General features: G+C 61.9%; 102 protein-coding genes (2 of these 102 running past the window's edge). 49 read left to right on the top strand and 53 right to left on the bottom strand.

Annotated features, from left to right (window positions below; genetic code table 11):
- The 16 genes from OQ248_RS08300 to OQ248_RS08375 all read left to right on the top strand — a co-directional run.
- Window positions 1-117, top strand: partial view of an acyl-CoA synthetase family protein gene (locus OQ248_RS08300; protein ID WP_265812557.1) — the 3' end only. 1,563 nt of this gene lie to the left of the window's left edge; only the last 117 of its 1,680 coding nucleotides appear in the window; its start codon lies beyond the left edge, outside the window; the stop codon is at window positions 115-117.
- Window positions 110-844, top strand: a complete 735-nt coding sequence (locus OQ248_RS08305; protein WP_265812558.1) for a glycosyltransferase family 2 protein — start codon at window positions 110-112, stop codon at window positions 842-844. Before OQ248_RS08300 ends, OQ248_RS08305 begins: the two co-directional genes overlap by 8 nt.
- A complete protein-coding gene (locus tag OQ248_RS08310; protein WP_085711078.1) occupies window positions 841-1,788 on the top strand; it encodes a glycosyl transferase in 948 nt (315 codons plus the stop codon). Before OQ248_RS08305 ends, OQ248_RS08310 begins: the two co-directional genes overlap by 4 nt.
- A complete protein-coding gene (locus OQ248_RS08315; RefSeq protein ID WP_119429512.1) occupies window positions 1,769-3,313 on the top strand; it encodes an aromatic amino acid ammonia-lyase in 1,545 nt (514 codons plus the stop codon). The genes OQ248_RS08310 and OQ248_RS08315 overlap by 20 nt, the downstream gene beginning before the upstream one ends.
- The gene (locus OQ248_RS08320; protein WP_265812559.1) at window positions 3,306-3,731 is read left to right on the top strand and encodes an acyl-CoA thioesterase; all 426 of its coding nucleotides are present in this window, start codon (window positions 3,306-3,308) and stop codon (window positions 3,729-3,731) included. Before OQ248_RS08315 ends, OQ248_RS08320 begins: the two co-directional genes overlap by 8 nt.
- Window positions 3,728-4,330 carry an outer membrane lipoprotein carrier protein LolA gene (locus tag OQ248_RS08325; RefSeq protein ID WP_265812560.1) on the top strand — a complete coding sequence of 201 codons (603 nt, stop codon included), beginning with the start codon at window positions 3,728-3,730 and terminating at the stop codon, window positions 4,328-4,330. Before OQ248_RS08320 ends, OQ248_RS08325 begins: the two co-directional genes overlap by 4 nt.
- Window positions 4,314-6,653, top strand: a complete 2,340-nt coding sequence (locus OQ248_RS08330; RefSeq protein ID WP_265812561.1) for an MMPL family transporter — start codon at window positions 4,314-4,316, stop codon at window positions 6,651-6,653. The genes OQ248_RS08325 and OQ248_RS08330 overlap by 17 nt, the downstream gene beginning before the upstream one ends.
- A complete protein-coding gene (locus OQ248_RS08335; protein ID WP_265812562.1) occupies window positions 6,650-7,810 on the top strand; it encodes a sodium:proton antiporter in 1,161 nt (386 codons plus the stop codon). The genes OQ248_RS08330 and OQ248_RS08335 overlap by 4 nt, the downstream gene beginning before the upstream one ends.
- Entirely contained in the window at window positions 7,797-9,044 is a 1,248-nt protein-coding gene (locus OQ248_RS08340; protein ID WP_265812563.1) for an NAD(P)/FAD-dependent oxidoreductase, read from the top strand. The genes OQ248_RS08335 and OQ248_RS08340 overlap by 14 nt, the downstream gene beginning before the upstream one ends.
- Window positions 9,041-9,766, top strand: a complete 726-nt coding sequence (locus tag OQ248_RS08345; protein ID WP_265812564.1) for a class I SAM-dependent methyltransferase — start codon at window positions 9,041-9,043, stop codon at window positions 9,764-9,766. The genes OQ248_RS08340 and OQ248_RS08345 overlap by 4 nt, the downstream gene beginning before the upstream one ends.
- Window positions 9,767-9,879: 113 nt before the next feature.
- Entirely contained in the window at window positions 9,880-10,362 is a 483-nt protein-coding gene (locus tag OQ248_RS08350; RefSeq protein WP_347710545.1) for a hypothetical protein, read from the top strand.
- Entirely contained in the window at window positions 10,359-11,555 is a 1,197-nt protein-coding gene (locus OQ248_RS08355; protein ID WP_265812566.1) for a beta-ketoacyl-[acyl-carrier-protein] synthase family protein, read from the top strand. The genes OQ248_RS08350 and OQ248_RS08355 overlap by 4 nt, the downstream gene beginning before the upstream one ends.
- On the top strand, window positions 11,552-12,016 hold the full coding sequence (locus OQ248_RS08360; protein ID WP_265812567.1) for a hotdog family protein: 465 nt from the start codon (window positions 11,552-11,554) through the stop codon (window positions 12,014-12,016). The genes OQ248_RS08355 and OQ248_RS08360 overlap by 4 nt, the downstream gene beginning before the upstream one ends.
- Complete coding sequence (locus OQ248_RS08365) at window positions 12,009-12,737, top strand: 3-ketoacyl-ACP reductase FabG2 (protein ID WP_265812568.1); 729 nt, start codon at window positions 12,009-12,011, stop codon at window positions 12,735-12,737. Before OQ248_RS08360 ends, OQ248_RS08365 begins: the two co-directional genes overlap by 8 nt.
- Window positions 12,737-13,972 (top strand): beta-ketoacyl-ACP synthase, encoded by a 1,236-nt coding sequence (locus tag OQ248_RS08370; RefSeq protein WP_248743149.1) that lies wholly within the window; start codon window positions 12,737-12,739, stop codon window positions 13,970-13,972. Before OQ248_RS08365 ends, OQ248_RS08370 begins: the two co-directional genes overlap by 1 nt.
- 20 nt (window positions 13,973-13,992) lie before the next feature.
- On the top strand, window positions 13,993-14,433 hold the full coding sequence (locus tag OQ248_RS08375) for an excinuclease (RefSeq protein WP_265812569.1): 441 nt from the start codon (window positions 13,993-13,995) through the stop codon (window positions 14,431-14,433).
- A 48-nt stretch (window positions 14,434-14,481) separates the two neighbouring features.
- On the opposite strand, the gene OQ248_RS08380 is transcribed toward OQ248_RS08375, so the two are convergent.
- Together OQ248_RS08380 and OQ248_RS08385 are read right to left on the bottom strand one after the other, a co-directional pair.
- Window positions 14,482-14,769 carry an addiction module antidote protein gene (locus OQ248_RS08380; RefSeq protein ID WP_011332089.1) on the bottom strand — a complete coding sequence of 96 codons (288 nt, stop codon included), beginning with the start codon at window positions 14,767-14,769 and terminating at the stop codon, window positions 14,482-14,484.
- Window positions 14,766-15,071, bottom strand: coding sequence for a type II toxin-antitoxin system RelE/ParE family toxin (locus tag OQ248_RS08385; protein WP_265812570.1), 306 nt, complete (start codon window positions 15,069-15,071; stop codon window positions 14,766-14,768). The genes OQ248_RS08380 and OQ248_RS08385 overlap by 4 nt, the downstream gene beginning before the upstream one ends.
- A gap of 118 nt (window positions 15,072-15,189) precedes the next feature.
- Between OQ248_RS08385 and OQ248_RS08390 the strand changes: the two genes are divergently transcribed.
- Complete coding sequence (locus OQ248_RS08390; RefSeq protein WP_265812571.1) at window positions 15,190-15,627, top strand: excinuclease; 438 nt, start codon at window positions 15,190-15,192, stop codon at window positions 15,625-15,627.
- Here OQ248_RS08390 and OQ248_RS08395 read toward each other — a convergent pair whose 3' ends face one another.
- Window positions 15,628-16,524: a LysR family transcriptional regulator gene (locus OQ248_RS08395; RefSeq protein ID WP_039766450.1), complete on the bottom strand. Its 897-nt coding sequence runs from the start codon at window positions 16,522-16,524 to the stop codon at window positions 15,628-15,630.
- Between the two features lie 118 nt (window positions 16,525-16,642).
- On the opposite strand from OQ248_RS08395, the gene OQ248_RS08400 reads away from it, so the two are divergent.
- The gene (locus tag OQ248_RS08400; RefSeq protein ID WP_265812572.1) at window positions 16,643-17,917 is read left to right on the top strand and encodes an MFS transporter; all 1,275 of its coding nucleotides are present in this window, start codon (window positions 16,643-16,645) and stop codon (window positions 17,915-17,917) included.
- A gap of 71 nt (window positions 17,918-17,988) precedes the next feature.
- On the opposite strand, the gene hemE is transcribed toward OQ248_RS08400, so the two are convergent.
- The 11 genes from hemE to OQ248_RS08455 form a co-directional block, all read right to left on the bottom strand.
- The gene (gene hemE / locus OQ248_RS08405) at window positions 17,989-19,056 is read right to left on the bottom strand and encodes a uroporphyrinogen decarboxylase (RefSeq protein ID WP_007952372.1); all 1,068 of its coding nucleotides are present in this window, start codon (window positions 19,054-19,056) and stop codon (window positions 17,989-17,991) included.
- 190 nt (window positions 19,057-19,246) lie between these two features.
- On the bottom strand, window positions 19,247-20,665 hold the full coding sequence (locus tag OQ248_RS08410) for an FAD-dependent oxidoreductase (protein ID WP_007909438.1): 1,419 nt from the start codon (window positions 20,663-20,665) through the stop codon (window positions 19,247-19,249).
- Window positions 20,666-20,698: 33 nt separating this feature from the next.
- Complete coding sequence (gene gltB / locus OQ248_RS08415) at window positions 20,699-25,144, bottom strand: glutamate synthase large subunit (RefSeq protein WP_265812573.1); 4,446 nt, start codon at window positions 25,142-25,144, stop codon at window positions 20,699-20,701.
- Window positions 25,145-25,494: 350 nt separating this feature from the next.
- Window positions 25,495-27,093: an AAA family ATPase gene (locus OQ248_RS08420; protein ID WP_265812574.1), complete on the bottom strand. Its 1,599-nt coding sequence runs from the start codon at window positions 27,091-27,093 to the stop codon at window positions 25,495-25,497.
- Between the two features lie 10 nt (window positions 27,094-27,103).
- Window positions 27,104-28,204 carry a 3-dehydroquinate synthase gene (aroB, locus tag OQ248_RS08425; RefSeq protein WP_119429530.1) on the bottom strand — a complete coding sequence of 367 codons (1,101 nt, stop codon included), beginning with the start codon at window positions 28,202-28,204 and terminating at the stop codon, window positions 27,104-27,106.
- 142 nt (window positions 28,205-28,346) lie between these two features.
- Complete coding sequence (gene aroK, locus OQ248_RS08430; RefSeq protein ID WP_011332081.1) at window positions 28,347-28,865, bottom strand: shikimate kinase AroK; 519 nt, start codon at window positions 28,863-28,865, stop codon at window positions 28,347-28,349.
- A 4-nt stretch (window positions 28,866-28,869) separates the two neighbouring features.
- Complete coding sequence (pilQ, locus tag OQ248_RS08435; RefSeq protein ID WP_265812575.1) at window positions 28,870-30,948, bottom strand: type IV pilus secretin PilQ; 2,079 nt, start codon at window positions 30,946-30,948, stop codon at window positions 28,870-28,872.
- A 13-nt stretch (window positions 30,949-30,961) separates the two neighbouring features.
- Entirely contained in the window at window positions 30,962-31,486 is a 525-nt protein-coding gene (locus tag OQ248_RS08440; protein ID WP_134825217.1) for a pilus assembly protein PilP, read from the bottom strand.
- The gene (pilO, locus tag OQ248_RS08445) at window positions 31,483-32,106 is read right to left on the bottom strand and encodes a type 4a pilus biogenesis protein PilO (protein WP_265812576.1); all 624 of its coding nucleotides are present in this window, start codon (window positions 32,104-32,106) and stop codon (window positions 31,483-31,485) included. Before pilO ends, OQ248_RS08440 begins: the two co-directional genes overlap by 4 nt.
- Window positions 32,103-32,669 carry a PilN domain-containing protein gene (locus OQ248_RS08450; protein ID WP_265812577.1) on the bottom strand — a complete coding sequence of 189 codons (567 nt, stop codon included), beginning with the start codon at window positions 32,667-32,669 and terminating at the stop codon, window positions 32,103-32,105. The genes pilO and OQ248_RS08450 overlap by 4 nt, the downstream gene beginning before the upstream one ends.
- A complete protein-coding gene (locus OQ248_RS08455) occupies window positions 32,669-33,733 on the bottom strand; it encodes a pilus assembly protein PilM (RefSeq protein ID WP_265812578.1) in 1,065 nt (354 codons plus the stop codon). Before OQ248_RS08455 ends, OQ248_RS08450 begins: the two co-directional genes overlap by 1 nt.
- Window positions 33,734-33,949: 216 nt before the next feature.
- Here OQ248_RS08455 and OQ248_RS08460 point away from each other — a divergent pair, with 216 nt between their 5' ends.
- Complete coding sequence (locus OQ248_RS08460; RefSeq protein ID WP_265812579.1) at window positions 33,950-36,397, top strand: penicillin-binding protein 1A; 2,448 nt, start codon at window positions 33,950-33,952, stop codon at window positions 36,395-36,397.
- Window positions 36,398-36,559: 162 nt separating this feature from the next.
- On the opposite strand, the gene OQ248_RS08465 is transcribed toward OQ248_RS08460, so the two are convergent.
- The 3 genes from OQ248_RS08465 to rpmE form a co-directional block, all read right to left on the bottom strand.
- A complete protein-coding gene (locus tag OQ248_RS08465) occupies window positions 36,560-37,828 on the bottom strand; it encodes a malic enzyme-like NAD(P)-binding protein (RefSeq protein ID WP_265812580.1) in 1,269 nt (422 codons plus the stop codon).
- Window positions 37,829-38,012: 184 nt separating this feature from the next.
- The gene (locus OQ248_RS08470) at window positions 38,013-38,795 is read right to left on the bottom strand and encodes a thermonuclease family protein (protein ID WP_265812581.1); all 783 of its coding nucleotides are present in this window, start codon (window positions 38,793-38,795) and stop codon (window positions 38,013-38,015) included.
- Between the two features lie 41 nt (window positions 38,796-38,836).
- Window positions 38,837-39,055 (bottom strand): 50S ribosomal protein L31, encoded by a 219-nt coding sequence (gene rpmE / locus OQ248_RS08475; protein ID WP_007952398.1) that lies wholly within the window; start codon window positions 39,053-39,055, stop codon window positions 38,837-38,839.
- 168 nt (window positions 39,056-39,223) lie between these two features.
- Between rpmE and OQ248_RS08480 the strand changes: the two genes are divergently transcribed.
- The 10 genes from OQ248_RS08480 to OQ248_RS08525 all read left to right on the top strand — a co-directional run bounded on the left by OQ248_RS08480 (window position 39,224) and on the right by OQ248_RS08525 (window position 52,073).
- Window positions 39,224-41,443 carry a primosomal protein N' gene (locus OQ248_RS08480; RefSeq protein WP_265812582.1) on the top strand — a complete coding sequence of 740 codons (2,220 nt, stop codon included), beginning with the start codon at window positions 39,224-39,226 and terminating at the stop codon, window positions 41,441-41,443.
- 212 nt (window positions 41,444-41,655) lie between these two features.
- The gene (argS, locus tag OQ248_RS08485; protein WP_085711292.1) at window positions 41,656-43,392 is read left to right on the top strand and encodes an arginine--tRNA ligase; all 1,737 of its coding nucleotides are present in this window, start codon (window positions 41,656-41,658) and stop codon (window positions 43,390-43,392) included.
- A gap of 1 nt (window position 43,393) precedes the next feature.
- Window positions 43,394-44,110 carry an SPOR domain-containing protein gene (locus OQ248_RS08490; RefSeq protein WP_085711050.1) on the top strand — a complete coding sequence of 239 codons (717 nt, stop codon included), beginning with the start codon at window positions 43,394-43,396 and terminating at the stop codon, window positions 44,108-44,110.
- 155 nt (window positions 44,111-44,265) lie between these two features.
- On the top strand, window positions 44,266-44,796 hold the full coding sequence (gene hslV / locus OQ248_RS08495) for an ATP-dependent protease subunit HslV (RefSeq protein WP_007968352.1): 531 nt from the start codon (window positions 44,266-44,268) through the stop codon (window positions 44,794-44,796).
- Window positions 44,797-44,850: 54 nt separating this feature from the next.
- Window positions 44,851-46,188, top strand: a complete 1,338-nt coding sequence (hslU, locus tag OQ248_RS08500) for an ATP-dependent protease ATPase subunit HslU (protein ID WP_265812583.1) — start codon at window positions 44,851-44,853, stop codon at window positions 46,186-46,188.
- A gap of 76 nt (window positions 46,189-46,264) precedes the next feature.
- Entirely contained in the window at window positions 46,265-46,642 is a 378-nt protein-coding gene (locus OQ248_RS08505; RefSeq protein WP_085711048.1) for a DUF971 domain-containing protein, read from the top strand.
- Between the two features lie 257 nt (window positions 46,643-46,899).
- Window positions 46,900-48,579 carry a class II poly(R)-hydroxyalkanoic acid synthase gene (gene phaC / locus OQ248_RS08510; protein ID WP_265812584.1) on the top strand — a complete coding sequence of 560 codons (1,680 nt, stop codon included), beginning with the start codon at window positions 46,900-46,902 and terminating at the stop codon, window positions 48,577-48,579.
- Between the two features lie 155 nt (window positions 48,580-48,734).
- A complete protein-coding gene (gene phaZ / locus OQ248_RS08515) occupies window positions 48,735-49,589 on the top strand; it encodes a poly(3-hydroxyalkanoate) depolymerase (RefSeq protein ID WP_065259455.1) in 855 nt (284 codons plus the stop codon).
- Between the two features lie 150 nt (window positions 49,590-49,739).
- Entirely contained in the window at window positions 49,740-51,422 is a 1,683-nt protein-coding gene (phaC, locus tag OQ248_RS08520) for a class II poly(R)-hydroxyalkanoic acid synthase (protein ID WP_265812585.1), read from the top strand.
- Window positions 51,423-51,452: 30 nt separating this feature from the next.
- The gene (locus OQ248_RS08525) at window positions 51,453-52,073 is read left to right on the top strand and encodes a TetR/AcrR family transcriptional regulator (RefSeq protein ID WP_085711045.1); all 621 of its coding nucleotides are present in this window, start codon (window positions 51,453-51,455) and stop codon (window positions 52,071-52,073) included.
- A gap of 275 nt (window positions 52,074-52,348) precedes the next feature.
- On the opposite strand, the gene OQ248_RS08530 is transcribed toward OQ248_RS08525, so the two are convergent.
- From OQ248_RS08530 to OQ248_RS08540, 3 genes are all read right to left on the bottom strand, one after another.
- Window positions 52,349-53,203: a phasin family protein gene (locus OQ248_RS08530; RefSeq protein ID WP_265812586.1), complete on the bottom strand. Its 855-nt coding sequence runs from the start codon at window positions 53,201-53,203 to the stop codon at window positions 52,349-52,351.
- Between the two features lie 10 nt (window positions 53,204-53,213).
- A complete protein-coding gene (locus OQ248_RS08535) occupies window positions 53,214-53,636 on the bottom strand; it encodes a phasin family protein (protein WP_085711043.1) in 423 nt (140 codons plus the stop codon).
- A gap of 160 nt (window positions 53,637-53,796) precedes the next feature.
- Complete coding sequence (locus tag OQ248_RS08540) at window positions 53,797-54,072, bottom strand: polyhydroxyalkanoic acid system family protein (protein ID WP_085711042.1); 276 nt, start codon at window positions 54,070-54,072, stop codon at window positions 53,797-53,799.
- A gap of 165 nt (window positions 54,073-54,237) precedes the next feature.
- Between OQ248_RS08540 and ubiE the strand changes: the two genes are divergently transcribed.
- The 10 genes from ubiE (at window position 54,238) to OQ248_RS08590 (ending at window position 62,329) form a co-directional block, all read left to right on the top strand.
- On the top strand, window positions 54,238-55,008 hold the full coding sequence (gene ubiE / locus OQ248_RS08545; protein WP_007952418.1) for a bifunctional demethylmenaquinone methyltransferase/2-methoxy-6-polyprenyl-1,4-benzoquinol methylase UbiE: 771 nt from the start codon (window positions 54,238-54,240) through the stop codon (window positions 55,006-55,008).
- Window positions 55,008-55,631 (top strand): SCP2 domain-containing protein, encoded by a 624-nt coding sequence (locus OQ248_RS08550; RefSeq protein ID WP_039772453.1) that lies wholly within the window; start codon window positions 55,008-55,010, stop codon window positions 55,629-55,631. Before ubiE ends, OQ248_RS08550 begins: the two co-directional genes overlap by 1 nt.
- Window positions 55,628-57,232: a ubiquinone biosynthesis regulatory protein kinase UbiB gene (gene ubiB / locus OQ248_RS08555; protein ID WP_085683997.1), complete on the top strand. Its 1,605-nt coding sequence runs from the start codon at window positions 55,628-55,630 to the stop codon at window positions 57,230-57,232. Before OQ248_RS08550 ends, ubiB begins: the two co-directional genes overlap by 4 nt.
- Before the next feature lie 80 nt (window positions 57,233-57,312).
- On the top strand, window positions 57,313-57,714 hold the full coding sequence (gene hisI, locus OQ248_RS08560; RefSeq protein ID WP_025110285.1) for a phosphoribosyl-AMP cyclohydrolase: 402 nt from the start codon (window positions 57,313-57,315) through the stop codon (window positions 57,712-57,714).
- Entirely contained in the window at window positions 57,707-58,039 is a 333-nt protein-coding gene (locus OQ248_RS08565) for a phosphoribosyl-ATP diphosphatase (RefSeq protein WP_007952422.1), read from the top strand. The genes hisI and OQ248_RS08565 overlap by 8 nt, the downstream gene beginning before the upstream one ends.
- Before the next feature lie 25 nt (window positions 58,040-58,064).
- Window positions 58,065-58,343: a twin-arginine translocase TatA/TatE family subunit gene (locus OQ248_RS08570; protein WP_007952423.1), complete on the top strand. Its 279-nt coding sequence runs from the start codon at window positions 58,065-58,067 to the stop codon at window positions 58,341-58,343.
- 10 nt (window positions 58,344-58,353) lie between these two features.
- Entirely contained in the window at window positions 58,354-58,818 is a 465-nt protein-coding gene (gene tatB, locus OQ248_RS08575) for a Sec-independent protein translocase protein TatB (protein ID WP_265812587.1), read from the top strand.
- A complete protein-coding gene (tatC, locus tag OQ248_RS08580) occupies window positions 58,815-59,603 on the top strand; it encodes a twin-arginine translocase subunit TatC (protein WP_065261773.1) in 789 nt (262 codons plus the stop codon). The genes tatB and tatC overlap by 4 nt, the downstream gene beginning before the upstream one ends.
- Window positions 59,600-60,307, top strand: coding sequence for a 16S rRNA (uracil(1498)-N(3))-methyltransferase (locus tag OQ248_RS08585; RefSeq protein ID WP_265812588.1), 708 nt, complete (start codon window positions 59,600-59,602; stop codon window positions 60,305-60,307). Before tatC ends, OQ248_RS08585 begins: the two co-directional genes overlap by 4 nt.
- Window positions 60,308-60,412: 105 nt before the next feature.
- On the top strand, window positions 60,413-62,329 hold the full coding sequence (locus tag OQ248_RS08590) for a methyl-accepting chemotaxis protein (protein ID WP_265812589.1): 1,917 nt from the start codon (window positions 60,413-60,415) through the stop codon (window positions 62,327-62,329).
- A gap of 54 nt (window positions 62,330-62,383) precedes the next feature.
- Here the strand turns inward: OQ248_RS08590 and OQ248_RS08595 are convergent, their stop codons facing one another.
- The 20 genes from OQ248_RS08595 to hutC form a co-directional block, all read right to left on the bottom strand.
- Window positions 62,384-63,118, bottom strand: coding sequence for an amino acid ABC transporter ATP-binding protein (locus tag OQ248_RS08595; RefSeq protein WP_085711038.1), 735 nt, complete (start codon window positions 63,116-63,118; stop codon window positions 62,384-62,386).
- The gene (locus OQ248_RS08600; RefSeq protein WP_007952431.1) at window positions 63,111-64,070 is read right to left on the bottom strand and encodes an amino acid ABC transporter permease; all 960 of its coding nucleotides are present in this window, start codon (window positions 64,068-64,070) and stop codon (window positions 63,111-63,113) included. The genes OQ248_RS08595 and OQ248_RS08600 overlap by 8 nt, the downstream gene beginning before the upstream one ends.
- A gap of 144 nt (window positions 64,071-64,214) precedes the next feature.
- Complete coding sequence (locus tag OQ248_RS08605; RefSeq protein ID WP_085711037.1) at window positions 64,215-65,012, bottom strand: transporter substrate-binding domain-containing protein; 798 nt, start codon at window positions 65,010-65,012, stop codon at window positions 64,215-64,217.
- Window positions 65,013-65,385: 373 nt separating this feature from the next.
- Window positions 65,386-67,956: a glucans biosynthesis glucosyltransferase MdoH gene (gene mdoH, locus OQ248_RS08610; protein ID WP_265812590.1), complete on the bottom strand. Its 2,571-nt coding sequence runs from the start codon at window positions 67,954-67,956 to the stop codon at window positions 65,386-65,388.
- Window positions 67,949-69,763, bottom strand: a complete 1,815-nt coding sequence (locus OQ248_RS08615) for a glucan biosynthesis protein G (protein WP_134825201.1) — start codon at window positions 69,761-69,763, stop codon at window positions 67,949-67,951. Before OQ248_RS08615 ends, mdoH begins: the two co-directional genes overlap by 8 nt.
- 321 nt (window positions 69,764-70,084) lie before the next feature.
- The gene (gene dtd / locus OQ248_RS08620; protein WP_065260939.1) at window positions 70,085-70,522 is read right to left on the bottom strand and encodes a D-aminoacyl-tRNA deacylase; all 438 of its coding nucleotides are present in this window, start codon (window positions 70,520-70,522) and stop codon (window positions 70,085-70,087) included.
- Complete coding sequence (gene pip / locus OQ248_RS08625; RefSeq protein ID WP_085608396.1) at window positions 70,519-71,490, bottom strand: prolyl aminopeptidase; 972 nt, start codon at window positions 71,488-71,490, stop codon at window positions 70,519-70,521. The genes dtd and pip overlap by 4 nt, the downstream gene beginning before the upstream one ends.
- Window positions 71,491-71,594: 104 nt before the next feature.
- Window positions 71,595-72,500 carry an alpha/beta hydrolase gene (locus OQ248_RS08630; RefSeq protein WP_265812591.1) on the bottom strand — a complete coding sequence of 302 codons (906 nt, stop codon included), beginning with the start codon at window positions 72,498-72,500 and terminating at the stop codon, window positions 71,595-71,597.
- Window positions 72,500-73,447 (bottom strand): choline ABC transporter substrate-binding protein, encoded by a 948-nt coding sequence (locus tag OQ248_RS08635; protein WP_265812592.1) that lies wholly within the window; start codon window positions 73,445-73,447, stop codon window positions 72,500-72,502. The genes OQ248_RS08630 and OQ248_RS08635 overlap by 1 nt, the downstream gene beginning before the upstream one ends.
- Before the next feature lie 276 nt (window positions 73,448-73,723).
- On the bottom strand, window positions 73,724-74,527 hold the full coding sequence (hutG, locus tag OQ248_RS08640) for an N-formylglutamate deformylase (RefSeq protein ID WP_265812593.1): 804 nt from the start codon (window positions 74,525-74,527) through the stop codon (window positions 73,724-73,726).
- A gap of 10 nt (window positions 74,528-74,537) precedes the next feature.
- Window positions 74,538-75,743 (bottom strand): imidazolonepropionase, encoded by a 1,206-nt coding sequence (gene hutI, locus OQ248_RS08645; protein WP_265812594.1) that lies wholly within the window; start codon window positions 75,741-75,743, stop codon window positions 74,538-74,540.
- Window positions 75,744-75,954: 211 nt separating this feature from the next.
- Window positions 75,955-77,487, bottom strand: coding sequence for a histidine ammonia-lyase (gene hutH / locus OQ248_RS08650; RefSeq protein ID WP_265812595.1), 1,533 nt, complete (start codon window positions 77,485-77,487; stop codon window positions 75,955-75,957).
- A gap of 116 nt (window positions 77,488-77,603) precedes the next feature.
- A complete protein-coding gene (gene hutH, locus OQ248_RS08655) occupies window positions 77,604-79,127 on the bottom strand; it encodes a histidine ammonia-lyase (RefSeq protein ID WP_265812596.1) in 1,524 nt (507 codons plus the stop codon).
- A 134-nt stretch (window positions 79,128-79,261) separates the two neighbouring features.
- Entirely contained in the window at window positions 79,262-80,092 is an 831-nt protein-coding gene (locus tag OQ248_RS08660; RefSeq protein WP_265812597.1) for a glycine betaine/L-proline ABC transporter ATP-binding protein, read from the bottom strand.
- Complete coding sequence (locus OQ248_RS08665; protein WP_085711027.1) at window positions 80,089-80,940, bottom strand: proline/glycine betaine ABC transporter permease; 852 nt, start codon at window positions 80,938-80,940, stop codon at window positions 80,089-80,091. Before OQ248_RS08665 ends, OQ248_RS08660 begins: the two co-directional genes overlap by 4 nt.
- An 83-nt stretch (window positions 80,941-81,023) precedes the next feature.
- Window positions 81,024-81,992: an ABC transporter substrate-binding protein gene (locus OQ248_RS08670; protein WP_085732540.1), complete on the bottom strand. Its 969-nt coding sequence runs from the start codon at window positions 81,990-81,992 to the stop codon at window positions 81,024-81,026.
- A gap of 71 nt (window positions 81,993-82,063) precedes the next feature.
- A complete protein-coding gene (locus OQ248_RS08675) occupies window positions 82,064-83,536 on the bottom strand; it encodes a cytosine permease (protein WP_265812598.1) in 1,473 nt (490 codons plus the stop codon).
- Between the two features lie 80 nt (window positions 83,537-83,616).
- Window positions 83,617-85,299, bottom strand: coding sequence for a urocanate hydratase (gene hutU / locus OQ248_RS08680; protein ID WP_265812599.1), 1,683 nt, complete (start codon window positions 85,297-85,299; stop codon window positions 83,617-83,619).
- Window positions 85,300-85,719: 420 nt separating this feature from the next.
- Entirely contained in the window at window positions 85,720-86,289 is a 570-nt protein-coding gene (locus tag OQ248_RS08685) for a HutD family protein (RefSeq protein WP_265812600.1), read from the bottom strand.
- On the bottom strand, window positions 86,286-86,996 hold the full coding sequence (gene hutC, locus OQ248_RS08690) for a histidine utilization repressor (RefSeq protein ID WP_162803449.1): 711 nt from the start codon (window positions 86,994-86,996) through the stop codon (window positions 86,286-86,288). Before hutC ends, OQ248_RS08685 begins: the two co-directional genes overlap by 4 nt.
- Before the next feature lie 145 nt (window positions 86,997-87,141).
- Here hutC and OQ248_RS08695 point away from each other — a divergent pair, with 145 nt between their 5' ends.
- Window positions 87,142-88,506: a formimidoylglutamate deiminase gene (locus tag OQ248_RS08695; protein WP_265812601.1), complete on the top strand. Its 1,365-nt coding sequence runs from the start codon at window positions 87,142-87,144 to the stop codon at window positions 88,504-88,506.
- A 48-nt stretch (window positions 88,507-88,554) separates the two neighbouring features.
- Here OQ248_RS08695 and OQ248_RS08700 read toward each other — a convergent pair whose 3' ends face one another.
- Together OQ248_RS08700 and OQ248_RS08705 are read right to left on the bottom strand one after the other, a co-directional pair.
- Window positions 88,555-89,124, bottom strand: coding sequence for a lipocalin family protein (locus OQ248_RS08700; RefSeq protein ID WP_085712791.1), 570 nt, complete (start codon window positions 89,122-89,124; stop codon window positions 88,555-88,557).
- A 31-nt stretch (window positions 89,125-89,155) separates the two neighbouring features.
- Window positions 89,156-89,410 (bottom strand): hypothetical protein, encoded by a 255-nt coding sequence (locus OQ248_RS08705; RefSeq protein ID WP_007952486.1) that lies wholly within the window; start codon window positions 89,408-89,410, stop codon window positions 89,156-89,158.
- Between the two features lie 282 nt (window positions 89,411-89,692).
- On the opposite strand from OQ248_RS08705, the gene OQ248_RS08710 reads away from it, so the two are divergent.
- Window positions 89,693-91,585 carry a methyl-accepting chemotaxis protein gene (locus OQ248_RS08710; protein ID WP_205884472.1) on the top strand — a complete coding sequence of 631 codons (1,893 nt, stop codon included), beginning with the start codon at window positions 89,693-89,695 and terminating at the stop codon, window positions 91,583-91,585.
- A 201-nt stretch (window positions 91,586-91,786) separates the two neighbouring features.
- Here OQ248_RS08710 and OQ248_RS08715 read toward each other — a convergent pair whose 3' ends face one another.
- The 5 genes from OQ248_RS08715 to OQ248_RS08735 form a co-directional block, all read right to left on the bottom strand.
- A complete protein-coding gene (locus OQ248_RS08715; protein ID WP_265812602.1) occupies window positions 91,787-92,389 on the bottom strand; it encodes a DUF924 family protein in 603 nt (200 codons plus the stop codon).
- A 3-nt stretch (window positions 92,390-92,392) separates the two neighbouring features.
- Window positions 92,393-93,403: a class 1 fructose-bisphosphatase gene (locus tag OQ248_RS08720; protein WP_065261556.1), complete on the bottom strand. Its 1,011-nt coding sequence runs from the start codon at window positions 93,401-93,403 to the stop codon at window positions 92,393-92,395.
- Between the two features lie 195 nt (window positions 93,404-93,598).
- Window positions 93,599-94,963: a DUF3999 domain-containing protein gene (locus OQ248_RS08725; RefSeq protein ID WP_265812603.1), complete on the bottom strand. Its 1,365-nt coding sequence runs from the start codon at window positions 94,961-94,963 to the stop codon at window positions 93,599-93,601.
- The gene (locus OQ248_RS08730; protein WP_265812604.1) at window positions 94,960-98,556 is read right to left on the bottom strand and encodes a DUF2339 domain-containing protein; all 3,597 of its coding nucleotides are present in this window, start codon (window positions 98,554-98,556) and stop codon (window positions 94,960-94,962) included. Before OQ248_RS08730 ends, OQ248_RS08725 begins: the two co-directional genes overlap by 4 nt.
- A 102-nt stretch (window positions 98,557-98,658) precedes the next feature.
- Window positions 98,659-101,109 (bottom strand): glycogen/starch/alpha-glucan phosphorylase, encoded by a 2,451-nt coding sequence (locus OQ248_RS08735; RefSeq protein WP_265812605.1) that lies wholly within the window; start codon window positions 101,107-101,109, stop codon window positions 98,659-98,661.
- A gap of 258 nt (window positions 101,110-101,367) precedes the next feature.
- Between OQ248_RS08735 and OQ248_RS08740 the strand changes: the two genes are divergently transcribed.
- Complete coding sequence (locus OQ248_RS08740; RefSeq protein WP_007952500.1) at window positions 101,368-101,805, top strand: YkgJ family cysteine cluster protein; 438 nt, start codon at window positions 101,368-101,370, stop codon at window positions 101,803-101,805.
- Between the two features lie 280 nt (window positions 101,806-102,085).
- Here the strand turns inward: OQ248_RS08740 and typA are convergent, their stop codons facing one another.
- Together typA and thiI are read right to left on the bottom strand one after the other, a co-directional pair.
- Entirely contained in the window at window positions 102,086-103,906 is a 1,821-nt protein-coding gene (gene typA, locus OQ248_RS08745; protein ID WP_265812606.1) for a translational GTPase TypA, read from the bottom strand.
- 139 nt (window positions 103,907-104,045) lie between these two features.
- Window positions 104,046-105,500 (bottom strand): tRNA uracil 4-sulfurtransferase ThiI, encoded by a 1,455-nt coding sequence (gene thiI / locus OQ248_RS08750; protein ID WP_265812607.1) that lies wholly within the window; start codon window positions 105,498-105,500, stop codon window positions 104,046-104,048.
- Window positions 105,501-105,828: 328 nt separating this feature from the next.
- Between thiI and glnA the strand changes: the two genes are divergently transcribed.
- From glnA to ntrC, 6 genes are all read left to right on the top strand, one after another.
- Entirely contained in the window at window positions 105,829-107,235 is a 1,407-nt protein-coding gene (gene glnA / locus OQ248_RS08755; RefSeq protein WP_085712782.1) for a glutamate--ammonia ligase, read from the top strand.
- Window positions 107,236-107,310: 75 nt separating this feature from the next.
- Window positions 107,311-108,654 (top strand): hypothetical protein, encoded by a 1,344-nt coding sequence (locus OQ248_RS08760; RefSeq protein ID WP_265812608.1) that lies wholly within the window; start codon window positions 107,311-107,313, stop codon window positions 108,652-108,654.
- A gap of 97 nt (window positions 108,655-108,751) precedes the next feature.
- A complete protein-coding gene (locus tag OQ248_RS08765; protein ID WP_265812609.1) occupies window positions 108,752-109,261 on the top strand; it encodes a DUF4124 domain-containing protein in 510 nt (169 codons plus the stop codon).
- Window positions 109,258-109,881 (top strand): DUF4124 domain-containing protein, encoded by a 624-nt coding sequence (locus OQ248_RS08770; RefSeq protein ID WP_085712780.1) that lies wholly within the window; start codon window positions 109,258-109,260, stop codon window positions 109,879-109,881. The genes OQ248_RS08765 and OQ248_RS08770 overlap by 4 nt, the downstream gene beginning before the upstream one ends.
- 231 nt (window positions 109,882-110,112) lie before the next feature.
- Window positions 110,113-111,198, top strand: a complete 1,086-nt coding sequence (glnL, locus tag OQ248_RS08775; protein ID WP_085712779.1) for a nitrogen regulation protein NR(II) — start codon at window positions 110,113-110,115, stop codon at window positions 111,196-111,198.
- The gene (gene ntrC / locus OQ248_RS08780; RefSeq protein ID WP_085712778.1) at window positions 111,195-112,631 is read left to right on the top strand and encodes a nitrogen regulation protein NR(I); all 1,437 of its coding nucleotides are present in this window, start codon (window positions 111,195-111,197) and stop codon (window positions 112,629-112,631) included. Before glnL ends, ntrC begins: the two co-directional genes overlap by 4 nt.
- A 678-nt stretch (window positions 112,632-113,309) precedes the next feature.
- Here ntrC and OQ248_RS08785 read toward each other — a convergent pair.
- The gene (locus OQ248_RS08785; protein ID WP_265812610.1) at window positions 113,310-113,750 is read right to left on the bottom strand and encodes a hypothetical protein; all 441 of its coding nucleotides are present in this window, start codon (window positions 113,748-113,750) and stop codon (window positions 113,310-113,312) included.
- On the opposite strand from OQ248_RS08785, the gene OQ248_RS08790 reads away from it, so the two are divergent.
- Window positions 113,749-114,204 carry a tRNA (cytidine(34)-2'-O)-methyltransferase gene (locus OQ248_RS08790; protein WP_083367278.1) on the top strand — a complete coding sequence of 152 codons (456 nt, stop codon included), beginning with the start codon at window positions 113,749-113,751 and terminating at the stop codon, window positions 114,202-114,204. The two genes, OQ248_RS08785 and OQ248_RS08790, sit on opposite strands and share 2 nt — an antisense overlap.
- Window positions 114,205-114,265: 61 nt before the next feature.
- Here the strand turns inward: OQ248_RS08790 and secB are convergent, their stop codons facing one another.
- The 3 genes in view from secB to OQ248_RS08805 are tightly spaced (at most 53 nt apart) and all read right to left on the bottom strand, a layout consistent with a single transcriptional unit that may run on beyond the window.
- A complete protein-coding gene (gene secB / locus OQ248_RS08795) occupies window positions 114,266-114,751 on the bottom strand; it encodes a protein-export chaperone SecB (protein WP_085712776.1) in 486 nt (161 codons plus the stop codon).
- Window positions 114,752-114,804: 53 nt separating this feature from the next.
- On the bottom strand, window positions 114,805-115,059 hold the full coding sequence (grxC, locus tag OQ248_RS08800; RefSeq protein ID WP_085712775.1) for a glutaredoxin 3: 255 nt from the start codon (window positions 115,057-115,059) through the stop codon (window positions 114,805-114,807).
- A 1-nt stretch (window position 115,060) separates the two neighbouring features.
- A protein-coding gene (locus tag OQ248_RS08805) for a rhodanese-like domain-containing protein (protein ID WP_085712774.1) crosses the window boundary here: on the bottom strand, window positions 115,061-115,343 show its 3' portion. It continues 131 nt past the right edge of the window; 283 of the gene's 414 nt are visible here — the last part of the coding sequence; the start codon falls outside the window, past its right edge — the gene reads right to left on this strand; it ends in the stop codon at window positions 115,061-115,063.

The raw sequence follows: 115,343 nt of genomic DNA on the forward strand, positions 1-115,343 counted from the left end.
GAAATCCAGCTGCATCTGCGCTTCGACCCTGAACGCGGCAAGCTGTATTTCGCCTACCGCAACGACACCGCGACCTGCTCCAGCGGGCGGATTCTGCTGGGGACTGGCAATGCATAATCCTTGCGCGGTCATCCCGGTCTACAACCACGAAACCGCGATCGCCACGGTGGTCGATGCCCTGCTCGCCCAAGGCTTGCCGTGCATTCTGGTGGACGACGCCAGCAGCAAATCCTGTGCAGCCGTGCTGGATGTGCTGGCCGAACGCGAGCGGGTGTACCTGGTGCGCCTCACCACCAATCAGGGTAAGGGCGGCGCAGTGATGACCGGCCTGCGTGAAGCGGCGCGACTGGGTTTCAGCCATGCCTTGCAGGTCGACGCCGACGGTCAGCACGACTTGCAGGACGTCAGCCGCTTTGTCGAAGAATCCCGCGCCCATCCGCGTGCGCTGATCTGCGGTTATCCGCTGTACGACGCCAGCGTGCCCAAAGGTCGCCTGTACGCCCGTTACCTGACTCACGTGATGGTGTGGATCAACACCCTGTCGCTGCAGATCCGCGATTCGATGTGCGGTTTCCGCGTCTATCCGCTGGAGCCGACACTGGCGGTGATCGACTCGGCGCGGATCGGCAAACGCATGGATTTCGACTCGGACATCCTCGTGCGCCTGTCCTGGCGCAACCAGCCGATGCGCTGGCTGCAAACCAGCGTGCACTACCCGCTGGACGGTGTGTCGCATTTTCGGATGCTCCACGACAACGTGCTGATTTCGAGCATGCACACGCGCCTGTTCTTCGGCATGTTGCTGCGCTCGCCCGCGATCCTCTGGCGACGGTGGCGCGCATGACCGTCGAAACCGACAAGAAGCACTGGGCCGACCGCGAAGAGCGCGGCAGTTTCCTGCTGATGAAATTCACCGCGTTCGCCGCCAAGGTCCTTGGCCGGCGCCTGCTGAGCCCGTTGCTGTACGGCATCGTCCTGTACTTCTTCCTGTTCGGCCGCACGGCCCGGCGCAGCGCCTGGCAGTATCAGCAGCGCCTCGCCGACTGGAGCGGTCGCCACGAATTGCGCCCGAGCCTGTGGCGCGTGTTCGGGCAGTTCATGGCGTTCGCCGATTCGCTGCTGGACAAGCTCGACGTGTGGAACCGCAAGTTGAGCATCGAGCAGATCGAAATCATCGACCCGGCGCTGCTGCGAAATCAGTTGCGCGGCAGTCGCGGGCAAATGCTGGTGGGCGCGCATCTGGGCAACCTCGAAGTGTGCCGGGCACTGGCGGAGATCGGCGAAAAGGTCACCATGAACGTGCTGGTGCACACCAAGCACGCCGAACAATTCAACCGCCTGCTGGGCGAAGCCGGGGCGACCAATCTGCGGCTGATCCAGGTCAGCGAGCTGGACCCAGGGGTCATGCTGCAGCTGAACGAACGCCTGGAGCGCGGCGAATGGCTGGCGATTGCCGGCGACCGCGTACCGCTGCATGGCGGCCGCAGCGTGACCGTGGACTTCCTCGGTCACCCGGCGCGGTTCCCGCAAGGCCCGTGGCTGCTGGCCGGCCTGCTGAAATGCCCGGTCAATCTGCTGATGTGCCTCAAGCAACCTGACGGCCACTATCGCCTGACCCTGGAGCCGTTCACCGAGGCCGTGACCTGGACCCGCCGCGACCGCGAACAGGTCATTCATCAGTGGGCGACCCGCTACGCCGAACGCCTGAGTCACTATTGCCTCGAAGCCCCCAAGCAATGGTTCAACTTTTACCCTTTCTGGAAGACCGATGACGACGCCAACCCATGAGCCGGTAACCTTCGGCGAACGCCCTTTGCGCATCGAAGACGTGCTGGCCCTGGCCAACCGTCAGGCGCCCGTGCAGTTGCAGAGCGACGCCGACTACCGCGAACGCATCGCCAAAGGCGCGCGGTTCCTCGATTCGCTGCTGGACAAGGAAGGCGTGATCTACGGCGTGACCACCGGTTACGGCGACTCCTGCGTGGTCGCGGTGCCGCTGCATCACGTCGAGGCACTGCCGCAGCATCTCTACACCTTCCACGGTTGCGGGCTGGGCAAACTGCTTGACGCCCAGGCCACCCGTGCGGTGCTGGCGGCGCGTCTGCAGTCGCTGTGCCACGGCGTGTCCGGGGTGCGCATCGAGCTGCTGGAACGCCTGCATGCCTTCCTCGAACACGACATCCTGCCGCTGATCCCCGAAGAGGGTTCGGTGGGCGCCAGCGGCGATCTGACGCCGCTGTCCTACGTCGCCGCGACCCTGTCCGGCGAGCGTGAAGTGATGTTCCGTGGCGAGCGCCGCCAGTCCGCCGACGTACACCGTGAACTGGGCTGGACCCCGTTGGTGCTGCGCCCGAAAGAAGCGCTGGCACTGATGAACGGCACCGCCGTGATGACCGGCCTCGCCTGCCTGGCCTACGCCCGCGCCGATTACCTGCTGCAACTGGCCACGCGCATCACCGCGTTGAACGTGGTGGCGCTGCAAGGCAATCCGGAGCACTTCGACGAGCGCCTGTTCGCCGCCAAGCCGCACCCGGGGCAGATGCAGGTCGCGGCGTGGCTGCGCAAGGATCTGGCGATCGACGCGCCGACCGCGCCGCTGCATCGCCTGCAGGATCGCTACTCGCTGCGTTGCGCACCGCACGTGCTCGGCGTATTGGCCGACAGCCTGAACTGGCTGCGTTCGTTCATCGAGACCGAACTCAACAGCGCCAACGACAACCCGATCATCGACGCCGAAGCCGAGCGCGTGCTGCACGGCGGGCACTTCTACGGCGGGCATATCGCGTTCGCCATGGACAGCCTGAAAAACCTCGTGGCCAACGTCGCCGACCTGCTTGACCGGCAACTCGCGCTGCTGGTGGACGAGCGTTACAACCACGGTTTGCCGAGCAACCTGTCCGGTGCCAGCGCTGACCGCGCGATGCTCAACCACGGTTTCAAGGCAGTGCAGATCGGCGCCAGCGCCTGGACTGCAGAAGCGTTGAAAAACACCATGCCGGCCAGCGTGTTCTCGCGCTCCACCGAATGCCACAACCAGGACAAGGTGAGCATGGGCACTATCGCCGCCCGCGACGCCATTCGCGTGCTGGAGCTGACCGAACAGGTGGCCGCCGCCACGCTGCTCGCGGCCAATCAGGGTGTGTGGCTGCGTGGCCGTGATGAAGACGCACGACCACTGCCCCCATCCCTGGCCGCGATGCACGAAGCGCTGGCCAAAGACTTCCCGCCGGTGATCGAAGACCGCGCCCTGGAAGGCGAACTGCGCCTGTGCCTGAAACGCATCGCCGAGCAACACTGGAGGCTGCATGCGTAGCGCCGGAGTGCTTCACGTCGATACGGAAATCCTCGTGCCGTTCTTTGACGTCGACACCATGCACGTCGTCTGGCACGGCCATTACGTGAAATACCTGGAAGTGGCGCGCTGCGCGTTGCTCGACAAGATCGGCCACAACTACAACCAGATGGTCGACTCGGGCTATGCCTGGCCGGTGATCGACCTGCAATTGCGTTATGTGCGCGGCGCGGTGTTCGGTCAGCGGTTGAACGTGCGCGCCAGTCTGGTGGAGTGGGAAAACCGCCTGAAGATTCACTACCTGATCACCGACGCCGAGACCGGCGAGCGCCTGACCCGAGCCAGCTCGGTTCAGGTCGCTGTCGAGGTGAGCAGCCGCGAGATGCAACTGGCGTCGCCGAAAGTCTTCACCGATGCCGTGGAAAGGATGCTGCGATGAATGTGTTTGTGAAATCCCTTGGGGCCCTGGCGCTGTTGACGCTGTCATCGCTGGCCAACGCCTTCGACCTGCAACAGCTGAGCGATCAACTGGCGAAACCGGACGTGATCCACGGCCAGTTCATCCAGGAAAAGCACCTGCGTGCCCTGCCCCAGCCGCTGATCAGCAAGGGCAACTTTGTCCTTGCCAAGCATTACGGTCTGCTCTGGCTGCTGAAAACCCCGCTGCAGCAGGACTACCGCATCAATGCCAAAGGCATCGCCCGTCGTGACGTCAGCGGTTGGCAACTGTTGCCCGGCAAGAGCGCCGGCGCCGAACAGAACCGTTTGTTCCTCGCCGTGCTGCAAGGTGACAGCAGTGGCCTGCAACGGGATTTCGAACTGGCCCTGAGCGGCGATGCGCAGCAATGGCATCTGACACTGACCCCGCGCTCGGTACTGCTCAAGCAGGTTTTCAACCAGATCAACATCACCGGCGGCACGCTGGTGAGCACCATCGAACTGCTGGAAACCCAGGGCGACAGCACTGTGCTGCGCATGCAGGACAGCACCGCCGGCCAACCGTTGAGCGACGCGGAGCAACATGACTTTGCCGAGTGAGCGCAGGCTGCCCTGGCTGTTCCTGATCCTGCTGCTGGTCGTCGTCGCACTGGGCGCCTGGCAGTGGCGCGACGGCGCACCGCTGTCAGCGAACTTGATGGAACTGGTGCCCGGTACCCATCCGGACGCCGTCGAGCAGCGTGCCGAACAACGCATGCAGGAACCGCTCAACCGGGAAATGCTGGTATTGGTCGGCCACACCGATCGCCAGCAAGCCGTCGCCATGGCCCAGGCTCTGGGCGAGCAATGGCAGGCCAGCGGGCTGTTCGAAAAAGTGCAGTGGAACCTGCAAGCCGACCTGCCCGCCCTGCGCACGCAATTGCTGCAAGGGCGACTGGCGATGCTCTCGGCGGATGATCGGCAACTGCTGATCGAACACCCGGATGCCTTTATCCAGCAGCGGGTGCAGACGCTGTTCGATCCGTTCACCGGTTTCAGTCTGGTGCCGAGCCAGGACGACTGGCTGGGCCTGACCGGACGCATCCAGAACAGCCAGCCGCAACACGGCGCCGTGCAACTGGATATCGGCAGTGGCGCATTGATCGCCGATGCCGACGGCAAGAGCTGGGTGCTGTTGCGCGCGCGCACCACTGGCAATGCCTTCGACATGAACCTGCCGCTGCAGGTCGCCGCGCTGCTGCAACACAGCCGCGAGCAAGCGGCGAAATCCGATGTGCAACTGCTGGCCGCCAGCGGTTTGCTCTACGCAGCCAACGGCCAACAGCAAGCGACCCGGGAAATTTCCTGGGTCGGCGGCGGCGCGACCCTCGGTATTCTGTTGCTGCTGTTGCTCGCCTTCCGCCGCTGGCGGGTGTTGCTGGCGTTCATTCCGGTGCTGGTGGGCATGCTGTTCGGCGCGGTGGCCTGCGTGGCACTGTTCGGGCACCTGCATGTGATGACGCTGGTGCTCGGTTCGAGCCTGATCGGTGTCGCGGTGGACTACCCGCTGCACTATCTCTCCAAGAGCTGGAGCCTCAAGCCGTGGCGCAGTTGGCCGGCGCTGCGCCTGACCGTCTCGGGCCTGACCCTGAGCCTGATCACCAGCGCCATCGGCTATCTGGCGCTGGCCTGGACGCCGTTCCCGGCCTTGACCCAGATCGCCGTGTTCTCCGCCGCCGGGTTGCTCGGCGCTTACCTGTCGGCGGTGTGCCTGCTGCCAGCGCTGTTGAGCAGCGTCGAATTGCGCCCGGCGCAGTGGCCGCTGCGTCTGGCCGAACGCATGGTCAGCCTTCGGAAAACCCTGCTGGAACACGTGCGCACGCCGATTCTGTTTGCCCTGCTGATTGCCTTCTGCGCCGGCGGTCTGGTGCAACTGCAAAGCAAGAACGACATCCGCCAGTGGGTCGGCGCACCGCAGCATCTGACCGATGAGGCGCAGGCCATCGCCCGCATCACCGGTTATCAGCCGACCAGCCAGTTCTTCCTGGTGCGCGCGGAAAACCAGGAGCAACTGCTGGAACGTCAGGCCGCGTTGAGTGAACGCCTGGAGCAACTGGTCAACCTCGACAAGTTGCAGGGTTTTCTGGCGCTCAACCAATTGGTCAGCCCGCCCAACCAGCAGCAACAGGTGCGCGAAGCGCTGAACAAATTGCCGCAGTTCTGGCAGCCACTGCTTGAAGTCGGCGTACCCCTGACAGCGCTGCAAACCGAACTCGCGCAACTGCAAGCCCTGCCCGCCGAAGACATCGACACCGCGCTCAGCGGCCCGCTCGGTGAGCCCTACCGCACCTTGTGGCTCGGCCCGGTCGAGGGCGGTGTGGCGGCGATGGTCAGCCTGCAAGGCCTGAACAATCCGTCACTGCTGCGGGTGCAGGCACTGGACCTGCCCGGCGTGGAGCTGGTGGATCGCCTTGGTGACTTGAACCGGGTGTTTGCTGAAACCCAGATCAGCGCCGCCGAGCTGAAACTCGCCTCCTGCGTGCTGATCGTACTGGTGCTGATCCTGCCGTTCGGCCTCGGTGGCGCGTTGCGCATCGTTTCCCTGCCGCTGCTCGCGGCGCTGTGCAGCCTGGCCAGCCTCGGCTGGCTCGGTCAGCCGCTGACCCTGTTCAGCCTGTTCGGCCTGCTGCTGGTGACGGCAATCAGCGTCGATTACGCAATCCTGATGCGCGAGCAGGTTGGCGGCGCGGCCGTGAGCCTGCTCGGCACCTTGCTGGCGGCGCTGACGACCTGGCTGTCGTTCGGTCTGCTGGCGGTGTCGAGTACGCCGGCGGTGAGCAATTTCGGTCTGTCGGTAAGCCTCGGGCTGGCCTTCAGCTTCATGCTGGCGCCGTGGGCGGGGCGTCATGCCCATGCGACGACAGTCGCGGAGCCGGCAGCATGATGGTCGCAGTCTTCTGGGTCATGGCCCTGGCGCTGTTTGCCGTGGCCACCCGCGTCGGCCGGCATTTCGGGTTGATTCCGATTGTCAGCCAGTTGCTGCTGGCCAGCTTCATCCTGCCGCTGCTGATGTATTTCTGGATCGAACCGGGCTGGCAGCTCAGTGGCGCCGATCTGATTGCGCCGGAGTGGCTGAAAAACCTCTACAGCCTGAGCTTTGCGCTGCTGCTCGGGCACATCCTCAGCGATGTGATCGACCTGCGTCTGGATCACCAGAGCGTGAAAATCGCCGTGCCGAGTTTCGCCGTGCCGTTCGCCTGCGGGCTGGCGACGGCGTACTGGCTGCTGCCGGCGCAACCGTGGATCAACTCGCTGGCCATCGGTCTGGTGTTCGCCATCACCGCGATCCCGGTGCTGTATCTGTACTTGCGCCATATCGACTATCCGCCCGCCGCCACCCGGCGTCTGGTGCAGACCGCGATCCTGATCGACCTGACCTGCTGGACCCTGTTCGGCCTGGCCCAGGGCAGCCTGCACCTGAGCAGCCTGTTGCTGCCGCTGGGGCTGGCCTGCGTGCCGTTGCTGCTGCGGGTGTTCGGCATCCGCCGGCCGCTAACTTACAGCCTCGGCTTCTTTGCGCTGCTGGTGCTGGCCGAACACTACAAGCTCAATGCACTGATTTTCGGCATCGGCTACCTGCTGTGCATGGCTGCACTGAAAGTGCCGCTGGTTCTGCCGTTGCCGGCACGCTGGATGAACCGTTTGCAGACGTGGATCGCGATTCCGCTGATCCTCACCTTCGGCATCGTGCAGATCGATGTGCACAGCGCCCTCGCCAGCCTCGGCGCTGTGCAATGGGCAGCGCTGCTGCTGTTGCCGGTCGCCAGCAAAATCGTGGGCAACTGGCTCGGCCTCGGCTGGGCCGGTGCCTCGTTCGAAGGCGCCAGCCGCTGGCGCGAAAGCGTGCTGCTGAATATTCGCGGCCTGAGTGAAATCGTCTTTCTCAACCTGCTGTTGCAACAACAACTCATCAGCCCGGCGCTGTACTTTGCGCTGATGCTGATGGGCCTGATCGCGACGCTGCTGCCGGCCTTCATCGGCCTGCACCGTGCGTCACTGAACCCTACTGCCGTCCCCAGGAGCTCGCGTGCCAATCGTTGAAATGGAATCCCGTCAGGTCGTGATCATCGGCGCCGGCCCCTCCGGCGCCATTGCCGCCGCGTTGCTCAAGCGCAAGGGGCACGACGTGCTGGTCATCGAGCGCCAGCATTTTCCGCGGTTTTCCATCGGCGAAAGCCTGCTCAGCCATTGCCTGGATTTCGTCGAAGAAGCGGGCATGCTCGACGCCGTGAACGCCGCCGGATTCCAGCGCAAGACCGGCGCCGCATTTGCGTGGGGCGAGCGCTACAGCGCGTTCGATTTCGGCGATACGTTCACCGGCGGCAAACCGACCACCTTCCAGGTGCAACGTGCCGACTTCGACAAACTGCTGGCCGATCAAGCCGCGCTGCAAGGTGTGGAAATCCGTTATGGCGATGCCATCGTCAGCGTCGATTTCGACTGCCGGCGTCCGCAACTCGATGTGCGTCGCGAAGACGGCAGCGAGTACCGTATCGAGGCCGACTTTGTCCTCGATGCCAGCGGCTACGGCCGCGTACTGTCTCGCTTGCTCGATCTGGAAGCACCGTCGAATTTCCCGGTGCGTCAGGCCGTGTTCACCCACGTCGAAGATCACATCGACCACCCGGCCTTCGACCGCGAAAAAATCCTCGTCACCACCCATCCGCAGCATCGCGACATCTGGTTCTGGACGATTCCGTTCAGCAATGGTCGCTGCTCGGTGGGCGTTGTCGCTGCTGCTGATCATTTCAACGGTCGCGACGCCGATCTCGACGCCTGTCTGCGCAGTTTCATTGCTGAAACGCCAAGCCTGGCCAAAGTGCTGAACAACGCCGTTTGGGATACCCCGGCGCGCACCCTCGGCGGCTATGCGGCCAACGTGAAAACCCTGCACGGTCCGGGTTTTGCTCTGCTAGGCAACGCCGCCGAGTTTCTCGATCCGGTGTTCTCTTCCGGCGTGACCATCGCCATGCGCTCGGCGAGCATGGCCGCCGGCGTATTGCACCGGCAGTTGCAGGGCGAAACCGTGGACTGGCAAAGCGAGTTCGCCGAACCCTTGAAACGCGGCGTCGATACCTTCCGCGCCTACGTCGAGGGCTGGTACGCCGGTACCTTCCAGGACGTGATTTTCCATGAGCCGGCCTCCCCGGACATCCGTCGCATGATCTGTTCGATTCTCGCCGGTTACGCCTGGGACGAACGCAACCCGTTCGTCAGCGAAGCACGCCGCCGGCTGAAGACGATTTCCGAACTCTGTGCAAAGGACGACACATGAATTACTTGAGCGACAGCTATGTCGAGGAAACCCGTTTCGGCTTCTGGTTCCTGCGCAGCCACACCTGGCAGCACCATGTGCTGCGCGTGGCGATCAACGATTTGCGCGGCTTGTTCAGCGAAGCGCTGCCGGCCAATCCGGTGCTGCTGGATGCCGGCTGCGGCCAGGGCAAATCCTTCGGCCACCTGCGCCAGACCTTCGCCCCACAGCGTTTGATCGGCGTCGATGCCGACCCGCACAGCCTGGAGCTGAGTGCCGCTGAAGCGGCGCGCCAGGGTTTCGCTGTCGAGCTGATCGGCAGCGACTGCGCGACACTGAATGTGCCAGATGCGAGCGTCGACCTGCTGTTCTGTCACCAGACCTTCCATCACCTCGTGGAGCAGGAAAAGGCCCTGGCCGAGTTCTACCGGGTACTCAAACCGGGCGGTTATCTGCTGTTCGCCGAGTCCACCGAGGCTTACATTGATACGTGGGTCATCCGTTGGCTGTTTCGTCATCCGATGCATGTGCAGAAGAGTGCGGCGCAGTATCTGGAGATGATCCGCCAGCAGGGATTCGAGTTCAGCGAACGGAATGTTTCCTACCCGTACCTGTGGTGGAGCCGGGCGAAGGATTTCGGCCTGCTTGAACGTTTTGGCCTGCGCCAGCCGAAGCCGTTTGGCCAGCGTGAAGAAACCCTGGTCAACGTCGTGGCGCGCAAACCGCTGGAAGGGATTTGCTGATGTCGCACTTTATTTGTGGGAGCGAGCCTGCTCGCGATAGCGGTGGATCAGCTTGCATCAGTGCTGGATGTTCCGACGCCATCGCGAGCAGGCTCGCTCCCACATTGTCCGCGGTGATACGACTTATTCTGCTGGCTTGCATCAGCCTGCTCGGCGCCTGCGCCAGTCAGCCGCCGTTGCCGGCCGGCAACCCGAGCCTGCCGCTGCCGATGCAACTGCATATCGAGCGTCACCTGGCCAGGCAACAGCAAGACTGGTTGCTGGTAATACAGCGCGAGGGCCCGGGCATCCGCTGGTCGATGATGGATCCGCTGGGCATTCCCCAGGCCCGTCAGCAACTGATCGACGGACGCTGGCAGGCCGACGGCCTGCTGCCGCCGAATCCGGAAGCCCGGGAGTTGTTCGCCGCGCTGCTGTTCGCCCTGACGCCTGCCGACGAACTGGCGCGCAATTACCCCACCGCGTTGCAACACGGTGGCCAACGTTCCTTGCCGGCACGCTGGGACGTCCACTATTCACAGCAGTCGAGCTTCGAATTGAATCTGCCCCAAGGCCCGCACTATCGCGTGTCTCCCTTAGGTGAATCGACGCCATGACCGCCTACCTCAACGCCCTCGGCGTAATCTGCGCCCTGGGCCGTGACAAGCAAGAAGTCGCCCGCCACCTGTTCGCCGGTGATTGCTCGGGCATGCGCCACGAGGCTGGCTGGGTGCCGGAACGCGAGTTGCCGGTGGCCGCCGTACGCGGTGATCTGGCACCCGTTCCGCCGCAGATGGCGGCGCACAAGAGCCGCAACAATCAGTTGCTGCTGGAAGCCGCGTTGCAGATTCGCGAAGACATCGACGCTGCCCTTCAGGCCTACGGCCCTGAGCGTATCGGTGTGGTGCTCGGCACCAGCACCTCGGGTATCGACGAGGCCAGCCAGGGTCTGGCGCATTACATTCGCAACCAGCAGTTCCCGGCCGATTACGACTACCGGCAACAGGAGCTCGGCGCCCCGGCGACCTTCCTCGCCGACTGGCTGCAACTGAGCGGCCCGACCTACGTGATTTCCACGGCGTGCACCTCCAGCGCCCGGGCCCTGATGAGCGCCAAACGCCTGCTCGATCTGGGGCTGTGCGACGCGGTGCTGTGCGGCGGTGTCGACAGTCTGTGCAAACTGACCCTCAACGGCTTCTCGTCGCTGGAAGCTGTTTCCGGGGAGCGCTGCAATCCGTTCTCGGCCAACCGCAACGGCATCAACATCGGCGAGGCAGCGGTGCTGTTCGTGATGAGCAAACAGCGCGGCGACGGCCCGGCCATCGTCCTGCTGGGCGCTGGCGCCAGTTCCGACGCTCACCACATTTCCGCACCGGAGCCATCCGGCCGTGGCGCGTTGCAAGCCATGCAACAGGCGCTGGATCGCGCCCGACTGCAAGCCGCGCAAATCAGTTACCTGAACCTGCACGGCACCGCCACCCAACACAACGACGCCATGGAAAGCCTCGCCGTTTCCACCCTGTTTCCACAAGGCGTGGCGTGCTCCTCGACCAAACCGATGACCGGCCATACCCTCGGTGCTGCCGGCGCACTGGAAGCCGCGTTCTGCTGGTTGAGTCTGAGTGCCGACAACCCCGACCACGCCTTGCCGCCGCATGTCTGGGACGGCCAGGCCGATCCCGGCCTGCCAGCGCTGAAGTGGGTGACCGCGAGCGAGCGCCTGGCGTCCATTGCACCCCGCTACCTGATGAGCAACTCGTTTGCCTTCGGTGGCAATAACGTCAGCCTGATTATCGGAGACGCCCCATGAATGACTGGCCGCTCGCCGAATTGCTGCCCCACGCTGGCGACATGATTCTGATCGACCGGATCCTCAGCTTCGACGACGAGCAGATCCACACCACCCTGACGGTCAAACCCGACGGCCTGTTCAGTCTGCCCGACGGCAGTCTGCCGGCGTGGGTCGGCGTCGAGTTGATGGCGCAGAGCGTTGCCGCGTTCGCCGGCTGCCATGCACGGCAGAAGGGCAATGCGGTGGAGCTGGGTTTTCTGCTCGGCACCCGCAAATTCGAATGCAATGTCGAGGCGTTTCCGGTCGGCTGCGAACTGACCATCCATGGCATCCGCTCGCTGGAAGACGACAACGGCATGGGCGTGTTCGAATGCCACATCAATGCGCCCGGCATCGAAGCCAGCGCCCGGCTGAACGTGTTCCGCCCGCCGCACGCGGCGCAATATCTTGAACAACTGAAGGAGTCGAACGATGACTGAATTCGTACTGGTCACCGGCTCCAGCCGTGGCATCGGCCGCGCCATCGCACTGCGCCTGGCCAAGGCAGGCCACGATATCGTCCTGCATTGCCGCAGCGGCGTGGCCGAGGCGCAAGCAGTAAAAGCCGAAGTCGAAGCACTGGGGCGCAATGCACGCATCCTGCAATTCGACGTGGCTGACCGCGAAACCTGCAAAGCCATCCTCGAAGCCGACGTCGAAGCCCACGGCGCCTACTACGGCGTGGTGCTGAACGCCGGCCTGACCCGCGACGGCGCGTTTCCGGCGCTGAGCGATGACGATTGGGACGTGGTGTTGCGCACCAACCTCGACGGTTTCTACAACGTCCTGCACCCGGTGATGATGCCGATGATCCGCCGTCGCGCCGCCGGTCGCATTGTTTGCATCACCTCGGTCTCGGGGCTGATCGGCAACCGGGGACAGGTCAACTACAGCGCTTCGAAGGCCGGCGTGATCGGTGCCGCAAAGGCGTTGGCGATCGAACTGGCCAAGCGCAAAATTACAGTCAACTGTGTCGCGCCGGGCCTGATCGACACGGCCATGCTCGACGAAAACGTGCCGCTGGAAGAGCTGATGAAAATGATCCCGGCACAGCGCATGGGCACCCCTGAAGAGGTGGCCGGTGCGGTGAATTTCCTGATGTCGGCGGAAGCGTCGTACATCACCCGCCAGGTCCTGGCGGTCAACGGAGGCTTGTGCTGATGAAGCGCGTTGTCGTCACCGGCATGGCCGGCATCACCTCGCTGGGCAGCGACTGGGACACCATCGCCGGCAACTTTGCGGCCAACCGCAGCGGCATCCGCCGGATGGACGAGTGGGATCGCTTCAGCGAGCTGAACACCCGACTGGCCGGGCCTATCGATGATTTTCTGGTGCCGGCGCACTGGACCCGCAAGCAACTGCGCAGCATGGGCCGGGTCTCGCGGCTGGCCGTCGGCGCGGCGGAAAAAGCGCTGGCCGATGCAGGGCTGCTGGGCGACGAATCGATCAAGGACGGGCGCATGGGTGTCGCCTGCGGTTCGTCCACCGGCAGCACCGACGAGATCAAGGCGTTCGGCAACATGCTGCTGAATTCGGTGGCCGAAGGCCTGAACGCCAACTCCTATGTGCGGATGATGCCGCACACCACGGCGGCGAACATCAGCATCTTCTTTGGCCTCACCGGTCGCCTGATCCCGACCTCCAGCGCCTGCACCAGTGGCAGCCAGGGCATCGGCTACGCCTACGAGGCGATCAAGTTCGGCCGCCTGCCACTGATGCTCGCCGGCGGCGCCGAAGAGCTGTGCCCGACCGAGGCCATGGTGTTCGACGCGCTGTACGCCACCAGCCTGAAAAACGATGCGCCGCAAACCTCGCCACGTCCGTATGACAAGGGCCGCGACGGCCTGGTGATCGGCGAAGGCGGCGGCATGCTGGTGCTCGAAGAGCTGGAACACGCCCTCGCTCGCGGTGCGCGCATCCACGCCGAAATCGTCGGCTTCGGCAGCAACGCCGACGGCCAGCACACCACCCGTCCGGAACAGGTCACCATGCGCCGGGCCATGGAATTGGCACTGGAAGACGCTGGCCTCACGCCTGACGCCATCGGTTACGTGAACGGTCACGGCACGGCCACCGAGCAGGGCGATATCGCCGAGACCCTGGCCACCAGCAGCCTGTTCGGCGAACACATGCCGATCAGCTCGCAGAAGAGTTTCCTCGGCCACACTCTGGGTGCCTGCGGTGCACTGGAGTCATGGTTCAGCATCGAAATGCTCAACCGCGACCTGTACGTGCACACGCTCAACCTCGACGAAGTCGATCCGCACTGCGGCCAGCTCGACTATCTGCGTGGCGAGTTCCGCCAGATGCACCACGACTACGTGATGAACAACAACTTCGCGTTTGGCGGGGTCAACACCTCGCTGATTTTCCGCCGCTGGACGCAACCGAATTAATCCAGGTCAAGGAGACCTCCATGCGCTTCAACCAACTCGCTGCCGCCCTGCTCATCTGTGCCTTGCCGGCCGTCAGCCAAGCCCGTGACACGGCGGTGTACCTGCCATTCGACAAAGCGGTCGCAGAGGCAACCCGCACCGGCAAGATCGACGGCAGCGTGAAGTTCTATCTGGCGGGCAACACCCCGGCCGGCAAAGTCAGCGTCGTCAGCCCTGGCGCGGTGACCAACAAGAAGACCAACGCCTTCAACAAGTCCGACCAGGAAGCCTGCGAGTGGGTCGTGCAATCGGCGATCATCAGCCTGCACCAGGCCGCGAAAAACGCCGGCGCCAATGCCGTGACCAACATCGTCAGCTTCTACAAGAGCAACGAGCGCAAGGATGCGAAGAACTACGAATGCCACGCGGGTGCGATCATGGCCGGCGTTGCGTTGAAGGGTGACCTGGCGACGGTTCAGTAACCGCCAGAAACGACAAAGGGCGCCTTTCGGCGCCCTTTTCAGTTCAGATCAGGTGCTGGCATGCAGCTTCAGTCCCAGTGCTTTCATGACTTTGAGGATCGTTCCAAACTCGGGATTTACCTCGCCTGACAGTGCGCGATAAAGACTTTCCCGTGACAGCCCTGCATCGCGCGCGACCTGGGTCATGCCACGCGCCCGAGCGATAGTGCCAAGTGCCTTGGCAATAAAAGCCGGGTCGTCACCCGCCTCCTCCATACAGGCGTCCAGATAGTTGGCCATGTCCTCTTCTGTCTTGAGGTACTCGGCTGAGTCCCAACGAGTGAATTGTTCGGTCATGGGTATTGCTCCTGCCAGGATTCCGCGATGAGCCTGGCTTGCTTGATGTCTCGAGATTGACTGCTCTTGTCTCCACCACAAAGGAGGATAACCAGCTGACGACCTTGCTGCATGAAATAGACCCGATATCCCGGGCCATAGTCAATTCGGGCTTCGCTGATCCCTTCGCCAATAGCTTTGACATCACCGAAGTTTCCCTCAGCCATACGATCAATTCGCACCTGAATACGCATCCTGGCGCGACTATCAGCCAGCTTCACAAGCCAGCTCGAGAATGTGGAGCTTCGAAGTATCTCAGTCATGCTCGCAAGTGTAGCCGTTGAGCTACACGCACTCTACATGGACTTCTCTCTGTCCGATATACGGCGTCTACACTCGTCATACCCATGATTTGCTGCGCGTTACGTCAAGGAGATGACCATGCAAGCGAAAGCCCTGATCGCCGCCGCCCTCTTCAGCCTGCTCCCCAGCGCCAGCCACGCCACCAACCTGATGTACATGCCGTTCGAAACCGTGCTGTCGGATGCGATTCGGGCCGGGCGGCTGGATGGCAGTGTGAAGTTCTACCTGATCGGCAATGGGCCTCAGGGGACTCAGCGGATGTTGCAGCGCGGCGTGGTCAGCGATCTGAAGACCAACGGCTTCAACAAGAGCGATCACGACTCCTGCGAGTGGGTGCTGCAGTCGAACCTGATTGCCCTGCAGGCCCAGGCCAAGCGCGTCGGGGCCAATGCGGTGACCAATATCGTCAGCTATTACGACCAGCATGTGCGCGAGGATCTGAACACATACGAATGCCGGGCCGGGGTGTTTGTGACGCGGGTGGCATTGAAGGGTGATCTGGTGCGGTTGCCCTGATCAACCGGCTTCGACCTTGCGCGTGAGCAATTCGACAAACGCCTTGGCCATCGGTGATTTCTGGTCCTTGCGCTGCACCAGCCACACGGCTGTCACCGCCTCGGGATCCAGCAGCGGTCGATAGACCACGCCGTCGATGCGCATCCGCTGATACGAGGCTGGCATCACCGACACACCCAGGCCCGCCGCCACCAGACCGATGATGGTCATGGCTTCGCCGGCCTCCTGGGCGAAGTGCGGGCTGAAACCGGCGTCACGGGCCAGACTGATCAACTGCGAATACAGACCACTGCCGTAGCTGCGCGGGAAGAACACGAACGGTTCGAGGGCCAGAGCTGAAAGAAACAGGCCTTCCTCACTGCCCTGCGCCAGCGGATGTTTGGAACTGAGCACCGCCACCAATGGCTCGCGCATCAGTTCGACCACGCTCAACGAATCCGGCAAACCCAGCGGGCGCATGATGCCGACCTCGATCGACTCGTCCACCAACGCGTCAGCCACCATGGTGCTGCTCATCTCCCGCAGGTTCAGGTGCACGGCAGGGAAACGCTGACGGAAGGAAAAAATCGCCTGGGGAATGGTCGAGTTGAACGGCGCCGAGGAGGTAAAGCCGATCTTCAACTCACCGAGTTCTCCAAGCTGCGCACGACGCGCCACGTCCGCCGCTTTGTCGACCTGGGCCAGCACCAGCCGCGCCTCTTCCAGAAACAGTCGCCCGGCCTCGCTGAGTTCGACCCGACGATTGGTACGCTCGAACAGCCGTGCACCGACTTCCTGCTCCAGCGCCTGAATCTGCTGGCTCAGCGGTGGCTGGGAGATACCCAGCACCTGCGCGGCGCGGCCGAAGTGCAGTTCTTCGGCAACGGCGATGAAGTAGCGCAGATGACGTAATTCCATGGGCACCCCATTAGGTCGTGAAAGCTATCAAACAGGTCGAACAATATATTGGATAGAAACATTAGCCAGCTATATGATTTTTTCATTGCCTGCCTGCCCGCGCCCTCCGAGGTCTGATGTGAAAATCGCCGTCGCTCCACTGGCCCATGAAGTCCCGCCCGCTGCGGCGGACGATGTAATGACCGAACTGCAAGAGATCTACATCGAGAAAGGCACGCCCGCGTTCATGCGCACGGTGCTGGCACTGTTCAGCGGCGGCTTCGCGACCTTCGCCCTGTTGTACTGCGTGCAGCCGATGATGCCGTTGCTGTCCCACGAATATTCGATCAACGCGGCGCAGAGCAGCCTGATCCTGTCGGTGGCCACCGGCATGTTGGCCTTCGGTCTGCTGATCACCGGCCCGATTTCCGATCGGGTCGGACGCAAACCGGTGATGGTCGCCGCACTGTTTGCTGCGGCGCTGTGCACCATTGCCAGTTCGATGATGCCGAGCTGGCATGGCGTACTGATCATGCGTGCGCTGATCGGATTGTCATTGAGCGGGCTGGCGGCGGTCGCGATGACATACCTGAGCGAGGAAATCCATCCGCAGCACATCGGTCTGGCGATGGGCCTGTACATCGGCGGCAACGCGATTGGCGGGATGAGCGGGCGGTTGATCACCGGTGTACTGATCGACTTCGTCAGCTGGCACACGGCGATGATGGTGATTGGTGGCCTGGCGCTGATTGCGGCGGCGGTGTTCTGGAAGATCCTGCCGGAGTCGCGCAACTTCCGTTCCCGCTCGCTGCATCCGCGCAGCCTGCTCGACGGTTTCACCATGCACTTTCGCGACGCCGGCCTGCCGCTGCTGTTCCTTGAGGCGTTCGTGCTGATGGGCGCGTTCGTCACGTTGTTCAACTACATCGGCTATCGCCTGCTGGCCGAGCCGTATCACCTGGACCAGGTGTTTGTGGGGCTGCTTTCGGTGGTGTATCTGTCGGGCATCTACAGCTCGGCGAAGATCGGCTCGCTGGCCGACAAACTGGGCCGTCGCAAAGTATTGTGGGCCACCATCGCCCTGATGTTCGCCGGTCTCGCCCTGACGATGTTCACACCGCTGCCGCTGGTAATCATCGGCATGCTGATCTTCACCTTCGGCTTCTTCGCCGCCCACTCGGTGGCCAGCAGCTGGATCGGCCGCCGGGCGCTCAAGGCCAAGGGCCAAGCCTCGTCGTTGTACCTGTTCAGTTATTACGCCGGGTCGAGCATCGCCGGAACGGCGGGCGGGGTGTTCTGGCACATGGCGGGATGGAACGGGATTGGCCTGTTCATCGGCGCGTTGCTGCTGGTGGCGCTGTTGGTGGCGTTGAAGCTGGCGAAGTTGCCGCCGCTGGGTGGCGTCAAAGCCTGATTCACGCCCACAAAAAAACGCCCGGCATAAGCCGGGCGTTTTTGTTTTCCAACATTGGAGCTGGGCAAAGATCACTCGTGATACTGCGCCGACAACTCATGCACCGCACGCAGGAACGCGCCGGCGTGTTCCGGGTCGACTTCCGGCGTGATGCCGTGGCCGAGGTTGAACACGTGGCCGCTGCCCTTTCCGTAGCTGGCGAGGATGCGCCCGACTTCGGTGCGGATCGCTTCAGGCTTGGCGTAGAGCACGGTCGGGTCCATGTTGCCTTGCAGCGCAACTTTGTCGCCGACGCGGGCACGGGCGTTGCCGATGTCGCAGGTCCAGTCCAGGCCCAGCGCATCGGCGCCAGCGTCGGCGATGCTTTCCAGCCACAGGCCGCCGTTTTTGGTGAAGAGGATCACCGGCACCTTGCGACCGTCGTGCTCGCGGATCAGGCCGCTGACGATTTTCTTCATGTAGGCCAGGGAGAATTCCTGATACGCCGCCGCCGACAGGTTGCCGCCCCAGGTATCGAAGATCTGCACCGCTTGCGCGCCAGCCTGGATCTGGCCGTTGAGGTAGGAGGTCACCGACTGCGCCAGCTTGTCCAGCAGCAGGTGCATGGCTTGCGGGTTGTCGTAGAGCATCGCCTTGGTCTTGCGGAAGTCTTTCGACGAGCCGCCTTCGACCATGTACGTAGCGAGAGTCCACGGGCTGCCGGAGAAACCGATCAGCGGCACGCGGCCGTTGAGCTCGCGGCGGATGGTGCTGACCGCGTCCATCACGTAGCCGAGGTCTTTGTGCGGATCCGGGATCGGCAGGGCTTCGATGTCGGCCAGGGTGCTGACGACTTTCTTGAAGCGCGGACCTTCACCGGTCTCGAAGTACAGGCCCTGGCCCATGGCATCGGGAATGGTAAGGATGTCGGAGAACAGGATCGCCGCGTCCAGTTGCGGATAGCGGTCGAGGGGTTGCAGCGTGACTTCGCAGGCGAATTCCGGATTCATGCACAGGCTCATGAAATCACCGGCCTGGGCGCGGCTGGCGCGGTATTCCGGCAGGTAGCGGCCGGCCTGGCGCATCATCCACACAGGGGTGACGTCTACGGGTTGCTTGAGCAGGGCGCGGAGGAAACGGTCGTTCTTCAGGGCAGTCATGTCGGCATCCGGAAAAAAAGTGCGGGCATTTTCTCAGAGCGCGACGCAAAAGGCACGGATGCAGGTCAGCCTTTTGTCTATCGGGTCAATTTGTCGCAATGATTTCGCGGATTCCAGCAACACCCTGAAAACAATGTGGGAGCTGGCAAGCCAGCTCCCACAGGTATTGCGGTGCAGTTTCGAACCGGGTTTAGACGCCCAGGTAATCCAGGATCCCTTCCGCCGCATTGCGGCCTTCGAAGATCGCCGTCACCACCAGGTCGGAACCGCGCACCATGTCGCCACCGGCAAAGATTTTCGGGTTGCTGGTCTGGTGCTTGTACTGACCTTGCTCAGGCGCAACAACGCGGCCCTGGCTGTCGGTCTGGATCTCGAACTGTTCGAACCACGGCGCCGGACTCGGACGGAAACCGAAAGCGATGACCACGGCGTCGGCCGGGATGATCTCTTCGGAACCCGGGATCGGCTCGGGGCTGCGACGGCCACGGGCGTCCGGTTCGCCGAGACGGGTCTCGACCACTTTCACGCCTTCGACCTTGTCCTCGCCAACGATGGCGATCGGCTGGCGGTTGTAGAGAAATTTCACGCCTTCTTCCTTGGCGTTCTTCACCTCTTTGCGCGAGCCTGGCATGTTCGCTTCGTCACGACGATAGGCGCAGGTCACCGACTTGGCGCCCTGGCGGATCGACGTGCGGTTGCAGTCCATCGCCGTGTCGCCGCCGCCCAGCACCACGACCTTCTTGCCTTTCATGTCGACGAAATCTTCCGGCGACTTTTCAAAGCCCAGGTTGCGATTGACGTTGGCGATCAGGAAGTCCAGTGCGTCATACACACCCGGCAGATCCTCACCGGCAAAACCGCCCTTCATGTAGGTGTAGGTGCCCATGCCCATGAACACGGCATCGTATTCGGCGAGCAGTTGCTCCATGGTCACGTCCTTGCCGACCTCGGTGTTGAGGCGGAATTCGATGCCCATGCCGGTGAAGACTTCGCGGCGATTGCTCAGCACGGTCTTCTCCAGCTTGAACTCGGGGATGCCGAAGGTCAGCAGACCGCCGATTTCCGGATTCTTGTCGAACACTACCGGGGTCACGCCGCCGCGCACCAGCACGTCGGCACAACCGAGGCCCGCCGGGCCTGCACCGATGATCGCGACACGCTTGCCGGTCGGTTTGACCTTGGACATGTCCGGGCGCCAGCCCATGGCGAACGCGGTGTCGGTGATGTACTTCTCGACCGAACCGATGGTCACCGCGCCGAAGCCGTCGTTGAGGGTGCAGGCACCCTCGCACAGACGATCCTGGGGACAAACCCTGCCGCAGACTTCCGGCAGGGTGTTGGTCTGGTGCGACAGCTCGGCGGCCTGGAGGATGTTGCCCTCGGCCACCAGTTTCAGCCAGTTCGGAATGAAGTTGTGCACCGGGCACTTCCATTCGCAATACGGGTTGCCGCAGCCCAGGCAGCGGTGGGCCTGGTCGGCCGACTGCTGGGGTTTGAACGGTTCGTAGATCTCAACGAACTCTTTCTTGCGTTGACGCAACAGTTTCTTCTTCGGATCTTTGCGCCCGACGTCGATGAACTGGAAGTCGTTATTCAGACGTTCAGCCATTGTTAAAACCTCATCAAACTCTTCAGGCGCATATCACTGCGGGTTGGCACGGGTGCTGGAAAGCAACGACTTCAGGTTGGCAGCCTTCGGCTTGACCAGCCAGAAACGACGCAGGTAGTCATCGAGGTTCTCGGCGAGTTCACGACCCCACTCGCTGTCGGTTTCCGCGACGTACTCGTTCAGCACGTTCTGCAGGTGGCTGCGATAGGCTTCCATCGCCTCGCCGCTGATCCGCTGGATTTCCACCAGTTCGTGGTTGACCCGGTCAACGAAGGTGTTGTCCTGGTCGAGCACGTAGGCGAAACCGCCGGTCATGCCAGAGCCGAAGTTGTAACCGGTCTTGCCCAGGACGCAGACGAAACCACCGGTCATGTACTCGCAGCAGTGATCGCCGGTGCCTTCCACGACCGTGTGGGCACCGGAGTTGCGCACGGCGAAACGCTCGCCTGCGGTGCCGGCGGCGAACAGCTTGCCGCCGGTGGCGCCGTACAGGCAGGTGTTGCCGATGATTGCGCTGTTTTGAGTCTGATAAACGCTGCCCTTCGGCGGCACGATGACCAGTTTGCCGCCGGTCATGCCTTTGCCGACGTAGTCGTTGGCATCGCCTTCCAGATACAGATTCAGGCCGCCGGCGTTCCACACGCCGAAGCTCTGCCCCGCAGTGCCCTTGAAGCGGAAGGTGATCGGCGCCTTGGCCATGCCTTGGTTGCCGTGCTTGCGAGCGATTTCGCCGGAGATCCGCGCGCCGATCGAACGGTCGCAGTTGCAGATGTCCAGATCGAACTCGGCGCCGCTGAGGTCGTTGATCGCCGACGTCGCCATCTCGACCATTTTCTCGGCCAGCAGGCCCTGGTCGAATGGCGGGTTGCGCTCGACGCCGCAGAACTGAGGTTTGTCCGCCGGGATGTGATCGCTGCCCAGCAGCGGGGTCAGATCGAGGTGATGTTGCTTGGCGGTCTGGCCTTCGAGGACTTCCAGCAGATCGGTACGGCCGATCAGCTCTTCGAGGGAACGCACGCCGAGCTTGGCCAGCCACTCACGGGTTTCTTCGGCGACGTAGGTGAAGAAGTTCACCACCATGTCGACGGTGCCGATGTAGTGATCCTTGCGCAGCTTCTCGTTCTGGGTCGCAACACCGGTGGCGCAGTTGTTCAGGTGGCAGATACGCAGGTATTTGCAGCCCAGCGCGATCATCGGCGCAGTACCGAAGCCGAAGCTTTCGGCGCCGAGGATCGCTGCCTTGATCACGTCGAGGCCGGTTTTCAGGCCGCCGTCGGTCTGCACCCGGACCTTGCCGCGCAGGTCGTTGCCGCGCAGGGTCTGGTGGGTTTCGGCCAGGCCAAGTTCCCATGGAGCGCCAGCGTATTTGATCGAGGTCAGCGGCGAAGCACCGGTGCCGCCGTCGTAGCCGGAGATGGTGATCAGGTCCGCATAGGCCTTGGCCACACCGGCGGCGATGGTGCCGACGCCCGCTTCAGCCACGAGTTTCACCGAAACCAGCGCCTTCGGGTTGACCTGTTTCAGGTCGAAGATCAGCTGCGACAAGTCTTCGATGGAATAGATGTCGTGGTGCGGCGGTGGCGAAATCAGGGTCACGCCCGGCACTGCGTAACGCAGCTTGGCGATCAGCCCGTTCACTTTACCGCCCGGCAGTTGACCACCCTCACCCGGCTTCGCACCTTGAGCGACCTTGATCTGCAGCACTTCGGCGTTGACCAGGTATTCCGGGGTCACGCCGAAACGGCCAGTCGCAACCTGCTTGATTTTCGAGCTCTTGATGGTGCCGTAGCGTGCCGGGTCTTCGCCGCCTTCGCCGGAGTTGGAACGCGCACCGAGGCGGTTCATGGCTTCGGCCAGGGCTTCGTGAGCTTCCGGCGACAGGGCGCCCAGCGAGATGCCGGCGGAGTCGAAGCGCTTGAGCACCGACTCCAGCGGCTCGACTTCGCTGATGTCCAGCGGCTTGTCGAGGGTCTTGACCTTGAACAGGTCGCGGATCATCGACACCGGACGGTTGTCCACCAGCGAGGTGTATTCCTTGAACTTGGCGTAGTCGCCCTGCTGCACGGCGGCTTGCAGGGTGTTGACCACATCCGGGTTGTAAGCGTGGTATTCGCCACCGTGGACGAACTTCAACAGACCGCCCTGCTGGATCGGCTTGCGCGGACTCCAGGCTTCGGTGGCCAGTGCTTTCTGCTCGGCTTCGATGTCGACGAAACGCGCACCCTTGATGCGGCTCGGCACGCCACGGAAGCTCAGATTGCAGACTTCTTCGGACAGACCGATGGCTTCGAACAACTGAGCACCGCGATAGGACGCGATGGTCGAGATGCCCATCTTCGACAGGATCTTCAGCAGGCCTTTGGTGATGCCTTTGCGGTAGTTCTTGAACACCTCGTAGAGGTCGCCCAGCACTTCACCGGTACGGATCAGGTCGCCCAGCACTTCGTACGCGAGGAACGGATAGACCGCCGACGCACCGAAACCGATCAGCACCGCGAAGTGGTGCGGATCGCGTGCGGTGGCGGTTTCCACCAGAATGTTGGAGTCGCAGCGCAGGCCTTTTTCGGTCAGGCGATGGTGCACCGCACCGGTGGCCATCGAGGCGTGGATCGGCAGCTTGCCCGGCGCGATATGGCGGTCGCTCAGGACGATCTGGGTACGACCGGCACGCACGGCTTCTTCAGCCTGATCGGCGACGTTGCGGATCGCCGCTTCGAGGCCGACGCTTTCGTCGTAATTGAGGTCGATGATCTGCCGCTCGAAACCCGGGCGGTCGAGGTTCATCAGCGAACGCCACTTGGCCGGCGAGATCACTGGCGAGCTGAGGATCACGCGCGAGGCGTGCTCCGGCGATTCCTGGAAGATGTTGCGCTCGGCACCGAGGCAGATTTCCAGCGACATCACGATCGCTTCACGCAGCGGGTCGATCGGCGGGTTGGTTACCTGCGCGAACTGCTGGCGGAAATAGTCGTACGGCGTGCGCACGCGCTGGGACAGCACGGCCATCGGCGTGTCGTCGCCCATCGAGCCAACGGCTTCGTAGCCTTGTTCGCCGAGCGGACGCAGTACCTGATCACGCTCTTCGAACGTGACCTGATACATCTTCATGTATTGCTTGAGCTGATCGACGTCGTAGAAAGCCGAACCGTGATCGTTGTCTTCCATGGTCGCCTGGATGCGCAGGGCATTCTTGCGCAGCCATTGCTTGTACGGATGACGGGATTTCAGACGGTTGTCGATGGCGTCGGTGTCGAGGATCTGCCCGGTTTCGGTGTCCACGGCGAGGATCTGGCCAGGGCCGACACGGCCCTTGGCGATCACGTCCTGCGGCTGGTAGTTCCAGACGCCGATTTCCGAGGCGACGGTGATGAAACCGTTGGTGGTGGTGACCCAGCGCGCCGGACGCAGACCGTTACGGTCGAGCAGGCACACCGCGTAGCGACCGTCGGTCATTACCACGCCGGCCGGGCCGTCCCACGGTTCCATGTGCATCGAGTTGTACTCGTAGAACGCACGCAGATCCGGGTCCATGGTTTCGACGTTCTGCCACGCTGGCGGAATGATCATCCGCACGCCACGGAACAAGTCGATGCCACCGGTGACCATCAGTTCGAGCATGTTGTCCATGCTCGAAGAGTCGGAACCGACACGGTTCACCAGCGGGCCGAGTTCTTCCAGATCCATCAGATCGTTGGTGAACTTGGTGCGACGGGCCTGGGCCCAGTTGCGGTTGCCGGTGATGGTGTTGATCTCGCCGTTGTGGGCGAGGAAGCGGAATGGCTGAGCCAGCGGCCATTTCGGCAGGGTGTTGGTGGAGAAACGCTGGTGGAACACGCAGATCGCGGTTTGCAGACGCTGGTCACCCAGGTCCGGATAAAACGCGGCCAGATCGGCCGGCATCATCAGGCCTTTATAGATGATGGTCTTGTGGGAAAAGCTGCAGATGTAGTGATCGGTGTCGGCGGCGTTGGCCACCGACGAACGACGACGGGCGCTGAACAACTTGACCGCCATGTCCTGATCGCTCAGGCCTTCGCCGCCGATGTACACCTGTTCGATCTGCGGCAGGCGCTCAAGAGCCAGGCGGCCGAGGACGCTGGTGTCGATCGGCACTTTGCGCCAGCCGATCAGTTGCAGGCCTTCGGCCAGGATCTCGCGGTTCATGTTCTCGCGAGCGGCTTCGGCCTTGGCCGGATCCTGATTGAAGAAGACCATGCCCACGGCATATTGCTTGGGCAGCTCGACGCTGAAGGTTTCCTGGGCAATGGCGCGCAGGAAGACGTCGGGTTTTTGAATCAGCAGACCGCAACCGTCACCGGTCTTGCCGTCGGCATTAATCCCACCGCGGTGGGTCATGCAGGTCAGGGCCTCGATGGCCGTTTGCAATAGGGTATGACTGGGTTCGCCCTGCATATGGGCTATCAGGCCGAAACCGCAGTTATCCTTGAATTCATCTGGTTGGTACAGACCTGCTTTCATAGACACTTTCTCACCAGGCTGCCTCTTTTCGAGGCAAATTTCTTTTCAATTCAACCACTTGCATCTCGCGCCGAACGTACGCCGGCTTTGCGGGGGCAAAAGGGTGGTCATTGTACACAGCGACACAGACGCTCACAAATTTGACGACGAAATGTCGCAAATCCATGTCGCATTTGTGAAAGGTTTAAAGCGATCTGCTGTGCTAGTCAAAACTTTTTTAATTCTGACCGCAACGACTCAAAGACTACTGTGACGCAGACACCACAAGGCACGCGGCCCGTAGGGGCGGCGCGCACTTGTAGAAATTTTGAGGTGCTTGGAGAGGCGGCCTGGGTAAGGCCGCCGAATCTTCAGCGAGTTGTTGCCAGTTCCTGTTGGACGCTGGCGACAGTGCGAGGCCAAGGTTTACCAGCCTGAACCTTCGCTGGCAAGGCCTTGATGGCAGAAACGGCCGCATCACGATTGGCAAAGCTGCCATAGGTGATCACGTAGAGAGGCTTGCCGTTGAGGACTTTCTTGAAATAGCGGTACTCGCCGCCCTGCTCCTTGACGAAGCTTTGCGCAGCGGCTTCGGAGCTGGTGCCGAGGATCTGCACCACGTAGTTGCCCGGGGCTTGACCTGCGTACCAGCTGCCACCGGCGGCCTTGGCGACGGTGACCGGCTTCTCGGCGGCTTTCTCGGCCGGTTTGGCCGCAGCGGCAGGCTTGGCAGGCGCCGGGGCTGGCTTGGCGGCTGGCGCAGCCGGAGCAGGCGCTGGCTTGGCCGTGGCAACCTGGGTCGGTGCCGGCGTCGGTTTGGCCGCAGGGACCGGAACCGGAGTCGGCGCAGGACCGGCAGGCACGCCGGCCGGTGGCGCGGTGGTGGTCACGGTCGGCGGTGTATTGCTCGAGCCTTCCAGCGGTACGCCGTCGTCACCTTCGGTGATCCCGCCGGCCGCTTCGGCCAATGGCTTGCGCATGACCGGTTGCGAATTGCCGACCAGCGGCAACGGCATCGGCTGGGTGTTACCGGCGAACTCCACGTTCGGCGCACCACCCTGGCCCAATGGCAGCTGAGCCTGTTCATTGGCCGGCGCGCCGGTGGTCGGCGCCTTGTTGCGACCGGGCATCAGCCAGGCGGCAGCGACCGCCACCACGACAACGGCGGAAATCGCCAATACGTGTTTCTTCGGCATGTTGAACCCCATACTTGGACGCTTCACCGCAGAGCGGCTGGCAATCATGACTTCGATCAGTGCATCGCGAGCGACCTGGTTGATGTTGCCGGGCCAACCCTCGGAGCTTTCGTGAATATCAGAGATCTGATCCGCGGTGAAAAGTTCGACACCGCGGCCTGCGCCTTCGAGCCGCTGGTCGAGATACTCGCGGGTTTCTTCTTCGGTGTACGGCTGCAATTCGATGACGTGGAAGCGCTCTTCTTCGAGGTGCAGGGCCTCGAGCTGGGCGATCAGCGACGACTCACCGAACAGGAACACATGCGGACGGCCTTCCGGCGCACCGGCACCCAAAGCCATCAGGGCTTCGAGGGCGGACTCGTCGAGCTGCTCGGCATCATCCACCAGCAGATAGACTTCCTGGCCGGTCAGCGCCAGTTGCACCACTTGATCGAGGATCGCCCCGACTTCGGCCTGGGCCACATTCAGCGCCTGGGCGACCTGACGCAGCACACCGGCTGCATCGCCCGCACCACGGGCCGAGACGACAACACTCTGAACCGACTGCTTGTTAGTGCTCGCCACCAGCGCCTGGCGCAGCAACGTCTTGCCGCTGCCCTGAGGGCCGGTGACCACCAGCAGCAACTGGCTGTAACGCGCCAGGTGATGCAGTTGACCCAGCACCGGTTTGCGCTGGGCCGGGAAGAATTTGAAGCCCGGGACCCGTGGAGCGAAAGGGTCATGACTTAACTGGAAATGGCCGAGGAACGCCTCGTCGGCATGCAAACTAGTCATCGGAATCTTATTAACCTTTAAGCTGAGCCAGAGCGCGGTAATCCGCTCCCAGCGTGGCCTGTAGAACCTCTTTCGGATAATCGTCGGTCACTACCGCTTCGCCCATCCGGCGCAGCAGCACCAGGCGCAGACGACCGTCGATCACTTTTTTGTCAATTGCCATATGTTCGAGAAAATCGGCTTCGGTCATCTCTTCCGGCGGAACCACCGGCAAGCCGGCACGCTGGAACAAACGAATGCCGCGATCGCGTTCCTGCTCGCTGATCCAGCCGAGGCGCGCGGACATTTCCATCGCCATTACCGTGCCAGCAGCGACCGCTTCACCGTGCAACCAGACACCATAGCCCATGTGGGTTTCGATGGCGTGGCCGAAGGTGTGGCCGAGATTGAGCGTGGCGCGTACACCGGTTTCCTTCTCATCGGCGCCGACCACCGCCGCCTTGGCGGCGCAGGAGCGTTCGATGGCATAGGTCAGGGCTTTCTGGTCCAGCGCACGCAGGGCATCGACGTTGTCTTCGAGCCAGGTCAGGAACGGCTCGTCGCAGATCAGGCCGTACTTGATGACTTCCGCCAGGCCTGCCGACAGCTCGCGCGCTGGCAGGGTTTTCAGGGACGCCGTATCGATCAGCACCACGTTCGGCTGATAGAAGGCGCCGACCATGTTCTTGCCCAGCGGATGGTTGATCCCGGTCTTGCCGCCCACCGACGAATCGACCTGGGACAGCAGCGTGGTAGGAATCTGGATGAAATCGACACCGCGCTGGTAGCAGGCGGCTGCAAAACCGGCCATGTCGCCGATCACACCGCCACCGAGGGCGATCACCGTGGTGCGACGGTCATGACGGGCGGTCAGCAGGCCGTCGAAGATCAGTTGCAGGGTTTCCCAGTTCTTGAAGGCTTCGCCGTCCGGCAACACCACGGAAACCACCGAAAACTGCGACAGACTGCGGGTCAGACGCTCGAGATAGAGCGGCGCAACGGTCTCGTTGGAGATGATTGCCACTTGCCGCCCATGGATGTGCGGAGCCAGCAATTCAGGCTGATCCAACAGTCCTTCGCCAATATGAATCGGGTAGCTGCGCTCGCCTAGATCGACCTTGAGTGTCTGCATGTGTCCCCACAGTGAAGATGGAAGCAGGCGTCCTGCCTTGAATTATCGGATGTCCCCGGTCTTGAGAGGTGTGACGCCGCTTGCGTGCGATCCGCCACAACCCTCGACAGGACGCCGAGGATAGCGCATTTCGGGCGGCGCTTTAACGGGGTGGAAGTTGCGCCAGACGGTCAAGAATGTCGAGTACCACCATGCGTGGCGGCCGCTCGTCGGTTTCCACCACCAGATCGGCGATTTCCCGATAAAGCGGATCGCGGATCGCCAGCAGGTCGCGCAGGGTTTTCTCGGGATTGGCCGTGCGCAGCAGCGGGCGATTGCGGTCGCGGGAGGTGCGGCCGACCTGCTGTTCGACGGAGGCGTGCAGATACACCACCCGCCCGCCCTCGTGCAGGGCCTTGCGGTTGGCATCGCGCATCACCGCGCCGCCGCCCGTCGCCAGCACTACGCCGTCGAACGCGCACAGCTCGGCGATCATCGCCTGCTCACGATCACGAAAACCGGGCTCGCCTTCCTTGTCGAAGATCCACGGGATATTGGCGCCCGTACGCAGTTCAATTTCCTTGTCGGAATCCTTGAACGGCAGGCGCAGCTCTTTGGCCAGTAATCGGCCGATGGTGCTTTTTCCAGCCCCCATCGGTCCTACAAGAATCAAATTTCGCACAGAATCAACGACTCACAGCAATCGCCTGGTTATTCATGATACGCGGAGTGAGGAATACCAACAGCTCGGATTTTTTCTCCGAAACCACATCACGCCGGAAAAGGCGGCCAAGATACGGCACATCGCCAAGAAATGGCACCTTATCTACGACCTTGCTTTGAGTATTTGAGAAAACCCCACCAATCACGATGGTCTCGCCGTCGTTCACCAGCACCTTGGCGTTGACCTCGTTTTTCTTGATCGGCGGTACATCCTGCACTTTGTTCAGGTAGTCCGGTTCGTCCTTGGTGACCTTCACCTCCATGATGATGCGGTTGTCCGGAGTGATCTGCGGCGTGACCTCCAGCGACAGCGAGGCCTCCTTGAACGACACCGACGTAGCGCCGCTGGAGCTGGCTTCCTGATACGGAATCTCGGTGCCTTTGAGGATCTTCGCAGTCTCTTTGTCAGAGGTTACGACCTTGGGCTGCGAGACGATTTCCCCGTTGCCGGTCTTCTCCATCGCCGTCAGCTCTAGGTCGAGCAAGACGTTGTCGGTGATGAACGCAATGCCGATCCCGGACGTATTGTTGACCGTGCCCATGTCGACGAACGGCGAGTTGGTACTGGTGCTGCCCGGCGTGCCGATGGTGGTCGACGAGCCATTGCTGACCCCGGAAGTGTTCCAGTTGCCCTTGTTCTGGATCGACCCGCCCCAGCGCACACCCAGGCTCTTGTCGTAATCGACGTTGGCCTCGACGATCCGCGCCTCGATCATCACCTGACGCACCGGGATATCCAGCTGCGCCACGATCCGCCGCAGCTCGTCGAGGCGATCCTGGGTCTGGTAGGCAATGATGTTGTTGGTACGCTCGTCGACAGTGATCGAACCCCGTTCGTCGACCTTGGCCTCAGCGCTGGTGACCGACTGGAACAGCTTGGCGATGTCCGCAGCCTTGGCGTAGTTCACTTGCAGCAGTTCACGACGCAGCGGCGCCAGCTCGGCGATCTGTTTCTGCGACTCCAGCTCCTGCCGTTCGCGGGCGGCGATCTCATCCGCCGGCGCCACCAGCAACACGTTACCGACCTTGCGTTTGTCCAGGCCTTTGGTCTTGAGCACCAGATCCAGCGCCTGATCCCACGGTACGTTTTGCAGGCGCAAGGTGATCCCGCCCTGCACCGTGTCGCTGGCCACCAGGTTGAGGTTGGTGAAATCGGCGATCAGTTGCAGCACCGAACGCACGTCGATGTCCTGGAAATTCAACGACAGCTTTTCACCGCTGTAGCTGTTGCGGTCGGCGTTGCGCTTTTGCAGGTCGTCGATGGTCAGCGGACGGATACTCACCGTCAGCTTGTTGTCGGTCTGGTAGGTGGAATAGTCGAACGTGCCGCCGGGCTCGACGGTGATGGTCGCCCGATCGCCGCTCACGCCGGCATTGACGAACTGCACCGGGGTGGCGAAATCCTTGACGTCGAGACGCACCCGCAACGGCTCGGGCAACTGGGTGCGGGCGAAATTGAGGATGATCTTGCCGTCGTGCTCCTGGATGTCCGGCGCGATGGTCGGGTCGGACAGGTCGATCACGACATTGCCCTCACCCGCCGTGCCGCGCTGGAAATCCACGCCACGAATGGCTCTGGCGACGGGTGCGTAAGTCCGCGACGGGGCTGCCACCGGCGTGGCACGCGGTGTCTTCGCGGCAGGTCGCGGCGCGCTGGCCTTGGTGCCCTGACCGACCACCACGAACAGCGTGTTGCCCTCGACCCGGGCGTCATACGGCGCCAGTTGCGTCAGGTTGATGATCAACCGGGTACGGTCATTGGCCTCGACCACCGTGGCAGAGCGCGCATTGCCGCTACCGAGGTCGCGGGTCTTGGTCGCGAGCTGGCTGGCCACTCCCGGCAGGTCGAGGGCGATCCGTGCCGGCGAATCGGTGGTGTAACCCTTGGGCTGCGGCGGCGGGCCGTCGAACGACAGTTTCAGCTCGACGCGATCACCCGGCAGCGCCGCCACGTCCAGCGTCTTCAGGTTGGCCGCGTGAACCATCGGTGAAAGCAGCGCTATCCATAGCGAAAAACCGAGGGTGGAGAAAATCCTGTTCATTGTTCGACTTCCACTATGAGTGCTCTTTCAAAGGAATGGTGCGCGGTCGCTCCAGCCAGGCGCCTTCGCCATCGGGAACGATTTCGACCACATCGACCTGGGAGGCGCTGATCGCGACAATGCGCCCGTCGTTGCGCCCCAGGTAATCGCCGACTTTCAGCCGGTGCACCCCGCCCGCCCCGCGCAGCAGCGCAAAGGAACCGGAGGCATTGGAAATCGTGCCGACCATCTCGAACTGCTCGATGTTGAAACCTTCGAGGTATTGCTTGACCCGGTTCGGGTCCGGCTTGACGTTGCGCGAGCCGTGCTGCTGCCCGGCCAGATCGACCCGTACCTGACGCGAGAACGGACTGCGCAGGTTCGCGGCGCTGTAGGTGAACGTGGGGTAGGAACGAAAGGTCGGCGTCGGCTCGATCTTGCCCGGCGGCCGCAGACGCACTTCATTCATGTAGGCGTCGAGATCGCCGAAGTCGTTGCCGCCGCAACCGCTCAGCCCCAGCATCAATGCCGACAACAGAAGAAAACGGATCGGGCTCATTTTTGCAGCCCCTTGTCGTTGTAGCGGTACGTCTTGGCGAGGATGCTCATGCGCAACTTGGTCCCGCCTTCCGGGTTGGCCGGCGCCAGCTCGAAGTCGTGCAGCGTGACGATCCGCGGCAACCCGGCCACGCCACTGACGAAGGTGGCAAGGTCGTGATAGGCGCCCGTGACAGTGATCTGGATCGGCAATTCGATGTAGAACTGCTGCGTCACCTCCGGCAACAGCTTGATCTCCTCGAACTCAAGACCACTGCCCAGCCCGGTGCGCGTGATGTCTTCCAGCAATCCCGGCACCTCCGTGTCGCTGGGCAATTGCCGCAACAGCACGCCGAACGAGTTCTCCATCTCCTTCATCTGCTGGGTGTACAGCTCCAGATTGGCCGCCATGTGCGCCTTGCTGGAGAACTGCTCCTTGAGCGTGGCTTCTTCCGTGCGTTTGGTTTCGAGCTCGCTTTCCATGTCACTGACGAAAAAGTTGTAGCCCAGGGCCAGCACCAGAATCATCAATAGCCCCCCGGCCAGGCCTTTCACGGCCGGCGGCCACGAGCCGATGTTGCTGGTATCCAGGTCGTTGAAGTCGATATTGCGCAGGCTGGCCAGCCATTCGGACGGTTTCATTGATCGTCCTCCAGGTTTTTCGGCCGGGTCTGATGGACGGTCAACTGGAACACATTGGCCTGATCCAGCTGCCCCGCCGTGGTTGCCTTGACCTCGTTCAACGTCGGCGCATCAAACCAGTCGGACGCCTCAAGATTGCGCATCAGGTCGGAGACCCGGTTGTTCGATTCCGCCGCACCGCTGATCGACAGGGTCTTGCCGACCATCTTCACGCTGGTGAAATAGACGCCGTCGGGCAGGGTCCGCGCCAGTTGATCGAAGATCCGCCCGCTGACCTGCCGGTTGCCTTGCAGGTCCTGGATGATGCGCATGCGCTCCACCAGTTGCTGGCGGCGCGCCTTGAGTTCGCTGATCTGCTTGATCCGCTCATCGACCACGGCAATCTGCCTGCCGATGTAATCGTTACGCGCCTGCTGATGTTCGATGGCCGTGCTGAATATCTGAGCGGCAATGAATACTGCGCCGACCGAACCGACCACCACACCGGTCAGGGTCAGCAGAAAGCGTTTGCGCCGTTCTTCGCGGCGCTCCTCGCGCCAGGGTAAAAGGTTGATCCGCGCCATCAGTCGAAACTCCTGAGCGCGAGCCCGCAGGCAATCATCAGGGCCGGCGCATCACTGGCCAGGGCCCCGGCGTTGACCTTGCTGCTCAAGGCCATGTCGGAAAACGGATTGGCGACCTGGGTCGGGGTGCCCAGACGCTCCTCGATCAAGCGGTCCAGCCCCGGCACCGACGCCGTGCCACCAGCGAGCAAAATGTGATCGACCGCGTTGTACTGACCGGAAGCGAAAAAGAATTGCAGGGAACGCGAAACCTGTTGCACCAGCGCCTCGCGAAACGGCTGCAGGACCTCGCCGACATAATCGTCCGGCAGACCGCCCTGCTTCTTGGCCAGCCCGGCCTGTTCGAGGGTCAGGCCATAGCGGCGCTGGATTTCCTCGGTCAGCTGGCGTCCGCCGAACAGTTGCTCGCGGGTGTAGATGATCCGCCCGTTGTGCAGGACGCTGAGGGTGGTCATGGTCGCGCCGATATCGACCACCGCAACGGTCAGGCGCTCCTGCGAGGCCGCCAGTTGCGTGGCCAGCAGGCCGAACGAGCGCTCCAGCGCATACGCCTCGACATCCACCACTCGCGCCGTCAGGCCGGCAAGGGCCAGCGCCGCCTCACGGACTTCGACGTTTTCCTTGCGACAGGCGGCCAGCAGCACGTTGACCCGCTCGGGGTTGCGCGGCGAAACGCCCTGGACCTCGAAATCGATGGCGACTTCGTCCAGCGGGTAAGGGATGTATTGGTCGGCTTCGATCTTGAGCTGGTTTTCCAGCTCGTCGTCGGACAGCCCGGCGTCCATTTCGATGACCTTGGTGATCACCGCCGAGCCGGCCACCGCCACCGCCACGCTCTTGAGCCCGGTGCGCGCCTTGACCAGCACCCGGGACAGGGCATGCCCGACGCCTTCGAGTTCGGCGATGTTCTTCTCGACCACGGCGTTGGCCGGCAACGGCTCCACCGCGTACGCCTCGACCCGGTAGCGCTCGCCCTGACGGCTCAGCTCCAGCAACTTCACCGAAGTGGAGCTGATATCGATCCCCAGCAACGTATTGGTCTTTTTATTGAAGAGTCCTAGCACTACCAATTCCCTATGACTTTCCGTGAGTTACGGACTCTGTAATGCGCATTGCGTTCCCTCGCCCCGTCTTGACAGAAGCGCAAATGACGCCCCCAGCGGAAAAGTGCTTATAATGCCCAGCGATTTTTTCCGCTTTTTACTGCCGGCGCGGGCCGTTCTGTGTGTTCCCGGAACCCTGTCGCCCAATTCATTCTTTGCCCTGGATGTCCAAAAGCCTTGATTCGTCTGCTGAAATTCTTCGGTTGGTCCATCGTCGCCGTTTTCTGCGGACTGCTTTTAGTTCTCAGCGGCGCGTTTCTTTACCTTAGTCCGGGTTTGCCATCTGTGGAGGCGCTGAGAAGCATTCAGTTGCAGATTCCGCTCCGGGTGTACAGCAGCGACAACAAGTTGATCGCAGAATTTGGCGAAATGCGCCGTACTCCGATACGTTTCGCCGACATTCCCCCCAATTTCATCAATGCGTTACTAAGTGCTGAAGACGACAACTTCGCCAATCACTATGGCGTCGATCCGAGCAGCCTGATGCGTGCCGCGACCCAGCTGGTCAAGAGCGGGCACATCCAGTCCGGCGGCAGTACCATCACCATGCAGGTGGCGAAGAACTTCTTCCTGACCAGCGAACGCAGCTTCTCGCGCAAGACCACGGAAATCCTCCTGGCCCTGCAGATCGAGCGTCAGCTGACCAAGGACGAGATCCTCGAGCTGTACGTGAACAAGATTTATCTGGGCAACCGCGCCTACGGCATCGAGGCGGCGGCGCAGGTGTATTACGGCAAGTCGATCCGCGAGGTCAGCCTGGCGCAGATGGCGATGATCGCCGGCCTGCCGAAAGCCCCGTCGCGTTTCAACCCGCTGGCCAACCCGGCGCGCAGCAAGGAGCGTCGCGACTGGATCCTCGGGCGCATGTACAAACTCGGCAAGATCACCGAAGCCGACTACACCGCTGCCATCAACGAGCCGCTGAACGCCAGCTATCACGTGCCGACACCGGAAGTGAACGCGCCGTACATCGCCGAGATGGCCCGCGCCGAAATGGTCGGCCGCTATGGCAGCGACGCCTATACCGAAGGTTTCCGCGTCACCACCACGGTGCCGAGCAACCTGCAGGAAATGGCCAACACCGCGCTGCACGAAGGCCTGATGACCTACGACCAGCGTCACGGCTACCGTGGTCCTGAATCACGCCTGCCGGGCAAGACCCGCGAAGCCTGGGCCGTCGAGCTGACCAAGCAACGCACCATCAGCAGCCTCGAACCGGCCATCGTCACCCAGGTCGACAAGAATGGCCTGCAAGTGCTGACCCGTACCGGTGAAGAGCATGTGGCGTGGGACACCATGAAATGGGCCCGTCCATTCCTCAATACCAACAGCATGGGCGCCGCACCGCGCCAGCCATCGGATGTCGCGCAGGTCGGCGACCTGGTGCGCGTACAGCGCCAGCCGAACAATTCGCTGAAGTTCAGCCAGATTCCGCAGGCCCAGGGCGCGCTGGTGTCGCTGGATCCGCAGAACGGTGCAATCCGCTCGCTGGTCGGCGGTTTCGCCTTCGAGCAGAGCAACTACAACCGCGCCATGCAGGCCAAGCGTCAGCCGGGTTCGAGCTTCAAGCCATTCGTCTACAGTGCCGCGCTGGATAACGGCTACACCGCCGCCACGCTGGTCAACGACGCGCCGATCGTGTTCGTCGACGAGTATCTGGACAAGGTCTGGCGTCCGAAGAACGACACCAACACCTTCCTCGGCCCGATCCGCCTGCGTGAAGCGCTGTACAAGTCGCGCAACCTGGTTTCGATCCGCCTGCTGCAGGCGATGGGCGTAGGCAAAACCATCGACTACATCACCCGCTTCGGTTTCAACAAGCAGGACCTGCCGCCAAACCTGTCCCTGGCGCTGGGCACCGCGACCCTGACCCCGATGGAAATCGCCACCGGCTGGAGCACTTTCGCCAACGGCGGTTACAAGATCACCCCGTACATCATCGACAAGATCGAAAGCCGCAATGGCGACACGCTGTTCGTCGCCAACCCGCCGACCGTACCACAGGGTGGCGCAGCCACCGACGGCATCGCGGCACCGGCGACCCAACCGATCACCGTCGACGCGGCACCGGTTCCGGGTGAAGTACCGGGCGCTGCAGCGGTGCCACAAGCTCCGGCAGTCGCCGAGCGCATCGTCGATGGCCGCACCACCTACATCCTCAACAGCATGTTGCAGGACGTGATCAAGCTCGGCACCGGTCGTCGCGCACTGGCCATGGGCCGCAGCGACATCGCGGGCAAAACCGGTACTACCAACGAATCCAAGGATGCGTGGTTCTCCGGTTACAACGCCGATTACGTGACCACGGTCTGGACCGGTTTCGACCAGCCGGAAAGCCTCGGTCGCCGGGAGTTCGGCGGCACTGTGGCGCTGCCGATCTGGATGAACTACATGAGCGCCGCGCTCAAGGACAAGCCCCCGCATGTCCAGCCGGAGCCGGAAGGCATCCTCAGCCTGCGGGTAGATCCGGTCAGCGGCCGCGCAGCCTCGCCGAGCACGCCAGGCGCCTACTTCGAGCTGTTCAAGGCCGAAGACACGCCGCCGTCGGTCAACGAGATCGGCAACGGCACGGCACCGGGCAGCCCGCTGCCGGCGGATGAACAGGCGCCGATCGATCTGTTCTGATCCTGAACCGCTAAAAAGCCCCGCCTTCGTGAGAAGTGCGGGGCTTTTTATTGCCTTCAGGATTGTGGTGGATGAACCGGCCAGACCCGATACAAAACCCTCAGGCACAAAAAAGCCCCGACTCTCACGAGCCGGGGCTTTCGGTTGAAGCGCTACAACGACTTAGCCGTTGAACACGTCATCCACGCTTTTCAGCGGGTAGTTCTTCGGATACGGCAGGGTCGCTACGCCGGTCTCGATCGCAGCCTTGGCCACGGCGTCGGAGATCACGGTGATCAGGCGCTTGTCCATTGGCTTCGGAATGATGTACTCACGACCGAATTCCAGGGAGATACCGCCGTAGGCGTCGCAGACTTCCTGAGGAACCGGCAGCTTGGCCAGTTCACGCAGGGCGTTGGCGGCAGCGATCTTCATTTCTTCGTTGATGCGCTTGGCGCGAACGTCCAGGGCACCGCGGAAGATGAACGGGAAGCCCAGTACGTTGTTGACCTGGTTCGGGTAGTCCGAACGGCCGGTGGCCATGATCACGTCGTTGCGGGTGGCGTGAGTCAGTTCCGGGGAGATTTCCGGATCCGGGTTGGAGCAGGCGAAGACGATCGGGTTGGCCGCCATGCGCTTCAGTTGCTCGGCGCTCAGCAGGTTCGGGCCTGACAGGCCGACGAATACGTCAGCGCCTTCGATGGCGTCGTCCAGAGTGCGCTTTTCGGTCGCGTGGGCGAACACAGCCTTGTACTGGTTCAGGTCGTCGCGGCCAGCGTGGATCACGCCGGTACGGTCGATCATGTAGATGTTCTCGACCTTGGCGCCCATGCTCACCAGCAGTTTCATGCAGGAGATGGCGGCAGCGCCGGCGCCCAGGCAGACGATCTTGGCTTCGCCGAGGGTTTTGCCAGCGATTTCCAGGGCGTTGATCATGCCCGCAGCGGTCACGATCGCGGTGCCGTGCTGGTCATCGTGGAATACCGGAATGTCGCACTGCTCGATCAGAGCGCGTTCGATCTCAAAGCACTCAGGCGCCTTGATGTCTTCCAGGTTGATGCCACCGAAGGTGATGGAAATGCGTTTTACGGTGTCGATGAAGGCTTGCGGGCTTTCGGAGTCGACTTCGATGTCGAAGACGTCGATGCCGGCGAAGCGCTTGAACAGCACGCCTTTACCTTCCATCACTGGCTTGGAAGCCAGTGGGCCGAGGTTACCCAGGCCCAGAATCGCGGTGCCATCGGAAATGACTGCAACCAGGTTGCCCTTGCCGGTGTACTTGTAGGCCAGTTCAGGATCGCGGGCGATCTCGCGCACTGGTTCAGCTACGCCGGGGCTGTAGGCCAGCGACAGGTCGCGGGCGGTAGCAGTGGCCTTGGTGAGCTCGACACTCAGCTTTCCTGGACGAGGATTGGCGTGATATTCGAGAGCGGCAGTTTTCAGATCAGACATTTTGGCATTCCGCTTTTTACTGTTGGACAGACTGGTCAGCGAGGATACGCGCCTCGCAAAGTCCCCACAAGACTGCCCGGTCACCCCTGTCAAGCGCCCTGCCCTACGACTTTGGGCCAAGAGCCACGGCGCACAAGGGCTAGACTGTTCACAATCAACAGAAAAAATGTCTACAACTTTTTGTTCAGCGGGACGATTGCAACATCGAAGGGTCGGTCAGCGGCAACAACCAGCGAGCCTGACCGGGTTTCAATCCGCCCCGTCGTGAACGGTCGACCACCCAGCCCCGGGCCTCGATCTGCCTGCCCTTCAGCGTTTGCAGGGAACTGCCAGCGAAGCGCTCCAGCAGATTGGGTGCAACGCGCAGTACAAGCTTGTCCTGCAACTCGATCCAGATTCCGCCACGATTGCGCTGAACCTTGCTCACACGACCACTGACGATGGCGAAACCCGAGCGTTCGATCTGCTCCGCTTTCAGTACAGGCGAGCGCTTCCACAAGCCAAGCCCGGCCTGCCGCGCGCTGCGTTCGGCAGCTTGCTGACAATCGACAAGATCGACATTCGGTGCCACCGCGACCTGGAATCCAAGGCCATCGGCGAGCATTTGCGCTTCGAGACTGGCGCCGCTGACGCTGTAGAGATGGGCGAGCGTACGCCCGTAATGGTCTTTTTCTTGCGCACCGAGGCGCAAACCGACCCGACCGCCACTGTCGGCCACCAAGGTTTCCAGGCGTTTGCGCGCGGCCACGGCAAAGGGTTCGTCGCTGCGACCCTGCTTGCCCAGCTCAGGCGTGTTGAGGCCGATCAGGCGTACGCTGCGGCCGTCACTCAGGCGCACCGTGTCGCCATCGACAACCCGCTGCACCACCACGCTCGACAGCCCCGACGGGGTCGGGCAGAAGGCATGGGCGCCGGACAGCCAAATCGCGGACACAAAAAAGGCGCCCACAAGGGACGCCTTTTTCATCAGACCGGAAAAGCCGCTGAGGTTTTCCAGAATGAGGGGCCTTAGGCCTTTTTCGCGCCGAAAGCACCGAAACGGTCGGCGAACTTCTGAACGCGACCACCGGTGTCCAGAGTCTTCTGCTTACCGGTGTAGAACGGGTGGCACTCGTTGCAAACGTCGATCGCCAGGGCTTTGCCGAAGGTCGAACGGGTTTCGAACTTGTTGCCGCAGCTGCAAGTTACTGCAACTTCTGGGTAATTCGGGTGGATATCGGCTTTCATGGTGTTTTCCTCAGCTGGCGTGCCGCCATCCAACACGATTGTTGAATACCGCACGTAATTAGGCCGCGGATTCTACCAGACAATGTCAATCGCGCAAGCTGTCCCTTAGACCGACCGTCTGCTAGGCTCCCGCCCTTCTTCACCGCCCCGCCTATGAGAATCCTCCGCGTGCCCGACGCCATTCTGCGCCTCGCCCTGCCTTCGCCCCTGCGCCGCCTGTTCGACTATCGGGCCCCGGCCGGCGTGCTGCGTTCGCAATTGCAGCCGGGCATGCGCCTGCGGGTGCCGTTCGGTCGGCGGGAGATGATCGGGATTCTGGTGGAAGTCACTGACACCAGCGAAGTACCGGTGGAGAAGCTCAAACCGGCGCTGGCCCTGCTCGACGCCACCGCACCGCTGCCGCCCGCGCTGTTCAAGCTGTGCCTGTGGACCGCCCAGTATTATCAGCACAGCCTCGGCGATACCCTGAGCTGGGCACTGCCGGTGCTGCTGCGCCAAGGCGAACTGGCCGAAGCCCGCCAGGAACGCTTCTGGTCCGCCGCCCCCGGCGCCAGCCTCGATGACCCGCGCATCGCCCGTGCCCCGCGCCAGCGAGAAGCCCTGGCGACACTGGCCCAGCATCCTCACGGCGTCGCCCATCAGTTGCTGAGCAAACTGATGCTGAGCAAGGACAGCCTCGATCTGCTGCTGGCCAAGGATCTGGTGCAGGTCGAAGTGCGCCGCCATGCCCCCGGCGTTCGTCACGAACACTGGCTGGCCCAGCCCGAGCTGCCGCTCAACAGCGAGCAGCGCGCCGCCTATGAAGCGATTCGCGCGGGTTTCGACAGTTATCACGCGTTCCTGCTGGCCGGTGTCACCGGCAGCGGCAAGACCGAAGTCTATTTGCAGCTGATCCGCGAAACCCTCGAGGCCGGCAAGCAGGCACTGGTGCTGATCCCGGAAATCAACCTCGGCCCGCAGACCCTCGCCCGCTTCGAACAACGCTTCAACGCGCGCATCGCCCTGCTGCACTCGGCGGTCAACGACCGCGATCGCCTCGACGCCTGGCTCGCCGCCCGGGATGGCGAGGCCGACATTATTATCGGCACCCGCTCGGCGCTGTTCACCCCGATGAAAAATCCGGGGCTGATCATCATCGACGAAGAACACGACGGCTCCTATAAGCAGCAGGAAGGCCTGCGCTACCACGCGCGGGATCTGGCACTGGTGCGCGCACGGCAGGAAAACATTCCGATCGTGCTCGGCTCCGCGACGCCATCACTCGAAAGCCTGCACAACGCCTACACCGGCCGGTACGGGCTCCTGCGCCTGAACGAACGGGCCGGCGGCGCCAAACAGCCACGTTTCCTGCGCCTGGATGTGAAAAGCCGTCCGCTGGACAGCGGTATTTCCGGGCCGATGCAGCAAGCCATCGGCCAGACCCTCGCCGCCGGCCAGCAGGTGCTGGTGTTCCTCAACCGTCGGGGTTTTGCCCCGACCCTGCTGTGCCACGATTGCGGCTGGATGTCCGAATGCCAGCGCTGCGATGCGCGGATGACCGTGCACCAGCGCTATGGCGAATTGCGCTGCCACCACTGCGGTTACGTCGAACGCACGCCGCGCCAGTGCCCGAAGTGCAACAAGGTCGATCTGCGGCCGGTGGGCGCCGGCACCGAGCGGGCCGAGGAACGACTGGCCATTCTGTTCCCGGATTACCCGGTACTGCGCGTCGACCGCGACAGCACCTCGCGCAAAGATGCGATGAACCAGTTGTTCGCCACCATTCAGAAAGGCCAGCCGTGCATTCTGGTCGGCACCCAGATGTTGGCCAAGGGTCACCACTTTCCCCGGGTCACTCTGGTGTCGATCCTCGACGCCGACGGCGGGCTGTTCTCCGGTGACTTCCGCGCCAGCGAGCGCATGGCGCAGCTGATCGTGCAGGTTGCCGGGCGCGCCGGGCGGGCAGAAGAACCGGGCAAGGTGATCATCCAGACCCACCTGGCCGACCATCCTTTATTGGTGCAACTGACCGAGCAGGGTTACTTCGCCTTCGCCGAACAGGCCCTGAGCGAGCGTCGCGCCGCCGGCCTGCCGCCGTTCGCCCACCTCGCCCTGCTGCGCGCCGAAGCGCACAAGCCGGGGCAGGCCGAAGGTTTTCTCGATGAAGCCTGCAGCGAGGCCGAGCGTTTGCTGGCCGAACAGAACCTGAGCGGCATCGAACTGCTGGGACCGGTACCGGCACCGATGGAACGCCGGGCCGGACGCTTCCGCGCGCAGCTGCTCTTGCAGGCCACGGCCCGGGCGCCGCTGCACCGGTTGCTGGCGAGCTGGCTGCTGGCGCTGGAGCAGATGCCGAGCGGCCGGGCGGTGCGCTGGTCGCTGGATGTCGATCCTGTCGATTTGTATTGATTGAACGATTGCTATCGCTGGCAAGCCAGCTCCCACAGGGGAATTGCGTCGTTCTTGTGGGAGCTGGCTTGCCAGCGATGGCTGACGAATTGTCACCACACATCCACATCCTGCCTGCTAAGGTTGGCAAGCCCGTCTTCGCAACGGATAATGCCCAGTTTTTCCACCCGCGCATTGATGCGCCGCCGCGCTTGCGGTCGAAAGAGAAGACCATGAAAGACACCATTCGCCAGCTGATCCAACAAGCCCTCACCCAACTCGTCAACGAAGGTGTGTTGCCTGAAGGCCTGACGCCGGCGATCCAGGTGGAAAACGCCCGGGACAAGACCCACGGTGATTTCGCCAGCAACATCGCCATGATGCTGGCCAAGCCTGCGGGCATGAAGCCGCGTGACCTGGCGGAAAAAATCATCGCAGCCCTGCCGGCTGACGAGAACGTCACCAAGGCCGAAATCGCCGGCCCCGGCTTCATCAATTTCTTCCAGAACACCCAGGCACTGGCCTCGCGCCTCGACGCCGCACTGGCCGACGCTCACGTTGGCGTGCGCAAGGCCGGCCCGGCGCAACGCACCGTGGTCGACCTGTCGGCGCCGAACCTGGCCAAAGAGATGCACGTCGGCCACTTGCGCTCGACCATCATCGGCGACGGCGTGGCCCGTGTGCTCGAATTCCTCGGCGATACCGTGATCCGTCAGAACCACGTCGGCGACTGGGGCACCCAGTTCGGCATGCTGATGGCATACCTGCAGGAAAACCCGATCACCAGCGACGAACTGTCGGACCTGGAAAACTTCTACCGCGCCGCCAAGCAGCGCTTCGACGAGTCCCCGGAGTTCGCCGACCGGGCCCGTGGCCTGGTGGTCAAGCTGCAGGCCGGCGATGCCGAGTGCCTGGCGCTGTGGACCAAGTTCAAGGACATCTCGCTGTCGCACTGCCAGAAGATCTACGAACTGCTCAACGTCAAACTGACCATGGCCGACGTGATGGGCGAAAGCGCCTACAACGACGACCTGATCAACGTGGTCAACGATCTGAAGGCCGCCGGCATGCTGGTCGAAAGCAACGGCGCCCAGTGCGTGTTCCTCGACGAATTCAAGAACGCCGAAGGTGAGCCGCTCCCGGTGATCATCGTCAAGGCTGACGGCGGCTACCTGTACGCCACCACCGACCTGGCCGCCGTGCGCTACCGCAGCGGCAAACTGAAGGCGGATCGCGCGCTGTACTTCGTCGACCAGCGTCAGGCCCTGCACTTCCAGCAAGTGTTCGCCGTGGCGCGCAAGGCCGGTTTCGTGACCCATCCGATGGAAATGGAGCACATGGGCTTCGGCACCATGAACGGCGCCGACGGCCGTCCGTTCAAGACCCGTGACGGCGGCACCGTGAAGCTGATCGATCTGCTGACCGAAGCGCAGGAACGTGCCTACGCATTGGTAAAAGAGAAAAACCCGACACTGGCCGACGACGAACTGCGCAGCATCGCCAAGGTTGTGGGCATCGGCGCGGTGAAATACGCCGACCTGTCGAAGCACCGCACCAGCGACTACAGTTTCAACTTCGACCAGATGCTCAACCTCGAAGGCAATACCGCGCCGTACCTGCTGTACGCCTACACCCGGGTGGCCGGCGTGTTCCGCAAGCTTGACAAGGATTACAGCGAAGTCGACGGCCAGATCGTCCTCGAAGCGCCGCAGGAGCACGATCTGGCAGCCAAACTGGCGCAGTTCGGTGAAGTGCTGAACAACGTTGCGGAAAAGGGCACGCCACACACTCTGTGCACCTACCTGTACGACGTGGCCGGCCTGTTCTCCAGTTTCTACGAGCACTGCCCGATCCTCGCCGCCGAGACCCCGGCACAAATGCAAAGCCGTCTGCGCCTTGCCGCGCTGACCGGCCGTACCCTCAAGCAAGGCCTGGAACTGCTCGGCCTGGAAACCCTGGAGCGCATGTAAGTTGGCTGCCAAGAAAAAACCTGCACCCAAGCGTGGCGCCAGCCGTTACCAAGCTCCTGCGAAGCAACCGATCCCGGGCTGGCTGTGGATGGCCATCGGCCTGACGGTCGGCGCGTTCATCGTGTTCCTGATGAAACTGGAGCCGGGCAAGGGCAGCGACACAGTCAAGCGCGAGAAGGTCGAGCAACAGCAACAACAGAAAGCCACCAAGATCGCCGAGGCCAACAAGACCCCGCCGAGCCCGACGCAACCGGTGAAGCCGAAGTACGACTTCTACACCCTGCTGCCGGAATCGGAAGTGATCGTGCCGCCTGACGCCGTGCCGGAGAAAACCCTGCCGACGCCACAGGTGCCGGCGATCCCGACCACGCCGGTGACCCCGGCGGAAGCGGCGAAGATCGACACCGCACGCGCCCAGGCTGCGCTGGCCGGGATTACCCCGCCGCCAGCGCCACCGGTGACCAAGGCTGCGCCGGTGACCAAGTTCTTCCTGCAGGCCGGCTCGTTCCGCAAGCAGACAGATGCCGACAAGGTGCGCGCACAGATCATTCTGCTCGGCCAGGCGGTCGCGGTTGAATCCGGGACGGTGAAGGATGAAACCTGGTACCGCGTACTGGTCGGCCCGTTCAGCAACCGCGAACAACTGACCACCGCCCAGAAACAACTGGCGGGCGCAGGGTTCAGCAACCTGTTGTTACAACAACGCCAGAGCCGCTGATTCCCCTCGAATGATCCTTCCCGCGCTCTGTGTGGGGAGGATCAGCGCAACAACACCGCTCGTCCCCTCTCCCTTCCTGCAGTTGAAATCCTCTCCACCACCCCCATATGAATGGGCATAAGGCATTTTCGCCCCGCAGTGTGGAGACTCTTCCCTTGACCACCATCGTTTCAGTCCGCCGCCACGGCAAAGTCGTCATGGGCGGCGACGGCCAGGTTTCTCTCGGCAACACCGTGATGAAAGGCAACGCGAAGAAAGTTCGTCGCCTGTACCACGGCCAGGTCATCGCCGGTTTTGCCGGTGCCACCGCCGACGCCTTTACCCTGTTCGAACGTTTCGAAGGCCAGCTCGAGAAACATCAGGGCCACCTGATCCGTGCCGCCGTCGAACTCGCCAAAGAATGGCGCACCGACCGCTCCCTGAGCCGCCTCGAAGCGATGCTCGCGGTCGCCAACAAGGACGCCTCCCTGATCATTACCGGCAACGGTGACGTAGTCGAACCCGAAGACGGCCTGATCGCCATGGGTTCCGGTGGCGCCTATGCGCAAGCCGCCGCCAGCGCCCTGCTGAAGAAGACCGACCTGTCGGCCCGCGAAATCGTCGAGACCGCTCTCGGCATCGCCGGCGACATCTGTGTATTCACCAACCACACCCAGACCATTGAGGAGCAGGATCTCGCTGAATAAGCCTGACGCGGCCCTGTGCCACGGCTTGTTTCTGCTTGAGGACCGTCAATTATTATGTCCATGACTCCCCGCGAAATCGTCCACGAACTCAACCGCCATATCATCGGCCAGGACGATGCCAAGCGCGCCGTCGCAATTGCCCTGCGCAACCGCTGGCGCCGCATGCAGCTGCCTGAAGAGCTGCGTATTGAAGTAACCCCGAAGAACATCCTGATGATCGGCCCGACCGGTGTCGGTAAAACCGAAATCGCCCGCCGTCTGGCCAAACTGGCCAACGCGCCGTTCATCAAGGTCGAAGCGACCAAGTTCACCGAAGTCGGCTACGTCGGCCGTGACGTCGAATCGATCATCCGTGATCTGGCCGATGCCGCGATCAAGATGCTGCGCGAGCAGGAAATGACCCGCGTGCGCCACCGCGCCGAAGACGCCGCCGAGGACCGTATCCTCGACGCGCTGCTGCCGCCGGCACGCATGGGCTTCGGCAACGAAGACGCGCCGACCCAGGACTCCAACACTCGCCAGCTGTTCCGCAAACGCCTGCGCGAAGGTCAGCTGGACGACAAGGAAATCGAGATCGAAGTCGCCGAAATGGCCGGCATCGAGATCGCCACGCCGCCGGGCATGGAAGAGATGACCAACCAGCTGCAGTCCCTGTTCGCCAACATGGGCAAAGGCAAGAAGAAGGCCCGCAAGCTCAAGGTCAAGGAAGCGCTGAAACTGGTGCGCGATGAAGAAGCCGGTCGCCTGGTCAACGAAGAAGAGTTGAAGGCCAAGGCCCTGGAAGCGGTCGAGCAGCACGGCATCGTGTTCATCGACGAAATCGACAAGGTCGCCAAGCGCGGTAACGTCGGCGGCGCCGATGTGTCCCGTGAAGGCGTACAGCGCGACCTGCTGCCGCTGATCGAAGGCTGCACCGTCAACACCAAGCTGGGCATGGTCAAGACCGACCACATCCTGTTCATCGCCTCCGGTGCGTTCCACCTGAGCAAGCCGAGCGATCTGGTGCCGGAACTGCAAGGCCGTCTGCCGATCCGCGTCGAACTCAAGGCCCTGAGCCCGGAAGACTTCGAGCGCATCCTCAGCGAACCGCACGCCTCGCTCACCGAGCAGTACTGCGCGCTGCTGAAGACCGAAGGCCTGAACATCCAGTTCCAGCCTGAAGGCATCAAGCGTCTGGCGGAGATCGCCTGGCAGGTCAACGAGAAGACCGAGAACATCGGTGCCCGTCGCCTGCACACGCTGCTCGAGCGTCTGCTGGAAGAGGTGTCGTTCAGTGCCGGCGACCTGGCCAGCGCCCACGACGACAAGGCGATCCTGATCGACGCCGAGTACGTCAACAGCCACCTGGGTGAATTGGCGCAGAACGAAGATCTGTCCCGTTATATCCTGTAAGCCATACTTACAGTGGTCGTGAAACTGTGGGAGCCATCGGCTCCCACAATTTTTTCCACCTGACGGAACACCGGCGATGACCCAACTCCCCACCGACATCAAACTGCACAAAGCCTCGAAAACCCTGTCGCTCAAATACGCGTCCGGCGAGGAATACACCCTGCCCGCCGAATTCCTGCGCGTGCACTCTCCCTCCGCCGAGGTCCAGGGCCACGGCAAACCGATCCTGCAATTCGGCAAGCTCCACGTCGGCCTGACCAAGGTAGAACCGGCCGGTCAGTACGCACTGAAACTGACCTTCGACGACGGTCACGACAGCGGCCTGTTCACCTGGGATTACCTCTACGAACTGGGGCGACGTTATGACGCACTCTGGGCGGATTATCTGGCCGAGCTCAAAGCCGCCGGCAAAACCCGCGACCCGGACGAGTCCGTCGTCAAGCTGATGCTCTAGTCCGCGCCTCGGACTGTTTAGAGGGCATTTTCTAAATTCATCTGTTTGAATGCTCCGCTAAAGCGGCCCGGGATCGGCTGCTTGCGAAAAAAATTAAACTCGGGTAACCAATGGAGCTGGCAAGTTCCCTGCAGTGCTCTACGACTGTAAAGCAGCTATGCAGAATCAACGGTCACCCGAGCAGTAGTACCTGGCATTGGCTGTGGAACTGCACAGCAGAAACCGGGTACTCGTCTCAGGACAATGGAGCGTCGTAGATGAGTAACAAGAATAACGATGATTTGAAGTACCAAGCCTCGGAAAACACCCTGGGGCTGAATCCTGTCGTTGGGCTTCGCGGAAAGGATCTGCTGGCCTCTGCTCGAATGGTGCTGACCCAGGCCATCAAACAACCGATCCATAGCGTCAAACACGTCACTCATTTCGGCATCGAACTGAAGAACGTGCTGTTCGGCAAATCAGAACTGCAACCGGCAGGCGATGACCGTCGCTTTGTCGACCCGGCGTGGAGTCAGAACCCGCTGTACAAACGTTACCTGCAAACCTATCTGGCGTGGCGCAAGGAACTCCATGCCTGGATCGACGACAGCAGCCTCTCGCCCAAGGACATCGCGCGCGGCCACTTCGTGATCAACCTGATGACCGAAGCCATGGCGCCGACCAACACTGCGGCCAACCCGGCGGCGGTCAAACGCTTCTTCGAAACCGGCGGCAAGAGCCTGCTCGACGGCCTCTCGCATCTGGCCAAGGATCTGGTGCACAACGGCGGCATGCCGAGCCAGGTCAACATGGGCGCATTCGAGGTCGGCAAGACCCTGGGCGTGAGCGAAGGCTCGGTGGTGTTTCGCAACGACGTACTGGAGCTGATCCAGTACAAACCGATCACCGAGCAAGTCCACGAGCGCCCGCTGCTGGTAGTGCCGCCGCAGATCAACAAGTTCTACGTATTCGACCTGAGCCCGGACAAGAGCCTGGCGCGCTTCTGCCTGCGCAACAACGTGCAGACTTTCATCGTCAGCTGGCGCAACCCGACCAAGGAACAGCGCGAGTGGGGCCTCTCGACCTACATCGAAGCCCTGAAGGAAGCGGTCGACGTGGTCACCGCGATCACCGGCAGCAAGGACGTCAACATGCTGGGCGCGTGCTCCGGCGGCATCACCTGCACCGCCCTGCTCGGCCACTACGCCGCCACCGGCGAAAACAAGGTCAATGCCCTGACCCTGCTGGTCAGCGTGCTCGACACCACCCTGGACAGTGACGTCGCCCTGTTCGTCGACGAGCAGACCCTGGAGATGGCCAAGCGTCATTCGTATCAGGCCGGCGTGCTGGAAGGCAAAGACATGGCCAAGGTCTTCGCCTGGATGCGCCCGAATGACCTGATCTGGAACTACTGGGTCAACAACTACCTGCTGGGCAACGAGCCGCCGGTGTTCGACATCCTGTTCTGGAACAACGACACCACCCGCTTGCCGGCTGCGTTCCACGGCGACCTGATCGAGATGTTCAAAAACAACCCACTGACCCGCCCCGATGCACTGGAAGTGTGCGGCACGCCGATCGACCTCAAGAAGGTCACGGCCGACATCTTCTCGCTGGCCGGCACCAACGACCACATCACCCCGTGGAAGTCCTGCTACAAGTCGGCGCAGCTGTTTGGCGGCAAGGTGGAATTCGTGCTGTCCAGCAGCGGGCATATCCAGAGCATTCTGAACCCGCCGGGCAACCCGAAATCGCGCTACATGACCAGCGACGAAATGACCGCCAATGCCGATGACTGGCAGGAAAACTCGACCAAGCACGCCGACTCCTGGTGGCTGCACTGGCAGGCCTGGCAGGCGGCGCGTTCGGGCGAACTGAAAAAGGCACCGACGAAGCTGGGCAACAAGGCATATCCGGCAGGCGAAGCCTCGCCGGGCACTTACGTACACGAGCGGTAACTGACACACCTCGCCCCACAATGTGGGAGCGAGCCTGCTCGCGATGGCGTCGGCAGCCGGAACAATGTGCTGACTGATACACCGCTATCGCGAGCAGGCTCGCTCCCACAGGGGATCGAGGCTGACATTGAGATTGATCCACAGGGCCCTGAAGCATGCCGCAACCGTTCATCTTCCGTACCGTCGAGCTGGATGGCCAGACCCTCCGGACCGCCGTACGCCCCGGCAAGCCTCACTTGACGCCCTTGCTGATTTTCAACGGCATCGGCGCCAACCTGGAGCTGGTGTTTCCTTTTGTCGCGGCGCTGGATCCGGATCTGGAAGTGATCGCCTTCGACGTGCCCGGTGTCGGTGGTTCTTCGACGCCGAGCCGGCCGTATCGCTTTCCGGGGCTGGCCAAACTCACAGCACGGATGCTCGATTACCTCGATTACGGCCAGGTCAACGTGATCGGCGTGTCCTGGGGTGGCGCGCTGGCGCAGCAATTCGCCCATGACTATCCCGAGCGCTGCAAGAAGCTGGTACTGGCCGCCACGGCGGCAGGCGCGGTGATGGTGCCGGGCAAGCCGAAGGTGCTGTGGATGATGGCCAGTCCACGCCGCTACATCCAGCCGTCCCATGTGATCCGCATCGCCCCGATGATCTACGGCGGCTCGTTCCGTCGCGACCCGACGCTCGCCGCCAGTCACGCGGCCAAGGTGCGTTCGGCGGGCAAGCTCGGCTACTACTGGCAACTGTTCGCGGGCCTTGGCTGGACCAGCATTCACTGGCTGCACAAGATCCATCAGCCGACCCTGGTGCTGGCCGGTGACGACGATCCGCTGATTCCGCTGATCAACATGCGTCTGCTCGCCTGGCGCATCCCCAACGCGCAATTGCACATCATCGATGACGGGCATCTGTTCCTCATCACCCGGGCCGAAGCCGTGGCGCCGATCATCATGAAATTTCTCCAGGAGGAACGTCTTCGCGCAGTGATGCACCCCCACCCGACACCGCTGGGCGGATAACCGGCCCGGCCCGGTTTTCTGGACAGCTCCTTGCAGAGCTTTTCCAACACGCATGGCAGGACGCCGCGCAGGCAACAAGCCGCAACAGCGTCTATGGTGTTCTGGTTCGGTGTGTTTGTTTTTGACCTGAAGACGAAGGAGTGTTGAGTCATGCGCGACAAACCAGCGACGGGCGTAGTGCCCAGTCCCGCCGTTTTCATCAATGCACAAAGTGCAATGACCGGCCTGCGAGGCCGCGACCTGATTTCGACGTTGCGCAGCGTAGCCGCCCATGGTCTGCGCAACCCCATTCACAGCGCGAAGCACGCGTTGAAACTCGGTGGTGCGCTCGGACGCGTGCTGCTCGGTGAGACCCTGCATCCGACCAACCCCAATGACAGCCGATTCGCCGATCCGGCCTGGAGCCTCAATCCGTTCTATCGCCGAAGCCTGCAGGCCTATCTGAGCTGGCAGAAACAGGTGAAGAGCTGGATCGACGAAAGCAGCATGAGCGATGACGATCGCGCCCGTGCGCACTTCGCTTTTTCCCTGATCAACGACGCCGTGGCGCCCTCCAACACGCTGCTCAATCCACTGGCGATCAAGGAGCTGTTCAACTCCGGCGGCCACAGCCTGGTGCGCGGCTTGAGTCATCTGTTCGATGACCTGCTGCACAACGACGGCCTGCCGCGCCAGGTGACCAAACAGGCTTTCGAAGTCGGCAAGACGGTCGCCACCACCACCGGCTCGGTGGTGTTTCGCAACGAACTGCTCGAGCTGATCCAGTACAAGCCGATGAGCGAAAAGCAGTATTCGAAACCGCTGCTGGTGGTGCCACCGCAAATCAACAAGTACTACATTTTCGACCTGAGCCCGAGCAACAGCTTCGTCCAGTACGCCCTGAAGAACGGCTTGCAGACCTTCATGATCAGTTGGCGCAATCCGGACGTGCGCCATCGCGAATGGGGCCTGTCGACCTACGTCGAGGCCGTGGAAGAAGCGATGAACATCTGCCGGGCGATCACCGGTGCCCGCGAGGTCAACCTGATGGGTGCCTGCGCCGGCGGGCTGACCATCGCTGCGCTGCAGGGGCACTTGCAGGCCAAGCGGCAGTTGCGGCGGGTCTCCAGCGCGACCTATCTGGTGAGCCTGCTCGACAGTCAGATCGACTCCCCGGCCACGCTGTTCGCCGATGAGCAGACCCTCGAAGCGGCCAAGCGCCGTTCCTATCAGAAAGGCGTGCTGGACGGCCGCGACATGGCCAGGGTGTTCGCCTGGATGCGGCCCAACGATCTGATCTGGAGCTACTTCGTCAACAACTACCTGCTGGGCAAGGAGCCGCCGGCGTTCGACATCCTCTACTGGAACAACGACAGCACCCGCCTGCCCGCCGCGTTTCATGGCGACCTGCTGGACTTCTTCAAGCACAACCCGCTGATTCATTCGGGCGGCCTGGAAGTCTGCGGCACGCCGATCGATCTGCAGAAAGTCACGGTCGACAGTTTCAGCGTGGCCGGCATGAACGACCACATCACGCCATGGGACGCGGTGTATCGCTCGACCCTGCTGCTGGGCGGCGAGCGGCGCTTCGTGCTGTCCAACAGCGGCCACGTCCAGAGCATTCTCAACCCGCCGAGTAACCCAAAGGCCACCTACGTCGAGAACGGCAAGATGAGCAGCGACCCGCGCGCCTGGTACTACGACGCGAAAAAAGTCGACGGCAGCTGGTGGCCGCAGTGGCTGGAATGGGTCCAGCAGCGCTCCGGCACCCTGCGCGAAACCCAGATGGCCCTTGGCAACGCGAACTATCCACCGATGGAGGCGGCGCCCGGCACTTACGTGCGCGTGCGCTGACCGGCCCCAACCACCCTTTAAGAAGACTGGATGAAAACAAGCGAACGGATCCTCGAATGTGCCCTGCAGTTGTTCAACGAAAAGGGCGAGCCGAACGTCTCGACCATGGAGGTTGCCAATGAAATGGGGATCAGCCCCGGCAACCTCTACTACCATTTCCACGGCAAGGAGCCGCTGATCCTCGGGCTGTTCGAGCGCTTTCAGAGCGAGCTGGCACCGCTGCTCGACCCGCCTGCGGATGTAGAACTGGCACCGGAGGATTACTGGCTGTTCCTGCACCTGATCGTCGAGCGCCTGGCGCAGTACCGGTTCCTGTTCCAGGACCTGTCGAACCTGGCCGGGCGCCTGCCGAAACTGGCCAAGGGCATTCGCAACTTTCTCAACGTCCTGAAGCGCACGCTGGCGTCACTGCTGGCGCGGTTGAAGGCGTCTGGACAGTTGGTCAGTGACACCCAGGCGCTGGGGCAACTGGTGGAACAGATCACCATGACGTTGCTGTTCTCGCTGGACTATCAGCGGATTCTCGATCGCGAGGGGGAAGTGAGGCTGGTGGTGTACCAGATCATGATGCTGGTTGCGCCGCATTTGTTGCCGCCGGTGAAGGTGGCGACGGAGCGGATGGCGCTGCAGTATCTCGAAGATCACGAGTGAGTCAGGCAGATCGCTGCCCTCACCCTAGCCCTCCCGAAACGTCGGACCGCCCGGAGGGAGAGGGAACCTACCGAGGTGTCTCTAGCTATACGCCGACCTGAACGAGCTTGGCGATTATGGATTCGGTACAACACTTTCAGGTCGGCGTAATTCTCAAACATCCCACGGTCAGTTCCCTCTCCCTCAGGGAGAGGGCTAGGGTGAGGGGGCTCTTGGATCTGACATACAAAAACGCCCGACCTTCACAGGCCGGGCGTTTTCTTGTGCCCTGAATATCAGGACTGACTGGTCGGCGTCGACGGAGTCGATACAACAGTCGATACTGGCGCCGGGGTTGGAGCCGAGGCGGAGTTCGACGTGCTGGCCAGTGCTTGCGGTGTGGTCACCGGTTTTGGTGCGGCAGCTTTCGGCGCAGCGGCTTTCGGCGCGGCCGGTTTTTTCACTGCAGGTTTTTTCGCTGCAGCCGGTTTGGCGGCAGGCTTGGCAGCGGGTTTGGCTGCAGCGGTTTTCGCTGCTGGCTTGGCCGCTGGTTTTGCAGCAGGTTTGGCGGCGGCCTTGGCGGCAACCGGTTTGGCTGCGGCTTTTACTGCTGGCTTGGCCGCAGCGGTTTTGGCTGCTGGTTTTGCTGCCGGTTTGGCGGCAGCTTTAGCCAATGGTTTGGCAGCAGGTTTTGCCGCCGGTTTGGCTGCTGCGGTTTTGGCCGCGACAGGTTGGGTTTTCAGGCCGGTGAGTTTCTCGATCTGCTTGGTCAGGGTATCGACCTTCTTGTGCAGATCCTTCACCTCGTTGCGGCTCGGTACGCCCAGGCGCGAAATCGCACTGTTCAGGCGCTTGTCGAAAGCCCCTTCCAGTTGATCCCAGGTGCCCAGCGCGCGATCTTTCACGCCGCTGATGCGCGATTTGGCCGAGCTCGCGGTGTCCTTGGCAGCATCGACTTTCTTGCCGACTGCAGCCTTGGTGAGCTTCTCGGCTTTCTCGCCGTCTTTGACCAATGTATCGAAGAGCTTGCTGCCGTCAGTGTCGATCTTCGAGTACACGCCTAAACCAGCCAGCCAGATCTTGCGGGAATAGTCTTCGACTTTTCCGATCCACGAGCTGCCTTCTTTATCGGTGTTCTTTTTACCAGCCATCCCGTTCTCCTTAAGATTTACGCGCGACGCGTTCGAGCAATGCCGTCAGCTCATCGAGCTTAGCAGAGAGTGCCTCAACGTCATGTTTAGACGGAATGCCGATACGATTCAAGGCACTGGCGACACGCGTGTCGAACGCCTTCTCGACCTTGTCGAGCTGAACTTCGACGCGGCCTTTGAATGAGCTGACTTCGCTCCTGGCTTCGTCGATCTCGGCGTTGGCCGCTTCGAGTTTTTCGGTGACGGCTTTTTTGCCTTTCTTTTCAACAGTTTGACCAGCCTTGATCAACTCCTGAAAGTACTCGCTGCCCTCCTGACCGACCTTGGTGTAGGCACCCAGGCCTGCCAGCCAGATCTTGCGGGCATAGGATTTGACGTCGCTCAGGGCAGAAGTCGAGGCGTCGATTTTTTTCTTCAAAATAGCTTTGGCCATGGTGCACCTCACGCGCAGAAGGTTTGAGGAACTGCCCTGACGAGTGTCGGGCTCAGGCACAAAGTAGGGAGAAAAATTAGAAACGGCACCCTAACAACTGACATAAAAGGCAGGTGCACGAGAAAAGAAAGGGGAGCCCGAAGCTCCCCGTTTGTCCTGATCAGACCAGCGCTTTATCCAGCGCCTTCTCGATCTCGGCTTTGATCATGCCGCTCATGGCCGACATCATCAGGCCCAGTTCCACGTCGACCCGGATCGAATCCTCGGCCACATGCACCGCGCCCTTCACGCCCGAACGCTTGAGGTTCAGGGTGTCACCCGCCCACTGCGGCTCGAGGCCATATTGATCGGAGAGTTTCTGCGCCAGTTTGTCGGCTTTCTCGCGGGCAACTTCCTTGCCCAGGCTGTGGGCACGCTCAACACTGATATGGGCCATTGAATGACTCCTGCTTTTTGAATGGGGCTATGAATGCCTGCAACGAATCTTGACCGCCACTGCGGCAAATCGTCCCGAAGGTTGCCCATCTTACCTTTAGCCATTCCAAGACAAAGCATGGCTTGGGGATTAGAATGTCGCGCATTCTCTTTTGGTGACAGCGATATGACTGATCAGCGCAAAGGCAGCGATGCCGAACCCACCACTCACTTCGGCTTCAAAAACGTTCCGGAAAGCCAGAAAGCGGAAAAAGTCGCTGAGGTGTTCCACTCCGTGGCCGCCAAGTACGACCTGATGAACGACCTTCTGTCGGGCGGCATGCACCGTCTGTGGAAGCGCTTCGCGATCGAACTGTCGGGCGTGCGCGCCGGCAACCGCGTGCTGGACATCGCCGGCGGCACCGGCGACCTGACCAAGAAATTCTCGCACCTGGTCGGCCCGACCGGTCAGGTCGTTCTCGCGGACATCAACGAATCCATGCTCAAGGTCGGCCGTGACCGCCTGCTGGATGTCGGCGTGTCGGGCAACGTCGAGTTCGTCCAGGCCGACGCAGAAAAACTGCCGTTCCCGGACAACCATTTCGACTGCGTGACCATCGCCTTCGGCCTGCGCAACGTGACGCACAAAGAAGACGCCCTGCGTTCGATGCTGCGCGTGCTCAAGCCCGGCGGCCGCTTGCTGGTGCTGGAATTCTCCAAGCCGACCAACGCGCTGATGTCCAAGGCCTACGACGCCTACTCGTTCGCCTTCATGCCCTTGATGGGCAAGCTGATCACCAACGACTCGGAAAGCTATCGCTACCTGGCCGAATCGATCCGGATGCACCCGAATCAGGAAACCCTGAAGTCGATGATGGTCGACGCCGGTTTCGACCGCGTGACTTATCACAACATGACCGCAGGCATCGTCGCTCTGCACCGCGGCATCAAGCCCTGATGCTGCTGACCGGGCTGCTGGCCAGCGTCGAACTCGGCCTGAACCGCGTGCTGCGTCTCGACAGCACCGCGCTGCCGAGGCTGGCGCATCTGACCGGCAAAGTGATTGCCGTGGATTGCCGCAGCCCGGCGCTGCAACTGTTCATCCTGCCGAGCGACGAAGGTTTGATGCTGGCGTCCCGTTGGGAAACCGGCGTCGACTGCACCCTGCGCGCCCCGGCTTCGAGCCTGGTGAAACTCGCCCTGAGCAAGGACAAGACGGCGGTGCTGCACGCACCGGAAGTCGAACTCGACGGCGACAGCGGCGTGCTGCTGGAACTGGCGGGCGTGCTGCAGGACCTCGAGCTGGACTGGGAGTACGAACTCTCGCGCTGGCTCGGCCCGGTCGCCACGCAACTGGTCGGCGGTCACCTGCGCAGCCGCGCCCGCTGGTATCAACAAGGATTTGCCAGCCTCAACCAGAACCTCGCCGAATACCTGGCCGAAGAATCGCGCACCCTCGTCGGGCAGCGCGAAGCCGAAGCCCGCTTCAGCGAACTGGACCGGATCAAACTCGATCTGGAACGTCTCGAGGCGCGCTTCGAGCGCCTTTCCCGATCCCTCGACCCAAGCGATAACGCATGAAGCTGCTCGCCGTCCGCCGTCTGTTGCGCATCCAGCGCGTCGTGATCCGCTACCGCCTCGATGACCTGCTGTTCGATCTGCCTTTGCCGTGGTTCCTGCTGGCGCTGCGCTATGTCCTGCCGTGGCGCTGGTTCCCGCGCAAGCCGCTGGACCTGAGCCGTGGCGCACGCCTGCGCCTGGCCTTGCAGGACCTGGGGCCGATCTTCATCAAGTTCGGGCAGATCCTCTCGACCCGCCGCGACCTGCTGCCGGAAGACATCGCCGATGAGCTGATGCTGTTGCAGGACCGCGTGCCGCCGTTCGATTCGCAGCTGTCGGTCAAGTTGATCGAAGAGCAGCTGGGCAAGAAGATCAGCGAAGTGTTCAGCCGCTTCGACGTCGAACCACTGGCCTCGGCCTCGGTGGCGCAGGTACACGCTGCACAGCTGAAGACCGGCGAAGAAGTGGTAGTCAAGGTGATCCGCCCGGGCCTGAAACCGGTGATCGCCCAGGATCTGGCGTGGCTGTTCATCCTCGCCCGCGCCGCCGAAAAGGTCTCCGCCGACGCCCGCCTGCTGCACCCGGTGGACGTGGTCAGCGATTACGAAAAAACCATCTACGACGAACTCGATTTGCTGCGCGAGGCGGCCAACGCCAGCCAGTTGAAGCGCAACTTCGAAGGCTCGCCGCTGCTCTACGTGCCGCAGGTCTATTGGGACTGGTGCCGGCCGAAAGTGCTGGTGATGGAGCGCATCTACGGGATTCAGGTGACGGATCTGGCGACCCTCGCCGACCAGCGCACCGACATGAAAATGCTTGCCGAACGCGGCGTGGAGATCTTCTTCACTCAGGTGTTCCGCGACAGTTTCTTCCACGCCGACATGCACCCGGGCAACATATTCGTCAGCACCGTCAATCCGTGGAGCCCGCAGTACATCGCGATCGACTGCGGCATCGTCGGCAGCCTGACCCCGGAAGACCAGGATTATCTGGCACGCAACCTGTTCGCCTTCTTCAAGCGCGACTACCGGCGCGTGGCGCAGTTGCACATCGATTCGGGCTGGGTGCCGGCGGAAACCAAACTCAACGAATTCGAAGCGGCGATCCGTACCGTGTGCGAACCGATCTTCGAAAAACCGTTAAAAGATATTTCATTTGGTCAGGTGCTGATGCGTCTGTTCCAGACCGCGCGCCGCTTCAACATGGAAGTGCAGCCGCAACTCGTGTTGCTGCAAAAGACCCTGCTGAACATCGAAGGCCTGGGCCGTCAGCTGTACCCGGATCTGGATCTGTGGAACACCGCGCAGCCGTTCCTCGAACGCTGGATGCGCGAGCGCGTGAGCCCGAAAGCCTTGATCGGCAACGTGCAGAGCCAGTTCGAACAGCTGCCGCACCTGGCCAACATGGCCCGCGACCTGCTCGAACGCATGTCCCAACCCCACGCCAACGACCCGCCACCACCGTGGAAAAAGCGCAAGGACGACTGGTTCCTGCGCCTGCTCGGCAGCGCCCATCTGGCGGGCGGCACGATCCTCGCCGCCGGTGGCCCGCTGAATGAACTGGGGCATTGGCCCGCCGGGATCATGGTGGCAGTCGGCTTGTATCTGGTCGTTCGCCGATAGCCAGTTGCGTGATCGGCTGGCACACTGTTTCAACGCCTGAACCCGACTATTGAAGTGTGGGTTCGCTGTCGGAGTCGAAGATGAAAAACTGGCTGGACGAGATCAAATGGGACGCCGATGGCCTGGTGCCGGCGATTGCCCAGGATCACAAGACCGGACGCGTGCTGATGATGGCCTGGATGAACCGCGAAGCCCTGGAGCTGACCGCATCCGAAAACCGTGCCATCTACTGGTCACGTTCCCGTGGCAAGCTGTGGCGCAAGGGCGAAGAGTCCGGCCATGTGCAGACCCTGCATGAAATGCGTCTGGACTGCGACGCCGACGTGATCATCCTGATGGTTGAACAGATTGGCGACATCGCTTGCCATACCGGCCGTCAGAGCTGCTTCTACCGCGTCTTCGAAAACGGCGACTGGAAAACGGTCGACCCGGTCCTGAAAGACCCGCACGCCATCTATTCCGCAGGACACAAACATGAGTGACACCCTGACCCGCCTCGCTCAGGTGCTTGAAGAGCGCAAGGGCGCTGCTGCCGACAGCTCATATGTAGCTAGTCTGTATCACAAGGGCCTGAACAAGATTCTGGAGAAGGTCGGCGAAGAGTCGGTCGAAACGATCATCGCCGCCAAGGACGCCGCCGTCAGCGGTGACTGCAGTGACGTGATCTACGAGACCGCCGACCTGTGGTTCCACAGCATGGTCATGCTCGCCCAGCTGGGGCAGCATCCGCAGGCTGTACTCGACGAACTGGATCGTCGCTTCGGCCTGTCCGGACACGTCGAGAAAGCCTCGCGTCCGTCCGCCTGAACAACTTTTAGAGAGGAACAGCAACATGGGCATTTTTGACTGGAAACACTGGATCGTCATTCTGGTTGTCGTGGTGCTGGTGTTCGGCACCAAGAAACTGAAAAACCTCGGCACCGACGTCGGCGAATCGATCAAGGGCTTCCGTAAAGCCATGAACGACGATGAAAAACCGGCCGATCCGACCGTCACGCCTGCGCAGCCGGTGCCACCGGTCCAGCCGCAAGCCACCGCTCAGGCCAACCCGCCGCACACCATCGACGTGCAGGCGCAGAAAGTCGAAGAGCCGATCCGCAAAGACGTGTGAGCACTGACTAATGTTTGGTATCAGCTTCTCTGAACTGCTGCTCGTCGGCCTCGTTGCCCTGCTGGTGCTGGGCCCCGAGCGTTTGCCGGGTGCCGCGCGCACCGCCGGCCTGTGGGTCGGGCGGCTGAAGCGCAGCTTCAACGCGATCAAACAGGAAGTTGAACGTGAAATCGGTGCCGACGAAATCCGTCGGCAACTGCACAACGAACACATCCTGTCGCTGGAGCAGGAGGCGCGGAAGATCTTCACGCCACCGGTTCAGCAGGAGCCGACGCCCGTGCAGCCGGCGGCAGACCAGACGCCAACGCCGCCTGTCGCAGAGCAAACGATTCATGCACCGGCGAGCGTCGAACACGTCTCTGCCGCAGCCGCTGAAACGGCCCCGGTCATGAAGCCGATCGAACCCGTTGCTCCAGCCGCCGCGCCAGCCACACCTGCGCCCCAAGACACCACTTTGCCGCCGCGAGCCCCATGAGCGATCTCCCCGAAAACGACCAGCACATGCCGCTGGTTTCGCACCTCACCGAGTTGCGCACCCGCCTGCTGCGTTGCGTCGCGGCGATCTTCATCATCTTCGCCGGGCTGTTCGCCTTCACCCAGCAGATCTACACCTTCGTCTCGACGCCGCTGCGCCAGTACCTGCCGGCCGGCGCGACGATGATCGCCACCGACGTGTCGTCGCCGTTCCTGACGCCGCTGAAACTGACGATGATGGTCTCGCTGTTCCTCGCGATCCCGGTGATCCTGCACCAGATCTGGGGCTTCATCGCGCCGGGCCTGTACAAGCACGAGAAGCGTGTGGCGGTGCCGTTGCTGATTTCCAGCATCCTGCTGTTCTACACCGGCATGGCGTTCGCCTACTTCTTCGTGTTCCCGCTGATCTTCAAGTTCTTCGCCTCGGCCACCCCGGCCGGCGTGGAAATGATGACCGACATCACCAGCTACCTCGATTTCGTCATGACGCTGTTCTTCGCCTTCGGCGTGGCGTTCGAAATCCCGGTGGCCGTGGTGCTGCTGGTGTGGATCGGCGTGGTCGACGTCAAATACCTGAAGAAGATCCGCCCGTACGTGATCATCGGCTGCTTTGTGGTCGGCATGATCCTGACCCCGCCGGACATCTTCTCCCAGACCCTGCTGGCCGTACCGATGTGGATGCTGTTTGAAGTCGGCATTCTGTTCGGCAGCCTGGTCAGCAAGCGCGAGCGCCCGGACGAAACCGTCGACGACCACAACGACCAGCCGCCAGCGACCCAGCCATGAACCTGCTGTTGCTCGAAGAGGCCGACTTCGTTGCGGCCGACCGCGTCGTGCTGCGCGACCGGCGCCTGACCCACATGCAGGAAGTCCATCGCTCGGAAGTCGGCGACAGCCTGCGGGTCGGGCGCATCAACGGCTTGATGGGCTCGGCCGAGCTGCTGCGTCTGGAAGCGAGCGAAGCCGAACTGCGGGTCACCCTCGATCAGCCACCGCCGGCCAAACTGCCGCTGACCCTGGTACTCGCCCTGCCACGCCCGAAGATGCTGCGCCGGGTGTTCCAGACCGTGGCGACCATGGGTGTGTCGAAGGTGATTCTGGTCAACAGCTATCGCGTCGAGAAAAGCTTCTGGCAGACACCGTTTCTGGAGCCGGAGTCGATTCGCGAGAATCTGATCCTCGGCCTCGAACAGGCCCGGGATACCGTGCTGCCGGAAATCATCATCGAGAAACGCTTCAAGCCGTTCGTTGAAGATCGCCTGCCGGCCATCACCGACGGCACCCTCGGTCTCGTCGGCCATCCGGGCAACTTCCCGCCCTGCCCCCGCGCCCTGAGCGAACCGGTGACCCTGGCCATCGGCCCCGAGGGTGGCTGGATTCCCTACGAGATCGACCTGCTGGGCAAATCCGGCCTGCAACCGGTGCAGTTGGGCGATCGCATCCTGCGGGTCGAAACCGCCGTCACCGCCCTGCTAGCCCGCCTGTTCTGAACCTGCCGGCGCCATTCGGCGCCGGACAAATCGCGTTACAGATTGCCATCATCCAGCCGATACAGTCTCCATAAGTCCAATTAGTGGTCCGAGGGGAGTCGTCGCATGTACCGTTGGTTAGCCGAGAATCTTGGAAACGTCAGCGTCAAACGCAAGCTGGGCATCGGTTTCGGCCTGGTGCTGCTGCTGACACTGTTGATCACCTTCACCGGCTGGACCGGCATGAGCGGCATCATCAGCCGCGGTGACAAACTCGGCTTCATCTCCAGCCTCAACGAGCTGACCAAGGACCTGCGCCTGGCGCGCCTGGACTACGAAATGCGCCGTGGCGAACAAGGCCCGGGCACAGTCAATGACCTGCTCGGCAAACTCGACAGCGGTCTGCAGACCGCTCGCGGCCTGATCGAGCAACCGTCGGACGCGGCGAAAGTCGATCAGCAACTGGCGGCCGTCGCCGAGTACAAACGCGCCTTCGCCGACATGGTGCAGGCCGGCGCCAACCGCGAAGATGCCCGCAGCAAGCTGGGCGCCACCGCCGACAACGCCGTGGCCAAGGTCGCCGAAGTCGAAAAATCCATGCTGCAGGGTGACAGCGTTGCCCAGTTCAACGCGGTGATCGACCTGAGCAAACTCATCCAGCAGGCACGCTTCCAGGTCCGTGGCTACACCTACAGCGGCAAGACCGAAGCCGAGCAACCGGCCCTCGACGCCATCGACAACGCCCTGAAAAACCTCGAGACCCTGCCGGCCAAGCTGCCTGAGCAGCACATCGCCAACCTGCAACAGGCCACTGACTCGCTCAAGGCCTATCGCGCCGCCGTCAGCCAGTTCCGCGACTCCCAGGTGGCCAGCGCCAAGGCCCTGGCCCGTATGTCGGTGCAGGGCGACATCCTGCTCGATGTCAGCAAGCAGCTCACCGAATCCCAGACAGTCGTTCGCGACACCGATGCCGCCAGCGCCAAGAACCAGCTGCTGATCGCCACCCTGCTGGCCGTTGCCTTTGGCCTGCTGGCCGCCTGGGCGATCACCCGGCAGATCATCATTCCGCTGAACCAGACCCTGAAAGTCGCCGAGCGCGTAGCTTCCGGCGACCTGACCCACAACCTGATTTCCCAGCGCCGCGACGAACTCGGTCAATTGCAGCGTTCGATGCAGAGCATGACCCAAGGCCTGCGCGAACTGATCGGTGGCATCAGCGACGGCGTCACCCAGATCGCCAGCGCCGCCGAAGAACTGTCCGCCGTGACCGAACAGACCAGCGCCGGCGTGAACAATCAGAAAGTCGAGACCGATCAGGTCGCCACCGCCATGAACGAAATGGCCGCCACCGTGCAGGAAGTCGCGCGCAACGCCGAGGAGGCGTCGGAAGCCGCTGTCGCCGCTGACCAGCAGGCCCGTGAAGGCGACAAGGTCGTCGGTGAAGCCATTGCCCAGATCGAACGTCTGGCCACTGAAGTCGGCCACTCCACGGAAGCCATGGGCGAGCTCAAGCGCGAAAGCGACAAGATCGGCAGCGTGCTCGACGTGATCAAATCCGTAGCCCAGCAAACCAACCTGCTGGCCCTCAACGCCGCCATCGAAGCGGCCCGTGCCGGTGAAGCCGGTCGCGGTTTTGCGGTGGTCGCCGATGAAGTGCGCAGCCTCGCCCAGCGCACCCAGAAGTCCACCGAAGAGATCGAAGAGCTGATCGTCGGCCTGCAGAACGGCACCCAGCAAGTGGCGACGATCATGGACAACAGCCGCACCCTGACCGACAGCAGCGTCGAGCTGACCCGCCGTGCCGGTGGTTCGCTGGAAAGCATCACCCGCACCGTTTCGGCGATTCAGGCGATGAACCAGCAGATCGCAGCGGCGGCCGAACAGCAGAGCGCCGTGGCCGAAGAGATCAACCGCAGTGTGCTGAATGTGCGGGATGTGTCGGATCAGACGTCGGCAGCGAGTGAAGAGACGGCGGCGTCCAGCGTAGAGCTGGCGCGCCTGGGCACTCACCTGCAAACGCTGGTGGGCCGGTTCAAGGTTTAAACCGCGCACACAAAAAAATCGCAACCATTGGCTGCGATTTTTTTTGCCTTGCGTTTAGAGGACTTGCCGCAGGAACGCCTGGGCTCGCGGATCCTTCGGCGCGTCGAAGAATTCCGTCGGCGATGCATCTTCCAGCAATTTGCCGTGATCGAAGAACAGCACCCGGTCCGCCACTTCCCGGGCAAAGCCCATTTCGTGGGTCACGCAGACCATGGTCATGCCTTCCACAGCCAGGTTCTTCATCACGTCCAGCACTTCACCGACCATTTCCGGGTCGAGGGCCGAGGTCGGCTCGTCGAACAGCATGACCTTCGGGTCCATCGCCAGCGCCCGGGCAATCGCCACGCGCTGCTGCTGACCGCCGGACAGACGCGAAGGGTATTCACGGGCCTTCTGCGCGATCCCGACCTTCTCCAGCAACGCCAAAGCCTTGGCCTCGCTTTCCTTCTGGCCGCGCTTGCGCACGACTTTCTGCGCCAGGCACAGGTTTTCCAGCACGGTCATGTGCGGGAACAGATTGAAATGCTGGAACACCATGCCGACTTCGCGGCGGTAGGCATTGACGTCGGTTTTCGGGTCGGCCAGTTGCAGGCCGTCGATGCTCACCGAACCGGAATCGAATTCCTCCAGGCCATTGAGGCAGCGCAGGAAGGTCGACTTGCCGGAACCGGACGGACCGAGCACCACCAGCACCTCGCCCTTGGCCACGTGGGTGCTGACGTGATCCACGGCGCGGACTACCTGGCCACGGGTGTCGAAGACTTTTACCAGATCGCGGACTTCAATCACTTTGCGCGAGCCTCCGCTCAAGCCGGCTGGCGATTTTCGACAGCGGCAGGTTGATCAACAGGTACAGGCCGGCCACGCAGAACAGGATTTCGAACGGCGAAAACGAGGTGGTGATCACTTCACGACCGCTTTTCAGCAGTTCGGTGATGGCAATCACCGACACCAGCGAGGTGTCTTTCACCAGACTGATGAACTGCCCGGCCAGTGGTGGCAACACGCGTTTGAACGCTTGCGGCAGCACTACATGACGCATCGACTGGCCGGCGCTCAAACCCAGCGAGCGGGCTGCTTCGTTCTGGCCACGGGCAATCGACTGCACGCCGGAACGGATGATTTCCGCCACATAGGCGCCGGTGAACAGCGACAGCGCGGCGATCCCGGCGAACTCCCGGGACAGGTTCATCACCGTGCCGATGAAGAAGTAGAAAATGAAAATCTGCACCAGCAGCGGCGTGCCGCGCACCAGTTCGACATAGATCGTCGACAGGTCGCGCAGGGTCGGGTTGCTCGACAAGCGGCACAGCCCGGTCGCCAGACCGATCAGCAGGCCCAGCACGCCGGACACCACCGACAGCCAAAGCGTCGTCCACAGGCCCCACAGCAGCGGCCCCGCCGCCCAATGCCGGGTCACACCCACGACGTCACCTTCGGCCACATCGTCGCCCTGGGCGAATTGCAGGCTGTTTTCGTCGACGGTCAGGTGCTGCTCGTCACCGGCATCGTTGCGCAGGGTGACCTGCGCGCTGCCGCCCTTGCGCACCAGTTCGCTGACGGTGGAGATGTCGGTGGCGCGCTGGGTTTCCTCGGCCTGATAGGCGAAGTACTGCGGCACGCGGTTCCAGCGCCATTCGTAGGACATCAGCGACGTGGCGTAATACAGCGCGCCAGCCAGGCCGACCAGCACCAGCACGGTCAGGACGTGCCAGGGCCATTGGGCTTTTTTCTGTTTCATGGGTTTAGCGAAATCCAAAAGTTGTGTCGCCTGGGAGGCCTCTTCGCGAGCAAGCTCGCTCCCACAAGGGACCGGGTCAGAAACACCGATCACTGTGGGAGCGAGCTTGCTCGCGAATGGGGCGACTCGGTCTATAGGACCGAGTTATTCCATGTCCTTGAGCCACTCGGTGCTCTTGAACCACTTGTCATGGATGCGATCGTAGGTGCCGTCTTCGTGGATCTGGTGCAGGAAGTTGTTGATGAAGTTGATGCTGTCGTAGTCACCTTTCTTCAGACCGAAGGCCAGCGGCTCGTAGGTGAACGGCTTGTCGAGGAACACCAGTTTGCCGGCGCCGACCTTGTTCACCGCGACCACGTTGTACGGCGCGTCGTAGATGAAGGCGTCAGCCTTGCCGTTGACCACGTCGAGCACTGCTTCCTGTTCGTTGTCGTAGCCGTGGTACTTGGCTTTGGCGATCAGCTTCTTGGCGACCATTTCGCCGGTGGTGCCGAGTTTGGAGGTGATGCGGTAGTCGGCGGTGTTCAGGTCTTTGTAGGACTTGATGGTGCCTTCCAGCTCCTTGCGTATCAGCAGGGTCTGGCCGACCACGATGAACGGTTCGCTGAAGTTCAGGCGCAGGTTGCGTTCCTGGGTCAGGGTCATGCCGCTGCCGATCATGTCGAACTTGTCGGTCATCAGCGCCGGGATGATGCCGTCGTAACCGGTCGAAACCAGCTCCAGCTTGACGCCCATGGCCTTGGACATGGCTTTGAGGATGTCGACTTCGAAACCGATGATCTCGCCGCGCTTGTTGGTCATTTCGAACGGCATGTAGGTCGGGTCCATGCCGACTTTCAACGTGCCGCGCTTGACCGCGTCATCGATTGCGCCGGCCTGCGCCGCATTGACTGCAACCAGTGCCGTGACGCCGACCAGCAGCATCGACAGATACTTCTTCATCTTCAAGTCCCCAAAACCATTGCGTTTGCGGCGCGAAAACCGACAGAGATGGACAAAAGTGTCCGGGTGCGCCAATTCGGGGACGGATGCTAACGCACTCGATTTTTTGCACAAGGTTTAATGGGGGATTTGTTTAACATTCGAGGGCCACCCCTCACCCCAGCCCTCTCCCAGAGGGAGAGGGAGCCGACCGAGTTGAACTTTCGAGATCCATCGACCGGAAATTCCTCAGTCGAACTTAGGTTCGGATTGCATGAAGATCTGCTCCCTTTCCCCCTCGCCCCCTTGGGGGAGAGGGCTAGGGTGAGGGGGTAGGATCTCAGTCGCGCCACAAATACGGCAAAAAAAACCCCGCTTTCGCGGGGTTTATTCATCAGGCCGGCTGCGCCTGCAAGCTCAAAGGCTTGAGCGGCAACAGCGGCGCATGCGGATCAGCTTTCACCGACGCTCGCCACGCGTCCAGCCACTCGGCGTGACCTTCGGCCCACACCTGCTCATGCAGGCGCGCCAAGGCCACCGGGTCGCTCAGCAGTTGCAGACGATCATGGTTGTTCAGCCCGGCCGGGCCGACCTTGATCGCGTGACGCACACGCTCCTGACGCAGCCACTCGATCGGCTCGGCCTGACCGTGACGCGAGGTCGCCAGCGAGCACGCCAGGGCGTTCTGCTGCGGATCGACCACGGCGCGGACAAAGCCGTCGTTCAGGGCATGCCAGCGGTTTTCGTGGGTGTACTGATCAGTGGCCAGCAGCGCCTGTGGCGGATTGTATTCCTCGGGGATGAGGAACAGGCTCTCGTCACGGGACTTCAGGCCCAGGCCCACACGGCTGGAAATCACCGAAACCGGAATCGACAGCATCAGCGAGCCGACGATCGGCACCAGCCACCACAGAAAGCTCGGGTTCAGCCAGATCACCAGCAGCGCCCAGAGGAAGCCCAGCAGGGTCTGCGGACCGTGGCGCTTGACCGCTTCGCTCCATGGCGTGGAGTCGTCGTCACGCTGCGGCGAGTTCCAGGTCGCGGCCCAGCCGAGGAACGCGGCCAGGACGAAACGGGTGTGGAAAATCATCCGCACCGGCGCCAGCAGCATGGAGAACAGCATCTCCAGCAGCATCGACAGGGTCACCTTGAACTTGCCGCCGAACTCTTTCGCGCCCTTGGCCCAGATCAGGATGATGCTCAACAGCTTCGGCAGGAACAGCAGCACGATGGTTGTCGAGAACAGCGCGACCGCTTTATCCGGATGCCATTGCGGCCACAGCGGATAGAGCTGGCGTGGCTCCATGAAATACTGCGGTTCCATCAGCGTGTTCACCGCCAGCAGCGCCGTCGACAACACCAGGAAGAAGAACCACAGCGGCGCCGACAGGTAAGACATCACGCCGGTCAGAAACACCGCGCGGTGCACCGGGTGCATGCCTTTTACCAGGAACAGGCGGAAGTTCATCAGGTTGCCGTGGCACCAGCGACGGTCACGCTTGAGCTCGTCGAGCAGGTTCGGCGGCAGTTCTTCGTAGCTGCCCGGCAGATCGTAGGCAATCCACACGCCCCAGCCGGCACGGCGCATCAGCGCGGCTTCAACGAAGTCGTGGGAGAGGATCGCACCGGAGAACGCACCTTTGCCCGGCAACGGCGCCAGGGCGCAGTGGTCGATGAACGGCTTCATGCGGATGATCGCGTTGTGACCCCAGTAGTGGGATTCACCCAACTGCCAGAAGTGCAGGCCGGCAGTGAACAGCGGACCGTAAACCCGGGTGGCGAACTGCTGCATGCGTGCATACAGCGTGTCCATGCCCGAAGCACGCGGCGCGGTCTGGATGATGCCCGCGTCCGGAGTCGCCTCCATCAGGCGCACCAGACTGGTCAGGCACTCGCCGCTCATCACCGAGTCGGCGTCGAGCACGACCATGTACTTGTAGTCACCGCCCCAGCGACGGCAGAAGTCGTCGAGGTTACCGCTCTTGCGTTTGACGCGACGGCGACGGCGGCGATAGAAGATCTTGCCGAAGCCCTTGGCTTCACGGCAGACGTCCAGCCAGGCCTGCTGTTCGGCGACGCAGATATCGGTGTCGTTACTGTCACTGAGCACGAAGAAGTCGAAGCGATCCAGGTCACCCGTGGCCGCTACCGACTCGAACGTCGCACGCAGACCGGCGAACACCCGAGGCACGTCTTCGTTGCAGATCGGCATCACCAGTGCGGTGCGCGCGTCTTTCGGAATTGGCTCGTTGCCGGCACTTTTACCGGAGATCCGGTATTTATCGTGGCCGGTGAGCAACTCGAGGAAGCCCATCAGCGCGGTCCAGAAACCGGCCGATACCCAGCAGAACAGAATCCCGAACATGATCAGGATGCTGGTCTGCAGCGCATACGGCAGCACTTGCGTGGCGGTTTGCAGCAGCGGTTGATGCAGGACTTCTTCCAGATCGACGAACGACCAGCCCTGGTACGGCATGATGCCTTTCATGTACCAGCCGGCGACGATGGTCTGGCCGAGCATCAGGATCAGCAGGATGTAGCGACGGATCGAACCGACGGTGCGCCAGCGGGCAGCCGGCAGCACGTTCTGGTCTTTCGGCGGCTGCGGCGGATTGGTCCGGCCGGTCAGGCGCCGCCAGCCACGCACCAGAATGTTGGTGCGCCACGGCTCCGGCACGACCTTGGTCCGACGGATCGGCGGCGTGGCCTTGAGGCTGACCCGGCCGCTGGCGTCGAGCACCAGCATTTCCGCGTCTTCCAGCTCTTCGGCAGTGCTCAGGGTCAGGCGCTTGCCCACCGAAGCCTGGGCGGCTTCGTTCGGCGCGTCGAACGTCGAGGACGACAGGCGTTGATGCAATTCGCTGAAGGACTGGCAGCCCGCGAGTTCCGCGCGCTGCTCGTCGGTCATCGGCAGATGCGCCAGATACTCGGACAGAGTCTCTGGCTGTACTTGAGAGTTACTCATCGGCAGGCAACTGATAGCTCCAGGTCTCGGTCAGGACTTCTTCAGTCGAGGCCGGTTCCGGTGTGGCTGGGGCCGCGTCCGCAGCCGCTGGCTGCTTGGCGTCTTTGTTGGCCTTGTCCTTGGCATCTGCCGCTGGCTTGGCGTCGGCCTGTTTGGCTTCGGCGGCCTTGGCTTCCTTGTCGGCTTTTTCCTGTTGCTTGGCGGCGATCTTGTCGGCCTTGGCAACCGAGGAGTTGGAAGCCGGCAGCGAGGTCTTGGCCAGATCGGCCGGAACGATGTTCTGCACCAGTGCGGCACGCATCTCGGTCGACTTGCTCGCGTCCTTGATCTTCATCCGCAGGGTCAGGCGCCAGCCCTTGGTTTCCGGGTTGTAGCGCACGCTGTTCTCGACCAGCTCGGCGTTGTCGCCGACGCTGACCTGGCTGCGAACGTCCGCATCCGGAGCCAGAGCCGCCAGGGACGGGCCTTCGAAGTCGACCAGATAGGCAACGCTGCCATCCGGCTGACGGATCAGGTTCGATTGCTTGACGTCACCGGTCGAACGCAGGGTCTGCTTGACCCAGGCGCTGTCCGGCGCGTGAATCGCCGCTTCGTCCATGGTCCAGTGCATGCGGTAGGCGAAGTCCAGCGGCTGGCCTGGCTCCGGCAGTTTTTCCGGGTTCCAGAACGCAACGATGTTGTCGTTGGTTTCGTCGGCGGTCGGGATCTCGACCAGATCGACGGTGCCTTTGCCCCAGTCGCCCTTCGGCTCGATCCAGGCGCTTGGACGCTTGTCGTAGCGGTCGTCGAGGTCTTCGTAGTGGCTGAAGTCACGGCCACGTTGCAGCAGACCGAAACCACGCGGGTTGTCGACGCTGAACTGGCTCACGGCCAGATGTTTAGGGTTGTTCAGAGGACGCCAGATCCACTCGCCGTTGCCGGCATGGATCGACAGACCGCTGGAGTCGTGCAGTTCGCGACGGTAATTGAGCACTTTCGACGGCTGGTTGGCGCCGAACAGGAACATGCTGGTCAGTGGCGCGATGCCGAGTTTGCCGACCTTGTCACGCAGGAACATCTGGCCTTTGACGTCGACAATGGTGTCGCTGCCCGGGCGCAGGATCAGGCGGTAGGCGCCGGTCGCGCGCGGCGAGTCCAGCAGGGCGAAGATCACCAGGTGCTTGTCGCCCGGCTTCGGCTGCTGAATCCAGAACTCGCGAAAACGCGGGAATTCTTCGCCGGACGGCAGAGCGGTATCGATCGCCAGGCCACGGGCCGACAGACCGTAGGTGTGACCCTTGCCGACGACGCGGAAGTAGCTCGCGCCCAGCATGGTCATGATTTCGTCTTGCTTGTCAGCCTTGTTGATCGGGTACAGGACACGGAAACCGGCATAGCCCAGTTGCTCGGTGGCCTTAGGATCGAACTGCAGATCGCCGAAATCGAAACGGCTCGGATCGTATTTGATTTCTTCGACGGTGTTCGCGGTGATTTCGTTGATTTTCACCGGCGTATCGAAGTGCATGCCCTGATGATAGAAGGACAGCTTGAACGGGTTCTTCTGGTCGGCCCATTCGGCTTTTTCGGTGCGGAAACGAATCTTCTGATAGTCCGCGAACTTCATGTCACGGAATTCGTTCGGCAGGTTGCTGCGCGGGGCTTCGAATTTTTGCCCGGCCAGCTCTTTGGCCTTGGCCGACACATCGTCAAGATTGAATGCCCAAAGCTGGCCGGCGCTGAGCAGGCAGAGCACTGCCGAGCCCGCTACCAGAGCGCTGCGCAAGCGTTTGGCAGACAATTTTGCTGCATTACAGGGACTAACAATCACGAGCAACCCTCGCCGAAAACAGATCAATAAACCAACGGCCAGATGAAGTGCCTGTGAGGTTTTCGGTACAAAAATACCGGCCTTGCAGGGCACCCTTGCCAAGTTGGCGAGCATTGTTCCGACTCCGCTGGGGCAAAATGATTCCCCAATCGGATCCGGACAAGTCTCTACCTAAGTCAAAATGGACCAACGAACGCTGATCCCCGTAGCGCGCGATTATCTAGTAGCCCGCGTGACAACGCATCAGGGGTAACAAAGTATTTATCGCGAAAATTCCCTGTTTTCAGTCGAAAAGCCCTTAAAAACTTGTTTCAAGCGCTTTCATGTCTGTAACAGGAAGGTTACCGGGCCATCGTTGACCAGGTGCACCTGCATATCCGCGCCGAATCTACCTGATGCCACAGTGCCATGCATCTGTTTCGCTTTGCTTAATAGATAGTCGAACAATTCCTCGCCCAGCGCCGGAGGGGCGGCGGTCGAGAAACTCGGACGCAGCCCGCTTTTGGTGTCGGCAGCCAGGGTGAACTGAGAGACCAGCAGCAGCCCGCCGCCCACATCCGCCAAAGACAGATTCATCTTGCCCTCGGCGTCACTGAATACTCGATAGTTAAGCAGCTTATGCAGAAGTTTGTCGGCGCTGGCCTGCGTGTCGTCGGGTTCGACCGCCACCAGCACCAGCAAACCCTGATCGACGCTGCCGACCACCTCCCCCGCCACTTCGACCCGCGCGCCTTTCACGCGCTGCAAAAGCCCCTTCATGCTTCTTCGGGTGGCAGGTCGAGCAGGCGCCGGGCCATTTTGCTGGCGGCACGTACCAGCGCATCGGTGATACCCGGTTCGGACGCAGCGTGACCGGCATCGCGGATCACCTGCAGTTCGCTGTTCGGCCAGGCCTGATGCAGTTCCCAGGCATTGTCGAGCGGGCAGATCACGTCGTAACGGCCATGGATGATCACGCCCGGCAAATGAGCGATCTTGCCCATGTCACGAATCAGCTGGTTCGGTTCGAGGAAGGCGTTATTGGTGAAGTAGTGGCATTCGATCCGCGCAATCGACAAGGCGCGCTGCGGCTCGGAGAAACGGTCGACCACCAGCGGATTCGGGCGCAGGGTCGCGGTGCGCCCTTCCCAGGTCGACCAGGCCTTGGCGGCATGCATCTGGGCGATCTGGTCATTGCCGGTCAGGCGTTTGTGGAAGGCGCTGAGCAGGTCGTCGCGCTCGTCCAACGGGATCGGCGCAATGTAGTCCTGCCAGTAATCAGGGAACAGACGGCTGGCCCCGGCCTGGTAGAACCATTCGATTTCCTGCGGACGGCAGAGAAAGATCCCACGCAGGATCAGACCATGCACACGTTCCGGGTGGGTCTGCGCATACGCCAGCGCCAGGGTCGAACCCCAGGAGCCGCCGAACAGCACCCATTTATCGATGCCCAGGTGTTTGCGAATGCGCTCGAGGTCTTCGACCAGATCCCAGGTGGTGTTGTTTTCCAGACTGGCGTGGGGGGTGGAGCGTCCGCAGCCGCGCTGGTCGAAGGTGACGATGCGATACAGGTTCGGATCGAAGTAGCGACGGCTCTGGGCATCGCACCCGGCGCCCGGGCCACCATGGATGAACACCACCGGCAAACCTTCCGGTGAACCGCTTTCGTCGACGTACAGCGTATGGGTGTCGTCGACGGCCAGATCGTGCCGTGCGTGAGGTTTGATCTGCGGAAACAAAGTCTGCATTGCGCGCTCCGTAAGGGGTCGAGGTCATCCCTGGGGGGACTTCTATTATTCTGCCGTCCGGCATCATAAACCCGATTTACGTCAATGAGCATGCCCGCACGCTGTCACATTTTGTCAGCCATGAACCCCAGCAGGTTTTCGTAGAGGCGATCGACTTCGGCGACCTGATGCCGCGCCCGCAGGCAGCCGTGCACCAGCCCTTCGCCGTAATACAGCGTGGCCTCGCCCCCGGCGGCGGACAGCCGTTCGGCGTAGCACACACCGTCGTCGCGCAGCGGATCGAACTGCGCCACGGCGATCCAGGCCGGGGGCAATCCGCTGAAGTCATCGGCGAGCAACGGCATGGCCCGGGCATTCGGTTGTGGCGTGCCGCGCAGGTACAACGCGTAATAACAATCCACGTCGCTGCTGGAGAGTAACGGCGCATCGGCGCATTCGCTGCGTGACGGCAGATGCTCGCCGCCGCCCAGTCCGGGATAGATCAGCACTTGGGCACTGGGCAACCGCTCGCCGGCATCGCGCAGAGCCAGACACAACGCAGCGGCGAGATTGCCACCTGCGCTGTCACCGGCCACCAGCATCCGCTCGGGGTCGAAGCCGAACGATCCGCTGCGCAGGGCACACCAGACACTCAGGCAATCGTCGAACCCGGCGGGAAACGGATGCTCGGGCGCCAGCCGGTAATCCACCGCCACCACCATCGCTCCCAGCGCCAAGGCCAGTTCGCAGCAGATGAAGTCGTGGGAATCCAGCCCGCCGACCACCCAGCCGCCACCGTGCAGGTACACCACGCAGGGTGGTGACGCAGCAGGTGGGCGATAGGCGCGAACCGGCACCGCGCCCAACCGAAAGCCCTCTACCTCAAGCCCTGCCGGCCGCGGCGGGGTGAACGCCCGGCACATCTCGTCATAGCCACGGCGCAAACCGGCGAAGCTGCTGTCATCGCTGGCGAAGCTTTCGGTTCTGGCGATAAACGCCGCCATCGCCGGAGAAAGTGGATAAGTGCCCATCAGTTTTTCAGGCTGGCCTGGACCGTGGCCACGCCGTCCTTGCCGTCGAAACTGCTGACACCCGCCAGCCAGCGCTGCAGATCTTCGGGATGCTCACGCAGCCAGGTCTTCGCCACTTCCTGGGGCGTCTTGCGCTCCATGATCGGTACCATCAGCTGACTCTCCTGAGCGGCGGTGAAGGTCAGGTTTTTCAGCAGTCGATTGACGTTCGGGCAGCGCTCGGCGTAGTCCGGCGCGGTGACCGTGGAAACGGTGGCGGCGCCTTCGTTCGGGCCATAGACGTCTTCGCTGCCGGTCAGGTAGGTGATTTTCATGTTGATGTTCATCGGATGCGGCGTCCAGCCGACGAACACCACGAATTCCTTGCGGTTCACCGCCCGCTGCACGGCGGCGAGCATGCCGGCTTCACCGGACTCGATGATCTTGAAATCCTTCAGGCCGAAATGGTTGGTTTCGATCATGGTCTTGATCGTGGTGTTGGCACCGCTGCCGGGCTCGATGCCGTAGATCTTGCCGCCAAGCTGATCCTTGAATTTTGCGATATCGCCAAAGGTTTTCAGCCCTGCCGCTGCGACGTAGTCCGGTACTGCCAGCGTCGCTTGGGCGTCGGCCAGACTTGGCTTGTCCATCACTTTGACCTGATTGGCGGCGAGGAACGGCGCGATGTTCTTGTCCATCGCCGGCTTCCAGTAGCCGAGGAAGATATCCAGGCGTTTATCGCGGATGCCGGCAAAGATGATTTGCTGCACGGCGCTGGTCTGTTTGCTTTCGTAGCCTAGGCCGTTGAGCAGCACGTCGGCCATGCCGCTGGTGGCGATCACGTCGGTCCAGTTGACCACGCCCATGCGCACGGTTTTGCAGGAAGCATCGTCGGAAGCCATGGCGCCGGCGCTGAGCAGCGCACTGCCGGTGAGGATTAACGCACAACGAGTGAACAGTTTTTTCATGTGGGATCGTCTCGTGCGGCAGCGGTTTATTGTTCGGATCGGTGTCTTCTTGCACCGTGGCCGAAACATTACGCAGCAGGCGAGACGGAAAAGCGACCTGTGGCGACCGGGATTTGCACGGTGGCGACACTGTTGGAACGTAGAACCTGTGAAAAAACCACAACCCTTGTGGGAGCGAGCTTGCTCGCGAAGGGGCCGTGTCAGTCACCCTCTGAGGCGGCTGACACGCCGCATTCGTCGGATCGCCGCCCGGAGCAAGCCCGCTCCCACAATCAGTTATGCGGTATAGCGGGATTTGCCCCACGCGAGCAGCCCTTGCAGCAACTCCTTGAGCACCACCCGCGTCGGCTCCGCCAGATCGGCGCGGTAGCGGAACGGCTCGAACTCTTCCATGTAGGTGCACTGGCCCAGTTCCAGTTGCACGGCATGGATGTTCTCGGCCGGGTTGCCGTAGTGACGGGTGATGTGGCCGCCCTTGAAGCGTCCGTTCAGCACATGGCTGTAATCGCCGTGGCGTGCGCAGATCGCTTCCAGTTGCGTGGCCAGTTGTGGATCGCAACTGGCACCGTTGAAGGTGCCGAGGTTGAAGTCCGGCAGCTTGCCGTCGAACAGGTGCGGGATGATCGAACGGATCGAGTGCGCATCAAACAGCAACGCGTAACCGAACTCGGCCTTCAGCCGCGCCAGCTCTTCCTGCAGGGTGCGGTGGTACGGCGTCCAGATCTGCTCCAGGTACGTCGCGCGTTCTTCTTTCGACGGTTCCTTGCCTTCCTTGAACAACGGAATGCCATCGAACAGCGTTGCCGGGTACAGCCCGGTGGTGGCGCCGGCATACAACGGTTTGTCGTCGGATGGTCGGTTCAGGTCGATGACGAACCGCGAATACTCGGCCGCCAGGGTGCTGGCACCCAGTTCGGCGGCGAAGTCGTAGAGCTGCGGAATATGCCAGTCGGTGTCCGGCAGGCTTTTCGCGTCCGGGATCAATCCGGCCTCGACCGCCGGGGTCAGGCGCACGCCCGCGTGAGGCATGCTGATCAGCAGCGGCACGCGACCTTGTTTGAAATTCAGAACCTTATCCACAACCGCTCTCCTACAGACTTGATTCAACGCCGTGACGCACGACGCGTTTGTCCAGTTCACCGCCCAGCCAGTACGCCAGGTCCGCCGGCCGGTCGATCTGCCAGGCGACAAAATCCGCGACCTTGCCGACTTCCAGCGAACCGTGGGTATCGGCCATGCCCAAGGCTTGCGCCGCATGAATGGTGGCGCCGGCCAGAGCTTCTTCCGGGGTCATGCGGAAACAGGTGCAGGCCATGTTCAGCATCAGGCGCAACGACAGCGCCGGCGACGTGCCGGGGTTGAGGTCGCTGGCGATGGCGATTTTCACCTTGTGCTTGCGCAAGGCTTCCATTGGCGGCAACTGGGTTTCACGCAGGAAGTAGAACGCCCCCGGCAACAGCACTGCGACGGTGTCGGACTTGGCCATGGCAATGGCGTCGTCTTCATCCATGAACTCCAGGTGATCGGCGGACAACGCGTGATAGCGCGCGGCGAGGCTGGAGCCGTGCAACGACGACAATTGCTCGGCGTGCAGCTTCACCGGCAGACCGAGTTTTTGTGCGGTGACGAACACCCGCTCGACCTGCTCCGGGGAGAACGCCAGGTATTCACAGAAGGCATCCACCGCGTCCACCAGCCCCTCGGCCGCCAGCGCGGGCAGCATATCGGCGCAAATGTGATCGATGTAATCGTCAGCACGATCCTTGTATTCCGGCGGCAACGCATGGGCGGCCAGACAGGTGCTGCGCACGCTGATCGGCAGCTCGTCGGCGAGGCGACGGATGACTCGCAGGATCTTGCGCTCGCTGGCCAGATCGAGGCCGTAGCCGGACTTCATTTCGACTGTGGTCACGCCATCGCGCATCAGGCTTTTCAGGCGTTTGGCGGCGCTGGCGAACAGTTCGTCTTCCGAGGCTTCGCGGGTGGCGCGCACGGTGCTGGCGATGCCGCCACCGGCTGCGGCGATCTCGGCGTAGCTGACGCCTTGCAGGCGTTTCTCGAACTCGCCGCTGCGGTTACCGCCGAACACGGTGTGAGTGTGGCAGTCGATCAGGCCGGGGGTGACCCACGCGCCTTGCAGGTCATTGACCGCCGGGTATTCGCCGGACGGCAATTGAGTGCGCGGGCCGATCCACTCGATGTGTGCACCGGACGTCACGATCGCCGCATCCTCGATGATCGAGTAGACGCCTTGCGCCATGGTTGCGACGTGGCAGTGTTGCCAGAGGGTTTTCACTGTTGGCCTCCGTTGAAATTCTGTTTGGTGGGCAGCCTCAAAAGCCCCCTCACCCTAGCCCTCTCCCGGAGGGAGAGGGGACTGACCGCGTTGTTCTTTCGAGGTACATCGACCTGAAATTCCTGAGTCGAACTCAGGTTCTGAAAACGATGAAGATCGGCTCCCTTTCCCCTCTCCCCTCTGGGGAGAGGGTTGGGGTGAGGGGTGGTTCTTACAGGGTCGGCAGCAACTTCGCCGGAACCAATTCAGTCAGAACCCGCGAAGCCAACAGCTCGGTCGCCGCATTGATGTCCGGCGCAAAGAAGCGGTCCTTCTCGTAGAACGGCACTTCGCGACGCAGGATTCCCCGGGCCTTTTCCAGTTTGGTCGAGGTCTTCAGGCCGTTGCGCAAGTCCAGACCCTGCACCGCCGCCAGCCATTCCACCGCGAGAATCCCGCGCGTGTTCTCGGCCATTTCCCACAGGCGCTTGCCGGCGGCCGGGGCCATCGACACGTGGTCTTCCTGGTTGGCGGAGGTCGGCAGACTGTCCACCGAATGCGGATGGGCCAGTGCCTTGTTCTCGCTGGCGAGGGCCGCCGCAGTCACCTGGGCAATCATGAAGCCGGAGTTCACGCCGCCATTGGCCACCAGGAACGGCGGCAGTTGCGACATGTGTTTGTCCATCATCAGCGAGATGCGGCGCTCGCTCAGGGAGCCGATTTCAGCGATGGCCAAGGCCATGTTGTCAGCAGCCATGGCCACTGGCTCGGCGTGGAAGTTGCCGCCGGAAATCACGTCGCCTTCGGCGGCGAATACCAATGGGTTGTCGGAAACGGCGTTGGCTTCGATCACCAGCACCTCGGCGGCCTGACGGAACTGGGTCAGGCACGCGCCCATGACCTGTGGCTGGCAGCGCAGCGAGTACGGATCCTGCACCTTTTCGCAGTTCTGGTGCGAGTCGGAGACTTCGCTGCGCTCGCCCAGCAGATCGCGGTAAGCGGCAGCGGTGTCGATCTGGCCTTTCTGGCCACGGGCGGCGTGGATGCGCGCGTCGAACGGCGAACGCGAACCCAATACCGCTTCAACTGTAAGACCACCCAGCGCCAGTGCACCGGCAAACAGGTCTTCACCTTCGAACAGACCACGCAGCGCAAATGCGGTGGAAACCTGAGTGCCGTTGAGCAGCGCCAGCCCCTCTTTCGCAGCCAGTGTCAGCGGGGTCAGACCGGCGACTTTCAACGCCTCGGTCGCTTCCATCCACTCGCCCTTGTAGCGCGCCTTGCCCTCGCCCAGCAGCACTAGCGACATATGCGCCAGCGGTGCCAGATCGCCGGATGCACCGACCGAACCTTTCAACGGAATGTGCGGATAAACCTCGGCGTTGATCAGCGCGATCAGCGCATCGATCACCACGCGGCGAATGCCGGAGAAACCACGGCTCAGGCTGTTGACCTTGAGCACCATGATCAGGCGCACCAGCTCATCGCTGATCGGCTGGCCGACGCCGGCGGCGTGGGACAGCACCAGCGAACGCTGGAGGTTTTCCAGGTCTTCGCTGGCGATGCGGGTCGAGGCCAGCAGGCCGAAACCGGTGTTGATGCCGTAGGCGGTGCGGTTCTCGGCGAGGATCTGCTCGACGCAGGCGACGCTGGCTTCGATCTGGGCCGAGGCGCTGTTGTCGAGAGTCAGCTTGACCGGTTGCTGATAGACATCACGCAGTTGGGCCAGGCTCAGTTGGCCGGGGATCAGGTTCAGCGCAGTCATTTTGTGCTCCTTTTGAGAGTTTATTGTTAACTCGCCAGACGCTCCGGAGATGTCCGTTGTCCGTCGCGTCTGCCCTTTTGGGGAGCCGCGCCTTGGCACGCTGGCGTGGATAGTTTTCAGTGCAAATTCGGCAGTACGTGGTGCAGCAGATCCGGGTCTTTCAACACGCTCGCGGCAGCGGCGATATCCGGCGCCAGCCAGCGGTCCTGATCGTAGGCCGGGACCTTCTCGCGCAGCAGTCGCCACGCCACATCGGTGCCGGCGCCGAAGCGCTGTTCCTTGAGAAATTCAAAGGCCTGAGCCGCCAGCAGGTACTCGATGGCGAGGATCTGCGTGCAGTTTTCCAGTGCGCGATGCAGCTTCAGCGCGGCGTTGGTGCCCATGCTCAGGTGGTCTTCCTGCAGGCCCGAAGTGACGTAGTTGTCGAGCACCGCCGGTTGCGCCAACTGGCGGTTTTCCGCGCACAGCGACGCGGCGACGTATTGCACGATCATCATCCCGGAGTTCACCCCCGGATTGGCCACCAGAAACGCCGGCAGACCGCTGACATGCGGGTTGATCAGACGGTCCAGACGCCGCTCGGCAATCGAGCCGATTTCGGCCATCGCGATCGCCAGCAAGTCCGCCGCCAGCGCTACCGATTGCCCGTGCGGGTTGGCCTGGGACATCACCCGGAAGTTGTCTGGCGTACCCAGCAGCAACGGGTTGTCGGTGCAGCCGTTGAGTTCGGTTTCGATCTGTTTGATCGCGTGTTGCAGTTGATCGCGGGCGGCGCCGTGTACCTGCGGGATCGAGCGGATGCTCAGCGCATCCTGAGTGCGAATGCCTTTGCTCTTCGCGATCACTTCACTGCCATCGAGCAGCGCCCGCAGATTGACGCCAACCTGCTGCATACCCGGGTGCGGCTTCAGCGCGATGATCTCGGCATCGAATGCGGCGATCTGGCCGCGCTGCGCTTCAAAACTCATGGCGCCGACCACGTCGGCCCATTGCACCAGTCGCGTGGCATCGGCGATGGCAAGGCAGCCGAGACCGGTCATGCACGGCGTGCCGTTGACCAGGCACAAACCATCCTTCGCCCCGAGCTGCACCGGTTGCAGGCCTTCTTCGGCCAGCGCCTGTTGCGCAGAAACAATCTGCCCGCGATAGCTGACGTTGCCCACGCCCAACAGCGCGATACCGATGTGAGCCATGTGGGTCAGGTAACCCACCGAACCCTGGGACGGCACTTGCGGGGTGATGCCGCGATTGAGCAGCGCCAGCAGCGCTTCGACCACTTGCCGATGAATCCCGGACTTGCCGTGGCTGTAATTGCGGATCGCGGCGCACATGATGGCGCGGGTCTGCTCGTCGGCCAGCACCGGGCCGACGCCGCAGGCGTGGCTGAGCAAAGTGTTGCGCGACAACTGGCTGAGTTGTTCGCCCTGCAGCGAGACGTTGGACAGACCGCCCAGCCCGGTGTTGACGCCATAGGCGCGCTCGCCGCTGGCGACGATGCGCTGGACGATGCCCTGAGCATTTTCGATGCGCGCCCAGGTCTGGGCCGACAGCTCGAGCTGCGCGCCATGACGGGCTACCGCGACCACATCCCGCCAACGCATCGGAACGTCGGCGATAACGATTTTTTCAGCCTGGGACATCTTCAACCTCATCCGAACCTTGATGCAGCTTTACCGACGCTATCGCGAGCAGGCTCGCTCCCACAGGGGTACACATTCCAACTGTGGGAGCGTGCCTGCTCGCGATGAGGCCGGCCCAGTCAACACAAATCTGCTTAAACCACCGCCGCCCGCCGCTGCACGAAGCGGTCGACATACTCGTCCGCCGGCGAGTGCAGGATCTCTTTCGGCGTGCCGACCTGGATCAGGCGGCCGTCCTTGAGGATCGCGATGCGGTTGCCGATGCGCACGGCTTCGTCGAGGTCGTGGGTGATGAAGACGATGGTCTTGTGCAGGGTCTTTTGCAGCTCCAGCAACTGGTCCTGCATCTCGGCGCGGATCAGCGGGTCGAGGGCGCTGAACGCCTCGTCCATCAGGATGATGTCGGTGTCCGCCGCCAGCGCGCGGGCCAGGCCGACACGCTGACGCATGCCGCCGGAGAGCTGGTGCGGGTATTTGTTTTCGTAGCCTTTGAGGCCCACGGTGTTGATCCAGTGCAGCGCGCGCTCGGCACACAGTTGCTTGCTCTCGCCGCGCACTTTCAGGCCGTAGGCGACGTTGTCGAGCACGGTCTTGTGGGGCAGCAGGCCGAAGCTCTGGAACACCATGCTGATCTTGTGCCGGCGAAATTCGCGCAGGGCGTCCATGTCGTATTGCAGGATGTCCACACCGTCCACCAGGATCGCGCCGCTGGTCGGGTCGATCAGGCGGTTGAAGTGGCGCACCAGCGTGGACTTGCCGGAACCGGACAGGCCCATGATCACGAAGATCTCGCCGGTGCCGATGCTCAGGGACAGGTCGTTGACTCCGACCACGCAACCGGTCTCGTTCAGCACCTGCTCCTTGGTCTTGCCCTGGCCGACCATCGCCAGCGCATCCCTGGAACGGTTGCCGAAAATCTTGAAGACGTTTTTGACTTCGATCTTGCTCACGGTTGCGTTGTTCATTTGCTCACCTCATGCCGTGGCCGACCATACGCCTGGGTAATGCGGTCGATGACCACTGCGAGAATCACGATCGCCAGACCGGCTTCAAGGCCGCGTCCGACGTTGAGGGTCTGGATGCCTACCAGCACATCTTCACCCAGGCCACGGGCACCGATCATCGAGGCGATCACCACCATCGACAGGGCCATCATGGTGGTCTGGTTGATCCCGGCCATGATGCTCGGCAGGGCCAGCGGCAGTTGCACGCCGAACAGTTGCTGCCAGCGGTTGGCGCCGAAAGCGTTGATGGCCTCCATCACTTCACCGTCGACCTGGCGGATGCCCAGATCGGTCAGGCGGATCAGCGGCGGTGCGGCGTAGATCACGGTGGCGAAAATCGCCGGCACCTTGCCCAGGCCGAACAACATCAGCACCGGGATCAGGTACACGAAGCTGGGCATGGTCTGCATGATGTCGAGCAGCGGCATCAGGAACGAACGCAGGCGATTGCTGCGTGCCGAGAGGATCCCCAGCGGCACGCCGATCAGCACCGAAATGACCGTGGCGACCATCATCAGCGCCAGCGTTTGCATGAGTTTGTCCCAGAGGCCGACGGCGCCGACCAGGAACAACAGACCAACGATCACGGCGGTAGTCACGACCTTGCGCGTGGCATGCCAGGCAACGCCCGCGACGATGGCCAGCATCAACCACCACGGTGCGGCGCGCAGCAGGCCTTCAAGGTTGACGATGGCCCACAGCAGGGTGTCGGAGATATGGCGGAACACGTCACCGTAGTTGGTGACCAGTGCATCGACCCAACCGTTGACCCAGTCGGCGATGGAAAACGTAAAGCGTTCGGGAAACATAAGCGGCTCTCAATCAGAAATCTCAATCAAGCGATGACGGCAATTCTCCCGGCCAGCCTCACGGTTAGCCGGGAGGTATCGACCTACAGCGCCGCGTCGATTTTCTTGGCAGCGTCGTCGCTGACCCACGCATGCCAGACCTCAGGATGTTCCTTGAGGAAGATTTTCGCCAGCTTCGGCGACTCGATCCGCTCTTTGGTCATGCGACCCAGGTTCTGGTTCAGCAGGTCGATCGGCAGGTTGACCTTTTCCAGCACGGCCACCAGCTCCGGCGCTTCCTCGTGGAAGGTCTTGGACAGGCCGACCTTGATGGTCACGCGCTTGTCGACGCCCGGTTTCTCTTCCAGTTTGACCGCGTCGATCTGGCCCATCAGCGGGGTTGGCGACCAGTAGTAGAACAGGATCGGCTCGCCGCGCTTGTAGCTCGACAGCACCGCCGCATCCAGCGCCGGACCGGTGCCCGGGCGGAAGTTGGTGTAGCTGTTTTCCAGGCCGTAGCTTTTCAGCATTTCGCTGTTGTCCAGCTCGCAGGTCCAGCCGGCCGGGCAGTTGTAGAAACGGCCCTTGGACGGCTCTTCGGCGTCCTTGAAGATTGCCGAGTATTTGCCCAGGTCAGCGATGTTTTTCAGGTCCGGCGCCTTGGCTTCGATCTTGCGCTTGGCATCGCCTTCGATCACGTAGCGCGGCACGTACCAGCCTTCCACCGCACCGACGACAGGCGCGCCGACTCCGACGACCTTGCCGGCCTTCTCGGCCTTGTTCCAGACCTCGCTGCGGCCGACCCACTCTTCGGCGAACACTTGAATATCGTTGCTGCTCAGGGCGTTTTCCATGGTGATGGAGTTGCCCGGCAGGCTGTCGGTCTTGCAGTCGTAACCTTTCTCCAGCACGACCTGCAGCACGTCGGTCAGCAACATCGCGCTTTCCCAGTTCAGGCCGGCGAACTTCACCGGTTTGCCGGATTCGCACCAGCCGGCAGCCTGGGTGGCGCCGGCACTGGCCAGCAGGCCCATGGACAGCAATGTGGTCAGCAGGGTCTTGTTCGATTTCATTGTTGTGACGCTCCTAATCATGAATTGGCTTACGGCAGTTCAAGAGGCATCCAGCCCTGTCCACGTCCAGATCAGGCCTGCGCCGCAGCGCGGCCGGTCCCGTTTGCTTCAGGTTGTACAACGCTGTTCTGCTCGACCGGCAGAATCAGGTGATCGGGCACGCTGCCGTGCCATTTCTTTGCGCACACGTAGTAAAGCGCAGCGGGCAGCACCAGACCGATGATCCACGAGATGTCCACATCACCCAGTGCGGCTACCAGCGGACCGGTATAGAACTTGGTGGAAATGAACGGCAGCTGCACCAGCACACCGAACACATAGACGCTGATACCGAGGATGTTCCAGCGGCCGTAGCGACCGTTCGGATCAGCCAGCGCCGGGACGTCGTAGTGCTCACGGGTAATGCAGTAGTAGTCCACGAGGTTGATCGCGCTCCACGGCGTGAAGAACGCCAGCAGGAACAGGATGAAAGACTTGAACGCCCCGAGGAACGAGTGCTGGCCGAGCAAGGCGATCAGGGTCGCGGCACCGACGATCACCAGCACGAACACCAGACGCTGCATCCGGCTGACCGTCAGGTGGCCACGGAAGCCGCTGATGATGGTGGCGATGCACATGAAGCTGCCGTAGGAGTTCAGGGTGGAGATGGTCACCTTGCCGAACGCGATGCTGAAGTACAGCAGCGCAGCGGTGGCACCTGTGCCGCCCAGACCGACGATGTAGGCCACTTCATGGCCGGCGAACTGGCCGTTGGCCGAAGCCGCCGCGAACACACCGAGGATCATCGCCACTTGCGCGCCGATCACCGAACCGGCACCGGCAGCAAAGAAGGTTTTCACCGAGGAAACCTTGCTCGGCAGGTAACGCGAATAGTCCGCCACGTAAGGGCCGAAGGCGATCTGCCAGGACGCCGCCAGCGACACCGCCAGCAGGAAGCTGCTCCAGCTGAAGTGACGGATTTCCAGAAGTGCACCGACGTCCACCTGACTCATCAGACGGCTGAACAGGTACACGAAAGCAATCACGCCAATGACACTGGCAATACGGCCGATCCAGTGGATCACCCGATAGCCGAGCACCGTGACCACCACGATGACACTGGCGAAAAGCAGGATGCCGACGGTGTCGCTGACCCCGAACAACTGGCCCAGCGCCTGACCCGACAGCACGGTGCCGGTGGCGGTGAAGCCGAGGTACATCAGGCACACCAGCACGATCGGAATTGCCGCGCCATACACCCCGAACTGCACACGGCTGGAGATCATCTGCGGCAGGCCCAGCTTCGGCCCTTGCGCCGCGTGCAGCGCCATGACGCCGCCGCCCAGCAGTTGACCGATCAACAGACCGATCAGCGACCAGAACACGTCGCCGCCCAGCACCACGGCCAGGGCCCCGGTGACAATCGCAGTGATTTGCAGGTTGGCACCCATCCACAGGGTGAACTGACTGAATAGACGACCGTGTCTTTCCGCTTCCGGGATGTAGTCGATCGAACGCCTTTCGATCAACGGTTTGTTGCTTGCACGATCGGTGTTGCCAGCCATGATTCAACCTCTGTGGATTGTTCTGGGTTTTGTTGTTGTATTGGCTTGCGCGGGAGCGAGCACGCTCGCTCCCGCCGTTTTTATTTGCCGGTGATCATCGGCAGGTTCAGCCCTTGCTCCTTGGCGCAGTCGATGGCGATCTGGTAACCGGCATCGGCGTGACGCATCACACCGGTGCCCGGGTCGTTGTGCAGCACGCGAGCGATACGCTCGGCTGCTTCGTCCGTACCGTCGCAGACGATCACCATGCCCGAGTGCTGCGAGAAGCCCATGCCGACACCACCGCCATGGTGCAGGGAAACCCAGGTCGCGCCGCTCGCGGTGTTGAGCAAAGCGTTGAGCAGTGGCCAGTCGGAAACGGCATCCGAGCCATCCTGCATCGATTCGGTTTCACGGTTCGGGCTCGATACCGAGCCGGAGTCGAGGTGGTCGCGACCGATCACGATCGGCGCCGACAGCTCGCCGCGACGGACCATTTCGTTGAACGCCAGACCGAGCTTGGCGCGCTGGCCCAGACCGACCCAGCAGATACGCGCCGGCAGACCCTGGAAGCTGATGCGCTCGCGGGCCATGTCCAGCCAGTTGTGCAGGTGCGCGTCGTCCGGGATCAGTTCTTTGACCTTGGCGTCGGTCTTGTAGATGTCTTCAGCGTTGCCCGACAGCGCCGCCCAACGGAACGGGCCGATGCCACGGCAGAACAGCGGACGGATGTAGGCCGGGACGAAACCCGGGAAGTCGAAAGCGTTTTCCACGCCTTCTTCCTGAGCCATCTGACGGATGTTGTTGCCGTAGTCGAAGGTCGGGATGCCTTGCTTCTGGAAGGCGAGCATGGCTTTGACGTGCACCGCCATCGATTGCTTGGCAGCCTTGATCACAGCGGCCGGTTCGGTCTTGGCGCGGGCGCGGTATTCGTCCCAGGTCCAGCCGGCCGGCAGGTAGCCGTTGAGCGGATCGTGGGCGCTGGTCTGGTCGGTGACCATGTCCGGGCGCACGCCGCGACGGACCAGTTCCGGGAGGATTTCGGCGGCGTTGCCCAGCAGCGCGATGGAGATGGCCTTGCCTTCCTTGGTGTACTTCTCGATGCGCGCCAGGGCGTCGTCGAGGTCTTTGGCCTGCTCGTCGACGTAACGGCTTTTCAGGCGGAAATCGATGCTCACCTGCTGGCATTCAATGTTCAGCGAGCAGGCACCGGCCAAAGTTGCCGCCAGAGGTTGGGCGCCGCCCATGCCACCGAGGCCGGCGGTCAGGACCCAGCGGCCCTTGAGGTTGGAGTTGTAATGCTGGCGACCGGCCTCGACGAAGGTTTCGTAAGTGCCCTGGACGATGCCCTGGCTGCCGATGTAGATCCAGCTGCCGGCGGTCATCTGGCCGTACATGGCCAGGCCCTTGGCGTCGAGTTCGTTGAAGTGTTCCCAGGTCGCCCAGTGCGGCACCAGGTTGGAGTTGGCGATCAGTACGCGCGGCGCGTTGCTGTGGGTCTTGAACACGCCGACCGGTTTGCCGGACTGCACCAGCAGGGTTTCGTCGTCGTTCAGGTTGGTCAGGCTTTCAACGATCTTGTCGTAGCACTCCCAGTTACGCGCGGCGCGGCCGATGCCACCGTAGACCACCAGCTCTTTCGGGTTCTCGGCCACTTCCGGGTCGAGGTTGTTCATCAGCATGCGCAGCGGCGCTTCGGTCAGCCAGCTCTTGGCGGTCAGCTTGTTGCCGCGCGCTGCACGAATTTCAACGTCACGGAATTTAGTAGTTTTTGCGTCAGTCACGAAAAAGACTCCTCAGCGATCAATTCAAACCAACCCTGGCGATGGGCAAGCGGCTTGTGCGCTTCAATGCGCGACAAGCGAATCAGGGACGCTGCGGAGAACCTCTGACGACTCATACGCATACGTCTTTACTTGTACATACAAGCATATGCAATCAAGCGGCCAACTTGTTGGAGGGTTGATCAATAAAAATGCGGAGACGGCTGGAGGACGCCTGAATCAAGGGTTGTGGCGTGTATGAATTTTTTCGCGAGATGGGTTTGAACAAGCGGAAGGCGAGTTCATGTGCGTGGTTTTGCGCCACGCTGGGGCGTTCGGTAACAAGTTGGTGCGCGTTCGGGAACGTCGGGATGAAAAAAACCGCCGCTCTCAACAGCCCCTACAGGCACTGTTCAAAGCGGCGGTTTTTCACGAGTCGGATCAGCGTGCAGTCAGTTCGATCACACAGCAGCCCGCGTTGACGGCGATTTCCACCAGACCGGTGTTGCCGTCCAGTTGCAGGCAATCATGCCGGCCAAGTTGCGCAGCACTGTCACCGACCTGCACTTGCAGCAACTCGCTGACACTGAAAACGAGAACGGTGCCGGCGGAGCTGAAAAATCGCTGCTCGCCATCCAGCCACTGCAAGCGTGCGCTGTAACGCTGCGGCGCGTAGATCAGGTTGAAATCGCGGATCGCCCCGCCGAGCAGGGTGCATGAGACCTGGCTTTCGCCGCTGAAGGCAAACGGGTCGAGGGGTAACAGCGGCCGGGTGTCGTCACCGTCGACGCACAAGGTCATGCCGTCGCCCTGCAACACCGTGATCACCCGTTGATAACCGGTGAACGTCGAGAAGCCGCCGGATTCGGCGATGTCGGCAATCGACAGGCGCCAGCCGAAACCGTCGAGGCCGGCACCGGCGTCACGGGTGATTTCTTCGGTGCTGCCGCCGCCGTTTTTCCACGGCATGCGCGGGTAGCCTTCGGCGCGTAAAACCTTCAACTCTTTCATTTATGGAACCGACCTTCCAGACGATGACGGGAACCGGGGTGGATCAGGCGAGCTGCGGTCACCGGCTGACGGCCCGACCAGGTGCGACGGCGGATCAGCAGGCACGGCTCGCCTTTTTCGATCTGCAGCAGTTTGCATTCGGACGGCTCGGCGAGGATCGCTTCGACCACATGCTCGCCTTCGGTCAGCGGCGCGACCTGGTTCAGATAGGCGTATGGCGTTTGCAGGGTGAAGTCCTGCTTGAGGTATTCCGGGGCGACCAGCGCGTTAACGAAACGGTCTTCGATCTGCACCGGAATGTCGTTTTCGTAATGCACGATCAGCGAGTGGAACACCTTCTGCCCTTCGCGCATATCCAGCGCCAGGGCGCGTTCGGAACCGGCGGCCTCTTCCTCCAGAGTGATCACCTGGCAGGTGTGGCGATGGCCACGGGAGGCGATTTCGTCGGCGATGTTGTGCACTTCGAACAGCGCGGACTGACTCTTCGGCTCGGCGACGAAGGTGCCGACGCCCTGCATGCGTACCAGCAGACCGTCGGCGGTCATTTCCCGCAGCGCGCGGTTGATGGTCATGCGGCTGAAGCCCAGCTGGCTGACCAGCTCGCTTTCCGACGGCACGCGGTAATGCGGCGGCCAGTTACCACTGTCGATCTGCTGGGTGATCATCTGTTTGACGCGGGCGTACAAGGGCGCCGGACTGTCGCCCATGTTCGCGGCCAACGGAGAAACTGGAGGCGGAGTCGGCACGATGGATCCCTGTTCATTGGATAAGGTTGCTAGCTTGCCGGAGTTTACCGGGCAGGCAAACGTCTGTATATGTATATACAAATAACACACGATGGGGTGCTGAACCATGTCCGCCTTCTTTGCCGAACGCGCGCTGCTGCCTAACGGATGGGCCAACAATGTACGTCTCGAGGTCAGCGCCGACGGCGTATTGACCCGAATTCAGGCCGATTCCACCGCAGAAGGCGCCGAACGGCTGAGCGGTCCGCTGCTGCCGGGCATGCCGAATCTGCACTCCCACGCGTTCCAGCGAGCAATGGCCGGGCTGGCGGAAGTGGCCGGCAATCCCAATGACAGTTTCTGGACCTGGCGCGATCTGATGTACCGGCTCGTCGGAAAAATCAGCCCGGACCAGCTCGGCGTGATTGCCCGTCAGCTGTACATCGAAATGCTCAAGGCCGGTTACACCTCGGTCGCCGAATTCCATTACGTTCACCACGATCACAACGGTCAGCCGTACGCCGATCCGGCCGAGCTGGCGTTGCGTATCAGCCAGGCCGCCAGCTCCGCCGGCATCGGCCTGACACTGTTGCCGGTGCTTTACAGCCACAGCGGTTTCGGCGGCCAGACGCCGAACGAAGGCCAGCGCCGATTCATCAACAGCACCGAAAACTACCTGAAACTGCAATCGCGCCTGCAACCGTTGCTGGCGCAGCAGAAGGCTCAGTCGCTGGGATTGTGTTTCCACTCGTTGCGCGCGGTCACCCCGCAGCAGATCAGCGAAGTGCTGGCGTCTAGCGACAAGCAATGCCCGGTGCACATCCACATCGCCGAACAGCAGAAGGAAGTCGACGACTGCCTGAGCTGGAGCGGTCGCCGCCCGTTGCAATGGCTGTATGAAAACACCGAAGTCGATCAGCGCTGGTGCCTGGTCCACGCCACCCACGCCAATCCGGAAGAAGTCACGCTGATGGCCAAGAGTCGCGCCATCGCCGGCCTGTGCCTGACCACCGAAGCCAACCTCGGCGACGGGATTTTCCCGGCGGTGGATTTCCTCGCTCAGGGCGGACGCATGGGCATCGGTTCCGACAGCCATGTGTCGTTGAGCGTGGTGGAAGAATTGCGTTGGCTGGAATACGGCCAGCGTCTGCGCGATCAACGGCGCAACCGCTTGTATGGCGCGGATCAGCCGATGGTTGGCCGCACGTTGTATGACGCCGCACTGGACGGTGGCGCTCAGGCGCTGGGCCAGCCGATCGGCGCGCTGGAGGTCGGCAAACGCGCCGACTGGATTGTGCTCGATGGCACGGATCCGTACCTGGCCACGGCCAGCGGTGACGGGATCCTCAACCGCTGGCTGTTTGCTGGTGGCGACCGCCAGGTGCGCGACGTGCTGGTCAACGGCCAGTGGGTCGTTCGCGACGGGCGACATGCCGGGGAAGAGGATAGCAATCGCGCCTTCACCCAGGTCCTGCGAGAGCTTTTGGGCTGACACAAAAAAACCTGTGGAGGGCAACCTCCACAGGTTTTTTGTTGCGCGTCAGTTGGACGTCTTGGCCATCTGCTGATCCGACGCCCGCCAGATCAAGCGCGTGGTGTCATAACCCTGCTGGCGCGCCTTGCTCAGCAGTTCTTCGCGCACCACACCATTTACGGTCGGCGTGCGCGACAACAGCCACAGGTAGCGTCGGCTCGGGTCGCCAACGATGGCGGTCTTGTAGTCGTCACTGACGTACAGCACCCAGTATTGGCCCTTCGCCGAGCCCGGAATCAGCCGCGAGAACCAGGTATCGAACTCGACCCACAACTTGTCGGTCTTGCCCGGCACCTGTGGATAAGCCGTGCCCTTGACCTCTTCCCATTGCCAGTCCTTGGTCAGGCAACGGTTGAACACGCCCAGGTTGCCGTCCGATTCGAGCGTGTAACGGGCTTCGGATTGTGCGCAGTTGCGCTGGAAATACATCGGCAGTCGCGCCAGCTCGTACCAGGTACCCTGATAACGCTTGAGATTGACGCTGTGGACTGTCTTGGGCGCCAGCGGATCTTCGCCGGTGGTGGCGCAGCCGGCCAGTACCAGGCCGGCAAAAAGGACAAGCAATAACCGCTTCATTGTTTTTCTCCCGTGGGCGCGTAGCCCCGGTTTACTTCAGGCCTTGGCCGGAAAACATCAACACTTTGTCACCGGCGTACTGCACGCTGATAAAGCTGTTCTTGTCGCCCCAGGTGCAACTGGACATGCCGAGCGCACCCGAGCAATCAGTGGGCTTGCCGAGCAGCGTCTCCACTTCGGCCTTGGCCATGCCGGCCGAGAGCTTCGAGTAGTTTTCCTGATTGACCTTGCTGCATGCGGCCAGCAGCACGCAAAACGACAGAAGGGCGATAGATCGCAGCGACATGGTGTAACTCCTGGAACGGAAGGGGGATGGCCTGGCGCCAACCAGAAGCTTAGAAGAGAAAACCCCTGTCTGGTTCCCTCGGCAGGTGGCTATTTATTGGCCCGCTCGTCCGGCATTCATCGGTAAATCAGACACTTTGTAGGGCTATTGAGCATTTCGTCGCCTTTAACAAAAGCGTCCTCATCTTTGTCGCGCGGCGGTCGAAATAAGAGCAGCGCAAAGCCCGAGAGTGTGGCAAATTGCCGCCCTTTCTTGACCAGCCCCTTCGCGGTAGCTCACTTAATGACCAGAAACATGAAATTCAGCCACAAGATCTTGTTGGCTGCCGCCCTCGTGGTGGCCGTAGCGTTCGCCTGTTTCATTTTGTTCAACGACTATCGACAACGCGAAGCCCTGCAAAGCAGCACCGAAGCGTCCATGCAGGAACTGGGCAGCCTGACCACCAGCAACATCCAGACCTGGCTGGAAAGCCGCATCCAGCTGCTGCAATCGATGTCGCAGCAGGTTGTCGCCGACGGCAGCGCCCCGGCCAGCCTGAAACGCATCATCGATCTGCCCGCCTACACCGGCAATTTCCAGCTCAGCTATTTCGGCGGCGCCGACGGCGTGATGTTCTCGGTCCCGGCCGGCAATCGCGCGCCGGACTACGACCCGCGCGCCCGTGGCTGGTACAAGGCCGCGAACAGCGCGCAGCAGACCATCGTCACCGAACCGTACATCGCCGCGTCGTCGGGCAAACTGGTGATCACCGTCGCCACCCCGGTGCAGCGTCAGGGCCAGATGATCGGTGTGGCCGGCGCCGACATCGACCTGACCAGCGTCAGCGCGATCATCAACTCGCTGAACTTCGGCGGCCACGGCCACGCGTTCATCGTCAGTGCCGACGGCAAAATCCTGATCCACCCGGACAGCAAACTGGTGCTCAAGACCCTGGCCGAGGCCTACCCAAGCGGTGCGCCGAAAGTCAGTCCGGGCCTGAAAGAAGTCGAGTTCGACGGCAAGACCCAGTTGATCTCCTTCACCCGCGTCAACGGCGTGCCGTCGGCCGACTGGTACGTGGGCCTGGTGCTGGACAAGGACACCGCGTTCTCGATGCTCAGCGAGTTCCGCACCTCGGCACTGATCGCCATGGTCATCGCCGTGGTGATCATCATCGCCCTGCTCGGCATGCTGATCCGCGTACTGATGCAACCGCTGCTGACCATGGGCCGCGCCATGCATGACATCGCCGAAGGCGAAGGCGACCTGACCAAGCGTCTGGTGATCCATGGCCACGACGAGTTCGGGGCGCTGGGTTTGTCGTTCAACCGTTTCGTCGAGCGTATCCACACCTCGATCCGCGAAGTGTCCTCGGCCACCGGGCAAGTCAACGAAGTCGCCCTGCGCGTGGTCGCGGCGTCCAACTCGTCGATGTTCAATTCCGACCAGCAGGCCTCGCGCACCAACAGCGTGGCCGCCGCGATCAACCAGCTCGGCGCCGCCGCCCAGGAAATCGCCCAGAACGCCGCCCTCGCCTCGCAGCATTCCAGCGACGCGCGCAGCCTGGCGGTCGACGGCCAGCAGGTTGTGGATAAAACCATCCACGCGATGCAGCAACTGTCGGCGAAGATCAGCGACTCTTGCGGCAACATCGAAACCCTGAACAGCAACACCGTGAACATCGGGCAGATTCTGGAAGTGATCACCAGCATCTCCCAGCAGACCAACCTGCTGGCGCTCAACGCCGCCATCGAAGCCGCCCGTGCCGGTGAGGCCGGTCGCGGTTTCGCCGTGGTCGCCGACGAAGTGCGCAACCTGGCGCACCGCACCCAGGATTCGGCGCAGCAAGTGCAAAGCATGATCGAAGAACTGCAGGTCGGCGCACGTCAGGCCGTCGGCATCATGACCGAGAGCCAACGCGAGAGCGAAAGCAGCGTCGGCATCGCCAACCAGGCCGGCGAACGCCTGGAAAGCGTGACCCAGCGCATCGGCGAGATCGACGGCATGAACCAGTCGGTGGCGACCGCGACCGAAGAGCAGACAGCGGTGGTCGAGTCGATCAACGTCGACATCAACGAGATCAACACGCTGAACCAGGAAGGTGTGGAGAACTTGCAGGCGACGCTGCGCGCTTGTGCGGATCTGGAGCAGCAGGCGGCGCGACTCAAGCAGTTGGTGGGCAGCTTCCGAATCTAAGATCAAGAGCTACCCCCTCACCCCAGCCCTCTCCCCCGATGGGGGCGAGGGGGAAAGGGAGCCTATCGGAGGCTTTTCAAACCTGAGTTCGACTCAGGACTCTCAGGTCGATGTATAGCGCATAAACAACGCGGTCAGTCCCCTCTCCCTCCGGGAGAGGGTTAGGGTGAGGGCCGTTTTTTGAGGTTGCCGAAAATCGCCCTAAAACTGCGAACCCGGCTCTTTCAAAAACTCCAACTCCTCCGCCGTAGACTCCCGCCCCAACACCGCATTGCGATGCGGAAACCGTCCAAACCGCGCAATCACCCGCTGATGCCGCTCGGCATAATCCAGGTTGTCGGCAAACACCCCGCGCTCCGCCTCAGGCTGTTCGGCCACCAATTCGATGAATCGCGAGACCGCTTCATTCTGCACCGCGAGGTTTTCGCAGTGTTCGAAGACGAGGTAGATGAAGAGTCGCTGAATCGGTTTCAACTGCCGGTCGAAATCCGCCGCGATGCCTTGGGCAACCAGTTTCTGCGCCCGCAGATCGCCGGAAAAAGCCTTGGGTGTATCGCGAAAGATCATTCGCGGGAGTTGATCGAGCAGCAGCACTACCGCCAGCCAACCTTCGGGACGTTGCGTCCACTCGGTCAATTCGCCGGCGAGGGCCTGATCGACAAAGACCCCGAAACGCTCACGCGCTTCGAGGTCCTGACTGTCTTTCTTGCCGAACCACAACTTGCCCTGTTGCGCCGTCACTTCAGTCGCTGACCCGGCATGACCGAACCACCAATCGAGCAACGGCTGCCAGGGTGCGGTCATGGTTTATTCCTTGTGGTAAGCCGTGGCACGGGCGACTTCTTCTTTCGAGCCGAGGAACACCGCTACGCGCTGGTGCAGGCCTTCAGGCTGGATGTCGAGGATGCGCTGGTGACCGTCGGTGGAAGCGCCGCCTGCCTGTTCCACCAGGAACGACATCGGGTTGGCTTCGTACATCAGGCGCAGTTTGCCTGGCTTGGACGGCTCGCGGCTGTCGCGCGGGTACATGAACAGACCGCCACGGGTCAGGATGCGGTGCACGTCGGCAACCATCGCCGCGACCCAGCGCATGTTGTAGTTCTTCTTCAGCGGGCCTTCTTCACCGGCCAGCAGTTCCGAAACATAGCGCTGTACCGGGGCTTCCCAGTGACGCTGGTTGGACATGTTGATCGCAAATTCCTGGGTGCTTTCAGGAATGGTGATGTCTTCGTGGGTCAGTACGAAGCTGCCCATTTCGCGGTCCAGGGTGAAGCCCTTCACGCCGTTGCCCAGGGTCAGGATCAGCATGGTCTGCGGACCGTAGATCGCGTAACCGGCTGCAACCTGCTGGGTACCTGGCTGCAGGAAGGCCTTTTCGTTCAGGGCTTCGTTCTGGCTCAGGTATTCGTTCGGGCAGCGCAGTACCGAGAAGATGGTGCCGACCGGGGCGTTGATGTCGATGTTCGACGAACCGTCCAGCGGGTCGAATACCAGCAGGTAGGCGCCTTTCGGGTATTTGCCCGGGATCTGGTAGGCGTTGTCCATTTCTTCGGACGCCATGCCGGCCAGGTGACCGCCCCACTCGTTGGCTTCGAGCAGGATTTCGTTCGACAGCACGTCGAGTTTCTTCTGCACTTCGCCTTGCACGTTTTCCGTGCCCATGCTGCCCAGAACACCGCCGAGGGCGCCTTTGGACACGGCGTGGCTGATCTCTTTGCAGGCACGCGCCACCACTTCGATCAGGAAGCGCAGATCGGCAGGAGTGTTGTTGCTGCGGGTCTGCTCAATCAAATAGCGACTCAGGGTAACGCGGGACATGGACGGCTCCGGTGGAATGGGGGGCTGAAAACCCGCGCAGTTTACAGGGAGTCTGAAACCGTAGCGAGCAATGACGCCCGCTAACGTGCGTCGGGTGCAATTCCTGCTATCAGACGTGATCGAACCGGGAGAGTTCAGGCACGGGATTCAGCGTAGTTGGAAACCCGACGGGTGTGCAGGCCACACCCGTCATATTCAGGACTTGGCCGGCGGCTTGCGCAGCAGACTGAAGGCCATCGCGGCCAGAAACAGCACACTTAACAGTAATACCGCCCACAATCCGATTTTCTTCCAGTTGGTCTCGGCGACAGCTGCTGTCGTCGCCGTCGATATCTGCGTCGCGACTGCCTCTCCCTGCACCGTGGCCTTGCCCAGCGTGGCCAGTTTCTCCGGCTTGAAATCGGGGATCAGCGTGGTCAGCGGCAGGTTTGCCGTTCTCACCGTCGGATTGCCCAGCGCCAGGCTGTAAGGCCCGTCACCCCGGGCGAGGAAGATCACCTGGGTCGCACGTACCGCGTACTTGAGGCTCGGCGCCTGCTCGCCGAGGCCGCCGCCGCGTTCGTCGACTGTCAGTTTCAACTGCTGGACGGTCTGCCCGTAAAGCTGCAATTCGTTCTGCACCACGTCCTGGCCATTCTGGGTCAGGCGATAGAGCAGACCGCTGCTCAACGGTTGCCACGGCAGACTGGTTTCGCGGCGCCCCGCCAGCGTCACCGGCGCCAGGCTGTTGGGTTGTTTCAACTCGACCTGGACCCGCTCGACATTCAGCCCCATCGGCAACTGCCAGGTGTATTCCCCGGCCTTGGTGCTGCTGCCGGCCAGCGCCGGCGACCAGACCAGCGGCAACGGCAGGTTTTGCGGGTCGCTGCTTTTCAGTTGCGCCGAGGTCAAGGTCGGTGCCGCATTGGGTGAATCCCACAGCAGGCGCAGATAACGCGCTGATTGCCCCGGCAGCGCGACTTCATGTTGTTCGATGCGCTCATCGGAAAAAGTCAGGCGCGCGACCTGGCCTTCACCCCACGGTTGCCAGTGCTGCAGGTCGTCGCTGGCCTCGATGCTGAAACGCTGGAAGCCGTCGCGCTCGCTGGTCCAGTCGAGGATCAGTTGCTGCAACGGTGCCTTGATCGCGCTGGCATCCAGCAGCCAGCCGCGCAGCACTTCCTCGCCCGCTTCCAGTTGGCTGGAGGGTTGCACTTCCACCAGCGTGCCGGTAGTCGTGGACTGCACGCGCACGCTCGGCGCGCGTTCGGTGGCATCCGCCGAGTTGTACAGCGGAAACCATTTCACTGCGTTCACGCGACCGTCATCGCGGGTCTGTGCCGATTCCCGGGCCAGCGCGTAGGCCTGCGGTTCACCGGCGGCGTTGAATACCCGCAGATCGCTGAGATCGGTCTGGCGCGCCTGCAACTGCACGCTCAGCGGCAGTTCGAGGCGATACCACGGGCCGGAGCCGCTGACCGACAATGGCACCTGAGCGGCGAAGTCCGCCGGTTTTTCCTGGGCGCCGGCCGTCATGGCCACGCCCAGCAACAGCCACCCGAGATTAAGCTTGCGACTCAAGACGACACTCCTTCGGTTTCCGGGGCCGGTTTGTCCGCCGCCGGTGCAGCTTCGACGCGTTTGGGCGGCAGTGGCGCGAAGTAACCCACCACCAGCAGCAACACGCCGACGCCGATAAACGAGACGATCCGGGCCAGCCCGCCACGGTTGCTCAATTCGACAAAAATCAGTTTGGCCACCACCAGCGCAATCAGCGCCGCGCCGATCAGCCACACTTCGCGGCGATGGCGCAGGTGCCCGCCGATCATCAGCCCGAGCGCCATCAGCGTCCAGACGATGGACAACCCGGCCTGCACCAGCATCGATTCAAGCAACAGGTCCAGCTCGAACGGGATCCCCGCCCAGTGGTGCGCGGCGCGGGTCACCAGCGCGGTGCAGAAGGCGAACAGCGAAACACCGGCGATCAGTTGCGAAGCGTAAACGGCGTAATCCTTGCGGATCGACAGCTCGGTTACCGCACTGCGCGACCAGACATAAACGCTGAACAACGCGATCAGCAGGCCCAGCTCCAGCGGGTTGATCAGCGGCACGTAAGGCAGCGGTTCGGCGTTGCCGTCGCTTACTCCGTTCGCCAGCCAGAACCAGATCAGCATCAACACCGCCAGCGGCGCCGCCGCGTACAAACGGTACTCGCGAGAGAACGCCGCCACCGGCCAAGGCCAGGTGCGCGGCGCGGCCATCAGCAACAGATACACGCTTGGCAGAATCGCCCAGCCCAGCCAGCGCCAGGCATTGTATTGCTCGGACAACAGCATCAGGCCGTAGCGCAGCTCCAGCGCCAGCACGCCGATCAGCAGCCAGCAACCGAGCACATGCGCGGTGCTCAAGGCTCGCGCCGGCAGCATCGGCGCCAGACGCCGCAGGCTGAAGAAATGCACCGCGAACACGGCCGCCCACGCCAGCCAGCCGAAGTTGGCCGCCGGGTGATAACGCGAGTGCCACGCGGCGAGCAACACCAGTCCGGCTGCCGGTATCAGCAAGGTGCAGAGCAACCCGAGCGACGGCCATTTCAGGCGCAATGCCAACACGGTCCACAACGCGACACTCAACGTGGCGACCAGCAGCAACAACGTCGCCTGCAGATTCAGCGGCGCAAAACGCAGCACTTCACTGATCCACGCCAATGCCCACCAACCGGCGCCCCACACCAGCAGCACTTCGGACAACCGCTTCAAGCTCAGCACATCGAACGCCGAAGCGTGATTGCCCAGTTGCAGGCGCCACGCACCGATCATCGCCGCCAGACCCAGCACCAGAGGCGTCCAGAATCCGCCATGGGCCAGCGGCCGCAGACCTTCGCTGGACAGCGGCCCGAGCAACTCGGGACCGGCAAGCAAAAACGCCGCGCCGCCGATCAGTTGCAACAACAGACCGAAGACAAAACTCACGCGCTGCTTGAGGTACAGACTGAGCCAGATGATCAGCAAGCCACTGGCCGCCCACACCGCGCTTGCGGTCTGCCACGGCAGCACGAACAACACCGCCAGATTGATCAGCACCAACCCCGCCAGCAGCACCACCGACAAACCGCGCAACAGGCGAACATCGCTGCGCACCATCTCGTCGCGTGCCGCCAGCAGCATGCCGGCGATCAGTGCCAGACCGATCAGCGAGGCGCTGAGCAAACCGCTCCAGCCAGCGCTGAACACGGCTGCCGAATCTTCGCTCGCCCCTTGCAGGCGCAACAGGAACAACGCACCGCCCAGCAGTTGCACCGCAAATGCGCAGAACAGGAACGTCCGCGATTGCAGGCGCAAGCCGACGAACAAAGTCACCAGTCCGGCCAGGGCCCAACTGATTGCCGTGAACTGGACGAAGAAAAACAACGGCGCCAGCAGATAGAGAAAAGTCAGACCAAGACTCGCCAATACCGGCAGGCCTTGGCGTTCCCATGCCGAGGTGTGCTCCGCCGGGGCTTTGCGCAGTTGATAGAAACTGAACAGCAGCGCCAACCCGAGCATCAACGCCCCCAGCGGCGCACCGTCGAGCAGGCTGCTTTCACCGACACGCAACTGGCTGAGAAACGCCAGCGCCGAGCCCAGTTGCAGCAGCAACGCGAAGGCCCTGGCCAACGGCCGGTGCTGACGCAGGCCGAGCCAGAAAATCCCCGCGCCCTCCACCGCCCAGGCCGCGGACGTCCAGCGTGCATCCAGCCCCAATGGAATCGCCAGGCTGGCGAAAATCACTCCGAGCGCAAGGCACGTTTCGCCCAGCAACAAAGCGCGACCGCCCATCAGCACCCGGGCGAGCGCCATGTAAATCATGCCCAGTGCCAATGCGCTGAACGCAGCGGCAAATTCCAGATGCTGCACCAACGCGAATTGCAGACCGAAACCCACCAGCGGCGGCCCGAACAGCATCGTGCCGTCGACGTAATCACCCTTGCGCGCCGACCACTGCAGCAGCGCCTCGCGATCGCTTTCTGCCGGGGCGTCCGGCATGTCCAGCAGCTTGCGTCGGGCGAACAGCAGGCCGATAGCCAGGTACATCAGGAAGAACAGAATCAGGAACGGCTCGGTGCTCCACAACAGTTCCGGCGCATACGAACGCACGCCCCAGGCGAAACCGATGCCGAAAGTGCCGGCGAAACCGATCAGGTTGAGCAGGCGCCACGCCTTGAACCACGCAATGGCCAGGATGCCTGCGTTGAGCAACGCGAAATAGCTGAACAGCGCGACATGGTTGCCGGCGCCGGTGGACGTCAGGATCGGCGCGGCGAAACCGCCCAATGCCGCGACGCAGGCCAGGGCCAGGGAATCCTGGGTGATGGCCAGAATGGCCGAGAACACCGTCACTGCGACCAGCAAACCCAGCGCGGCGGACGGATCGAGCAGCGGATGCAGGCGCATCGCCGCGAACACCGTGAGGTACAACACCGCGATCCCGGTGCCTTGCAGCATCAAGGCGTAGCTCGTGTTGCGATGGCGTAACCACCAGCCCAGCGCCAGCAATCCCAGCGCCGCCGCCGCGACCCCGGCATAACGCATTTCGATCGGCACCACCATGCCTTCGGTGGCGTAGCGCAGCAGGAAGGCCAGGCCGAAGAACAGCAGCACCACGCCGACCCGCAGCACGGTGTTGCCACCGAACAGCCAGTTGCGCGCCGCACTAATGCCGCGCTCGATGAGGTTCGGGCCACGGGGTTCGGCAGGTTGCTGCGGTTCGGGAGTGTCAGGGGTTACGGCGTCGAGCTGCCAGACATCCGCCGGCAAAGGTTGACTGGTTTCGCTGGCCACAGCGGAGATCGGTTCAAGTTCGGGCGGCAGTTCCCAGACCAGCTCGGGGGCGTTGGCAGGGGCTTCTTCGGCGACCAGGACCGGCTCGACAGCGGCCTCTGGGGCCGGCTCGACACTGGGCGGCGTGACACGCACACCGGCGCCTTCGAGCAGAAACAGCCGCTGTTCGACAGCCTGCAAGGCGACTTTCGCCTGTTCAAGTTGAGTCTTGTGCTCGGCACTCTGCGAGCCGAGCCGGGCGATCCGGATCGTCTGGCCAATCACCAGGCCCAGTAGCGCGCCCAACAGTGCGGTACTGAACGACTCGTCGAGCAGCCAACCGAGCAGCAGCCCGATCAACATGAACATCCATTGCATGGTCGATATCCCTGAACAGCCCCGGAACGGGGCGAAATCAGGGCTCAGTATATCGGCCCGGCCCAACAAGCGTGGGGCCGGGCGCACATTTGTCGCTAAAAGTTACTCCAGCGCCTTCCAGATATCCGTGGCGTACTCGCGAATCGTCCGGTCCGACGAGAACCAGCCCATCCGCGCGGTATTCAACACCGCCGAGCGCCACCAGTTGTTGGAATCGTGCCACAGCGCATCGACGCGCATCTGCGCTTCCCAGTAAGAATCGAAGTCGGCGCAGACCAGGAAGCGGTCGTAGTCCACCAGCGAATCGATCAACCCGGTGTAGCGCGAGGTGTCGTCCGGCGAGAACACGCCGCTGCGGATCGCCTGCAACACGTCGTTCAGACGATGGGACGCCGCAATGTCCGGCGCTGCACTGAACTCGTGGTTCTGCTTGCGCGCTTCGACCTGCTGGGCGCTCAGGCCGAAGATAAACATGTGCTCGGCGCCGATGCGCTCGCACATTTCCACGTTGGCGCCGTCGAGGGTGCCGATGGTCAGCGCGCCATTGAGGCCGAACTTCATGTTGCTGGTGCCCGACGCCTCGAAACCGGCGGTGGATATCTGCTCCGACAAATCCGCCGCCGGGATGATGCTCTCCGCCAGACTGACGTTGTAGTTGGGCAGGAACACCACCTTCAACAACCCGCGTACGGTCGGGTCGTTGTTCACCACCCGGGCGATGTCGTTGGTCAGTTTGATGATCAGCTTGGCCTGGTGATAACTGGCCGCCGCCTTGCCGGCGAAGATCTTCACTCGCGGCACCCAGTCGGTTTCCGGCTGGGCACGAATCGCCTGATACAGCGCCACGGTGTGCATCAGGTTGAGCAGTTGACGTTTGTACTCGTGGATCCTTTTGACCTGCACGTCGAACATCGCCGCCGGGTTCACCGCGATCCCCAGCCGTTCATGAATCAGGTAGGCCAGCGCCTTTTTGCTGTGCAGCCGCTGCTCGGCGAAGGCCTTGCGGAAGGCCGCTTTTTCGGCGAACGGTTCAAGATCCAGCAAACGCTCTTCGGGGTTGTCCAGCACATCCGGGCCGAGGGCATCGACCAGCATCGAGGTCAGTTCGGAGTTGGCCTGGTACAACCAGCGGCGGAAGGTGATGCCGTTGGTCTTGTTGTTGATCCGCTCGGGGTAGAGCTTGTGCAGTTCGGCAAACACGGTCTTGCGCATCAGCTGCGTGTGCAGGCCCGATACGCCATTGACGCTGTGGGAACCGAGGAACGCGAGATTGCCCATGCGCACCCGGCGACCGTTGTCCTCCTCGATCAGCGACACCGCGCGCAGCACGTCGAAATCGTGAATGCCCTTGGCCCGCAGCGAATCGATATGCTGGGCGTTGATCAGGTAAATGATCTGCATGTGCCGCGGCAGCATGCGTTCCATCAGGCCCACCGGCCAGGTTTCCAGTGCTTCGGGCAGCAGCGTGTGGTTGGTGTACGAGAGCGTATCGACGGTGACTTGCCACGCCGCATCCCACGCCACGTCGTAGACATCCACCAGGAGACGCATCAGTTCGGCGACGGCGATCGAGGGGTGCGTGTCGTTGAGCTGGATTGACGCGTGATCGCCCAGGGTCAGTACCGAGGTGTGCATGTTGCGATGACGACGCAGCAGATCCTGAAGCGACGCGGCGACGAAGAAGTATTCCTGACGCAGGCGCAGTTCCTGCCCGGCCTCGGTGCTGTCCGCCGGATACAGAACGCGGGAGATACTCTCGGCCCGGGCCACTTCGGCGACCGCTCCGAGGTGGTCACCGGCGTTGAAGCGCTCCAGGTGCAAGTCCTCCATCGCCCGGGCGCGCCAAAGACGCAAGGTGTTGACGCTCGCCCCGCGCCAGCCGACCACCGGAGTGTCGTAGGCAATCGCCCGAACGGTTTCCGCCGGATGCCAGACCTGTTTGCTCTTGCCGCTGACATCGGTGACGGTCTCGACGCTGCCGCCGAAGCCGATGGTGTAGACGACCTCCGGCCGCTCGAACTCCCACGGGTTGCCGAAATCCAGCCAGTGCTCGGTCTGCTCCTGCTGCCAGCCATCGACGATGGCCTGACGGAACAACCCGTGCTCGTAACGAATGCCGTAGCCGTGACCGGCGATGCCGAGGGTCGACATGCTTTCCATGAAGCACGCCGCCAGCCGTCCGAGGCCACCGTTGCCCAGCGCGGCGTCGGGCTCCAGCAGGCGGATGCGCTCCAGATCCACACCCAGCTCGGTCAATGCCTCACGGGCAACGTCGAGCAGACCGAGGTTGCTCAGGCTGTCGTACAGCAAACGGCCGATGAGAAATTCCAGCGAGAGGTAATACACCCGCTTCTGACCTTTGCGGTAGATCTGCCGAGTGTGGTCCATCCAGTGCTCGACCATGTGGTCCCGGGCCGCCAGGGCAATGGCTTCGAACCAGTCATGGTCGAAGGCGTGATCCGGGTCTTTGCCCACCGCGTAGGTGAGTTTGGTCAGGACGGCGTCGCGGAATGCGGCCACCTCTGCTTCGCGAACTAGTGGTTCTTGAGTCATCGATAGGACCTCGAGCGAGCGGGGAATTGTCAGAGCCTAGACGGTCTGACCGACGGTGGTGGCTCTGGTTCGGCAGTTTTTCCTGAGAGTGCGGGATCGTTCGGCAATACCTTGGCGAATGCCTGAATGAATGCAGGGGCCGTGCCGAATTGTCGGCCCCGGTGATGACAGAAAGAAAAAATCTGGCGAAAGGTTGTTCAAAAATCCACCAGTCCCGGTATGATCGCGCGCCCTGATGCACATGCCTGGTAAACCCCGATGATGAAGCCCAACCTGATCGCCGCAGCCGAGATCGACCGTCTCGATACCTGGGCCAAATATTCGGCCCCGATGTGCGGCTCGTGCGTTTCCAGCTGCTGCACGCTGCCGGTCGAAGTCAAAATCAAGGATCTGGTGCGCATCGGTGTGGTCGACGAGTTCGAACTGGGCGACCCGCCGAAGAACATCGCCAAGCGCCTGCAAAAGGAAGGTCTGGTGGAGCGCTTCAACCAGAAGTCGGGGATCTTTACCCTGCAGCGCATGAGCAACAACGATTGCTACTACCTGGATCGCAAGAGCCGGCTGTGCACCATTTATGACAAGCGCCCGGACACCTGTCGCAACCACCCGAAGATCGGCCCTCGGCCGGGGTATTGCGCGTACAAGCCGAAGGAAGTGGAGCGGGTGCAGAATTCGCGGTCGATCGAACGGTTCTAAAAGCCGACCCTCACCCCAGCCCTCTCCCGGAGGGAGAGGGGGCCGACTGAAGTGTCTCGCGCCATACATCGACCTGAAAAACCGAGTCGATTATGGATTCGGTAAGGGCCTATCAAGTCGGCGTAATTCTTGAGCATCCCCGTATCAGTCCCCTCTCCCTCCGGGAGAGGGTTAGGGTGAGGGGGCTCTTGATCTTCAAGAGATCCCACATTTCCCCCAGACAAACAAAAACGCCCCCGGTCTCTCGACCGGGGGCGTTTTTTTTTAAGCCTGGGCTAAATTACGCCTTGGCTTTCTTGGCAGCGCGGGTACGCTCGCTTTCGTCCAGGATCTTCTTGCGAAGACGGATGGACTTAGGAGTAACTTCGCACAGCTCGTCTTCCTGGATGTATTCCAGAGCCTGTTCCAGGGTGAAGCGAACAGGTGGTACCAGAGCGATGGTTTCGTCTTTACCCGAAGCACGCATGTTGTCGAGCTTCTTGCCTTTGGTTGGGTTCACACCCAGGTCGTTGTCGCGGGAGTTCTGACCAACGATCTGACCGTTGTAGATCTCCTGGCCGTGTTCTACGAACAGCTTGCCACGAGCCTGCAGGGTTTCCAGGGAGTAGGTCAGCGCCTTGCCGGTTTCAACCGAAACCAGAACGCCGTTCTGACGGCCGGACATGTGGCCCGACTTCACTGGAGCGTAACGGTCGAAGATCGAGGTCAGGATGCCAGCACCGTTGGTCAGGGTCAGGAACTGGTTACGGAAACCGATCAGACCGCGAGCAGGGATGTTGTATTCCAGACGAACACGGCCCTTGCCATCCGGCACCATGTTGCTCAGGTCGCCTTTACGCAGACCCATTTCTTCCATGACCTTGCCCTGGGATTCTTCAGGGATGTCGATGGTCACGTTTTCGAACGGTTCCTGCTTCACGCCGTCAACTTCACGGATGATCACTTCAGGACGGCCCAGGGCCAGCTCGAAGCCTTCGCGACGCATGGTTTCGATCAGTACCGACAGGTGCAGCTCACCACGGCCGGATACCTTGAACTTGTCAGCCGAGTCGCCTTCTTCAACGCGCAGTGCAACGTTGTACAGCAGCTCTTTGTCCAGACGATCCTTGATGTTACGGGAGGTCACGAACTTGCCTTCTTTACCGCAGAATGGCGAGTCGTTTACCTGGAAGGTCATGGAAACGGTTGGCTCGTCAACGGTCAGAGGCTTCATCGCCTCGACGGTGTTGATGTCGCACAGGGTGTCGGAGATGAACAGCTCGTCGAAACCGCTGATGCAGACGATGTCGCCGGCCGCTGCTTCTTCAACGTCAACGCGGTGCAGACCGTGGTGACCCATCAGCTTCAGGATACGGCCGTTGCGGCGCTTGCCGTTGGCGTCGATAGCCACAACCGGAGTGTTCGGCTTGACGCGACCACGAGCGATACGGCCAACACCGATAACACCCAGGAAGCTGTTGTAGTCCAGAGCGGAGATCTGCATCTGGAACGGACCGTCACGGTCAACAGCCGGAGCTGGAACGTGGTCGATAACCGCCTGGTACAGCGCGGTCATGTCTTCGCCCATGGCGGTGTGGTCCAGACCGGCGATGCCGTTCAGGGCCGAAGCGTAAACAACCTGGAAGTCCAGTTGTTCTTCGGTGGCGCCCAGGTTGTCGAACAGATCGAAGATCTGGTCCAGAACCCAGTCAGGACGCGCGCCCGGACGGTCAACCTTGTTGATCACCACGATCGGACGCAGGCCGGCTTCGAAAGCCTTCTTGGTCACGAAACGGGTTTGCGGCATAGGGCCGTCTTGAGCGTCGACCAGCAGCAGCACGGAGTCAACCATGGACATTACGCGCTCAACTTCGCCGCCGAAGTCGGCGTGGCCCGGGGTGTCCACGATGTTGATGTGGTAGCCGTTCCAGTTGATGGCGGTGTTTTTCGCCAGAATGGTAATGCCGCGCTCTTTTTCCTGGTCGTTGGAGTCCATCACGCGCTCGTCGTTGAGCTCGTTGCGCTCCAGGGTGCCGGATTGACGCAGGAGTTTGTCTACCAGGGTGGTCTTACCATGGTCAACGTGGGCAATGATGGCGATGTTGCGTAGATTTTCGATCACTTGTGTATCTCGATCAGAGGATTCGGTTTGCTGACAAGTCTTGGCAGCGATTAGCAGTAGTGTCCGGCATGGCCGTTACAGCTTGACGGCGGTGTCGGGGGGCCGGTGACGCAGGCCACAGGCAAACAGCCCCGGGCACTTAGCTCGGTCGATAAACGCGCACATTGGCATGCCCCTCACTGAGCAAATGGTGAGCATGCAGGCGACTCATCACGCCTTTGTCGCAATACAGCAGGTACTGGCGAGTAGGGTCCAGTTCCTTGAAACGTGCGTTCACTGCATAGAACGGCATCGTCTGTACTTCTATGCCCTCGAGTTCCAGCGGCTCATCCTCGGCGGCATCCGGGTGACGGATGTCGATGACGATCTGGCCGGCCAGTGCCTCGCTGACTTCTTCGATTTGCAAATCCTGGCCCAATTCGTCGATCACCCGATCGATCGGCACCAGTCTGGCGTTTGCGAGCGCACGCTCGAACACCGCCATGTCGAATTCCTGCTCTTCGTGCTCGACCCGGCCACGCTTGGCGGCGGTCTTCGGATTGACCGAAATGACCCCGCAGTACTCCGGCATGTGCCGGGCGAAATCGGCAGTGCCGATCTCGTTGGCCGTGTCGATGATGTCCTGCTTGTGGGCGACGATCAGCGGACGCAGGACCAGTTTGTCGGTCACGCAGTCGATCACCGACAGGTTCGGCAGCGTCTGGCTCGACACCTGAGAGATCGCCTCGCCGGTGACCAGCGCATCAATGTGCAGGCGCTCGGCGATGGCCGAGGACGCGCGCAACATCATACGCTTCAATACGACGCCCATATGACTGTTATCGACCTTGCCGAGAATTTCGCCCAGGACTTCTTCAAATGGAACACTGACAAATAGCACGCGTTGCGAGCTGCCGTACTTCTTCCAGATGAAATGCGCGACTTCCATCACGCCCAGTTCGTGGGCACGACCGCCCAGATTGAAGAAGCAGAAGTGCGCCATCAGGCCGCGACGCATGATCTGGTAGGCCGCAACCGTCGAGTCAAAGCCGCCGGACATCAATACCAGCGTCTGCTCCAGCGCACCGAGCGGGTAGCCGCCGATGCCATTGTGCTGGCTGTGGATGACAAACAACCGTTTGTCGCGAACTTCGATGCGGACTTCGATTTCCGGCGCTTTCAGGTCGATTCCGGCGGCACCGCACTCACGGCGCAGCTTGCTGCCGACGTATTTTTCGACGTCCATCGAGCTGAACGCATGCTTGCCCGCACGTTTGCAGCGCACCGAGAAAATCTTCCCGGCCAGTGCATCGCCGTAGTGCTGTTTGCACTTCTCGGTGATGTCGTCGAAGTCGCCCAGCGGGTACTCGTCGATCTGCAGGAAGTGCGCGATGCCTGGCATGCAGGTCAGGCGCTCGCCCATCTCTTTCAGGGCCTTGGGGTCGGTCACGCGGGTTTCCAGCTCGAGATTGTCCCACACGCCGTTCACCACCACGGCCGGGTCCAGGTCGCGGAGCACGGTGCGGATGTTCTTGGCCAGCTGGCGGATGAATTTCGTCCGGACAGGTCGGCTTTTGATGGTGATCTCGGGGAAGACTTTTACGATTAGTTTCATGAAAACAGCGCGCGCTGGGCCAGCCGAAAAAGGGGGGCGCGGATTATAGCGGAAATTGCTCAAGGTTTAACCAGTTAATGTGCAGAAGGTTTTGCATGCACCAAAACGGGTCATTTTCGACTTATGGCGCTACATTAAAGGGCGATATTTTCAGCCTTTATGCGTTTCGCACCTTAATAAGCGTGAATTTGGGGCAAAAAACCCATGCTGGGGCACTGGCATGCAATTTGCTCCCTTGTGAGGCAGGTTGCCTTGGCAGAGTATTCGCGCCGGCATCACCAACATTTAAGGGCATCCACTACCAGCCCTAAGCCACCCGGAGGACACTATGTCGAAGTCGGTTCAACTCATCAAAGATCATGACGTCAAGTGGATTGATCTGCGCTTCACGGACACCAAAGGCACTCAGCACCACGTGACCATGCCGGCTCGCGATGCGCTGGAAGACGACTTCTTCGAAGTTGGCAAGATGTTCGACGGTTCCTCCATCGCTGGCTGGAAAGGCATCGAAGCCTCCGACATGATCCTGCTGCCGGACGACGAAACTGCCGTTCTGGACCCGTTCACCGAAGAGCCGACCCTGATCCTGGTCTGCGACATCATCGAACCGTCGACCATGCAGGGTTACGATCGCGACCCGCGCGCCATCGCCCACCGCGCCGAGGAATACCTGAAGACCACCGGTATCGGTGACACCGTATTCGCAGGTCCAGAGCCTGAGTTCTTCATCTTCGACGAAGTGAAGTTCAAGTCCGACATCTCCGGTTCGATGTTCAAGATCTACTCCGAGCAAGGCTCGTGGATGTCCGACCAGGACGTGGAAGGCGGCAACAAGGGCCACCGTCCAGGCGTGAAAGGCGGCTACTTCCCGGTTCCGCCGTTCGACCACGACCACGAAATCCGTACCGCCATGTGCAACGCACTGGAAGAAATGGGTCAGACCGTTGAAGTTCACCACCACGAAGTGGCGACTGCCGGTCAAAACGAAATTGGTGTCAAGTTCAACACCCTGGTGAAGAAAGCTGACGAAGTTCAGACTCTGAAATACGTTGTCCACAACGTGGCCGATGCCTATGGCCGCACCGCGACCTTCATGCCGAAGCCTCTGTACGGCGATAACGGTTCGGGCATGCACGTTCACATGTCCATCGCCAAAGATGGCAAGAACACCTTCGCTGGCGAAGGCTATGCCGGCCTGTCCGAAACCGCCCTGTACTTCATCGGCGGCATCATCAAGCACGGTAAGGCCCTGAACGGCTTCACCAACCCGGCCACCAACTCCTACAAGCGTCTGGTGCCAGGTTTCGAAGCTCCGGTAATGCTGGCCTACTCGGCTCGCAACCGTTCCGCCTCGATCCGTATTCCTTACGTCAACAGCCCACGTGGCCGTCGTATCGAAGCACGTTTCCCGGATCCGGCTGCCAACCCGTACCTGGCTTTCGCAGCACTGCTGATGGCCGGTCTGGACGGTATCCAGAACAAGATCCACCCAGGCGATGCCGCTGACAAAAACCTGTACGACCTGCCGCCTGAAGAGGCGAAAGAGATCCCGCAAGTTTGCGGCAGCCTGAAAGAAGCCCTGGAAGAGCTGGACAAGGGCCGCGCGTTCCTGACCAAGGGCGGCGTGTTCTCCGACGACTTCATCGATGCTTACATCGCGCTGAAATCCGAAGAAGAAATCAAGGTCCGCACCTTCGTACACCCACTGGAATATGAGCTGTACTACAGCTGCTGATCCGGTAGCGCTGCGCTACGCGGCGTGACAAAAGAGAGGCCTCCTTCGGGAGGCCTTTTTTGTGCCCGCTCATCCATGGATAATCCGCCGCTTTCGCGCCATGACCGGCGCCTTGACGAAGGGATTCGCATGAAGTGGTTACGGGCTATCGCCCTGATGGCGGGCCTCGCCTGCTCGACAGCCGGCGCTGCCGAGTTCTATGAAGACAAGCCGCTGGCTCACCCGCTGATCCAGGGCTTGCAAGAAAGCTTGATGACCCTGGCGTTCATCAAGGAAGCGAACGGCGTCAAAGGCTATTACTGCCGTTGCGAGACACCGGGCGAACGACCGCAATTGCTTGATGACTTCGGTCAGGCGAGCATCGAGTCGGTATTTCTCATGTCGCTCGACAGTGAGGATCCCACTCGCTTCGTGCTTTTCAGGCAAAGCGACGGCTACAGGATCTACGGCTACAAGTACAACGCCAACGATCAACTCTATACCCGGGTAATGCGACTGCAGCCAGCGCTGGACCGTATCACTGAAGGCCGCAAGCAGCTCGACGCCCTGACCGTCAAGAAAGCGCTGAGCCAGATCACCCCGCTCAACTACAGCCTCCTCCTTGAAGAGTCCGGTGTACCGGAATTCGACCAGCTCGATTTCAGCCAAGGCAAACTGGTGAGCTTTTACGGCCAGTACTACGACCCACTGAGCAACCCGACGCCGGATGACGAGCCGTACTTTTTCAAAAAGACCTACCAGGAAAAAGAAGGCCGGTTTCTCACTGTTACTTTCTGGCGATGGCTCGACGAGACGCTCGTAGAGGGCAAGCGCACGCTCTACAACTATCGGGTGAGGCGTATTGCCTGGGAAACCGAACCGACTAAATTCACCGGCAGCGAAGACGGCCAATCCGTGTCTTTTGATTCCGAATCGATCTCGGCCCAAGGAGCCTACAAGCAAGGCGTGCGGATCGGTCCGTGGTCGTCTTCCAAAGACGAAAAATACTCGGAGTCCGGTAATTTCGTAGAGGGCAAACGAGAGGGCCAATGGACGCTGTACCAGGATGGGCAAACACTGGAGGGCGAATTCCACAATGATTTGCGCGAGGGTCGTTGGCAGCTTCTCAACCACGACGACATGGAATGGGTCGCCACCGGATTCCAGACCTATGCCCACGGCCAACTCAACGGCCCCAGTGAATTGACTGTTCGCGGTACTACAGAGCGGGGCGAATATCGCGATGGCAAACGCGAAGGCCTCTGGGTGACCAAGACGGACAATGGCCACACCCGGAGCGTCCACTTCGCTGACGACAAAAAGGAAGGCGAGTTGCGCGAAGTCGACGCCAATGGTGTGCTGCTCTTCATCGAGCACTACAAGGCCGATGTCCTGTCCGGCCCCCGTGAAAGTGCGATTTCGCCGAGCACCTCACAGTAAATCCGGGGCGCTTGTGTGAGCGGACGTTGTCCCGGTTGGGCTAACCGCCGTCCCTGGCCTATGCTGCAACCCATCGTTTTCGTTTCCGGTCGATTTCATGGGTCGCACCTTTCTCTACATCCTGCTGCTGATCGCCCTGCCCGCCGCCGCGCAGATCTACAAGTACACCGACGCCAACGGCAACACGGTGTACAGCGATCACTCGCCGGACGGCGTGAAGGCGCAGCCGGTGGAGTTGCCGCCGCTCAACAGTGTCCAGCCTCAGGCACCGAGTGCGCCGTCGTCGGACACGGCCAGTCGGGCGCCTGCACGAAATGCCTATGAAGTGCTGGAACTGACCGGCCTGCCCACCGAAGAAGCCCTGCGCGCCAACAACGGCACGTTCACTGTCAGCGTACTGATCAAGCCGCGCCTGCAACCGCCGCATCAATTGCGTCTGTTGCTGGACGACGCGCCTTACGGCCAGCCGAGCAACGTGCCGATCCTGCAACTGGTGAACGTCGACCGGGGTGAGCATCGGCTGGCGGTTCAGGTGATCGATGGCGAGGCGATCATTCAGCAGAGTCCGGCAGTAGTCTTCACCGTGCAACGGGTGCACAAGCCATGACTCGCGGATTGATCGCTGTGTGTCTGGCCCTGTTTGCGCTTGGCGCATCCGCCGAGGTCTTCACGTATGTCGATTCGCAGGGCAATCGGGTCTACACCGACCAGCCGCGCGGCAATGCCAAGCGGGTGCCGCTGGCCACCAGCAATCGCATGGCCTCGAACCCGACCGGGGCGGCGCCCATCACCACGGCCAAAAAATCACCGGAGCAACCGCTGTTCCGCTACGACATGCTGCGGGTGCTGGTTCCCGAACCGGACGCGACCATTCGCAGCAGCGCCGGCGAATTGATCGTCAGCATCACCAGCGAACCCGGCCTGCAAAAAGGTCATCGCTATCGCCTGCTGCTGGACGGCCAGCCCACCGGCGAACCCGGCCTGAGCCCGGTGTTCCCGCTGAGCAATATCGATCGCGGCAGCCATAACCTGTCGGTGGAGATCCTTGATGCGCAGGATCGCATCGTCGAGCGCACCGCCAATCAGCCGTTCCATATGCAGCGCATTTCCCTGGCCCAGAAGCGCCAGGTCAAACCCTGCACCACCGACGACTACGGCGTTCGCCCGGAATGCCCGCTGAAAGACAAACCCGTCGAACCGAAAAACCCCTTCCTGCGTTTCTTCTAACGCCGTTCAGCTTTGCGCACTATATTGGTGCAACAGTCTGCACCGTACTCACAATCCAACCCATTTTGGTTCGAAAGTACCCGCCAGGGCCGGCTGATCGCCACGCAAACGAGCGTCAAACGCCCGTTTCAGGGGATGAACGCTTCTTTTCGGAGCCTTGGTTTGGTTTTTGCATTTTCCTCGCACCGGCGCTTCGTTTCTCGCGCACGCCTTGCTCCAAAAGAGGTCCTGATGACCATAAGCGACGCACTCCACCGATTGCTGCTCGACAACCTGACCACCGCCACCATCCTGCTCGACGCCGAATTGCGCCTCGAGTACATGAACCCGGCGGCGGAGATGCTGCTGGCCATCAGCGGTCAGCGCAGCCATGGCCAGTTCATCAGCGAGCTGTTCACCGAATCCACCGAAGCGCTCAATTCGTTGCGCCAGGCGGTGGAGCAGGCGCACCCGTTCACCAAGCGCGAAGCGATGCTCACCGCCCTCACCGGCCAGACCCTGACCGTGGACTACGCGGTGACACCAATTCTCAGCAGCGGCGCGACCCTGCTGTTGCTGGAGGTTCACCCTCGCGATCGCCTGCTGCGGATCACCAAGGAAGAGGCGCAACTGTCCAAGCAGGAAACCAGCAAGATGCTGGTGCGCGGCCTCGCCCACGAGATCAAGAATCCGCTGGGCGGCATCCGTGGTGCCGCGCAATTGCTGGCCCGGGAGCTGCCGGAAGACAGCCTGCGCGACTACACCAACGTGATCATCGAAGAGGCTGACCGCCTGCGCAATCTGGTCGACCGCATGCTCGGCTCGAACAAACTGCCGTCGCTGGCGCTGTGCAACGTCCACGAAGTGCTGGAGCGTGTCTGCCAGCTGGTCGAGGCCGAAAGCCAGGGCTGCATCACCCTGGTGCGCGATTACGACCCGAGCATTCCGGACGTGCTGATCGACCGCGAGCAAATGATTCAGGCCGTGCTGAACATCGTGCGCAACGCAATGCAGGCGATCAGCAGCCAGAACGAGCTGCGCCTGGGCCGCATCAGCCTGCGCACCCGCGCCATGCGCCAGTTCACCATCGGCCATATCCGCCATCGTCTGGTGACCAAGATCGAGATCATCGACAACGGCCCGGGGATCCCGGCGGAACTCCAGGAAACCATTTTCTTTCCCATGGTCAGCGGACGTCCGGACGGTACCGGACTCGGCCTGGCCATCACCCAGAACATCATCAGCCAGCACCAGGGCCTGATCGAGTGTGACAGCCATCCAGGCCACACCACCTTCTCGATCTTTCTGCCACTGGAACAAGGAGCCACATCGACATGAGCCGTAGTGAAACCGTGTGGATCGTCGATGACGACCGTTCTATCCGCTGGGTCCTGGAAAAAGCCCTGCAACAGGAAGGCATGACCACCCAGAGCTTCGACAGTGCCGATGGCGTGATGAGCCGCCTGGCCCGCCAGCAGCCGGACGTGATCATCTCCGACATCCGCATGCCGGGTGCCAGCGGTCTGGATCTTCTGGCGCGGATTCGCGAGCAGCACCCACGACTGCCGGTCATCATCATGACCGCTCACTCCGATCTGGACAGCGCTGTCGCCTCCTATCAGGGCGGCGCCTTCGAATACCTGCCCAAGCCGTTCGACGTCGACGAAGCGGTGTCGCTGGTCAAGCGCGCCAACCAGCACGCCCAGGAGCAGCAAGGCCTGGAAGTGGTGCCCGCCCTGACCCGCACCCCGGAAATCATCGGCGAAGCGCCGGCGATGCAGGAAGTGTTTCGCGCCATCGGGCGCCTGAGCCACTCCAACATCACGGTCTTGATCAACGGCGAATCCGGCACCGGTAAAGAGCTGGTGGCCCATGCCCTGCACCGCCACAGCCCGCGTGCGGCCTCGCCGTTCATTGCGCTGAACATGGCGGCGATCCCGAAGGACCTGATGGAGTCCGAGCTGTTCGGCCACGAGAAAGGCGCATTCACCGGCGCAGCCAACCTGCGTCGCGGACGTTTCGAACAGGCCGACGGCGGCACGCTGTTCCTCGATGAAATCGGCGACATGCCGGCGGACACCCAGACCCGACTGTTGCGGGTATTGGCCGACGGCGAGTTCTATCGCGTCGGCGGGCATGTGCCGGTCAAGGTTGATGTACGGATCATCGCGGCGACTCACCAGAATCTGGAAACCCTGGTTCACGCCGGGAAATTCCGTGAGGACTTGTTCCACCGCCTCAACGTGATCCGCATCCATATCCCGCGCCTGTCGGACCGCCGCGAAGACATCCCGACCCTGGCCAAGCACTTCCTCAGCCGCGCCGCACAGGAACTGGCGGTGGAGCCGAAGTTGCTGAAAAGCGAGACCGAGGAATACCTGAAGAACCTGCCATGGCCGGGCAACGTGCGGCAGCTGGAAAACACCTGCCGCTGGATCACGGTGATGGCGTCCGGGCGTGAAGTGCACATCGGCGACCTGCCACCGGAACTGCTGAGCCTGCCGCAGGATTCTGCACCGGTGACCAACTGGGAGCAGGCGCTGCGCCAGTGGGCCGACCAGGCCTTGGCCCGTGGCCAGTCGAGCCTGCTCGACAGCGCGGTGCCGGCGTTCGAGCGGATCATGATCGAGACGGCGTTGAAACACACAGCCGGGCGTCGCCGTGACGCTGCGGTGCTGCTGGGCTGGGGCCGCAATACCCTGACCCGCAAGATCAAGGAGCTCGGCATGAAGGTCGATGGCGGGGATGACGATGAGGGGGATGAGGGCTAAAGCCTCGTTTGCTTGATTCTCTTGCTGGACTCACGATCCCCCCTCACCCCAGCCCTCTCCCGGAGGGAGAGGGGGCCGACCGAGGTGTCTCGCGCTCTGCATCGACCTGAATGACCGAGTCGATTATGGATTCAACACAGCAAGATCAGGTCGGTGTAACTCTTAAGCATCCCCCAGTCAGTCCCCTCTCCCTCCGGGCGGTCCGACGTTTCGGGAGGGTTAGGGTGAGGGGGCAATTCCAGATCCGCCCACTGACCCCGCCACACCGCCTACTCGCCACGGGTGCACCACGACAAGGCACCAAGACCCGTAATCGCGCACAGCGCCCACTGACCTACCCCGTCGAAACCCGCTTAAAAAACCAAACGCAAAATGCACAAAAGCCCCGTTTTACGGGGCCTTCGTCATGGTGTCGGGCTTTTTTGTTTCAAAACGATAAAAACTGGCACGCCCCCTGCAATAACCCTTTCAGGTGATTCGATTCACCCACCCTTTCGGGGGCCTTGGTACAGGCAGGCCGGGGATTCCCCTCTTTACACCGGACTCGACGAGTCCACCCTTTTGGGGCCCTTGATACAGGCAGGTCAGGGGTTCCTTCTTTACACCGGCTCAGCACGCCATGCGATGAGCCCGCCCGTTTCGGGAACCTTGGTACAGGCAGGCCGGGGATTCCCTCTTTTATTGCTCCCGGAGACGGATCTCCAGCCGCCAGCGGTCATCGACCGCCTGGCCGGCCCACTCCCCCTGCAGCGGCCGCGCCGCCAGCACCGTCAGCAGCAACCCACCGTCACTCAATCGCGTCCGCCAGTTCACGTCCTTGCCGTTGAGCTTCAGCTGGCCCTTTTGTGCCTTGCCCTCGGCCTGAAACAACAGGGCGAGCGTGCCATCGACGATTTCGCCATGCAGCTTCGGCTCATTGTTGAACCAGACCGCCAGACCGCCATCGATCACCTCGACCTGCTGCAGGACGCTCGGGTCAGGCGTGGTCAAACGGCCGATCATCATCCCGACCATCAGGCCGAAAATCGCCAGCGATCCCATGACTCGCGGGAATAGTTTCGAACGCGGGTCGGCTGGCGGCGTAGAATGCGCCTCATCTTTACCTTCGGAGCCGTGCATGTTTCACGTCATCCTTTTTCAACCGGAAATTCCACCGAACACCGGTAACGTTATCAGGCTGTGCGCCAACAGCGGCTGCCACCTGCATTTGATCGAACCGCTGGGCTTCGAGATGGACGACAAGCGCCTGCGTCGCGCCGGTCTCGACTACCACGAGTACGCCACGCTGCAGCGCCACGCCGACCTCGCCAGTTGCCTGGAAAGTCTCGGCAACCCACGGCTGTTCGCCTTCACCACCAAGGGTTCGCGACCGTTTCACGATGCCGCGTTCGTCCCGGGCGATGCCTTCATCTTCGGCCCGGAAAGCCGTGGTTTGCCGCCGGAAGTGCTGGACGCCCTGCCCGCCGAACAGCGCCTGCGTCTGCCGATGCGCGAAGGCTGCCGCAGCCTGAACCTGTCCAACACCGTGGCAGTGGCCGTGTACGAAGCGTGGCGGCAGAACGGCTTCAAGTAACGATCACCGCCCATGAAAAAAGCGCCTGTAACGGCGCTTTTTTCGTTGTTGCATCGACCGCTTACTGAACGGTCGGAGTCTCGCCGGCTTCCTGCATGCGCTGCAGCTCTTGCGCGTACAGGGCGTCGAAGTTCACCGGGGCCAGCATCAGGGCCGGGAACGAGCCGCGGGTCACCAGGCTGTCCAGGGTTTCGCGAGCGTACGGGAACAGGATGTTCGGGCAGAACGCACCCAGAGTGTGGCTCATCGAAGCCGCGTCCAGGTTCTTGATCAGGAAGATACCGGCTTGTTGCACTTCAGCGATGAAGGCGACTTCTTCACCGTTTTTCACGGTCACGGACAGGGTCAGCACGACTTCGTAGAAATCGCCTTCCAGCGCTTTCTGACGGGTGTTCAGATCCAGACCGACGGTCGGGTCCCACTGCTGGCGAAAGATCGCCGGGCTTTTCGGAGCTTCGAAGGACAGGTCGCGTACATAGATGCGCTGCAAGGAGAATTGCGGTGCGGTTTCTTCTTCGCTGGCTGCAGTGTTCTGTTGGTCAGTCATCTCAGATCCTTTCTGATCTTGGGTCTTTTGGGTTCTTGGTGAGGTGCAGCAGTTCAGGCCTTGAGCAGCGCGTCGAGCTTGCCGGCGCGCTCCAGGGCGTACAAATCGTCACATCCGCCGACGTGGGTGTCGCCGATCCAGATCTGCGGCACGGACGTGCGTCCGGCCTTCTGGGCCATGGCGGCGCGCACTTGCGGCTTGCCATCGACCTTGATCTCTTCGAAGGCCACGCCTTTGTTCGCGAGCAGGTACTTGGCGCGCGAGCAGTAAGGGCAGTAATCGCTGGAGTAGACGATGACTTCGCTCATATCACTTCACCAGCGGCAGGTTGTCGCCTTTCCAGCTGGAGATCCCGCCGGACAGCTTGGCGGCGGTGAAGCCGGATTTCATCAGCTCGCGGGCGTGGGTGCCGGCGGTCTGGCCCAGGGCGTCGACCAGAATGATGGTCTTGGCCTTGTGCTTTTCCAGCTCGCCGATGCGGGCGGCCAGTTTGTCCTGGGGAATGTTCACCGCGCCAACGATATGACCGGCGGCGTATTCCTTGCTCGGACGGATGTCCACCACCACGCCGGCTTCCTTGTTGACCAGTGCG

Source organism: Pseudomonas sp. COW5 (assembly GCF_026240005.1).
GTDB lineage: Bacteria > Pseudomonadota > Gammaproteobacteria > Pseudomonadales > Pseudomonadaceae > Aquipseudomonas > Aquipseudomonas kribbensis.

Excerpts from the sequence above, each read along its gene's own strand:
- dtd (WP_065260939.1), bottom strand. The coding sequence starts at position 70,522 with ATGAAGGGGCTTTTGCAGCGCGTGAAAGGCGCGCGGGTCGAAGTGGCG.
- OQ248_RS08535 (WP_085711043.1), bottom strand. The coding sequence starts at position 53,636 with ATGGCCAAAGCTATTTTGAAGAAAAAAATCGACGCCTCGACTTCTGCC.
- OQ248_RS08600 (WP_007952431.1), bottom strand. The coding sequence starts at position 64,070 with ATGAAACAGAAAAAAGCCCAATGGCCCTGGCACGTCCTGACCGTGCTG.
- glnL (WP_085712779.1), top strand. The coding sequence starts at position 110,113 with ATGACCATAAGCGACGCACTCCACCGATTGCTGCTCGACAACCTGACC.
- pilQ (WP_265812575.1), bottom strand. The coding sequence starts at position 30,948 with ATGAACAGGATTTTCTCCACCCTCGGTTTTTCGCTATGGATAGCGCTG.
- OQ248_RS08585 (WP_265812588.1), top strand. The coding sequence starts at position 59,600 with ATGAACCTGCTGTTGCTCGAAGAGGCCGACTTCGTTGCGGCCGACCGC.
- glnA (WP_085712782.1), top strand. The coding sequence starts at position 105,829 with ATGTCGAAGTCGGTTCAACTCATCAAAGATCATGACGTCAAGTGGATT.
- hslU (WP_265812583.1), top strand. The coding sequence starts at position 44,851 with ATGTCCATGACTCCCCGCGAAATCGTCCACGAACTCAACCGCCATATC.
- OQ248_RS08525 (WP_085711045.1), top strand. The coding sequence starts at position 51,453 with ATGAAAACAAGCGAACGGATCCTCGAATGTGCCCTGCAGTTGTTCAAC.
- tatB (WP_265812587.1), top strand. The coding sequence starts at position 58,354 with ATGTTTGGTATCAGCTTCTCTGAACTGCTGCTCGTCGGCCTCGTTGCC.
- OQ248_RS08730 (WP_265812604.1), bottom strand. The coding sequence starts at position 98,556 with ATGCAATGGATGTTCATGTTGATCGGGCTGCTGCTCGGTTGGCTGCTC.
- OQ248_RS08540 (WP_085711042.1), bottom strand. The coding sequence starts at position 54,072 with ATGGCCCATATCAGTGTTGAGCGTGCCCACAGCCTGGGCAAGGAAGTT.
- pip (WP_085608396.1), bottom strand. The coding sequence starts at position 71,490 with ATGCAGACTTTGTTTCCGCAGATCAAACCTCACGCACGGCACGATCTG.
- OQ248_RS08345 (WP_265812564.1), top strand. The coding sequence starts at position 9,041 with ATGAATTACTTGAGCGACAGCTATGTCGAGGAAACCCGTTTCGGCTTC.
- OQ248_RS08665 (WP_085711027.1), bottom strand. The coding sequence starts at position 80,940 with ATGTTTCCCGAACGCTTTACGTTTTCCATCGCCGACTGGGTCAACGGT.
- OQ248_RS08325 (WP_265812560.1), top strand. The coding sequence starts at position 3,728 with ATGAATGTGTTTGTGAAATCCCTTGGGGCCCTGGCGCTGTTGACGCTG.
- OQ248_RS08360 (WP_265812567.1), top strand. The coding sequence starts at position 11,552 with ATGAATGACTGGCCGCTCGCCGAATTGCTGCCCCACGCTGGCGACATG.
- secB (WP_085712776.1), bottom strand. The coding sequence starts at position 114,751 with ATGACTGACCAACAGAACACTGCAGCCAGCGAAGAAGAAACCGCACCG.
- OQ248_RS08395 (WP_039766450.1), bottom strand. The coding sequence starts at position 16,524 with ATGGAATTACGTCATCTGCGCTACTTCATCGCCGTTGCCGAAGAACTG.
- OQ248_RS08310 (WP_085711078.1), top strand. The coding sequence starts at position 841 with ATGACCGTCGAAACCGACAAGAAGCACTGGGCCGACCGCGAAGAGCGC.
- OQ248_RS08390 (WP_265812571.1), top strand. The coding sequence starts at position 15,190 with ATGCAAGCGAAAGCCCTGATCGCCGCCGCCCTCTTCAGCCTGCTCCCC.
- OQ248_RS08635 (WP_265812592.1), bottom strand. The coding sequence starts at position 73,447 with ATGAAAAAACTGTTCACTCGTTGTGCGTTAATCCTCACCGGCAGTGCG.
- mdoH (WP_265812590.1), bottom strand. The coding sequence starts at position 67,956 with ATGAGTAACTCTCAAGTACAGCCAGAGACTCTGTCCGAGTATCTGGCG.
- OQ248_RS08685 (WP_265812600.1), bottom strand. The coding sequence starts at position 86,289 with ATGAAAGAGTTGAAGGTTTTACGCGCCGAAGGCTACCCGCGCATGCCG.
- OQ248_RS08335 (WP_265812562.1), top strand. The coding sequence starts at position 6,650 with ATGATGGTCGCAGTCTTCTGGGTCATGGCCCTGGCGCTGTTTGCCGTG.
- OQ248_RS08590 (WP_265812589.1), top strand. The coding sequence starts at position 60,413 with ATGTACCGTTGGTTAGCCGAGAATCTTGGAAACGTCAGCGTCAAACGC.
- OQ248_RS08765 (WP_265812609.1), top strand. The coding sequence starts at position 108,752 with ATGGGTCGCACCTTTCTCTACATCCTGCTGCTGATCGCCCTGCCCGCC.
- OQ248_RS08530 (WP_265812586.1), bottom strand. The coding sequence starts at position 53,203 with ATGGCTGGTAAAAAGAACACCGATAAAGAAGGCAGCTCGTGGATCGGA.
- tatC (WP_065261773.1), top strand. The coding sequence starts at position 58,815 with ATGAGCGATCTCCCCGAAAACGACCAGCACATGCCGCTGGTTTCGCAC.
- OQ248_RS08410 (WP_007909438.1), bottom strand. The coding sequence starts at position 20,665 with ATGGCTGAACGTCTGAATAACGACTTCCAGTTCATCGACGTCGGGCGC.
- OQ248_RS08355 (WP_265812566.1), top strand. The coding sequence starts at position 10,359 with ATGACCGCCTACCTCAACGCCCTCGGCGTAATCTGCGCCCTGGGCCGT.
- OQ248_RS08420 (WP_265812574.1), bottom strand. The coding sequence starts at position 27,093 with ATGACTAGTTTGCATGCCGACGAGGCGTTCCTCGGCCATTTCCAGTTA.
- OQ248_RS08450 (WP_265812577.1), bottom strand. The coding sequence starts at position 32,669 with ATGGCGCGGATCAACCTTTTACCCTGGCGCGAGGAGCGCCGCGAAGAA.
- OQ248_RS08440 (WP_134825217.1), bottom strand. The coding sequence starts at position 31,486 with ATGAGCCCGATCCGTTTTCTTCTGTTGTCGGCATTGATGCTGGGGCTG.
- hutC (WP_162803449.1), bottom strand. The coding sequence starts at position 86,996 with ATGGGCGACAGTCCGGCGCCCTTGTACGCCCGCGTCAAACAGATGATC.
- OQ248_RS08470 (WP_265812581.1), bottom strand. The coding sequence starts at position 38,795 with ATGAAAAAGGCGTCCCTTGTGGGCGCCTTTTTTGTGTCCGCGATTTGG.
- OQ248_RS08675 (WP_265812598.1), bottom strand. The coding sequence starts at position 83,536 with ATGGCTGGCAACACCGATCGTGCAAGCAACAAACCGTTGATCGAAAGG.
- OQ248_RS08465 (WP_265812580.1), bottom strand. The coding sequence starts at position 37,828 with ATGTCTGATCTGAAAACTGCCGCTCTCGAATATCACGCCAATCCTCGT.
- OQ248_RS08695 (WP_265812601.1), top strand. The coding sequence starts at position 87,142 with ATGTCCGCCTTCTTTGCCGAACGCGCGCTGCTGCCTAACGGATGGGCC.
- OQ248_RS08305 (WP_265812558.1), top strand. The coding sequence starts at position 110 with ATGCATAATCCTTGCGCGGTCATCCCGGTCTACAACCACGAAACCGCG.
- OQ248_RS08710 (WP_205884472.1), top strand. The coding sequence starts at position 89,693 with ATGACCAGAAACATGAAATTCAGCCACAAGATCTTGTTGGCTGCCGCC.
- OQ248_RS08720 (WP_065261556.1), bottom strand. The coding sequence starts at position 93,403 with ATGTCCCGCGTTACCCTGAGTCGCTATTTGATTGAGCAGACCCGCAGC.
- ubiE (WP_007952418.1), top strand. The coding sequence starts at position 54,238 with ATGACTGATCAGCGCAAAGGCAGCGATGCCGAACCCACCACTCACTTC.
- OQ248_RS08375 (WP_265812569.1), top strand. The coding sequence starts at position 13,993 with ATGCGCTTCAACCAACTCGCTGCCGCCCTGCTCATCTGTGCCTTGCCG.
- hemE (WP_007952372.1), bottom strand. The coding sequence starts at position 19,056 with ATGACTGCCCTGAAGAACGACCGTTTCCTCCGCGCCCTGCTCAAGCAA.
- OQ248_RS08370 (WP_248743149.1), top strand. The coding sequence starts at position 12,737 with ATGAAGCGCGTTGTCGTCACCGGCATGGCCGGCATCACCTCGCTGGGC.
- OQ248_RS08315 (WP_119429512.1), top strand. The coding sequence starts at position 1,769 with ATGACGACGCCAACCCATGAGCCGGTAACCTTCGGCGAACGCCCTTTG.
- phaZ (WP_065259455.1), top strand. The coding sequence starts at position 48,735 with ATGCCGCAACCGTTCATCTTCCGTACCGTCGAGCTGGATGGCCAGACC.
- OQ248_RS08715 (WP_265812602.1), bottom strand. The coding sequence starts at position 92,389 with ATGACCGCACCCTGGCAGCCGTTGCTCGATTGGTGGTTCGGTCATGCC.
- OQ248_RS08365 (WP_265812568.1), top strand. The coding sequence starts at position 12,009 with ATGACTGAATTCGTACTGGTCACCGGCTCCAGCCGTGGCATCGGCCGC.
- OQ248_RS08605 (WP_085711037.1), bottom strand. The coding sequence starts at position 65,012 with ATGAAGAAGTATCTGTCGATGCTGCTGGTCGGCGTCACGGCACTGGTT.
- OQ248_RS08735 (WP_265812605.1), bottom strand. The coding sequence starts at position 101,109 with ATGACTCAAGAACCACTAGTTCGCGAAGCAGAGGTGGCCGCATTCCGC.
- OQ248_RS08505 (WP_085711048.1), top strand. The coding sequence starts at position 46,265 with ATGACCCAACTCCCCACCGACATCAAACTGCACAAAGCCTCGAAAACC.
- ubiB (WP_085683997.1), top strand. The coding sequence starts at position 55,628 with ATGAAGCTGCTCGCCGTCCGCCGTCTGTTGCGCATCCAGCGCGTCGTG.
- OQ248_RS08385 (WP_265812570.1), bottom strand. The coding sequence starts at position 15,071 with ATGACTGAGATACTTCGAAGCTCCACATTCTCGAGCTGGCTTGTGAAG.
- OQ248_RS08320 (WP_265812559.1), top strand. The coding sequence starts at position 3,306 with ATGCGTAGCGCCGGAGTGCTTCACGTCGATACGGAAATCCTCGTGCCG.
- OQ248_RS08380 (WP_011332089.1), bottom strand. The coding sequence starts at position 14,769 with ATGACCGAACAATTCACTCGTTGGGACTCAGCCGAGTACCTCAAGACA.
- OQ248_RS08770 (WP_085712780.1), top strand. The coding sequence starts at position 109,258 with ATGACTCGCGGATTGATCGCTGTGTGTCTGGCCCTGTTTGCGCTTGGC.
- OQ248_RS08785 (WP_265812610.1), bottom strand. The coding sequence starts at position 113,750 with ATGCACGGCTCCGAAGGTAAAGATGAGGCGCATTCTACGCCGCCAGCC.
- OQ248_RS08660 (WP_265812597.1), bottom strand. The coding sequence starts at position 80,092 with ATGAACAACGCAACCGTGAGCAAGATCGAAGTCAAAAACGTCTTCAAG.
- OQ248_RS08550 (WP_039772453.1), top strand. The coding sequence starts at position 55,008 with ATGCTGCTGACCGGGCTGCTGGCCAGCGTCGAACTCGGCCTGAACCGC.
- OQ248_RS08570 (WP_007952423.1), top strand. The coding sequence starts at position 58,065 with ATGGGCATTTTTGACTGGAAACACTGGATCGTCATTCTGGTTGTCGTG.
- OQ248_RS08790 (WP_083367278.1), top strand. The coding sequence starts at position 113,749 with ATGTTTCACGTCATCCTTTTTCAACCGGAAATTCCACCGAACACCGGT.
- rpmE (WP_007952398.1), bottom strand. The coding sequence starts at position 39,055 with ATGAAAGCCGATATCCACCCGAATTACCCAGAAGTTGCAGTAACTTGC.
- OQ248_RS08330 (WP_265812561.1), top strand. The coding sequence starts at position 4,314 with ATGACTTTGCCGAGTGAGCGCAGGCTGCCCTGGCTGTTCCTGATCCTG.
- aroB (WP_119429530.1), bottom strand. The coding sequence starts at position 28,204 with ATGCAGACACTCAAGGTCGATCTAGGCGAGCGCAGCTACCCGATTCAT.
- phaC (WP_265812584.1), top strand. The coding sequence starts at position 46,900 with ATGAGTAACAAGAATAACGATGATTTGAAGTACCAAGCCTCGGAAAAC.
- pilO (WP_265812576.1), bottom strand. The coding sequence starts at position 32,106 with ATGAAACCGTCCGAATGGCTGGCCAGCCTGCGCAATATCGACTTCAAC.
- hutH (WP_265812595.1), bottom strand. The coding sequence starts at position 77,487 with ATGACTGCGCTGAACCTGATCCCCGGCCAACTGAGCCTGGCCCAACTG.
- hutH (WP_265812596.1), bottom strand. The coding sequence starts at position 79,127 with ATGTCCCAGGCTGAAAAAATCGTTATCGCCGACGTTCCGATGCGTTGG.
- grxC (WP_085712775.1), bottom strand. The coding sequence starts at position 115,059 with ATGAGCGAAGTCATCGTCTACTCCAGCGATTACTGCCCTTACTGCTCG.
- OQ248_RS08705 (WP_007952486.1), bottom strand. The coding sequence starts at position 89,410 with ATGTCGCTGCGATCTATCGCCCTTCTGTCGTTTTGCGTGCTGCTGGCC.
- argS (WP_085711292.1), top strand. The coding sequence starts at position 41,656 with ATGAAAGACACCATTCGCCAGCTGATCCAACAAGCCCTCACCCAACTC.
- ntrC (WP_085712778.1), top strand. The coding sequence starts at position 111,195 with ATGAGCCGTAGTGAAACCGTGTGGATCGTCGATGACGACCGTTCTATC.
- OQ248_RS08700 (WP_085712791.1), bottom strand. The coding sequence starts at position 89,124 with ATGAAGCGGTTATTGCTTGTCCTTTTTGCCGGCCTGGTACTGGCCGGC.
- phaC (WP_265812585.1), top strand. The coding sequence starts at position 49,740 with ATGCGCGACAAACCAGCGACGGGCGTAGTGCCCAGTCCCGCCGTTTTC.
- gltB (WP_265812573.1), bottom strand. The coding sequence starts at position 25,144 with ATGAAAGCAGGTCTGTACCAACCAGATGAATTCAAGGATAACTGCGGT.
- OQ248_RS08630 (WP_265812591.1), bottom strand. The coding sequence starts at position 72,500 with ATGGGCACTTATCCACTTTCTCCGGCGATGGCGGCGTTTATCGCCAGA.
- OQ248_RS08670 (WP_085732540.1), bottom strand. The coding sequence starts at position 81,992 with ATGAAATCGAACAAGACCCTGCTGACCACATTGCTGTCCATGGGCCTG.
- hisI (WP_025110285.1), top strand. The coding sequence starts at position 57,313 with ATGAAAAACTGGCTGGACGAGATCAAATGGGACGCCGATGGCCTGGTG.
- OQ248_RS08760 (WP_265812608.1), top strand. The coding sequence starts at position 107,311 with ATGGATAATCCGCCGCTTTCGCGCCATGACCGGCGCCTTGACGAAGGG.
- thiI (WP_265812607.1), bottom strand. The coding sequence starts at position 105,500 with ATGAAACTAATCGTAAAAGTCTTCCCCGAGATCACCATCAAAAGCCGA.
- OQ248_RS08565 (WP_007952422.1), top strand. The coding sequence starts at position 57,707 with ATGAGTGACACCCTGACCCGCCTCGCTCAGGTGCTTGAAGAGCGCAAG.
- OQ248_RS08740 (WP_007952500.1), top strand. The coding sequence starts at position 101,368 with ATGATGAAGCCCAACCTGATCGCCGCAGCCGAGATCGACCGTCTCGAT.